The sequence below is a fragment of the Arthrobacter sp. Z1-9 genome (assembly GCF_054792695.1).
On record NZ_CP096456.1, the window covers coordinates 516,629 to 629,082 of the forward strand.

Consider the following 112,454-nt stretch of genomic DNA (forward strand, 5'->3'; position numbering starts at 1 on the left):
CCTCGAGGAACGGCACCGTGCCGCCAAGGCGCCGTCGAAAGTAACGAACGTCTGGCCCTCCCGGAAGGACCTCAAGCAGGCCTCCGGGGCAATCGGCCGGGGATCCGTTCTTGGCTTCTTCCTGGGAATCCTCCCCGGCGGCGGCGCCACCATTGCCTCCATGGCCTCCTACGCCATGGAGAAGAAACGGGCCAAGCAGCCCGAACGCTTCGGCAAGGGCGCGCCGGAAGGCGTGGCGGGACCGGAAACCGCCAACAACGCCGCCGCAACCTCCTCATTCATTCCGCTGCTGACCCTGGGCATCCCGGCCAACGCCACCATGGCGCTGATGTTCGGTGCCCTGCTGATCCAGGGTGTGACCCCCGGACCGCAATTGGTGGAACAGGACCCGGAGCTCTTCTGGGGCGTGGTGAACTCGATGTACATCGGCAACATCCTGTTGCTGATCATGAGCCTGCCGCTGGTGGGAATCTTCGTGAAGATCCTCCGCGTACGGGCTGCAATCCTGGCGCCCGTCACGGCCCTGATCACGCTGTTGGGCGCCTACACCATCAACAACAGCATGTTCGACGTGACTCTCGTGGTGGTCTTCGGCATCATCGGCTACCTGATGAAGAAGTTCGGCTTCGAACCGGGTCCCCTGGTGCTCGCCTTCGTGCTGGGCGAACTGCTGGAAAGCAGCATGCGCCGCTCGCTGCTGATGTTCGGCGGCGACTCCCTCGGCTTCTTCGGCCGTCCCATTTCGGCCACGCTGCTGGTCGTTTTTGTCCTGGTGGCAGTGCTGCCGGTTATCCGCACCTCCATCGCCAAGCGCAAGTCACCCGTTACTGCACCCGCCGCCAAACCGGACATCAAGGAGAAAGTATGAGCATCGTCGTCGGATTCGTTCCAACACCCGCGGGAGAAGCCGCCCTCAAGGCCGGCATCGCCGAAGCCCGCCTGCGGAATGAGGATCTCCTGATCGTCAACTCCGCCAGGGAAGGCGCACTGGTGGACAAGTCGGTGGCACCGGAGGATCTCCTGGAGCAGGCTGCCCGGCGGGCCACCGAGGCCGGTGTCCAGGCGAGTGTCATCCAGCCGCCCTACCAGCATGACCTCGCCGACGAATTCCTGGATGTGGCCCGGGACGCCAATGCATCCCTGATCGTCATAGGCCTCCGGCACCGCACCCAGGTGGGAAAGTTCATCCTGGGCAGCCACGCGCAGCGCATCCTGATGCAGGCGGACCGGCCGGTGCTCGCGGTCAAGGCCGACGGCGGAAACTTCTAGCAGCGAGCCCCTTGGGAAGGCACCATGTACATCCACAAACCGGCCCGCCGGGGAACGGTAAACGTCGCACCTGTCCCTGACTGGTCGAAGCTCTGCCGCAGGGACCACATCGAGGTCCACAGCAACGGCCGCGGCCCCATCTCCGGAATCATCGACATGATCGCGGCGGACCGCAGCGTCTTTTGGATGATCCGGGACGACGGAGCCGGCAGGACCATGCTGTGCTGCAACGATGACGTGACCGTGGTCAAGATTGCTTCGGCCAACGCCTTAGGGCAACGGGACGACGCCGCAGCCTGATTTCGGTCTTGGGTCATGGATCCGTAGACAAGGAAAGCCGGAGATCCCGCGGGGTCTCCGGCTTTCCTGCGTCGGAGATCGGGTCCAGGCTGTCACGGCGACTGCCGGACGCGTTCGGCAAGGGCATCAAGGACCGGCAGTTGGCCTTTCACCAACTTGAGCCTCGCCTCGGGCAGGGGAAACCAGCGGGCGTCGTCAATTTCCGGGTAGTGCTGGATCGTGCCGGACCCCTTGGGCCACTCCAGGGGGAAGGTATTGCTGACGATACGTTCGGGCAGGAAGTCCCGCTCCGCCGTGTAGACGGTGATGATCTTTCGGGACGGTTGGCGAAATTCCCCGAGGTGAAGGTAGTCGGCGGCCGGTGCGGGAGTTCCCATTTCCTCGGCGAATTCGCGAAGTGCGGCCGCCAGTGGATCCTCGTCCTCCGTGTACTCACCTTTCGGAATGGACCAGGCGTGCGCGTCCTTACGGGCCCAGAACGGTCCGCCCATGTGGGCGATCCACACCTCCAGTTCCGGGGGAACGCCGGGTGCGTCGTCTGGCTGTTGACCTGCGGCGGCCCCTGGTGTTGTGCCCCGCCTGTACAGAAGGATTCCTGCACTTCGAACCGGCATGTGTCCTCCCTTTTCAGCGGTATTTTGAAAGAAGCTAATTCGCCGTCAGGCGTTAACCCGCAGTTCACAGCACTGCTTTAGGTTATTCCTTCAGGCACTTTGCTCGAAGGGACCCGACATGGCCAATATTGCTGAGGTTTTGGGGCGGCTGACGCCGGAAGAACTTGATGAGCTTCGCAGCCTTGGCCCGCAGGGCCACCTGCCGAGGCACCTGCTGGATGCCCTGGACCGCGCGGCGGGCGGTCCGGGAAACGGGCGCGGGTACTACGTTCCCACCGGAAATGTGAGTGCCACCGGAGGCCCGCTGCTGGCGCTGCGCAGCGACGTTTCCGGGTGGCTCTTTTAATGCCCACCGGGACGATCCGGATTCCTTGCCGCAGCACGGCTAGAGGACCTGCCCAAGGCTGAGCCTCTCGGCCCACAGACGTGGCCAACCAGCTGCCTCATCCGATCAGCAGACTCAGGGCCTCCGTCAAGTGCTCCACTTCCCGGACCGAGAAGCCGGCCGGAACAGGGCCCGGGCCGGTATGGCTTGCCGGAACGACGGCGTGGGTGAATCCCAGCCGGTGGGCCTCCTGGATGCGCTGGTTGATGCCGGGGACAGGGCGGACCTCGCCGGCCAGACCCACCTCGCCGAAGGCAACCAGCCGGATCGGCAACGGCTTGCGGGCCTTGGCTGAAGCCACGGCAAGGGCAACAGCGAGGTCCGTGGCGGGTTCGCTCAGCTTTACTCCGCCTACCGTGGCCACGTAGGAATCATCCTTGTGCAGCAGGGTACCCGCGCGCTGCTGCAGCACGGCCAGCAGCATGGAGACCCGCGAACTGTCCAGGCCGCTGGTAGCCCGCCGCGGCTGGGAGTTGGCGCTCTCGGCGAGCAGCGACTGCACCTCGGCCAGCAGCGGGCGCCGTCCTTCCATGGTTACGGTGATGCATGTGCCCGACACGGGATCCTTGGTGCGGCTGACAAAGAGCCCGCTGGGATCGGCGAGGCCCTCAATCCCGTTCTCGTTCAGGTCGAAGCAGCCGACGTCGTCGGTGGGACCGTAGCGGTTCTTGACGGCCCGGAGCAGCCGGAGCCGGGAATGCCGCTCGCCCTCAAACTGGCACACCACGTCCACCAGGTGCTCCAGCAGCCGCGGACCGGCGATGGAGCCGTCCTTGGTCACGTGCCCCACCAGCAGGGTGGTCATGTTCCGCCGTTTGGCCGCGGCAATGATGGACGCTGCCACTTCCCGGACCTGCGAGACGCCGCCGGCGCTGCCGTCAACATCGGCGCTGCTGAGGGTTTGTACCGAGTCCACGATCAGCAGCCGCGGCTCAATCTTCTCCACCTGCCCGAGGGCCTGGCCTAAATCCGTTTCCGCGGAGAGGTACAGCGACTCAGCCACAGCGTCGATCCGCTCGGCACGCAACTTCACCTGCGCTGCAGATTCCTCGCCGGTCACGTACAGGACGTCCTGCGCCGTCCGGGCAAACTTCGCCGCTACGTCAAGCAGCAGCGTGGACTTGCCGACGCCGGGCTCGCCGGCGAGCAGGATGACGGCACCCGGGACCAGGCCACCGCCCAGCACCCGGTCCAGTTCGTCAACGCCCGTTGGCAGGTAGGCGGCAGTGGTGGCGTCCACCTCGGCGATCCGGCGCGCGGGCTCCAAGACTGTTGTGGCCGCCGTCGTACGTGCCACTGCGGTGCCGGTTTCCTCCACGGTGCCCCACGCCTGGCACTCGCCGCACCGGCCCACCCACTTGACGGCGGTCCAGCCGCATTCGGCGCACTTGTAGGCGGGCGCCTTGGATGCCCGGGAAGTCTTTGTAGCCATGGCTTCAACCCTAGCGGCGGGCCCTGACATTCCCCGCCCGGCAGTGATGCACGCAAACGTGGCGAGCGAGCACTTGCCTGTGACCCGCGCCGTTTCGCGCCCGAGAGAGCGCTCTCTTGACAGTGATACCCGTCACGCTTACAGTTGAGGGACTTGCCAGAGAGCGCTCTCTCAGCGCCGGTAGTTCCCCCACAAAGGAGTGACCTTGAAATTCGCACGTCGACATACCGCGGCCGCCATCGCGGGCGCAGCAGCCCTGGCCCTGATGGCCACCGGCTGCAGTGGCAGTTCAGAACAGGCAGCAAGCGCAGACAACCCCGTGGAACTCACGGTCACCACCTTCGGAACGTTCGGCTACGACGATCTCTACGGTGAATACGAGCAGGCCAACCCGGGAATCAAAATCAAAGCCACCAACATCGACCGCGGAGCCAACGCCCGCACCGACGCCTTCACCAAGCTCGCGGCCGGCTCCGGCCTCAGCGACGTAGTGGCCATCGAGGAAGGCTGGCTCGGATCCATCATGGAGGTCTCGGACCAGTTCGTGGACCTCAACGAGCACGGGGCAGCGGACATCAAGGACAACTGGGTGGACTGGAAGTTCAAGCAGGGCACGGACCCGGACGGCCGTGTCATCGGGTACGGAACGGACATCGGACCCCAGGGCCTCTGCTACAACGGCAAGCTCTTCGAGGCAGCCGGACTGCCGAAGGACCGCGAATCCGTAGCGAAGCTCTTCGGCGGCGAGGACGCCACCTGGGAAAACTACTTCAAGCTTGGCGAGCAGTACAAAGCGGCCACCGGAAAGGCCTGGTACGACCAGTCCGGTTTCGTCTGGAACTCCATGGTGAACCAGATGGAGGAGGGCTACTACATCAAGGACGGCGAGCTGAACATCGACGGCAACTCCGAGATGAAGGCCAAGTTCGAGATGCTGGCCGCCGGCACAGCCTCCGGACTGTCCGCCAACCAGACCCAATGGGACTGGGGCAACGGCAAAGCGTTCACTGACGGCTCCTTCGCCACCTTCGTCTGCCCGGGCTGGATGCTCGGCACCATCAAGGGCCAGCTGGAATCAGCCGGCGGCGGCGCTGACAGCGGCTGGGACTTCGCCGACGTCTTCCCGGGCGGGGCCTCGAACTGGGGCGGAGCTTTCCTCTCAGTGCCCAAGACCTCCGAGCACCCGGCCGAAGCCGCCAAGCTGGCCGCCTGGCTGACCGCACCGGAGCAGCAGGTCAAGCAGTCAGCTGCAGCGAACAATTTCCCCAGCACCCTCAAGGCGCAGGAAAAGCTCGTTGCGGACGCCACCCCCAACGTGCTCTTCAACAACGCCCCCACCGGCGTCATCCTTGCAAACCGCGCCAAGGGCGTAGTGGCCCAGTTCAAGGGGCCCGATGACTCCGTGATCCAGGAGAACGTCTTCGGCCCCGCGCTGAAAATGCTCGACGCCGGCACCGCCGACGCTGACAAGGCCTGGTCCGAAGCGCTGACCCTCCTCAACGACCTGGTCGTAAACAACTAGCACCACCCGCTGTGGGGCCTCCCCGACGGGAGGCCCCCCGATGGAGGGCAAGAGCCCAATGACAACCACCCTGAACCGCCCCGCGAAACCCCCGGCCATCAAACCAAAACCCACCTTCAGGCAGCGCCTCGCCGTCTTCGACGTCAAAGCATCGCCATACCTGTACATCGCCCCGTTCTTTATCCTCTTCGCCCTGGTGGGACTGTTCCCGCTGGTGTACACGTTCGTGGTCAGCCTCTTCGACTGGCACCTGCTCAAGGGCCAGGGCGACTTCGTGGGCCTGCAGAACTTCGTAGAGGTCCTGCAGGACCGCTTCTTCTGGAACTCCCTGTTCAACACGGTGAGCATCTTCCTGCTCTCCGCCATCCCGCAGCTTGCCGTTGCGCTTTTCCTGGCAGCCATGCTGGACCAGAACCTGCGGGCCAGGACTTTCTGGCGGATGAGCGTTCTCCTGCCCTACATCGTGACGCCCGTGGCGGTGGCCATGATCTTCACCAACATGTTCGGCGAGCAGTACGGCCTGATCAACAACGTGCTGGGCAACTTCGGCCTGGACCCCGTGATGTGGAAGAGCGAAACACTGCCCAGCCACATCGCCATCGCCACTATGGTGAACTGGCGCTGGACCGGCTACAACGCCCTGATCCTGCTGGCCGCAATGCAGGCCGTTCCCCGGGACCTCTACGAATCCGCAGCTTTGGACGGCGCCGGAGCGGTCCGCCGGTTCTTCAGCATCACCCTGCCCAGCATCCGGCCCACCATGGTGTTTGTGGTCATCACCTCCACCATCGGCGGCCTGCAAATCTTCACCGAACCGCGCCTCTTTGATCCCGCCACAGCAGGCGGCTCCCAGCGGCAGTTCCAGACCACAGTCCTGTACCTCTGGGAGATGGCCTTCCAGCGCCAGAACTTCGGCAAGGCATCCACCATCGCCTGGCTGCTCTTCCTCATCATCGTGCTGTTCGGCGTCATCAACTACCTGATCTCGCGGCGGATCGCCACGGCCGACGCCGCCAAGCCCTCACGGGCAGCCCGCAGAGCTGCGCGGAAACACGTTGAAAGGACCAAGCGATGAGCACCATCGAAGGCGTCTCCACTGCGCCTGCTGCAGCCCCGTCCCCAAACAACAGGCCCGCCCGCCCGGCAAGGTTGCGGAAACGCCTTTTCGGCTCCGGGGAAAAGCCGGGATTCCTGACCTACGGCCTGCTCCTCGCCTTCCTGCTGTCCTCGGCCTATCCGCTGTGGTGGTCCGCCGTTATCGGCAGCCGGTCCAATGAGGCACTCGGCGAGACCTGGCCGCCGCTGCTGCCGGGCGGAAACTTCTGGACCAACGTGGGCGAGGTCTTCGACACCATTCCCTTCTGGCTCGCCCTCGGCAACAGCGTCCTCATTTCCTGCATCATCACCGTCTCGGTTGTAGGCTTCTCAACCCTCGCCGGCTACGCCTTCGCCAAACTGCGCTTCAAGGGCCGGAACGGGTTGATGCTCATGGTCGTGGCCACCATGGCCATCCCCACCCAGCTGGGCATCATCCCGCTCTTTATGGTGATGCGCACACTGGGATGGACCGGGGAGATCGGTGCTGTGGTGGTGCCCACGCTGGTGACGGCGTTCGGCGTATTTTTCATGCGGCAGTACCTCGTGGACGTGATACCGGATGAACTCATCGAGTCCGCCAGGATGGACGGGGCCAACATGATCTCCACCTTCTGGCACGTGGCCATCCCCGCAGCCCGGCCCGCCATGGCCATCCTGGGTCTTTTTACGTTCATGACAGCCTGGACCGATTTCCTCTGGCCCCTGCTGGTGCTCGACGCCGGCAACCCCACTTTGCAGACGGCGCTCAGCCAACTGCAGTCCGCCCGCTACGTGGACTACTCCGTGGTCCTCGCCGGAGCGGTCCTGGCAACACTCCCGCTGCTGGTGCTCTTTGTGCTGGCCGGCAAACAACTCATCTCAGGAATCATGCAAGGAGCAGTGAAGGGCTAATGGAGCACCCGACGTATACGAGGCAATGGCCCGACGGCTTTATCTGGGGATCGGCGACGGCGGCCGCGCAAATAGAGGGCGCCGGCCATGAAGGCGGCAAGGAAGATTCCATCTGGGACCACTTCGCCCGGATCCCCGGCGCCGTTGCGCAGGGCGACAACCTTGAGCAGGCAGTGGACCACTACCACCGGATGCCCCAGGACGTCCGGCTGATGAAGGAGCTGGGACTGGACTCCTACCGGTTTTCCACCAGCTGGGCGCGGGTGCGTCCCGGGGACAGAGCCGTCAACCGCGAGGGACTGGACTTCTACTCCCGGCTGGTGGATGAACTTCTTGAAGCAGGGATCCTGCCATGGCTAACCCTCTATCACTGGGACCTGCCGCAGGCCCTCGAGGAAAAGGGCGGCTGGGCCAACCGGGACACCGCATACCGGTTTGTGGACTACGCAAACGATGTGTACTCGGCGCTGGGGGACAGGATCCGTCACTGGACCACCTTCAACGAGCCGTTTTGTTCTTCCCTCCTGGGCTACGGGTCCGGGGTCCATGCTCCCGGGCGGCAGGAGCCGGCCGCAACAATCGCTGCCGTGCACCACCAGCACCTGGCCCACGGGCTGGCGGTGAATGCGCTGCGCAGCCGCGGTGCCCAGCAGCTGGGCATCACCCTCAACCTGAGCAATTCCATTCCACGGGACAGCCAGGACCCGGTGGACCTGGACGCAGCCCGCCGGTTTGATTCACTGCAGAACCGGATCTTCCTCGACCCGATCCTGCGGGGAAACTACCCGGAAGACTCCCTGCGGGATTTTGCTTCGTTCGGCCTGCAGGACGTTATCGTGCCCGGGGACCTGGAGATCATCGGCACGACGCTGGACTTCCTTGGGGTGAACCACTACCACGACGACCTGATCAGCGGCCACGCGGACGACGCCGGAAGCGACGGCCACTCCGGCGGAGCGGACCGCACCTCCGCTTCGCCCTGGATCGGGTCGGAGGACATTGCGTTTCCCAGCCGCGGCCTGCCCCGGACTGCGATGGGCTGGGAAGTGAACCCGGACGGGCTGCGCAAACTCCTGGTCCGGCTGGGGGAGGAGTACCCAACACTGCCGCCGCTTTACATCACGGAGAACGGGGCCGCGTACGAGGACACCGTCAGCGCCGACGGTGCGGTCCACGACGAAGAGCGTACCGGGTTCATCCTGGAGCACGTGGCTGCCGTGGGTGAGGCCATCGACCAGGGCGCCGACGTCCGCGGCTACTTCGTCTGGTCACTGCTGGACAACTTTGAATGGTCCTGGGGCTACGGAAAACGCTTTGGAATTGTCCGCGTGGACTACGGCACGCTGGAAAGGACCGTCAAGGACAGCGGGAGGGCCTATGCGGAACTGATTGCCGCTGCAAAGCGCAACGCTTCCCGGCTCGCTGCATCCCTGCCCGCCTAAACTGAAATCCCCGGCCCAGTGCCGGCTAGATCACGGAGCGAAGATTGTGAAGCAAGACACCAGCGGAAGCCGGCCAACGCCCACCCTTGAAATGGTGGCAGCGCTGGCCGGCGTCTCCCGCGCCACCGTCTCGCGGGTGGTCAATGACGTTCCCAGCGTGGACGAGGACATTGCCGCCAAAGTGCGGCAGGCCATCCTCGCCGTAAACTACACGCCAAACCGCGCCGCCCGGTCCCTTGCCAGCAGGCGGCCCAACTCCGTGACGCTCATCGTGCCGGAATCCACCTCGAAGGTGTTCGCGGATCCCTTCTTCGCGTCAGTCGTCCAAGGGGTGGCACTGTATCTTGCGGAGACGGACTACACCCTGAACATGGTCATTGCCTCGGAGGCCAAGCCCGAGAAGACCAGGGCATTCCTGCTCGGCGGCAACGTGGCGGGTGCGCTGGTGGTGTCCCACCACGCGGGCGACAGGTCCTGGACCCACCTGAGTGATTACATTCCCATGGTGTTTGCCGGCAGGCCGCTGGGAGAAGGTGCCAGCTACTACGTGGACGTTGACAATGAAGCTGCAGCGGCAGGTGCAACACAGGTCCTGATCAAAGGCGGGCGGACGAATATCGCCACTATCGCCGGCCCCCAGGACATGCCCCCGGGCATAGACCGCCTCAACGGCTGGAGAACGGCCATGGCCGAGGCCGGGCTCGACGATTCCCTTGTGGAGTACGGGGACTTCACCCTTGCTTCGGGGGCGAAAGCGATGCGCCGGCTGCTGGGCAACGGGCGTCCGGTGGACGGCCTGTTCGTGGCCAACGACCAAATGGCCGCCGGTGCCTACACCGTGCTCCAGGAGCGCGGGCTCCGGATTCCCCAGGACGTGGCCGTGGTGGGCTTCGACGACGATTCGTTCGCTACGTCGGTGGACCCACAGCTCACTACCGTGCACCATCCGATTATCGAGATGGGAAAGAAGATGGCCGAAATCCTGGTGGACCTGATCGAGGGCAAGGACACCGAACGGGTCACGCAGATTCCCACGTCGCTCGTGATCCGTGAGTCAGCCTGATGGGCACGCCGGGGGAGAACACGACCGGCAACGGTCAGCGCGTCCTGCGCTGGGGTGTTGTGGCAACAGGACGCATCGCGCACCGGGTCACCCGTGACCTCGCCTGCCTTGAAGACGCCGAGCTATACGCGGTAAGTTCGCGCAGCAAGGGTGCGGCGGAGGCGTTCGCCACGGAGCACGGCTTTGCGGCCAGTTACCACGACGGTCCTTCCGGAACCGGATACCAGCAGTTGTTTGCCGACCCCCTGGTGGACGTCGTGTACATAGCCACGCCGCACGCCCAGCACTTCGAAGTCGCCCGTGCAGCCCTCGACGCCGGAAAGCATGTGCTGTGCGAAAAACCGCTCACCATCAACGCCCGGGAGGCCCGGGAGCTGGTCGGGTTGGCCGGCGAACGGGGGCTGTTCCTGATGGAGGCCGTTTGGACCCGGTTCCTGCCGGCAACCCGGCGCGTCCTGGAGCTGATTGACGGCGGGCAGATCGGAGTGGTCCGCTGGGTCCAGGCCGATCTGGGCTTTCCTGCTGCCTACGACCCTGCAGACAGGCTGTGGGATCCGGCCGCCGGCGGGGGAGCACTGCTGGACCTTGCCGTTTACCCGTTAACCTGGGCCATCGCCGCCCTCGGTTTCCCCACCGGGCTCGCGGCGAAAGGCCACCTGAACCAGGATGGCGTGGACGTCCAGAACACCATTGCCCTTGACTACCCGGAAGGGGCTGCAGCGCAGCTGACCTCCTCCCTCCAGGCAGCCGGACCAGGCACCGCCACCATCAGCGGAACCACCGGCTGGATCAGGACCGGCTCCCCGCTGTACAACCCGCGCATGCTGGAAATTTGTGGTTTGGACGGCAGCATCCGGGTGGAGGAGTTTGCCGAGGCCACAGAAGGGTTCATTCACGAACTGCGCGAAACGGCACGCTGCATCCGTGCCGGCCTCCAGGAGAGCCCACTGATGCCCTGGAGCGAAACCGTGCAGGTGATGGAGCTGCTGGACGAAGCACGGCAGCAGCTGGGGCTGCGCTACCGGAACGACGGGGTTTCGTCCCCAACCACCGGGAGTTAAAGCGCCGGCAGCACATCCCGGGCTTCGCGCGCGTCCATCCCGGTGGCCTCCAGCAGGTCCACCATCAGCGGGCGGTAGAGCATCACCACAGTCTCGCCTTCGAGCCTCTGCACCTCCAGCAGCTTGGGATGCAGGCGCAGGGCTATCTCGCTCAAGTCCCGCCGGGCGGTGCGCAGGTGGGCGCGGCGGACGCCGTCGTGCGTTTCCGCCAGGCCCAGCGAAAGCTCGTCGATGGCGGCAGCGGTCTCCTGCAGCACCTCCGCGATGTTCTCCGTCGCCTCGTCGGAAAGCGCCGCGTGGTTGATGGCGCTGGTAAGCCGGCGCGCGAAGACGCGGCTGTTCCTTAGCGCCAGGTCAATGAAGTCCAGCGACTGTTTGAGCTGGTCGAGCTCTTCCCGGTGCCGTCTGTAGGCCGGCGCAAGGGTGGCTACCTCCCCGGAAGCGCGGAGGGACTGGCGCATGCCGTCAACCAGCGGCTGGCAGTTCCGTCCCCGGATGAGGGCGTGCCAGGCCTGGGTGGAATCGCTGTTGACCAGGGCGTCGCCGCACTCGCGCAGCACCTCGGCCAGCTCGTGCAGGAGCTTCTGGACGTCCTTGCGGGGCTCCCGCCGGGGATCCTTGGGGATGAGGATGGTGACCAGCAGCGCGCAGAGGCCGCCCACCACTGCATCAATGCTCCGCGTAAACGGCCCGCCTGCCGGCGCGGGCAGCAACACAACCAGGAGCGACTGCAGCCCAAGTTGGGTGGTGAAGATGGTGCCGCTGTCGAGGAAGCGGGCCAGCAGGATGGAGAAAAGAAGGACGACGGCGGCCTGCCAGATTCCGCCGCCCAGCCAGTGCAGGAGCAGATCACCTACGGCAATGCCGATGGTGCAGCCGAGGCCCACCTCCACTACCCGCCGCAGACGCGGTTCCCGGGAAAAACCCAAGGCGATCAGCGATGAGGTGGCGGCGAACAACGGCCCGGAGTGCCCCAGCACATACTCCGCGAACGCGTACGCACCTACGGCGCAGACAGTCATCTGGATTGCCGGAACCAAGGAATTCCGGCTGCGGATGAGCCCAGTGCGGATACGGCCATGCAGGAACCGCCTGCCTGCTGAAAGTCCTGCTGCCGAAGCCATGCGTTCCAGTCTATTTGCTGGACGTGCCTTATTTTTGCTGCCGCGCACTACGGCCGGACATGTGATCTGCGCAATGGGAACCCGGCACTTGTAGGCCATTATCCCGCCGTCGTTAATGTTCCGTTCACTTTGGACAGCCCATCCTGTTACCTGCGGCCCATACCTTCGGTAAAGGTACAGAACGTACGCATCGCGCCGCAGGGTTCTCCGTCCCTGCCCGCACCTGAATAACCCTGGAAGGGGTACATCTAGTGAAGGCACTCCGCTTCGGCCGCCACGCGGCTATCGCTGTTCTCGCAGCCGGCGCACTCGCGCTTACCTCCTGCGGTTCAGACAACGCCACGGGCACCGCTCCCGCCGGCACCCAGACTTCTGGCACCAAGGTGACCGGCACACTCACCGGCATCGGCGCATCCTCCACCGGCGCAGCAATGGACGCCTGGAAGGCCGGTTTCGCTGCCGCCAACCAGGGCGCCACCGTGCAGTACTCCCCGGACGGCTCCGGCGCCGGCCGCAAGGCGATCGTTGACGGCTCGGCCCAGTTCGCCGGTTCCGACGCCTACCTGAAGGACGAAGAGCTCGAGAGCTCGAAGGCAGTCTGCGGTCCCGACGGCGCCATCAACATCCCCGTCTACATCTCACCGATCGCCGTGGCCTTCAACCTCCCCGGCATCACCGAGCTGAAGCTTGACGCCGCCACCGTGGCCAAGATCTTCCGCGGCCAAATCACCACTTGGAACGATCCCGCCATCGCTGCCCTGAACGACGGCGTCACCCTGCCGGACCTCAAGGTCACCCCGGTGAACCGTTCGGATGACTCCGGCACCACCACCAACTTCACGGACTACCTGGCCTCCGCAGCGCCTGAGGTCTGGACCGACCCGTCCTCCGGCGTCTGGCCTGCAACCCTGCAGGGCGAGAACGCCAAGGGCACCTCCGGTGTTGTCAAAACCGTCACCGACACCCCCGGCGCCGTGACTTACGCGGATGACTCCGCAGTGGGCGGCAAGCTCGGCACCGCGGCCATCAAGGTGGGCGGGGAATTCGTCAAGATCTCCGCCGAAGCAGCCGCGAAGGCCGTCGAAGCAGGCAACCCTGTTGAAGGCCGCGCCAGCACCGACGTCGCCATCAAGCTGGACCGGAAGACCACCGCTTCCGGCGCTTACCCGGTGGTCCTGGTTTCTTACCACGTGGTCTGCAGCGCCTACGACAAGCAGGAAACCGTTGACCTCGTCAAGGCTTTCGAAAACTATGTAGTTTCCGAGGAGGGCCAGCAGGCCGCCGCGGATTCCGCAAAGTCCGCCCCGCTTACCCCGGCCCTGGCAGAGAAGGCCACCGCGGCCATCGAGTCCATCAAGGTCAAGTCCTAATAACTGCTCCGAATCCGGGTTCCCCGCCTGCCGAGAGGCAGTGCGGGGAACTTGGCTTTGGAAGCCACCCTTTCCATTCCCAGTACCACCACGATCGAAGGGCCGTCGAATGACCGCCACCTCCCTGACCAGCACCCAGGGCCCCGGCCGCGCCGGGGACAAAATCTTTTCGGGTGCCGCGCTGGCCGCCGGATGCCTCATCCTCGCCGTCCTCTTCGGAGTCGCACTCTTCCTGGTGGTTCAGGCCATCCCTGCGCTGACCGCACCGGCTGCCGACATCCAGGGCGGCAAAGGCTTCTTCGCCTACATCTGGCCGATCGTCATCGGCACGCTCATCGCCGCGGTCATCGCCCTGGTCATCGCCACACCCATCGCCATCGGCGTCGCATTGTTTATCTCGCACTTCGCCCCGCGCGGCCTCGCATCAGGGCTGGGATACGTCGTAGACCTGCTCGCTGCCATCCCCTCGGTCATCTACGGCGCCTGGGGTGCAGCGTTCCTAGCCAAGGAAATCTCCCCGGCCTACAACTGGCTTGCGGAAAACATGGGCTGGTTGCCCATCTTCCAGGGCCCGGCTTCGGCCACCGGCAAGACCATCCTTACTGCCGGCATCGTCCTCTCCGTTATGGTGCTGCCCATCATCACGTCCCTGTCCCGCGAGATCTTCCTGCAGACCCCCAAACTGCACGAGGAAGCCGCACTCGCCCTGGGTGCCACCCGCTGGGAAATGATCAAGATGTCAGTCCTGCCCTTCGCGCGGCCGGGCATCATCAGCGCCATCATGCTGGGGCTGGGCCGCGCGCTGGGTGAAACCATGGCCGTAGCCCTGGTGCTGTCCTCCGGTGCCCTGACGGCGAGCCTGATCCAGTCCGGCAACCAGACCATCGCGGCCGAGATTGCCCTGAACTTCCCCGAGGCCAGCGGACTCAAGGTCAGCACGCTGATCGCCGCCGGCCTGGTCCTGTTCGTCATCACCCTCGCCGTGAACATGATCGCGCGCTGGATCATCACCCGGCACAAAGAATTTTCGGGAGCCAACTAAATGACCTCCACGCTTACTCCCGTCCGCAGCAAGCGCTCGGCGCTGACCAAGGGCCAGCTGCCAAAGTACGCCCCCTATGCCGTCCTCGCCGCCGCACTGATTGCCGGCGCCGCGATCCTGGCCCTGATCGGTTTCAATCCGTTCGGCTGGGGCATTGTCTCCGCGATCCTGTTCGCCATCGGCCTGGTGTCCTGGAGCGCCGCCGTCGAAGGTTCCCGCAAGGCGAAGGACAAGCTCGCCACCTGCCTGGTGGTGGGATCCTTCCTGGTGGCACTGCTCCCGCTTTTCTCGGTGATCTGGACCGTGCTGGTCAACGGCGTGCCCGGACTCCTGACCCCCGGGTTCCTCAGCACGTCCATGAACGGCGTAACCGGCGTTTACGACAACAGGGCGGTGGAAGACGGCGCACCCGTCCTGGGCGGCATCTACCACGCACTCCTGGGCACTGTGCAGATCACCCTGCTGGCAACAGTCATCTCGGTTCCGGTTGGCCTGCTGACCGCCATTTACCTGGTGGAGTATGGCAACGACGGCCGGGTGGCACGCGCCATCACGTTCTTCGTCGACGTGATGACAGGCATTCCGTCCATCGTGGCCGGCCTCTTCTCGGCAGCCTTCTTTTTTGCCGTAGTCGGCCCCGGCACCAAGACCGGCGCCGTTGCCGCCGTCGCCCTTTCAGTCCTGATGATCCCCGTGGTGGTGCGGTCCAGCGAGGAGATGCTGAAGATTGTGCCCAACGAACTGCGCGAAGCCGCGTACGCCCTGGGCGTTCGCAAGTGGCGGACCATCATCAAGGTGGTCATCCCGACGGCGATCTCCGGCATCGCGTCCGGCGTTACCCTCGCCATCGCCAGAGTCATCGGCGAGACCGCACCCATCCTGGTCACCGCGGGCTTTGCCACCAGCATCAACTCCAACGTGTTCAGCGGCTGGATGGCCTCGCTGCCCACATTCATCTACACCCAGATCCTGAACCCCACCTCGCCGGCCAACCCTGACCCGTCGTCACAGCGGGCGTGGGGAGCAGCCCTGGTGCTGATCATCCTGGTGATGATCCTCAACCTGGGCGCCCGGCTCATCGCCAGGATCTTCGCCCCCAAGACAGGCCGCTGAGGGCCTGCCTGCTCCTTCCGGTCCTTTGGGCCGGACCATACACTTCAATTCATACCCAGTTAGTGAAGGAACACCATGTCTAAGCGCATCGACGTCAAGGACCTGAACGTGTACTACGGCGATTTCCTTGCCGTGGAGGACGTCACCATCAACATTGAGGCCAAGTCCGTCACCGCGTTCATTGGTCCGTCCGGCTGCGGAAAGTCCACCTTCCTGCGGACCCTGAACCGGATGCACGAAGTACTTCCCGGCGCCCGTGTGGAGGGCGAGGTCCTGCTCGACGGCGACAACCTGTACGGTCCCGGTGTGGACCCTGTTACCGTCCGCTCCCAGATCGGCATGGTATTCCAGCGGCCCAACCCGTTCCCCACCATGTCCATCCGGGACAACGTGCTGGCCGGCGTGAAGCTGAACAACAAAAAGATCTCCAAGGGCGAGGCCGACGTCCTGGTGGAACGCTCGCTGAAGGGCGCAAACCTTTGGAACGAGGTCAAGGACAGGCTGGACAAGCCCGGTTCCGGTCTCTCCGGCGGCCAGCAGCAGCGCCTCTGCATTGCACGGGCCATCGCCGTGGAACCGCAGGTGATCCTGATGGACGAGCCCTGTTCCGCCCTTGACCCCATCTCCACCCTGGCCATTGAGGACCTCATCAACGAGCTCAAGGACCAGTACACCGTGGTGATCGTGACCCACAACATGCAGCAGGCGGCCCGCGTTTCGAACCGCACGGCCTTCTTCAACATCGCGGGCACCGGCAAGCCGGGCAAACTGATCGAGATCGGTGACACCCACACCATCTTCAGCAATCCCACGCAGAAGGCAACGGAGGACTACGTCTCCGGCCGCTTCGGATAAACACTGCAGTGAACGGCGCCCGTCGCGCGGATGCGGTTATTCCGGCACTTCCAGCTGGAAACCGCACCGGCAGCGCAGGACCCTGGTGGGGAGTGAGACTGCGCTGAGGCCGCCACTGCCGGTGCTGGTGCGGTAGCAAAGGCGCTCGATTTCGAACTCGGCTTCCTCCATGGGAAAGCCGCAGTGGATGTACTCATCACCGAACATGATGACTTTGGCCATCCAGCGCACCTGGTGCAGGGCAGCGGCCACATCCGACGCGTACGCCAGGTGTTCGTGGAACCGGCGGCAGTCATTGCAGGTGTAGGAAACGGTGACGAGGTCACCGTTGGCCGCACCCATCGCCATGATGGCGTGGATTGTCAGGTGAAGTTCCGTTCCACAGATTTCGCATTCCATATGCCGTGGCTGGGGCAGGGAGTGCCGGGGATTCGAGTTAGCCACGATGCCTGCTCTTTTCCACACAATGTGCATCCAGGCCGCCGATATGCTGCAGCGGCGTTTGTCCGCGGCCTGCACCCGGCGGCGGATGTCGGCCCCGGCAGCAGCGTGTCGGGGCGTACTTTCGAATCTACGTCACACAGGTCCGCCTGTATAGGGCAGCAGGAGTTGCCGGGCTCACGGGGACGCGTTCACCCGGATTCGCCTTCCCGGACGCTTATCCAGGCAGCGGTGAAAGAGCCAGCGCCAACACAAAAGCGAGGGCCGCCGTTGCGGCCGGCGTCAGGACCCAGAGCGCCACGATGCGGATCACCAGCTTCCGGTTGGTCACCGAAAAATGCTGGTTCTCACCGGCGCCGAGAACGGCTGAGGTAACGGTGTGGGTGGTGGAAAGCGGCCACTGCAGGCCAATGGCACCCACGAACAGCATGACCGCGCTGACGATCTGCGCCACCGAGCCCCGCAACGGATCAATCTTGGTGATCTTGTAGCCGATGGTGTGGGAGATCCGCCAACCGCCAAAAAGCGTACCGGCGGTGATCATCACCGCCGACAGCAGGGCCACCCACACCGGGATGCTGCCGCCGTCGGAAAATCCCGATGCCAGCAGGGCGAGGAGCAGAACTGCACTGATCCGTTGCCCGTCCTGGAGGCCATGTCCGAACGCCACCGCGCCGGCTGCTATGGACTGGCTGCGCCTGAATCGCTGGTTCACCACGTTGGGCTGTGTGTAGCGGGCAGCCCAGGTGGCCGGGTAAACCAGGAGGAAGGCGCCGCTGTAGGCCACCAGCGGCGACAGCACCAGTGGCAGGACAACCTGGAACAGCAGGGAGCGGTCCACCCCGCCCACGCCCATGCCGCCCACCGCGAGGCTGGCAAGTCCTGCCCCGGCAAGGCCTCCCACCAAAGCGTGCGTGGAAGAGGCCGGAATGCCCCGCCACCACAGCAGGATGCCCCAGGCGACCGCGCTGCCCAAGCCGGCGAGCAGTATGGTGAGGCCGTCGGTGCCGGCGGGAAGGCTGATCCAGGTCTGGCTGACGGCGACGGCGAGGAGCGCACTCAAGAGGGCGCCGAGGAAGTTGAAGAAGGCTGCCAGCAGCACGGCCACGCTGGGCGTCAGTGCCCGGGTGCGCACGGCAAGGGCAACCGAGGTGGAGACGTCACGGAAGCCGTTGACGAAGGCGAACACGGCCGCCAGGAGTACCACCGCACCGAAAATGACTGCTGTCACTTCAGGATTCCTTGACGATGATGCTGCCTACCTGCGTGGCGACGCGCCGCATGTCCTTGGTGACGTCCACCAGTTGGTCGGCAATGTCCCGGTTGCGTGAATACTGCGCCCACTTCATGTCGCTGATCATGTCAGCCACCCACACCCGGTGGGTCCGTTCTGCCCGTTTGGCCAGCCGGAGGATTTCGATCCAGTAATCCTCGAGGTCATCGAGGTTGTCGAGCCGGCGCATGGCATCCACCGTCAGCTCGGCCTGCCGGCTGATGATTTCCAGCTGGTCCGCAGCCCGCTTGGGCAGCCTTTCCAAGTGGTACAGCGCCACCAGTTCCGCGGCGGCATCCAGCTTTTCAATGGCCTCGTTGAGGTAGCGGGACAGGGCGTACATGTCTTCCCGGGGCAACGGGTTAACGAAGCTGGTGCGCATATGGGTCAGGAGGGCGAAATGCAGCTCGGCGGACTTGGCCTCGTGGTTGTGCATGTCCTCCACGAGCCTGCCGTGCTCGGCTGCGGGGACGCCGAGGATCTCGGCCAAGGTGGCGCTGGCCAGCACGATTTGCTGCGCCATCTGGGATAAGAGGTTCAGCCCGGCGGGCTCCTGGGGAAAAAGGCGCAGCTTCACGTAGTTACCGGTCTCCGGGATAAGTACAGGGCGGGAGTTGCCTGCCGTGTGACGTGACCCCGACGCGCAACTGACGCCAACTCTACCGGCCTGTGACTGCACCCCTGAAATGGGCAAACGGAAAATCAGGGACCAGTAACCGGGCAGAAAAATGGTGCCGAACCGGATACGCCTCTCGGCGGTAGGCCGCTCTAGGCGGCTAAATGTTGAAGCCCGGGGGTTTCGCGGCTCGGCACCAGTTTCAGTGTTCTACGTTGGTTGGCCCAAGTCAACATTGACAGAACCGGGGTCTCGGGTCAGTCGAGTTCGCCCAGGCGCCACGCGTTGGCGGCGTGCTCAAGGTCTTCGGCGGTTTTGACCAACTGGTGGGAATTGCGGGTGAGCTTGCTTGCATGCGCCTCATTGCCGTGCTCGGCACCGTCGGCGAGAGTTGCCTGCCCGAGCGCTACAACGCGGCAGAAAGCTGCGGAACGCTCCAACGCGACGTCGAACTCGCCGTCGAACGCGCCCGAAAGGATGGCATCCGCCATCACCTTCATCTCGTCCGCGCCGGGAGGCTCGGCGGCGCCGGCCACCACGTTGGAAACCTGTGCGGTGTCCTTGCCCGCGCGGAAGTACACCGAAATGCGCTCCGGGTCCTGGACTGTAGCCGCGCGCAGGGCATACAACCGCCACAGCGCGCCGGGAAGGGAACGGGCGGGGCTCTCAGCCCACATCTCCGCGATGGCCTCCAAGCCCTGCTCGTCCGCAAGCTTGACCAGCCGCTCGGTCACCACGGGGTCATCGCTGTCACGTCCGTGGCGGACCAGCGCCTGGGCAGCGAGGTGCGCCGCTTCGGACACGCGGGCGGGGTCCGCGCCGCCGGCGAAGGGTTCAAAGTCGATGGGCGCGAACGGTTTCGGCTTGTGGTGCCGGTTGGCGCCGCCGTAATGACTGGAACCTGTTTGCTCGCTCATGCCCCCCACGCTACTCCTGTGCCCCGCGGGAAATCGAGCATCCGAAGATTGCCGGCGTCCGCCGGGGCAGGGCCCGACGGCGGGACGGGCGTGCGTGCAAATGGTGCCGTGACCATGGGTTAGAGTATTAACGTCCAGAAATGGATGGGCCGGGCTGGCCGGGCACAGTGTGTCGAAGCAGCCCGGTTGGGGCCTTTAGCTCAGTTGGTAGAGCATCGGACTTTTAATCCGTGGGTCGTGGGTTCGAGCCCCACAGGGCCCACCGTTTACGCAGGTCAGAGGCAGTGAGCCTCTGGCCTGCTTGTGTTTTAAGGGCCCAAGCCGGCGGAAACCCACTAACCCGGAAACCCAGGGCTTTCACCGGGGACGCAGTTATAAGCGGTTTTTTGAGTCGCCCCGGGCTCTTCCGCTCAAGGCTGTGAGGACGTACTGTGTCCCAATGAACCGCCTTGAACAACCCGCCAGGCGCGTGTCCGACCGTTCGCCGGGATGTTCCTTGCCGTGGCTGCACCCCTAATTACTGAAGCATTGCCTGCCTTTACGGCACAACCGATGCCAGGCCATGCCGGACCGGGAACACGTTTTGTGGGCAGGGCGATTCATGTGCCCACGGGCTGGGGGCTAACCCGCCCCCCGGTCCTTCCCTGCCCTCCTGCGCGCCCGCCCATGCCCAGGGGTGCTGACAAGGCAGCGTCACCAGGCCGGATGCTACCCCATCCGATGTCTTCGCATCCCGGATCCCCATCGCACGAAAGGAACCGAAAAGGGGGAACCTGATCACCCACACTATGGGTGGAAATAGTCCCGATATCGAAGCAGTTGCGGAATCCTTCCAAACAGGTGCTGACAAGCCGGGCGGCCTAACCGGAGCCGTGCACTGTGTAGTCGAGGAGACATGGAGAACCAGTCCACGGACGTGTACTGGGTTCCCTGACAGTCCAAACGGTCTGCAACAGAAATACAGCATCACTGGGCCGTCTCTTCACCAACGGTTCAGCCCTCCGATGGCATCTCCAGTCGTTTGGGCGGATGCGCGGGCAGCAGCGGACGTGCAGGCGGATCGGTCACCACCCCGTGTTGGGTTCCACCCTTCAGGGAGGTGGAGGCTGGCCATCGCAGTCATAAGCCACGGGATGCCGAAAGCTTCAGCGTAACGAGCGGTCTGCCCGCGATGCGGATGGCATGCACTCAGGGCCCGCCGGGCAGCGACCGCCACAAGAAATTTCGAACGGAGCAGTTATGCATCAAACACCGACGAACATCACGCGCACCGTGGTGGCCCTAATTCTCATCGCCGGGACCGCACTGGGCGCCCCTCCGGCCTCGGCCGCAACGCCTAACCCCACCACCTGCGACGGTTATCCCGAAAAGCGGCACTTCGTTGATGCCCAGTCCTGGTGGTTGCCCACCGAGGGCGCGAGTCCGGCCGGCACGAACCACGGCCATATCCACGTGGGAGCTTGTATTCCCGAACGGGAAACCATGACCGGCCCATTTACGCTCGATGTCCGAATGGTGATTCATGATCCTGGTGCCCAGGAGGTCTATACCGGCAGTACCTCTGCGCCGTATGTGTCGGTGGTCATGAAAGACAAGTCGATCGAAAAGCCGCAGTCCAAGCTCTTCCAAACAGGCTGGACCTGTCCCACCCTGGGTACGTGCACCCGCTGGGGCCAGGTTACGGTCGACCCATCCATTTTCCCGACAGATGGCCTCAAAGAAACGCGCTTGCGCTTCTTCTCAGACGTCAAGGACCCTACTGCGGGCGGCAACACAACAACAGCCCGAATGACCGCCAACCTCAATTTCCAGTATTTTGTTGATCTTTCGCCTACCCGCACTGTTAGCGACGTCTCCCGCGATCCGTATTTGCGCGGTAAGGGCTGGTACTCAGCGCCCGGCGGCAATCTGGCCGTGGGCGGCTATTGTGAAGCCGACCTTCTGACCGTTCCACTTCCAAATACTCCCGTCAGCGGCACCTGGTCACCCGCTGTCAAGATGGTTTGGCACGGCCAAGCGCGCGACCCGCACGTCACTGCCCATGAAATCCGCGTCGACCCGGATTTCCATAACAACAATCCCGGTAGAGTCATCCGCCAGGCGCCCGGGGAGTACGATGCCCCGATCAGTATTGACACCACGCAGCTGGCCAATGGCAGGCACAACCTGTTCCTGCGCGCCGATTGCAATGACAAGTACGGCCGCAACTCCACCGCCTCGGGCGTTCTGGTCGTGCCTTTTGAAGTCGCCAACGGCGTCGGATAGGTCTTGCTACTAATCTGTCGGTCGTAGGTTTGGCCCCCACGGCACCCACCCTTCCAGCCAAAGAACGGACATCCCGGCAGCTGGCCTTCCCGAGGCTGCAGGGGGATTTCCTGCTTGCGGCAACCGGCACAATGGGGACATGACAAAAAGCAGCGCCGGGCGGCTGCCGCGCCTTGAGGACGTAGCCGAACTTGCTGGCGTCTCACATCAGACCGTATCCAGGGTGATCAACGGGCACCCCAACGTCAGCAAAACGACCCGCGAAAAGGTTGAGGCGGCCATCGCGGAGCTGGGCTATCGGCGCAACACCGCAGCGCGAAGCCTGGTGACGAGGCGCTCGCAGACCATCGGTGTGCTGGGAAGCGAACTCTCCCAGTACGGCCCGGCCAACACTATGCTGGGGGTGGAGCAGGCCGCCCGGGACGCCGGCTATTTCGTCAGCATCGCCGCATTGCGTTCAGTGGGCAGGGACGCGATCTTCGATGCGCTGCGGCACTTTCTGGACCAGGCGGTGGACGGGATCGCCGTCCTGGTGCCGCATACGGAAACCCTGCGGATCCTGGAGGAGTTTAACCCCGGCGTTCCAGTGGTGGCTGTTGGCTCCCCGGGCAACGAGGCCGTCACTGGTGTGATGGTGGACCAGAAACACGGCGCGGAGATTGCCGTCGGGCATCTCATCGAGCTCGGACACAGCCGGATCGGCCACGTTGCCGGACCGGCGCACTGGATCGACAGCGCAGCGCGAACTGAGGGCTGGCGCACAGCCCTCCAGCATGCGGGCCTTCCGGATGACCTGCTGTGGGAAGGCGACTGGAGCGCGGGGAGCGGCTACGCGATCGGGCGGCACCTGGCGGCCGAAGGAAGGGCAACGGCCGTGTTTGTGGGTAATGATCAGATGGCCCTGGGCGTACTGCGCGCCTTCAATGAGGCGGGCGTCCGGGTGCCCGACGACGTCTCCGTGGTGGGTTTCGACGATCAGCCGGAGTCCAGCTACTTCACCCCGCCGCTCACCACGGTGCGGCAGGACTTCGCCGAGCTCGGCAGGCGCTGCATGGAGGCCATGCTGAAGGAGATAGAGGCGGGCGCCGCGACCAGCTCCACGGTGGTAACTCCGGAGCTGGTACGCCGGGAAAGCGCCGCAGCGCCGAGGCGTTAGCTTTTGCTTCGCCGTGCCGAAAGCGGTGTCCCGGTCTGCATCACTGCCTGCGGGAGGGCCGAAGCCTGGCACGTACTGGGGGCACGGATGGCGGCGGCTACGGCCGGACCTCGCCGCAGCGCATTGCTGCTCGTGCCGGCGGTTGGGCCGGCTCCTAAGCTGCGCGGCTCCTAAGCTGCGCGGGAATTTTGGCGGCCCGTGGAGATGCGGCGGGCCCAGGCGGCAAGCCGGGGCAAGTAATTGATGGCCGCGTACGCTGCCAGCGCCGCGGCCATATGCAGATGGAGCATCAAGTGGAGTGAATGGCCGGCGGGGGCAGCCACTTCACCACCCGCCGGTGGCACGTCCTGGCTAATTCCGCCGTGGCCGTGCAAGGACAGCCCGGTTCCGGAGCCGCCGGAAAATACCGAGAACCCGAGATGAAGCAGTTGCTGTGCCACTGCGCAAAGGAGCAGCAGCGCCCAGCCCGGCAGCGGGAAACGCCCCAGGATCGCTGCCGCCATGCCCAGCAGCGCGGCGAGTGCCACAAGGATGAGAAGGCCCGGTGCGGGACCTCCGGCTGCCAGGTGGGCTGCGAGTCCGAAGCCGGTCGAGAGTGGGCCGGCCAGCCAGGCGCCGGAGGCGTAGGGGGCCTTTGGTCTCGCCTCGTCCACTGAGCTCCTTTCCGGTTGGATTGCCGTTGATTCTGTCCTTACCCCTTTGGGCAGCGTCCCACACTTCGCCGCTGCCGACGTCTGACGGTTCATGCACGGAGAAGGGCGTGGGCATTGACAGGGGCGTTTGTTAGCGCTCACAATTGAAGGGTCGCAAAGCTGCGGCAGCTATTGGAGGAAGTTTTTATGGACGTCAACGTTGACACGGACAGCTACGTCATCGGTGTGGACTACGGAACGCTTTCGGGCCGGGCCGTGGTGGTCCGCGTCCGGGACGGCAAGGAGCTTGGCAGCGGCGTGTTTGAGTACCCGCACGCAGTGGTCACGGACGCCCTTCCGGCGGACATAGCTGGCGGTTCAGGGGGACCGGGCGCAAGGCTTCCGGGGGATTGGGCTCTGCAGGTGCCGAACGACTACCGCGACGTCCTGCGCATTGCAGTACCGGCCGCGGTGGCCGAGGCAGGGATAGACCCCGCCGCCGTCGTCGGTATTGCCACGGACTTCACCGCCTGCACCATGGTGCCGGTCAAGGCGGACGGCACCCCGCTCAATGAGCTCCCGGGATTCGAAAACCGGCCCCATGCCTATGTGAAGCTTTGGCGCCACCACGCAGCGCAGGGCCAGGCCGACCGGATCAACCGGCTGGCAGCCGAACGGGGTGAGGAGTGGCTGCCACGCTACGGCGGGCTGATTTCCTCGGAATGGGAGTTCGCCAAAGGCCTGCAGCTCCTGGAGGAGGACCCCGAGGCCTACGCCGAGATGGACCACTGGGTTGAAGCTGCGGACTGGATCGTCTGGCAGCTGTGCGGCCAGTACGTCCGGAACGCCTGCACCGCCGGTTACAAGGGCATTTACCAGGACGGCAGGTACCCGTCCGAGGACTTCCTTGCGGCCCTGAACCCGCAGTTCAAAGACTTCGTCAGCAGCAAGCTCGAGCACACCATCGGCCGCCTGGGTGATGCCGCCGGTTACCTCACCGCCGAGGCTGCTGCCTGGACCGGCCTGCCCGAAGGCGTCGCCGTGGCGGTGGGCAACGTGGATGCCCACGTCACTGCTCCAGCTGCCAGGGCCGTGGACCCGGGGCAGCTGGTGGCCATCATGGGCACCTCCACCTGCCACGTCATGAGCGGCACGGAACTGCGCGAAGTGCCCGGCATGTGCGGGGTGGTGGACGGCGGCATCGTGGACGGACTCTGGGGCTACGAAGCCGGCCAGTCCGGCGTCGGTGACATCTTCGCCTGGTTCACCAAGTACGGCGTGCCGCCGGAGTACCACCAGGCAGCCGAAGCTGCCGGCCTGGGAATCCACGAATACCTCACCGAACTCGCATCCCGGCAGGGCATCGGCGAGCACGGACTCATCGCCCTGGACTGGCACTCGGGAAACCGCTCGGTCCTGGTGGACCATGAGTTGTCCGGCATCGTGGTGGGCCAAACCCTTGCCACCCGCCCGGAGGATACCTACCGGGCCCTGCTGGAAGCCACCGCCTTTGGCACCAGGACCATCGTGGACGCGTTCCGCGACTCCGGAGTTCCGGTGAAGGAATTCATCGTGGCCGGCGGCCTGCTCAAGAACCCGCTCCTCATGCAGATCTATGCGGACGCCACCAACCTGCGGCTCTCAACAATCGGTTCAGCCCAGGGCCCGGCCCTTGGCTCAGCCATCCATGCCGCCGTCGCTGCGGGGAAATACGCGAATATCCGCGAAGCGGCTGCTGCCATGGGCTCCGAACCCGGCGAGGTATACACGCCGATTCCCGGAAACGTGGCCGCCTACGAGGAACTCTTCCAGGAGTACAAAGCCCTGCACGATTACTTCGGCCGTGGCAGCAACGATGTGATGCACAGGCTCAAGGCCATCCAGAGGAGGGCCGCCGGTTCGCTTTTGGCTCCCGCCGCGGTCGCTTCCGAGGCCGTCGCGGAGGTGCCGGCATGAGCATTCTGGACACGATCTCCCGCGTCCGGGAGGAAGTCTGTGCCCTGCACGCCGAGCTGACGCGCTACGAACTGGTGGTCTGGACGGCGGGCAACGTCTCCGCCCGGGTCCCGGACCATGAGCTGATGGTTATCAAGCCCTCGGGCGTTTCCTACCAGGACCTGACGCCGGAGCAGATGGTGGTGACGGACCTCTACGGGGTGCCCGTGGATGGGGACGCAACAGGTGAGTGGGGCAACCCGGCGCTGTCGCCGTCGTCGGATACTGCAGCCCATGCTTACGTCTACCGGCACATGCCCGAGGTGGGCGGGGTGGTGCACACACACTCCACCTACGCCACGGCATGGGCGGCCCGCGGTGAGGCGATTCCGTGCGTCCTGACCATGATGAGCGACGAATTTGGCGGGTCCATCCCGGTGGGGCCATTCGCCCTGATTGGCGATGATTCGATCGGCCACGGGATCGTGGAGACGCTGAAGAACTCCAATTCCCCGGCGGTGCTGATGCAGAACCACGGTCCGTTCACCATCGGCAAGGACGCGAAATCTGCGGTGAAGGCCGCCGTGATGTGTGAGGAAGTGGCCCGCACCGTCCATATCGCGCGGCAACTGGGCGAGCCCCTCCCCATTGACCAAAGCCACATCGACTCCCTCTACGCCCGCTATCAGAACGTCTACGGCCAGTAACGGCCGGGCTTCACTGGACAACCGAAGACTTACTCCCGAAGGAGATCCCATGAGCACCGCAGCAAACACTTCCCTGGACGGTTACGAGGTCTGGTTCCTCACGGGCAGCCAGCACCTCTACGGCGAGGACGTCCTCAAACAGGTGGCAGCCCAGTCCCAGGAAATCGCCAATCAGTTAAACGCCTCCTCCTCAGTGCCGGTGCGCATCGTCTGGAAGCCGGTCCTGACCGACTCCGATGCCATCCGCCGCACCGCCCTGGAGGCCAACTCGGACGATTCCGTCATCGGCGTCACGGCATGGATGCATACGTTCTCACCGGCGAAGATGTGGATCCAGGGCCTGGACCTGCTGCGCAAGCCGCTGCTGCACCTGCACACCCAGGCCAACCGGGACCTGCCCTGGGCGGATATCGACTTCGACTTCATGAACCTGAACCAGGCTGCCCACGGCGACCGCGAGTTCGGATACATCCAGTCCCGCCTGGGCATCGCCCGCAAGACCGTCGTCGGACACGTTTCCAATCCCGAGGTCGCCCGCCAGGTGGGTTCCTGGCAGCGGGCCGCCGCCGGCTGGGCCGCCGTCCGGACCCTGAAGCTGACCCGCTTCGGCGACAACATGCGAAACGTTGCCGTCACCGAGGGCGACAAGACCGAAGCTGAGCTGCGCTTCGGCGTCGCCGTGAACACGTGGTCCGTCAACGAGCTCGCCGAAGCCGTGCACGGTGCCGCGGAGGCCGACGTCGACGCCTTGGTTGCCGAGTACGAGGAACTTTACGACGTGGTTCCGGAGCTCCGCGCCGGGGCCGCCCGCCACGATGCACTCCGCTACGGAGCGAGGATCGAACTGGGCCTGCGCAGCTTCCTGGAAGCCAACGGCTCGGCCGCGTTCACCACGTCCTTTGAGGACCTTGGAGCACTCCGCCAGCTCCCCGGCCTGGCCGTGCAGCGGCTGATGGCGGCCGGCTACGGCTTTGGCGCCGAGGGCGACTGGAAGACCGCCATCCTGGTCCGCGCAGCGAAGGTCATGGGTGCCGGCCTGCCCGGCGGCGCCTCCCTGATGGAGGATTACACCTACCACCTGGAACCCGGAGCCGAAAAGATCCTGGGCGCCCACATGCTGGAGGTCTGCCCCTCCCTGACGGCCGGCAAGCCGCGCCTGGAAATCCATCCGCTGGGCATCGGCGGCAAGGAAGACCCCGTGCGCCTGGTGTTCGACGCCGATCCCTCCCCGGGCGTCGTCGTCGCCTTGTCCGACATGCGGGACCGCTTCCGGCTGGTGGCCAACGCCGTCGACGTGGTTCCCCTGGACCAGCCCCTGCCCAACCTTCCCGTGGCCCGCGCCCTGTGGCAGCCCAAGCCGGATTTTGCCACCTCCGCGGCAGCGTGGCTCACGGCCGGCGCAGCGCACCACACCGTGCTGTCCACACAGGTGGGCATGGACGTGTTCGAGGACTTCGCGGAAATCGCCAAAACCGAACTGCTCACCATCGACGAGGACACCACCATCCGCCAGTTCAAGAAGGACCTGAACTGGAACGCCGCGTATTACAGGCTGGCCGGCGGAATCTAGCCAACCCCTCCTGAAAGCAGCCCCGGAAGCCCTGCTTCCGGGGCTGCTACGCCCGGGGCTTGTGCCCCTTGTGCAGGTCTTCCTAATGGCCGCAGTGCGCGCTAGTGGCCGAAGTGCGCGCGGGGAGGTCCTTCAGGCAGCCGGTCGAGGATGTCCTCTGCCACCCGGCGGACCTTGATGTTCCGGTGGCTTGACGCCTTGGCCAGGATTGAGAAGGCCTCATGGTAGGAACACCCGTTCTGGGCCATGATCACGCCGCACGCAACGTTAATGGACGTGCGGCTGTCCAATGCCAGACGCAGATCCGCCGCGGTGGACCTCGCGGTGTGCAGGTCAAGGGCCATGTGCAGGCTCTTGGCCGCAAGTCCTGCGAATGAGCGGGCCTCTGAAATCACCTGCAGGGGAAATGCCTTGGCATCCTGGGCGAAAAACGCCAGGACTGCGGTGGCCTCGGACGCCGGTGTGCCATCGTCCCGCACCTCCCCGGCGCCCTGGTCCAAGCGGAGCCTGATGCCAAGGACGCTGCCGAGATCTGCCGACTGCAACTGGCTGCAATACCGCGGCCAGCGGAAGTCTCCGCTTCTTTGCAGCACGGCCACGTGTTGCTCCCCTGACAGGACCTCGCTGACAGGCCCTTCGCCCGCTTTCTGTTCCCACTCGAGCAGGCGGATGACTTCCGGTGATGTGCCGGTGATGGCCGGAGTCCTCTTGGGCTGGTGCACCACCACGCCACATTCGATGACCAGGCCCGCGGTGCCGACAACGGCGCGGGCAGATGCAGCCGCCAGCAGTTCAAGGGAGTCGTGCAGTGTCTCCGCGCCTGTCATCAGGTCCAACAGGATCCCGTCCGGCTTCCCCGACCCGGAAGGCCCTGTCCATGGCTGCCCCTGCGGTGCGGGTGCGGTATGGCCCAGTGCATTTCCGTGTGAGCCATTTGCCGCAACGGCAGCCCGCTGGCGGCGGTGGCCTGTGCCCGGCGGGGAAATGAGAGGGCCGGCGACGGCTGGGGGAGAGGCCTTGGTCTCAAAGGCCTCCTCGTCGCCGGCCCCGCTTAGTGCCCGCGCCCTTCGGGCCGGGAAATCGGAGTTAGCGTATCTCGCATGCATGGTGTCTCACACCCCCATCGTGAGCCAGAACACGAATTGTCTCTGTGAAAAACCTAGTTCGTGGCCGTCCCGGGAGAACGCGTAGCCGGTACTTGTCTTTGAAATTAGGTACTACTTGGTTTCTAGTCTGCGGTTCCTGTCTCTGAGTGTCTTCGCGGATTCGTGACCCTTGCTGGCCGTGGGCAGCCGGGGCGCGTTCCGGCAGCAGGCCGCAGTACCGGGCTTGACTCCTGATGCAGGACCGCAAAGAATATTTCTATAACGTTGTAGATAAGAAGAGAACCAGGAACGAGGACGTTTTCGTGGCAGCAGCAGAACCCGTTGGCCCCACCGCGCCCAGCCAGGCAGGACCAGCCACAGCAAAAATCACCATGGACCCCGCCTTTGTCGTGGGACCAGTCCGCCGCCGCACTTTCGGTGCCTTTGTGGAGCACCTGGGACGCTGTGTTTACACCGGCATCTTCGAGCCGGAGCACCGCACTGCCGATGAAGACGGCTTCCGGGGGGACGTGCTGGAGCTGACACGGGAACTGGGCGTTTCTACTGTCCGCTATCCGGGCGGCAACTTTGTGTCCGGCTACCGCTGGGAGGACGGCGTTGGCCCCGCCGACAAGCGCCCGGTCCGCCTGGACCTCGCGTGGCACTCCACGGACCCCAACCTGGTGGGGGTGGACGAGTTCGCCAAATGGTCAGCCAAAGCCGGCGTCGAAACCATGATGGCAGTGAACCTGGGCACCCGCGGCACGCAGGAAGCGCTCGACCTGCTGGAGTACTGCAACATCGACGGCGGCACCGCCTTTTCGGACCAGCGCAGGGCAAACGGCGCGGAAAACAGCTATGGCATCAAGATGTGGTGCCTCGGTAACGAGATGGACGGACCCTGGCAGATCGGGCACAAAAGCGCCCAGGAGTACGGCCGGCTCGCTGCCGACACCGCCCGCGGCATGCGCATGATCGAACCCGACCTGGAACTCGTCGCCTGCGGCAGCTCCGGCCCCACCATGAGCACCTTCGGCGAATGGGAGCGCGTGGTCCTCTCCGAGACCTACGAACTGGTGGACCTGATCTCGGCGCACCAGTACTTCGAGGACTTCGGCGACCTGCAGGAATTCCTCTCCGCCGGCCATCGGATGCAGGCGTTCATCCATGACATCGTGAGCCACATCGACCATGTGAAGTCGGTGAAGAAGTCCGCCAGGCAGGTGAACATTTCCTTCGACGAATGGAACGTGTGGCACATGACCCGGGACGAATCGCGGCCTCCCACCGGCAAGGACTGGCCGGTGGCCCCCGTCCTGCTCGAGGACACCTACACAGTGGCGGACGCCGTCGTCGTCGGCGACCTCCTGGTCACGCTGCTCAAGAACACCGACCGCGTCCACTCCGCCAGTCTGGCGCAGCTGGTCAACGTGATCGCCCCGATCATGACCGAGCCCGGCGGCCGCGCGTGGAAGCAGACCACCTTCCACCCGTTCGCGCTGACGTCCCGCCACGCCTCCGGAACAGTGCTGCAGCTCGCCGTCGAGTCCCCGCTGGTCAGCGGCGGCAAGACGAAGGACTTCGCCGCGGTGTCCGCCGTCGCAACCTATGATGCGGAGAAGGGCGAAGCCGTGGTGTTCGCCGTCAACCGCTCGACTACGGACGCGCTGGGACTGGACGCCGTGGTGTCCGGCCTGGGCAACGTGCGTGTGGTTGAGGCAGTCACCTACGCCAACAAGGACCCTTACTGGCAGGCAACCGCTGATGATTCCACCTCCGTCCTGCCGTCGGAGAACGTCTCCGTCAAGGCCGACGGGGGCCGGCTCACCGGCGAGCTGCCGGCCGTGTCCTGGTCCATGATCCGGCTGGCTGTCGGCGCCTGAACTCCAGCGGGTTTCGGTCCAGTTACGCACGCATGAAGGCGGCGAAGCCTGCGTCACTGGGCAAAAACTTCAGCTCAGGGGGCCGGCATAACAACGGCGGCTGACGCACCTGCCCAGCTCTGGGAGGATGGACGGCATGGAACTGCACATCACGGGGGACCCCGCCGCGGATAAGTTGTTGAGTGAGGACGCCTTCGCACTGCTGACGGGCATGCTGCTGGACCAGCAGGTGACCATGGAATCGGCGTTCGCCGGGCCCGAGAAAATCAGGACCAGGATCGGGTCCATGAAGCCTGAGGCCATCGCCTCCCAGGACCCGCAGGCCTTCGTCGAGATGTTCAAGGAACGGCCCGCCGTCCACCGCTTTCCGGGTTCGATGGCCGCACGCGTGCAGGCGCTCGCCGAAACCGTGCAGAGCGAGTGGGACGGCGATGCCACCGCCATCTGGACCAAGGACAACCCGGACGGCCAGGAGGTGCTGCGCCGCCTGAAGGCCTTGCCCGGTTTCGGCGAGCAGAAAGCCAAAATCTTCCTGGCCCTCCTCGGCAAACAGTGCGGCCTCCAAGCGAGCGGCTGGCGCGAAGCCGCCGGGCACTATGGCGAGGAAGGGGCCTATCTTTCGGTCGCCGACATCGTGGATACGGAGTCCCTCTCCAAAGTGCGGGCCAGCAAGCAGGCTGCCAAGGCCGCGGCGAAGGCAGCCAAAGCGAAAGACTGAAGGGCTCGTCCTGCCCCTAGCGCAGCGGCCGGTTCCCGTTCGGAGGGCATCGTCTGCAACGATGTATGCCAGGGACAGGCGGAAGCACACGAAGGAGCCACGATGGCGGTCACCATGAACGATGTAGCGAGGGCGGCCGGTGTCTCGCTCAAGACGGTGTCCAACGTCCTGAACAACTACGAGTTCATCCGTCCCGCCACCAAGCAGCGGGTCCAGGACGCCATCGCCGAACTTGGGTATGAAGCCAACCTGACGGCCCGCAGCCTCCGCTCCGGCAAGACACGCATGCTGGGCCTGGTCCTGTCCGACCTCTCCGCGCCCTACTACGCGGAACTCGCCTCCCGACTGATGAAGGCCGCCTCACAGCGGGGCTACCGGGTGCTGGTGGAGCAGTCGGACGCTGTTTCGGAGGTGGAACTGAACGCCCTGCAGGGGCCGTTCCGGCAGTTGACGGACGGCCTGCTGTTTACGCCGCTGATCATTGACGCCGATGCCGTCGCAGCCCGCGTGGGCCAGAAACCCCTGGTCATGCTGGGTGAACACATCCTGGATCCCCGGTTCGACCTCGTCACCATGAAGAATGAGGAAGCCGCCGCTGCCCTGACCGCCCACCTCCTGGCCGCCGGCCGTCGTCGGATCGCCGTGATCGGCGCCCGCCCGGAGGAGTCCACCGGGAGTCCCGGCCTGCGCCTCAACGGCTACCGCAAAGCGCTGGAGCAGGCGGGGGTCCCGTTTGATCCGGCACTGATCGCACCGTGCGAGTGGCGCCGGGACAATGGCGCGGCCGCCGTGGCCGGACTCCTGGAAAAGGGCGTGGAGTTTGACGCCGTGTTCGGCCTGAATGACGTTCTCGCGCTCGGAGCCATGCACGAACTGCTGATCCGCGGCATCCAGGTGCCCGAAGAGGTGGCCGTGGCAGGCTTCGACGACATTGACGAGGCCCGGTTCGCCTCGCCCTCCCTCACCACCGTCTCCCCGGGTATGGATGAGATCGCCCACCGTTCCATTGCCCTGCTGCTCGACCGCATTGAGGGGCAGGAGAAGGCCGGCCAGGGCGTGCATGTGGAGGCTGCGTTCCAGCTGAAGGTCCGTGAATCCGCACCCTAGGGTTTCGCTCCGCAGGCCACAGGGTACCTTTCCGGCAGAGCTCAACGAGGGAAAGGTGCCCACATGATTGCACTACTTGTCATCGACATGCAGAACGCCTACTTCGAGGCGCCGGAACTGGCAGTGCAGCAGGAGCGGCTGGTCGCATCCTGCAACAGGTTGCTCGAGGCCTTCAAAGCCAGCGGGCACAAGGCGTTGATGGTGGGTACCGAGCATGAGCGGGACAAATCCACCTGGACGCTGAACATGCTTGACGATGACCAGGGCTTCATTTTCCGCGGCAGCGAGCAGACCCAGGCGGTGCCGGGGCTGGCCATCGACGGCCTGCCACAGCTGAACAAAACGCGTGACAGCGCCTTCATTGGTACCAATCTGTTGTCCCGGCTGCGGAACTGGGGCGCCGACGAGGTGGTGCTGGCAGGAGTGTCAACGCACAACTGCATCGCCCAGACCGGCGCAGATGCGTTCGCCCACAACATCCGGGTCACTTATGCGAAGGATGCCATGGCTTCGGAGGACAACCAGGACGCCAAGGACATGCTGCGCATTCTCTCCACCAGTTACCGCCAGCCCGTCCAGTCCAGCGACGAGATCCTGGCCAGGCTCAGTGAGGCAAAGTAGGCCGCTAAGCCGCCCCCCCTTCCCGCTGAGTCTCCCCACGTTTGGGGACGGACGACGGCGTGTCCCGGCGAAACGCCGTCGTCATCGCCTTTCCGGCGCTGAAACCTGGGGAGATTCAGCGCGTTGGCGGAGGCGGACGCGCGATAGAGCGGGTGAGAGCCGGGCATAACAAACCTGAAACGTGGCGGAAACGTCTGCCACCTACTGTGGGTCCCACGCCGTCCGCCGCCCGTTGAAGGGACCCTAATGCATCTGATGCCACGTGAGCAGGAAAAGCTTCTGATCGTGGTGGCCGCCGACCTCGCCCGGCGGCGCCAGGCCCGCGGACTCAAGCTCAACTACCCCGAGGCCGTGGCCATCATCAGCTACGAACTGGTGGAGGGCGCCCGCGACGGCCGCACCGTCGCGGACCTCATGAGCTACGGCACCACACTTCTGCGCCGCGAGGACGTGATGGAGAGCGTGCCCGAGATGATCCACGACGTCCAGATCGAGGCAACCTTTCCGGACGGCACCAAACTCGTCACCGTCCACGATCCCATCCGCTGAAGGGCAGGCCATGATTCCAGGAGAGTACGTCCTTCGGCCCGAGCCTGTGAGGGCGAACGCCGGGCGGGAGGCAAGAGACGTCGTCGTGGTTAACACCGGTGACCGCCCCGTCCAGGTGGGTTCGCACTTCCACTTCGCCGAAGCCAACGCGGCCCTGACCTTCGACCGCGAAGCCGCCTATGGCCGGCGGCTGGACATTCCGGCCGGCACAGCGGCCCGGTTTGAGCCGGGGGACTCACGGAACGTGCGGCTGATCGAACTGGCCGGCAGCCGGGAAGTATACGGGCTGGGCAACGCTGTCAATGGGCCACTGGCAGACGGCGTGGGGATCCCAGACGGGCAGTCCGAAAAGAAGGAGGACGCCAAGTGAGTTTCGAGATTTCCCGCCGGCAGTACGCCGACTTGTACGGCCCAACGACGGGTGACGCCATCCGGCTGGCGGATACCGACCTGTTCCTTGAGATCGAGAAGGACCTCACCGTTTACGGCGAGGAAGTGGTGTTCGGAGGCGGCAAGGTGATCCGCGACGGCATGGGCCAGAACGGCCAGGTGACACGGGACGGTGTTGATTCCGGCGGTGTTGGTTCCGACGGTCTTGACGACGGCGGTGTTGGTTCCGGCGGCGGTGTGCCGGACACCGTCATCACCAACGCCGTGATTTTGGACTACACCGGCATCTACAAGGCCGATGTGGCGATCAGGGACGGCCATATCTTCAAAATCGGCAAGGCCGGCAACCCGCAGATCACCGACGGCGTGGACATCGTCATCGGTGCCAGCACCGAAATCATCGCCGGCGAGCGCAAGATCCTCACCGCCGGGGGAGTGGACACCCACATCCACTTCATCTCCCCGGACCAGATCCCCGCGGCACTGACCAGCGGCATCACCACCATGATCGGCGGCGGCACCGGCCCGGCCGAAGGCACCAAAGCCACCACGGTGACGCCCGGAAAGTGGCACATCCAGCGGATGCTCCAGGCGGCCGAGGGCTTCCCCATGAACATCGGACTCTTCGGCAAGGGCCATGCGTCCGCCGTCGAACCCTTGGCGGAGCAGATCCGCGCCGGAGCCATCGGGCTGAAGGTCCACGAGGACTGGGGATCCACCACCTCGTCGATCGACACAGCCCTGACCGTCGCCGACGAATACGACGTGCAGGTTGCCATCCACACCGACACCCTGAACGAGTGCGGCTTTGTGGAGGACACCATCCGGGCCATCAACGGCCGCGTCATCCACACCTTCCACACCGAAGGTGCCGGCGGCGGGCACGCCCCGGATATCATCAAGATCGCCGGGATGCCCAACGTCCTGCCGGCGTCCACCAACCCCACGCTGCCGTACACGCGCAACACCATCGAAGAGCACCTCGACATGCTGATGGTCTGCCACCACCTCAACCCCGACATTCCCGAGGATGTAGCCTTCGCCGATTCCCGCATCCGGGCCGAGACCATCGCGGCCGAGGACGTCCTGCAGGACCTCGGCATTTTCTCCATCACCTCCTCCGACTCGCAGGCAATGGGCCGGGTGGGCGAGGTGATCACCCGCACCTGGCAGGTGGCGGACAAGATGAAGAAGCAGCGCGGCGTGCTGGAGGACCCCCGTGGGGACAGCGCTGTCGGTATCCACGGCTCAGCGTCGGGTTTGGGTTCGGGCAGCGACAACTTCCGCCTCAAGCGCTACGTGGCCAAATACACGATCAACCCCGCGATCGCGCAGGGGATTGCGGACTCGGTGGGCTCGGTGGAAGTGGGCAAATTCGCGGACCTGGTGCTGTGGGACCCGGCCTTCTTCGGCGTCAAGCCGGAACTCGTACTCAAGGGCGGCCAGATCGCCTACGCGCTGATGGGCGACGCGAACGCCTCCATTCCCACGCCGCAGCCGCGGACCATGCGGCCAATGTTCGCAGCGTTCGGCAAAGCCCTGCAGCAGTCCTCCATCACGTTCCTGTCCCAGGCAGCGATCAACGCCGGCGTCCCCCACGAACTGGGCCTGGAAAAGGTCATCCGGCCCGTCTCGGGAATCCGGACGCTGACCAAGGCCGACCTGAAATACAACGACGCCACCCCGGACATCCAGGTGGACCCGGAAACGTACCAGGTAACGGTCGACGGCGAGGACGTCACCTGCGAGCCGTCCGACGTGCTGCCCATGACCCAGCGCTACTTCCTCTTCTAACTTCAACCCCCGGAGCCCGACGTGATCATCGAAAAAGTCCTCGGCAACCTGCACGAACTGCCGGACCCGCACGCCTACGCCGACCTGCACCGGGAGAAAGTGGTGCTCCCCAGCGCCCAGCTCGTCAAACGAATCCAGCGCGCCACCACCGACCATGGCAAGGAGATCGGCATCCGGCTGCCGTCCGGCTCCGGTGACTTGCGCGACGGCGACATCCTGCACGTGGCCGGCTCCAACATGATCGTTGTATCCGTGCTCCCCACCGACGTCCTGGTGATCGCGCCCAGGACCATACACGAAATGGGCGTCGTGGCCCACTCCCTCGGCAACCGGCACCTTCAGGCACAGTTCTTCGACTCTGCTTCCGAATATGGGGCTGACGTCATGGTGTGCGCCTACGACCACACCGTCGAGGACTACCTTCGCCACACAGCCGTGCCCTACTCCCGCCAGGAACGCGTCATGCCTGTGCCCTTCCGCCATGCTGAACACTCGCACTAGTTCCTCGCCTTCGGCCGCCGGGTGCGCCTTGGGGGCTTCGGCGGGAGATAGGGGCCGTGCCCGCTTCGCGGTGCCCACCACGCCGCGGCCCCTATCTCCCGCCTCCGCCGATCCAAAAGGTCACCACTCGTCGAGGTTCTCGTCATGAGCTACCAACTGGCGCTTCAGCAACTCGTTGACTCGGCTCTTCCTACTGGTGCCTTTGCGCACTCTCTTGGTTTCGAGACGTATGTCGATGCTGGTGTGATCGCTGATGAGGCTTCTTTTGGGGCTTGGTTGTCCGCGTTTATCTCGCAGTCGCTTTCTTACTCTGATGGGTTGGCCATCCGGTTTCTTTATGAGGGGGTTGATGTCGGGGAGTTGGATGAACTCTTGTCGGCTTCGCTGCTTCCTCGGCAGGTTCGGGAGGCTTCCGTCAAAATGGGGCTCCGGTTGCTGGAGATTGGGGGCGAGGTCTTTCCCTCGGCGGTGCTGGGGCTGTACCGGGACCTGGTGAGCGGAGGCCTTGCCGCCGGGCATCAGCCACTGGCGTTCGCCGTCGTCGCCCGCTCCCTCGGCGTGCCGCTGCAGGAGGCGCTCGCCGCCTATCTTTTCGCCGCCGTCACGTCACTGACGCAGAACGCCGTCCGCGCCATCCCGCTGGGCCAGAACGCCGGCCAGCGGCTGCTGCGGCAAGCGGCCGACGACGTCGCTGCCGCCGTCCAACGGGTCCCTCACCTGGCGTGGGACGACTTTGGTGCCGTCACCCCGGGACTGGAAATTTCACAAATGCGGCACGAGCACCAACGTGCCCGGATGTTCATGAGCTAACTGCGCTTTTTACTCAGGAGGACAGAATGACGGAACCTATCAAGATCGGCATCGGCGGACCCGTGGGTGCCGGCAAAACCCAGCTCGTGGAGCGGCTCACCCGGCACATGAGCGGTGACATCTCCATGGCCGCCATCACCAACGACATCTACACCATCGAGGATGCCAAAATCCTGGCCGCCAACGGCATCCTCCCCGTGGACCGGATCATCGGCGTCGAAACCGGCGGCTGCCCACACACCGCCATCCGCGAAGACACCTCCATGAATACCGCCGCCATCGAAGAACTCAAAGCCCGGCACCCGGACCTGCAGGTGATCTTCGTCGAATCCGGCGGCGACAACCTCTCCGCCACCTTCAGCCCCGAACTCGTGGACTTCTCCATCTACATCATCGACGTAGCCCAGGGCGAAAAGATCCCCCGCAAAGCCGGCCAAGGCATGATCAAGTCCGACCTCTTCATCATCAACAAAACCGACCTCGCCCCCCACGTCGGAGCGGACCTCGCCGTCATGGAACGGGATTCCAAGGAGTTCCGCGGAAACAAACCGTTCTGCTTCACGAACCTCAAGACCGACGAAGGGCTCGAAGCCGTAATCGAATGGGTGAGGCGCGACGTCCTGATGCTTGACCTCGCGTCATGACCACGACGGCGGACGCGTTGCCCAAGGCGGGCATCTCACCTGGGCCTGCGACCGCGGGTGATAGGGGCCGTGCCCGCTTCGCGGTGCCCGCCACGCCGCGGCCCCTATCACCCGCGTCCGCTGATCGGCCCGAGATAGGCCGGCTGGAGCTTCGGGTCGCCTTGCGCGGTCAGCGGTCCGTGGCCGCACATCAGTACCATCAGGGCGCCCTCAGAGTGTTGCGGCCGCACTACCTTGATGACTCCGGGCAGGTTTGCTATGTCGTTGTTAATCCTGGCGGCGCTTATCTTGGGGCGGATCTCTTTGTTTTGGATGTTGAAGTTGAAGCGGGCGCTGATCTGTTGTTGACCACGCAGTCGGCTACGAAGGTCTATCGGACTCCTGGGTCTTTTGCTGAGCAGCGGATGGTTGTTCGGCTGGGGGAGGGGGCGCGGTTTGAGTTGATGCCCGACCAACTCATTGCCTACCGGGAGGCCAGCTACCGGCAACGGACGCACGTAACTCTCCAGCCGTCGTCCTCGCTGGTCATGGCTGAAGTGGTGACTCCTGGCTGGTCGCCGGACGGGGCCTCCTTCCGGTACGAGGAAATCCGGCTGCGCAACGAGATCCGGGTGGAGACGCCAGGGGGCACCCAACTCCTGGCGCTGGACAACCTGCTCATCCGGCCGCCGTCGGCTGATGTCACCGGGGTGGGGTTTATGGAGGGCTTCAGCCACCTTGGTTCACTGATCGTTGTGGACCCGCGGGTGGACCAGGCGCTCGCCGATGAGCTGAACGACATAGCAACTGCCCGCGACGCGCTGACTGGCATCTCGTTGACGCGCAGCATCGCAGGGACCACGGGGCTGGTCCTGCGCTCGCTGTCCAACAGCACCGGGGAACTGAACCTACTTCTGGGCGCCTGCACCTCCCTCCTTCGGGAGCGGTGGCACGGGCAGGAACCGCTGAACCTGAGGAAGCACTGATGACAGCCATCGCGAACATCACCACCCTCTACCGGAGACGGGACGCCTTGCCGCTGCGGACCCGGCTGCTGTGGATGTTCGGTGCGGTGACCGCGCTGCACGCCGCCGCCGTCGTACTCCTGCTCACAGGCCATGCAGGGGGAATGGGCGCCCAGGTCCTCACCGGGGGACTGGTCCTGACGGCCTACCTCGCGGGCGTGAAGCACAGCTACGACTGGGACCACCTTGCGGCCATTGACAATTCCACCCGCAAATTCGTGGCGAACCGCCAGGACCCGGTGAGCGTTGGCTTCGCCTTCAGCCTTGGGCACAGCTCGGTGGTGACGCTGGCCGGCGTGCTGGTTATCGCCGGCGCCACCGCCGTGGGGGAGTTTATGCAGGAAGGATCAACCGGCAACCTGGTGCTCGGGCTGATCGGCAGCGGCGTTTCCGGGTTCTTCTTGCTGGCTCTGGGCCTTTTCAACGGCTCGGCGTTCGCCCGCTCCGCGCAGGCCTACCGACGGGCGCGGACAGGAGCGGTGCTTGATCCCGAAGACCTTGAACCGACGGGAGTGGTGGCCAGGCTGCTTGCCCGGCCGCTGGCCCGTGTGCGGCGGCCACGCAACATCTACGTGATCGGCTTCCTGTTTGGGCTGGGCTTTGACACAGCCACCACCATCGGGCTGCTGATGATGACGACGGCGGCATCCCTGGCCGGGGTGCCGCCCATCGCCCTGCTGGCACTGCCGCTGGCGTTCACCGCTGCCATGACCCTGTGCGACTCCCTGAACGGGATGGCCATGATGCGGCTGTACAGGTCGGCGCTTGATGACCCGCAGCGGAAGCTCGGTTTCAACGCCCTCGTGACCGGTATCTCGGCGGTGTCAGCGCTGTTCATCGCAGTGATCACGCTGGGCGGCTTCGTCAACGCCGCCTTCGCGCTGGAGGACCCCCTGACCGCGTGGCTAGGATCCGTCGACATGGGCCATGCCGGCCTGCTGCTGGTGGCACTACTGCTGGCCGTCTGGGCTGCGGCTGCTCTCAAGGGGCGGGTGCAGCAGTTCCCGGCACTAAGAAGGTGCGAAGCAGGGGCCGACGGGCAGCACTAAGGAGGCAGGCGTCAAACCGGCAGGCGCTCGTGGACACCAAACAGCCCGGCCAGGCGGTCAGGCGACGCTCGTGGACAGGCAACAACCCGGCCAGCCGGTCAGGCCGCCATCCGGCCCCTGCCCTTCCTATGCGCTCGACTCTTGGCACGCTCCGGCACACCTGCTTTCGAAGCCAGCGGCACCTGCCCGCCGTCGGGAACCCTGCTGTCCGCGTGCAGGTGCACTCCGTGTTCGATGAGGACGCTGGAGCCAATGCGTGAGTGGCTGCCGATGTGCACGCGGTTTCCGATCACCGTGCCCCGGCCTATTCGCACACCGTCACCGATGACTGCCCGGTCGCCGATGGTGGCATCGCGGTCGATCCAGCTGCCGTGGCCAATCCGGCAACCCGAGCCGATCCGGGCGCCGTACTCCACATAGGTCATCGGGCCGATGTGTGAACTTTCAGCCGCTGTGGCACCGGGAGCGATGAGGCCGCCGCCATTGGCATGACGGGCGTAGCGGGTGACCTTCCCGGCGTCGTCTTCAACTGATACAAACTTCGCGTTCATTCAATCCCTCGTTAACGGTTGCGGCCTTTTCAGCCGCACATTCAGTTAACGGTTCACAACTCAAAGGGATTCCCGGGACCGGGATGACAATGACGGCGCGGCTTCTGAAGCCTGTGCCTCAGGCCACGAGGTTGGCTGCGGCGGTGTCCATGTGCGCGCGGATGGTCTTCCGGGCGAGTGATGCGTCGCCTGTTTCAATGGCCGCCACAATGTCGTTATGCCGATCCACACTCATGTTCTTGACGCCTTTTTCCAGCCCGGCAAACATGATGGACATCCGGATGGATCCTTCCAGCGACTCCCAAGTGTGCAGGAGGGTTTCGTTGCCAGTGAGCCGGCAGAGCGTACGGTGGAACTCCAGGTCCGATTCGACCCGTCGCTGCAGGCCTTCCTTTTCTGCGGCTTTCATGGCGTCGGTGGCTGACCGCAGGGAGGTGATAACGTGCTGCCGGTCCGGCAGTTCACAGAGTGTCCGGGCAGCGAGGGACTCCAGGGCGGCGCGCACGGCGTAGATATCCCGGATCTCCTTCTCATCCAGGTGCCGTACTGAGAGCCTGCCGCGGGGACCTGCGGACAGCAGGCCTTCCTGCTCAAGCTGGCGGAGCGCTTCACGGAGTGTTCCCCGGCTGATCTGCAGCATCTCCGACAGCTCGGTTTCCACGAGATGCCGCCCGGGCTCCAGCTCGCCGCTGGTGATGGCGGTCCGCAGCGCCGCGAGCGCCTGCTCACGCAGGCTTTTCTTTTCCAGTCCCAGCAGAGGGGCGGTCAGTCCAGCCAAGGTCTTAGTCCTCAATGTTGTAAGTCGACTGTTTACAGTCGTAGTTTCGATGGTACGGCAGAAAGCACGGCTCCGGCCGGGACCGATGCCGTGCTTTCTGTATTTCCGAAGTGCCCGTTATCCGAGCTCAGCGAGCACCTTTGCCACGATGCGGTCCACGGCAAGGCCGTAGCGGTCGTGGAGGGTGGGCAGCGCCCCGGCGTCGAGGAACTGATCCGGCAGTGCCACCGGGACCACGCGCTTGCCAACGCCCGCGGTGACGACGGCGGACGCCACTGTTTCGAACAGACCGCCCACCACAGAGTGGTTCTCCAGCGTCACGGCCAGGCGGTCGGTGTTGATCTCGGCCAGCACGGTGGCGGCGTCGAACGGTTTGATGGTGGGGGTGTGCACGACGGCGACGTCCACGTTATGTGCGGCCAGGGCCTTGGCTGCCTGCAGGGCGCGCATGGTCATCAGGCCGGAGGAGATAAACACCACGTCGTTGCCCCCGCGCAGCACCTTGGCCTTGCCGAGTTCGAACGTGTAGTCGTACTCGTCCAGGACGGTGGGGACGTTGCCGCGCAGAAGGCGCAGGTAGGTGGGTCCATCGCTGGCGGCCAGCTGTGGGACTGCCTGCTCGATGTCGATCGAGTCGCAGGGGTCAACGATGGTCAGGTTGGGCATGCCGCGGAAAATTGCCATGTCCTCGGTGGCCTGGTGGCTGGGGCCGTATCCGGTGGTCAGGCCGGGCAGGCCGCCGACGATGTTGACGTTCAGGTTCGGTTCTGCAGCATCCAGGCACAGGAAGTCGTAGGCACGGCGTGCCGCGAACACCGAGTAGGTGGACGCGAACGGCACCAGCCCCGTTTCCGCCAGCCCGGCGGCCGCTCCGAAGAGCAGCTGCTCCGCCATGCCCATTTGGAAGAAGCGCTCCGGGAAGGCCTTGGCGAAGATGTGCATGTCTGTGTACTTGCCCAGGTCAGCGGTGAGGCCCACGATCTTGTCGTTCTCCTGTGCGGCCTTCACCAGCGCGTGCCCGAACGGTGCCGAGGAAGTCTTCTGACCAGGGTCGGCGAAAGACGCGATCATGGCCGAGGTCTTCAGCTTGGGCTTTGAGGCTGTTGTTGTGGCTGCAGGTGCCGACGCGGCCGTGGTGGTGGTGCTCATGCTGAAGCCTTTCCTTCGTAACCGGCGGTGAGCTGCTCGCGGCAGGTCTGCCATTCGTGTTCTTCGATGCGCATGAAGTGCGCCTTTTCACGGTTCTCCAGCAGGGGAACGCCCCGGCCTACCTTCGTGTCGCAGAGGATGACGGAAGGACGCCCGACGGCGGCGGCTTGGGCGGCTGCGTTGTCGAACGCTTCCAGCAGCGCGGCGACGTCGTTCCCGTCGACGCGCTGGGTGTACCAGCCGAACGATTCCCACTTCTCCGTGACCGGTTCGGTGCGCAGCACGGTGTCCGTCTTACCGTCGGCCTGCAGGGCGTTGATGTCCACCATGGCGGTCAGATTGCCCAGCTGGTGATGGTGGGCGCCCATGGCAGCTTCCCAGGTGGACCCCTCATCCAGTTCGCCGTCCGAAAGGAAGTTGAAAACCCGGGCGCCGGAGCCCTGGTAGCGCAGGCCCAGGGCCATGCCGACGGCGATGGTCAGGCCGTGGCCCAGGGAACCGCCGGAGATTTCCATGCCGGGGGTGTAGGTGGACATCCCGGACATCGGCAGCCGGGAATCGTCCGAGCCATAGGTTTCCAGTTCCTCCACCGGGACAATCCCGGCTTCGGCGAGGGCCGCGTAGTGGCCGATGGCGTAATGGCCGGTGGAGAGCAGGAACCTGTCCCGTGCCTCCCAGTGCGGATCCTCGGCCTTGAAGCGGAGCTGGTCGCCGTACACCGTGGCCAGCATGTCCGCAGCGCCCAGGGCCTGGCCTACATAGCCCTGCCCCTGGACCTCGCCCATGTTCAGGGCGTGGTGCCGGATCCGGTAGGCGGCGGCGGAAACATTGGCAACGCGTGAGGTGGTGGGGGCGGCGGGGGTTTCCATAGTGGCAGTCAATTGGGCTTCTTCTGTGGTGGTCATTAGGCGTTTACGATCTGCGGGGTGCTTTTGGTGGCTTCGTCAGCCAGCTGGCGTTCGCGCTTGCCCCAGGTTTCCCGGGTGACGACTGCGGCCCAGAGGCCGATGGCGGCGTAGAAGCTGAAGAGCAGCGCCGGGCCCATCCAGCCCAGGGCCACGAACAGCAGCGTGGTGACGAAGGGCGTGAATCCGGAGACCATGGCCGAAATCTGGTAGGCCAATGAGGCGCCGGAGGAGCGGGTCTTGGCTTGGAACAGTTCCGGGAACCACGGGCCCTGTGCACCGGCCAGGGAGTTCTGGCAGACAGCGTAGGAGATGACGATGGTGGCGATGACGAAGATGAACATACCAGTGTTCACCAGCAGGAACATGGGAATGCCGAACAGGGCGGCGAAAGCGGTAGACCAGATGTAGAGCGGCCGGCGGCCGATCCTGTCCGTAAGCCGTGCCCACGCCATGGTGGCGAAAATCCCAATGAACGAGGCGATGCAGAGGGCAACGAGGGTTTCGGTCTTGTCTGCCAGCTGCTGGGTGTGGAGGTAGGAAATCATGTAGGTGACGGAGACAGCGTAGCCGGCAGTCTCGGCGATGCGGAGGCCGATGCCGCGGACAATGCTGCGCCAGTCGGTCTTGATGACCTCGATGATCGGGTTCTTGACGATGGAGCCGCTGTCCTTGACCTCGTCGAAGACGGGGGACTCGGGCACCTTGGAGCGGATGATCAGGCCGACAACAACGAGCACGATGCTGGCGAGGAAGGGAACGCGCCACGCGAGCTCACCACCCAGGTTCACGCTGACCAGGAAAACCAAGTTGGCCAGGAGAAGACCGACAGGGAAGCCGGCCTGCACGATGCCGGTGTATTTGCCCTTGGACTTCCACGGCGCGTGCTCGTAGCTCATCAGGATGGCGCCGCCCCATTCGGCGCCGAAGGCCAGGCCTTGAACCACCCGGACGAAGACCAGCAGTGCGGGTGCAAGGAGGCCGACCTGCTCGTACGTGGGCAGGAGGCCGATCAGGAACGTGGCCACGCCCATGAGGATCAGGGAGGCGACCAGGACGGGCTTCCGTCCCACCTTGTCTCCGAGGTGCCCGCCGATGATGCCGCCGAGGGGGCGGGCGGCGAAGCCGACGCCGAGGGTGGCGAACGCGGCCAGCGTGCCGGTGACGGGATCGCCTGTGGGGAAGAAAGCGGTCCCGAAGTAGAGTGCGGCGGCGGTGCCAAAACCGATGAAGTCATACGTCTCGATGACTGCGCCCACACCGGAGCCAATGGCGACGCGCTTGGCGTCCTTGGTGCCGTGCACGTGGCCGCGCATTTTCAGAGCTTCATTGCTCATGGTTGGTTCCCTTTCGGAGAGCGGCTAGGGGGCGAGCCGCTGTCGACGGTTAACAAATGATAGACCCAGTGTGATGCTGGTCATGCCCAATGTCAACAGTCAATGTTGGAGGTTGACTGTTAACAGTAAGACCGTTAGTGTGGTGTCCATCACCACCGCTGGTGCGAGCCGGGCCAGCCAAAAGCAAGGGATCAATGATGTTCCATTCCAGACTCGGGTGCTCATCCATCAGCTTCCGCCACCAGGAGCTCGGCACCGCACTGCGGACGATGGGCGGACTGGGTTTCGAGGAAATCGATCTGGGCGCCCTGCCGGGCGTCTGCGACCATGTCCCGTACTACCTGGACCAGCCCGCCGTCGCTGCTGTTTCCGCTGAAGTAAATGCTTCCGGCCTCCGCGTGCGCTCCGTGAACGGCGATATAGGGGACCTTAATGCGGTGCTCGACGGCGACGGGCGCGCAGCGCGGCAGCGGCACCTTGACGCCCTCCTCACCCTGGCGGCGAATACCGGCGCGAAGGCGCTGGTCCTGCCGTGTGGCGCGCTGGACCACAATCCGGTCCGCAGCGTGGAGGAGGACCTAAACGCCATCGCCGGCCAGCTGATCAGGGCAAGCGAGCGCGCGGCTGAATTCGGCGTCGAACTCTGGACCGAATCACTGCACTTCCTGAGGTTCTGCTGGAACTTGGAACGCGCGGGACTGCTGGCTGACCGGCTGGCAGGATCGAGCGTTGGAATCGTCATGGATTTCAGCCACATCGTGGCCGCCGGGGAGGACCTCCAGGCCTACCTCGACCGGCACGCCGGCCGGATCACCCACGTCCACCTGCGTGACGCCGTGCCGGGAAACATCAACCTGGGCATCGGCAACGGCATCGCGGACTTCGCCGGAGGGCTGAAGCGGTTGGCCGCGGACGGTTACGCCGGGCACTTCTCACTCGAGCTGGAAACCCGGGACGTCACGCACGACGAACGCCCGGCGGCCACCGCCAAGGCAGCCAGCTTTATCACCGACCTCATCTGAACGAATTCTTCACCACCACCTGATCGATCACCAAGGAGCATCATGAGCACCATCCAGCGCACCGCAGTCCTCACCGGAGCAACCTCGGACCGGGGCATCGGTATCACCACCGCCCGCCGCTACGCCAATGAAGGCTGGGCTGTGGTGATCCTCGACCTGGACGGCGAGAAGTCCGCCAAAGTCGCCGCCGACATCGGCAATGAATTCAACGTCCCCGCCTTCGGCCACGAGATCGACGTCGCCAACGAAGCCTCCGTCACGGCCGCACAAGCCGCCGTCGCCGCCGAGGTCGCCGCCGGCAACCTGCCGCCGGTCGGTGCCCTGGCCAACATCGCCGGCATCACCTCGCCGGTACCATTCCTGGAGACCACCCTTGAGCTGTGGCACAAGGTGATGGACGTCAACGCCACCGGTACCTACCTGGTGACCAAGGCGTTCCTGCCGGACATGATCAGCAACGGCTGGGGCCGGATCGTCAACATGTCCTCCGTGTCCGCTCAGCGCGGCGGCGGCGTCTTCGGCAAGGTTCCGTACTCGGCAGCCAAAGCGGCAATCCTCGGCCTCACCAAAGCCCTCGCCCGTGAACTCGGCACCACCGGCGTGACCGTCAACGCCATCACACCTGGTGCCGTGGACACCAACATCCGCGTGGGCAGCACAGAGGAACAGGAAGCCGCCATCAACGCCGGCATCCCCTTGGGCCGCAACGCCACCACCGAGGAAGTCGCCGCCGTGATCACCTTCCTGTCCTCCGAGGACTCCGCCTACCTGACCGGCACCACCATCGACATCAACGGCGGAAGCCACCTCCACTAACGTCAGCCGCCAGCGGCCCACCGCCACCAAGACTTCGGCAGAGAGACCATCATGACCAAAATATTCAATGACCCCTCAGATTTCGCCGAGGAGGCCCTGGCGGGCTTCTGCGACATCCACTCCGACCTCGTCCGCCAGGTCCCCGGCGGGGCCGTCCGTCGATACCGCCCTGCACACCCCAAAGTTGCGGTGCTGGCCGGCGGCGGGTCCGGCCACTACCCCGCGTTCGCCGGACTAATCGGATCCGGATTTGCAGACGGGGCTGTGGTGGGCAATATCTTCACCTCGCCCTCCGCCCAGCAGGCATATTCCGTGGCAAAAGCGGCGGAGTCCGGCGCCGGCGTTGTCTTCACCTACGGCAACTACGCCGGCGACGTGATGAACTTCGGCATGGCCAGTGAACGGCTGGCTGCCGAAGGCATCGCCGTGGAGAACGTGCTGGTCACTGACGACATCGCCAGCGCCCCGCCGTCGGAGGCAAGCAAACGCCGGGGGATCGCTGGGGACTTCACAGTCTTTAAGATCATGGGCGCCGCGGCTGAAAGCGGTGCAAGCCTGGCCGAGGTGGTCCGCTTGGGCCGCAAGGCCAACGCCCTGACCCGCACGATCGGCAGTGCCTTCGCCGGCTGCACCTTCCCGGGCGCCGAGGCGCCGCTGTTCACCCTGCCGGACGGGCAAATGGGCCTGGGCCTGGGCATTCATGGCGAGCCCGGCCTGCATGACACGGACCTGCCGTCTGCGAAGGAACTGGGCCAGGAACTGGTGTCCCGGCTCCTCGCCGAGGCCCCGCAGGATACCGGCCAGCGGATAGCGGTCATCCTGAACGGCCTGGGATCCACCAAGCATGAAGAGCTCTTCGTCCTGTGGGGCACGGTGGCGCCTTTGCTGCGCGCCGCCGGCTACGCCCTGGTGATGCCTGAAGTTGGAGAACTGGTCACCAGTTTGGACATGGCGGGCGCTTCGCTCACTATCACCTGGCTCGATGACGAACTGGAACAGTTGTGGGTTGCTCCGGCCGAGACCCCCGCATACCGCCGCGGGAACACATTCCGGGATGCCGGGACACTGCTGGTGGAGGGAACGTCCGGCGCCGATGCGGCCGCTGCCGCGTTCGTCGCCACGGAGGGGTCCCGGCAGTACGCGACTGCCTGCGTTGCTGCCTTGAACGCTGCCAAGTCCTTGCTGCACGACGCCGAGGAGCGGCTGGGCAAGATGGACGCTATAGCCGGCGACGGCGACCACGGGCGCGGGATGGTGCGCGGGATTGACGCCGCCGTGGCTGCCGGTTACACAGCTCTGGGGCAAGGATCCGGAGCTGGAGACGTGCTGGCAGCCGCCGGTGATGCCTGGGCCGACAAGGCAGGGGGAACGTCCGGTGTCCTGTGGGGAACCGGACTGCGTGCCTTCGCGGAAACGGTAGGCAACGGTTCTGTTCCCGATGCCCAGGAGCTGGGCGCTGCTGTTAATGCATTCGCGGACCGGATTGTGCAGCTGGGCAAGGCCGAAAGCGGTGACAAGACCATGGTGGACGCGCTGCTGCCGTTCGCCTCAACCTTCGACCGCCTGGTGGCAGAAGGGGAGAAGCCTGACCGGGCATGGCAAGAGGCCGCCGGCGAAGCGACAGCCGCCGCCGAAGCCACGGCGCAGCTTCTTCCACTGAAAGGCCGGGCCAGGCCGCTTGCTGCAAAGAGTTTGGGTACCGCCGACCCGGGGGCGACGTCCCTAGCCATGATCTTCACTGTCATGGGTCCCCATCTGACGGCAGTTCCCGCAATATCGGCACGTGAAACGGTTGGAGTACAGGCATGAACGCTGGAAGGCAAACTGCTGGACTGCGGCTCATCGTGGGCGCGGACGAGGCAGGTGTTGACTACAAGGACAGGGTGCTGGAAGACCTCCGCCAGGATCCCCGGGTCAGTGAGGTCATCGACATCGGAGTTAATCGCACCGATTCGCCGGACGACTTTACTAAGCCCTACCCCTATGTAGGGATCGCGGCCGGCGAGATGATCCGGGATGGTGCCGCTGACCGTGCCATCCTTTTCTGCGGCACGGGAATTGGTGTTGCCATCGCCGCTAACAAGGTGGAGGGCATCCGCGCCACGGCCGCCCATGACTCGTTTTCCGTGGAGCGTTCGGTCCTGTCCAACGACTGCCAGGTCCTTACCATGGGCCAGCGCGTGGTGGGCGTGGAACTTGCGCGCAGGCTGGCAAGGGAATGGATCGGCTACACGTTTGACCCGGATTCGGCTTCAGCGGGCAAGGTCAAGGTCCTCACGGATTTCGAAGCCTGCTGACCGGCAAGGTTTAAGGCAACGCGATGAAGCCGTATCGCTACCATGACTGGAGCCGGCTGATCGGAACACCGGTGGAGGTCCGCAAGGATTTCGAAATTGTGCGCACCGGCGTTGTGGATGATGCCATGGCGGATTCGTCTGCCTTGTGGCTGGCTGCCGATGCAGGAGGAGGCAGGGCCCTTTATGCTGCCGCAGAGGGTTACGAGGTGTGGATCCGGCCCATGGAGCTTGGCGGGAAGCTCTGTTTCAAGATGGCGGCGGCGCAACTCTCAGGGCCGCGGCAAGGAAGCAGGTCCTGGTAGGCAGGCATGTGAAGGGGTGGGCTTCCCGCCACACGGTTCCTACACTGGGGTGATGATTACAGTCACCGGAAGTGTGGAAACCGCGTTGCCCGCCGAGTTGGCCTTTGCCTACATGCGGGACTTCGAAAACACGAGCGAGTGGGATCCCAGCACCCCGGTGATGGACAAGCTGACCCCGGGTCCTGTGGCTGTGGGGCACCGGTACCACGCCGAGTCGGAGTTCCGGGGCAAACGCCAGACCCTCGAGTACGAGGTCATCGAGTTAACGGAAAACCACATCAAACTCCGCGGCGAGAACAAGACGGTCACGGCTTTTGACTCGATCGATGTGAGCTCCAACGGTGCGGGTTCCGTGGTCAAGTACACGGCGGAGTTCAGCATCAAAGGACCGGCGAAGATCATCCAGCCACTGCTGAAGCCGGCCTTCATGTCGCTGCGCGACCCGGCGCTGAACGGGATCAGGGACACCCTCAACTCCCGCGCGGGAGCATGACGAAAGGGCGCCCCTTGATAACCGCCCGGAGCGTCAGTTCCTGGAGGGCAATACTAGAGTCCGGTGAGACGGGAGCACGCCTCCCATAGGCGCCGGCGGGCTTCGGGATCCGAGCCCATGCCCGGCGTCGGGAGCTCCTTCCGCTTTGCCCAAAGCTTTCCCGAAACTTCCGCTGTATCAGGTGAGGTGGCAAGCCAGACGGCGGTGTCTGCCGCCTTCTCGGCCGGGGCGCCGAAGGTGTTGGTGACCCAGCGGAATGGGCCTCCAACGTCCTGCAGCAGCGCAGTGTTCTTGACGAGGCCGGGATGGACGGCGTTCGCCACCACGCCCGTGCCGCGCAGGCGCTCGGCGAACTCCTGCGTCAAGAGGACGCGGGCAAGCATTGTGGGCGGCGTGGACCGAAGGTAGCTGTACTTGCCCTTCGCCGTCTGGAGGTCGTCGAAGTCGAGTGTGGTGTTGCCGTACCGTGAAGCCACATTCACAATTCTTGCCGGAGACCCAGCCGCAGACGGAGACCCAGCCGGGCCGGACCTGCCTGCGGTTCCGGTATTTGCCTTCTCCTGAGTGCCCGCGCGCTTGAGGGCGTCCAGCAGCAGATCGGTCAGCAGGAAGTAGGCCACCACATTCGTGGCGAAGGTCAGTTCCAGCCCGTCCGGTGTGACATGGCGTTCCTTGCGGAAGACCCCTGCGGCGTTGACAAGCACATCCAGCCTGTCGTGGCGGGACAGGAAATCGGACGCCGCCCGCCGGATCGAGGACTGGGCAGACAGGTCACAGGCCAGGGGTTCAAGCCTGGCATCCGGAACCAGCGCTCCTATGCCAGCCATCGCTGCCTCCGCCCGGGCCAGGGAGCGTCCGACGACGACGACGGCGGCTCCCTCGCGGGCCAGGCCGGAGGCGACGGCTTTGCCCAACCCGCCCGTCGCGCCAGTCACCAGCGCCAGGCGCCCGTCCATTGGTCCCATCGTCACCCCTCAGCACCTCGCCCTCTCGGCCTCGGTTGTGCCATTCCCCAGGAAGCCAGGCGCCTTCAGGGTACGCCCTTTGCCGAACCCTTCCTGCGGGGCGGGAGGTTTGGAAGAAAGGCGGGCAAGGCAGTAGGTAGACTGGTGTACCTACTGCCTGCCTAGCCAAAAGGAATGCCAGTGCCGCCGTCTGCTGCCTCTGTGTCACCAAAGAAGTCTGCCCGCGAGCTGTTGCTTTCGGCAGCGGCCCGGCTCTTCTACGCGCAAGGGGTCGGAGCCACGGGCATCGATGCCATCACAGCCGAGGCAGGGGTGGCAAAAAAGAGCCTGTACAACAACTTCGCGTCCAAGTCGGACCTGGTGGGCGCCTACCTGGAGGCCCGGCACGAGGAATGGCTTGGCCTCTACCGGACGCGCGTTGACCGCGCGGACGCACCGAGGGAGCGCGTGCTGGCCGTCTTTGACGCCTACCTGGATCATGCCCACTTCGCGTACGAACATGGATTCCGGGGGTGCGGGCTGCTGAACGCAGCGGCCGAACTGCCGGCAGGCAGCCCGGGCCAGATGGCGGTCCGGCGGCACAAGGAAGAAGTTGAGGCCCTCCTCGCCGCGCATCTGGCGGAGCTCCTCCCGGACCAGGAGGAACGGCGTATGAGGCTGGCCGGCCATCTGGCCTTCCTCCTGGAAGGCGCCATGGTCCGTGCAGGGCTCGAAGGCGGGGACGCCCGGCTGCTTGAAGGCCGAACCATCGCCGCGCAGATGCTGGACGGGCTGTGACGGCTCCGGCCGGCTTCGCGTCCGGTCCGTTGTGGGGTGCAGTTTTTGTGCTCGCCGCATCGGTGCTGTGGGGCACCACGGGAACCGCTGCCACCTTTGCGCCGACGGTCAGCCCGCTGGCCATCGGTGCGGTGGCGATGGGAGTTGGCGGGTTGCTGCAGGCTCTTTACGCGGCGCATCCGATCAGGACACAGTGGCGGCGCCTGGTGGAGCGATGGCCCCTGGTGTGCCTTGGGGCTTTGGCGGTGGCGGTGTATCCCCTGGCCTTCTACACCTCTATGCATCTTGCCGGCGTGGCAGTGGGAACTGTGGTGTCCATCGGCTCCGCCCCAATCGCAGCGGCGGTCATCGAACGCGTTGTCGACCACAAGCCGCTTACCCGGCGTTGGATGATCGGGGCGCTGATTGCCGTCGGCGGCGCCGTGTTGTTGTCGTTTGCGGGGCACCGGCCTGACGACGGCGGCGGAGGTCCCGCAGCGGAGTCCTGGGTGAGCACGTCCTGGGCGAGCCCGGCGGGAATAGCCCTGGGCCTGGTCGCAGGGACCACTTACGCCCTGTACTCGTGGGCTGCCCATCGCCTCATCGGCGCTGGCGTGTCTTCGCGGGCCACCATGGGAACAGTGTTTGGGGTGGGCGGTGTGCTGCTGATGCCCGTCCTCGTTTTCACCGGCCGCCCGCTCGTGGAGTCCTGGACGAACTTCGCCGTCGGGGCGTACATGGCGCTCGTGCCGATGTTTGCCGGGTACGTACTGTTCGGGTGGGGCCTGGCACGGGTGCGCGCCAGCACCGCCACCGGCATTTCCCTGGTGGAGACTGTGGTGGCAGCGGCATTGGCCGTCCTGGTGGTGGGAGAACGTCTGCCGGCGGCGGGCTGGATCGGAGCCGCCGCCGTCCTTGCGGGCGTGTTCTTCCTGGTCCCACGTGCTTCACCGCAGGGGCACCAACAGCGAAACAAAGCAGGGCTACGTAGGCTGCCCACGGCGACGGCGGCGCCCGAGGGGATGCTTGTTCAGCGCGAGGCAGCACCCCAAGGCCATCAGCAGCAACCCGGAGACAGCTGTACCAATGACCTGGCCGCTGACACCGGCGATGAAGAGCACAAGGCCGAGCACGCCCGCAGCTGAACCGTAGTAGAAGCCTGTGCTGAACCGGCGTGAGGGGTAGCCGGACAGCAGTTCCATGGCCAGGTGGGGATCGTCGGCTATCAGCCCGAGCTCCAGCTCCTTGAGGAGCCTCCGCTCCTCTTCGGACATTGGCATTGGACGCCTTTGAAATCTAAGTCGGGAGTATCGATATCGACCGTAGGATTCTTGTCCTGTTGAGTCAAGGGTTCGCCCCGCCCGGTTGCGGAGCCTCATCGCTTCACGCCGTACCGCAAGGTGTAGGAGCCCCTGCAGCAGCGGCCCCGGCAGCAGGAGGCAGGACGACTGCAGGAGGCAGGACGACGGCGGGAGGGGCCTAACGCCGTCGGAGTTCTGCGAACTCAAGCGAGGGAACGATGGCTCCGGCGTCCCGCTCCACGAAGTTGGTGCCCGGCGGCACAACGTCATCGATCGCGTCCAGGACCGTCTCACCCAGCCTGACCTCAGCCGCCCGCAGATATGCCGCAAGATGTTCTTCGCTGCGGGGCCCGATAATCACGCTGCTGACGGCCGGATGTGCCAGGGCGAAACCGACGGCCAGGTCCACCAGGGAGAGCTCCAGCTTGTCCGCCAGCCGTGCCAGGGCATCCGCCGCGTGCAGTTTGCGCTCGCTGGACGGGCCGGAGATGTCGTAGCGGCCGGGAAGGGAGTGCACGCGGGTGGGTGCCTTTCCGGACTCCAGCACAAAGCTGCCAGACAGCCAGCCGCCCGCCAGCGGGCCGTACGCCAATACGCCGAGGCCATACTGCTGGGCTATGGGGAAGACGTCCCGCTCGTTGGCGCGCACCAGCATGGAGTACGGCACCTGGTTTCCCAGCGGCGGGATCAGGTGGTTGGTGGTGGCGAGCCACTGTGCCTCCACCAACTGCGCCGGCGTGAACACGGAGGTGCCGTAGTAGAGGATCTTTCCTTGCCGGATCAGGTCATTGAGGGTGGTGATGGTTTCCAGGACATCGGTGTTGTAGTCCGGCCGGTGCGCCTGGTACAGGTCAATCCGGTCAGTCTGCAGGCGGCGCAGGCTGCCCTCCACTGCCTGGGTGATCCAGCGCCGGGAGTTGCCGGCGTGGGCCGGATTGGGGCTCATCTGGCCGTGGAACTTGGTGGCGAGGAAGACATCGTCACGGCGGCCCCGCAGGGCGCGCCCCACCACCTGCTCCGATTCCCCCTGCGAGTAGACATCCGCGGTGTCTATGGCGGTGATGCCGGCGTCCAGCGCGGAAAGAATGATCCGGATGCTTTCCTCCGCTCCGGTCGGCGCGCCGGGAGCTCCACCGGGTCCTTCGCCGAAGTTCATGGTGCCCAAAGTCAGCGGGCTGATAGGGGTGCCCGATCGCCCGAACACCCGCAGTTCGCTGAGGCTCATCTCCGGTCTCCTCCGATTTTTTCCGGCACGTTGCTTCCAATGCGCGCCCTCGATCGTCACGAGGCTACACAGATCAGCCGCGCCCCGGCGGGTTTGCGCCTCAGTGCTTCTCTTTTCGACTTGGGAAGTAACGGAGGGAGCCGGGTATGACGTTTTATGGAGCGTTTCGGGCGGTACGGGAGTGTGAAGATGCCTTGACCATCCCGCGGCGGACATCCTGACCCGGGTGGGCTCGGCGCGGTCAGCACCCACTTCGAGCCCTGAGCCACTCTCTCGGGGCGTTCCGGGTTTCGCCTCTGCGCCGCCCTGCAATAATCTGAACCAACGGTTGTGCGCGGGGGTGCAGGCGCCCGGTACAACAAGCAGCACTGTAAGTTCGGGCCACATCACACCAGACGAGGCGGACACGCATGACGGCTTCAGACCAGCAGCACCCACAGCAATCGCGGATGCCCGCGGACCCGCCAGGCCGTCCAACCGCTGCCCGCGAAGCTGCCGCCGGGGCTGTGGACCCGCACCTCCTCCAGCGGTTGGCGGACGCCCATGGCGTGGGAACCTCCTTCCAGGGCTGGGACGGGCTGCCCCACAGTGTTGCCGAAGAAACGCTGATCAAAGTCCTGGCGTCCCTGGGGGTGCAGGCCCACACCAACCAGCTCATCGAGGCGGCACTCGTGGAAGCGGAACTGGCGCCGTGGCGGCGGATGCTGCCCCCCGCCGTCGTTATCCAGCAGGGCGAGCCGGCGCAGGTTCCGGTCCATCTGAGGGACGGGGCTACAGCCCAGGTAAGCATCACGCTCGAAGGCGGTGCCGGGTCACGGGATGCCGTCCAGCAGGACCTTTGGGTGCAGCCGCGTGATGTGGACGGCGTGTCCACCGGACGTGCCACCTTCGCCCTTCCCCAGGACCTGCCGCTGGGCTGGCATACCCTGCACGCCGAATCCGAAGGCGCCACCGCGTCCACAACCCTGGTGGTGGTGCCCGCCAGGCTGACCACAGCCGCACCACTGGAAGAGCGCCGCGGCTGGGGACTGGCTACCCAGCTGTACTCCGTTCGCTCCAAGCGGTCCTGGGGCATCGGCGACTTCTCCGACCTGGCCGACCTTGGCGCGCTGAGTGCGGCCCATGGCGCAGACTACATTTTGGTCAATCCGTTGCACGCTGCCGAGCCGGTTCCGCCCGTGCAGCCATCGCCGTATTCGCCGTCCACCCGGCGGTTCTTCAACCCGCTGTACATCCGTATCGAGGCAATTCCCGAACTGGCCTACCTCAAACCGCGCAAACGCGCAGCGGTGGAGAAGCTCCACGAGGAAGTGGCTGCCCTGAACAAGGAGGGCGCCCGGCTGGATCGCGATTCCGTCTACGCCGCAAAGCTCCAGGCCTTGGAAATGCTCTACCACGCCCGCCGGTCCCCGGCCCGGCAGGCTGCTTTCGACGATTTTTGCCGCATCTCCGGCAGCGGGCTGGACGATTTTGCCCTCTGGTCCGCCATCCGCGAGGATCTTCCGGCCGGCGACCCCTTCTGGTCGGACCCCGCCAGCGCTCTTGGTACGCCGCAGACCGAGGCGCTTCGGGAAAGGCTTGCGGACAGGATCGGTTTCTACCGCTGGCTGCAGTGGATCTGCGACGAACAGCTTGAAAACGCACAGCGGGCAGCGCTTCGGTCGGGGATGCGGCTCGGCGTCGTCCACGACCTGGCGGTGGGAGTGGACCACAGCAGCGCCGACGCGTGGACGCTCCGCGACGTCCTGGCTCCCAACACCAGCGTGGGCGCGCCGCCGGACATGTACAACCAGCAGGGCCAGGACTGGGGCCAGCCGCCGTGGCACCCTGCCTGGCTCGCCGAGGCCGGCTACATCCCGTTCCGCAACATGCTGGCCACCGTGCTGCGCCACGCCGGCGGAGTCCGAGTGGACCACATCCTGGGCCTTTTCCGGCTCTGGTGGATTCCCTCCGGAAATGCCCCGGGCGACGGCGCCTATGTGCGCTACGACCATGAAGCGCTGATCGGTATCCTCGCCCTCGAGGCGCAGCGTGCCGGGGCGGTGGTGATCGGCGAGGACCTGGGAACTTTCGAGCCTTGGGTCCGCGACTACCTTGCCGCCCGCGGCATCCTGGGGACGTCCATCCTTTGGTTCGAGTACGACGGCGATTCGCCCCTCGCGCCCGAAAAGTACCGCACGCAGGCCCTCGCCAGCGTGAACACCCACGACCTCCCGCCCACCGCCGGATACCTCGCCGGCGACCATGTGGCGCTGCGCAGCGGCCTGGGCCTCCTTGAACGCTCCGAGGCGGAGGAACGGGCGGAGCACAATGCCTCCCTGGAGAAGATGCTTGCCCTGGTGCGGGAGCGAGGCTATCTTCCTGATGATGCTTCCGGCGCTTCGGGGGCCAGCGAAGAGCGGACCATTGAGGCGCTGCACCTGCTGCTGGCGCAGGCGCCGTCGGTACTGCTCGGTGTTGCCCTGGTGGATGCCGTGGGGGAGCGGCGGGTCCAGAACCAGCCCGGCACCACGGAAGCACTGTATCCAAACTGGCAGGTACCGCTCGGCGGGCCCGACGGCAAGCCGGTGTTCCTCGATGATCTTCCCGCCAATGCACGGTTCAATTCCCTGCTGGCGGCGGTGGAGGAGGCCCTGCGCGGCTAAGTCAACAGTCAGGAGAGCACGATGGGTGAGGGACCAGTACTGGTAGTAGGCGGCACCGGCATGCTCGGCGGCCAGGTGGTGACGGAACTGTTGAACCGGGGCAAGCAGGTGCGTGCCTTGGTGCGCCCCGGCTCGGATGCCTCCCGGCTGGAATCGGCAGGTGTTGAGATTGCCCGTGGGGACATGATGGATCAGGAATCGTTGGTGCGCGCCATGGCCAGCGCGGACGCGGTTGTCACGACGGCCGCCGGTTACACCAGGCACCGAAAAGGGGACACCCCGGCAACCGACACTGTGGGCAATTCGAACCTCGCTGAGGCGGCGAAACGTACCGGCATCCGCAGGTTTGTGCTCACCAGTATCCTGACCTGCGACCAGACACCCCGTGTCCCGCATTTCTGGCACAAAAGGCTCATGGAGGACCGCCTCCAGGCTTTGGGCGTCCCCTTTGTGGCGCTGCGGCCCGGAGCTTTCCTGGACCAGGTGACGCGCTTTGGCGGTGACCCGGTCAGCAAACACAAGGTGATGTGGTTCGGCTCGGCAGGAATCCCGCTGACGTTTGTGCTCACACCGGACGTGGCCGGGTACCTGGCCGCCGCAGTCGATGCTCCTGGCGTGGAGGGCCAACACATTGATATCGGTTGGGACAGGCCCATCTCCATGCAGGAGTTCGCTGACATCGCCGAGCGGCTGACGGGCGGAGAGATCCGGGTCCGGTCGGTTCCGGTTGGACTCCTGCGGGCCGCAGGGCGGGTGATGGGGCCGGTCAACCCCATGGCCAAGGACCTGGCAGCAATGATCTCGTGGTTCCAGACTGGCCGGTACGTGGCTGACACCACCCGCCAGAGTGAGGTCTTCGGGCCTCCGCCCACTGCGGAGGACGCCGTCCGTAGGCTCATCACCAGCCTCGGCCACGCGGTACGAAGCTAGGCATTCGTCCCGGCCGAAGCTTATCCTGCAGGCACCAAGGCTGTGGGGGAGGGCGTCTCCAGGTTGTGGAGCAAAGGCCCGGGCAAGCCCGTCGCGGGGTCCAGTTCAAAAGTGGCTACATTGTCCGACCGTTCGTGGGCCACGTGGAGCCAGCGGCCTCTGACCAGGTGATGCCGTGGCCAGTTTCCTCCGCTCGGAAAGTCCTGGACCGGCACGAGTTCCGTCCCGCCGGAGCCGACCTCCAGCACGCTTACCAGGTTTGAGCCGCGCACTCCCACATAGACGTGCCTGCCCTCCTGGCCAAGGGTAATTTCTGCGGCGGAATCGTCAGGCAGACTACCGCCGGAAGTGGCCGGGCCCCGGAAGACGAGTTCGAATGTCCCGGCTTCCGGCCTGACAACGAAGACTTCAACCGAGTATTCAGAAACCACAAAAACGTTGCCGCTGGAATGCTGCACCAGGTGGCGCGGGCCGCACCCGAAGGGGAGGGCCACCTCGTGATCGGCCACTAATCCGGATCCGGGCACATAATTCCAGATCCGGAGGGTGTCGTGGCCCAGATCCGTCGTCATAATCCGCCCGTCCTGCAGCATCAGGCTTGCGTGGGCGCGGCTCTGCCGGGGCTCGCCCGGAGTCTGGCTGGCGTGCGGATCCACCGAAGGCAGTGCCGGGAAACGCGCCGTGATGCCGCCGTCGGAGTCCAGTTCGTAGAGCAGGACCTGGCCATCGCCCCAACAAGTGGCGGTGAGGAAGCGCCCCTGCGGGTCAACCGCAACATGGCAGGTCGCTTCTCCAGAGCGCTGCGGGTCACCAAGCGGCTCCAGCCCGAAATCTCCTATGTGGCGGAAAGCCCTGACTATCTTGCGCTGCTCCGCCACTCCGTACACCACGGGCAATGTCGGGTGAACAGCAACGAACGACGGCGAGTCAGTCCTGACGGCCGTCCCCAGCCATTCGAGCGAGCCGTCAGGGCGGGCGGACAACGCTCCGATCCCCTCCGCGCGTCCGCCGCCGTCGGGGGTGTAGGTGCCGGTCCAAATGAGGGAGTGCGGGGCAGGGGAAGTCATAACTCCATCCTGCCAAGAAAAGCCCTCCAATCCCTGGAATTGCGGATTAGCATTGGACTCGAGCGGTCTCCAAGGAGGTAAATCCGATCCTGCGCCGCCAGTTTCGGGTGACTCTTCACTGTGCCGTTCGGGCCTTTGGGCCGGTAAAGAGCGGGGTGTCCACCTGATTACCGAAAGGCGTTTATGCCGGCTGCTGAATCACCTGCTGCTGCGCTCACCTTTGACCACCTTGTACCCGTGCTGCGCGGAGCTGGCTGTGTCTTCGCCGAAGACGAGGCCCAGCTGCTTTTGGCTGAAGCTTCCTCCTCCGCTGAGCTTTTCGAGTGGGTGAAGCGCCGCGTATTGGGGGAACCACTCGAATGCATTGTTGGCTGGGCGGAATTCTGCGGACTCCGGATCGCCATTGACCCAGGTGTTTTTGTGCCGCGACGACGCACCGAACTGCTCGTCTCGGAAGCTGCATCGCTCCTGCAGGACAGCTGCACACAACTCGCGTCCCAGGCATCTGCCGTCGTTGTTGATCTCTGCTGCGGATCGGGGGCAGTGGGGGTAGGAGTCGCTTCCCAGGTGTCTCAAACGGAGCTGCACTCGGCCGATATCGATCCAGCTGCCGTGGAGTGTGCCCGACTTAACGTGTCAAAGGTGGGCGGGCACGTCCATCAAGGTGACTTGTATGCTGCACTTCCTTTCGGGCTCAAGCGACGGGTTCAGCTCATTGTGGTGAACGCTCCCTACGTGCCCACAAGCGTTCTGCCCACCATGCCGCCCGAAGCGAGGATCTACGAGAAGCAGATCTCGCTCGACGGTGGTCCCGATGGGCTGGACCTGCACCGGCGGGTGATCCGGGAAGCAACAGAATGGCTGCATCCGACTGGCCATCTCGTCATCGAAACCAGCGAGCACCAAGCGGCTGGAACTGCCTCAATCATGGCTGCTGCGGGGTTTGCGGCACGGACTGTCCACTCTGACGAGCTCGACGGCACGGTTGTGGTTGGCGTTCCACGGCCATAGTTCCGGGTTCCTGCGTCTTCGTCGGCAATCCTCGTAGGCGAACTTTTCTTGCATTTGCGGCCGACACTCGTGCAGCCAATCCTGCAGTGTCTACGGCCTCAGCGTCAGAGGGGAAGTGGCATAGACGGGTTGATTGTCGGCTTGGCTGACTTCGCACGCCCAGGAGCCACACTCAGTCCCGGGGTGTTGGTGGGGGTGGTGGTTTGAAGTAGGTGTTTTGTTGGGGTTTTTGGTGTGGGTCGAGGTGTTTTGGGGGTGTGAACCAGGGGGTGCCGTTGATGAAGGTGATGGTCCATTGTTCTTTGTGGATCAGGTGGTGGTGGCCTGAGCACAGGAGTGCGCCGTTGTCGACGTTGGTGGGGCCGCCTTTGGACCAGTAGGTGATGTGGTGGGCTTCGCACCAGGGGGCGGGGATGGTGCAGTTGGGGAAGGTGCAGCCTTGGTCGCGAGCGGTGAGGGCTTGGCGTTGGGCTGGGCTGAAGAGCCGGGTTTTGCGGCCGAGGTCCAGGATTTCGCTGTGGGTGCCGAGGAGGACGGGGATGATGTCGGCGTCGCAGGCGATTTTGCGGATTGTGGCGGCGGCGACGGGGCCGGTGAAGGCGAAGTTCCCGGTCCCGGTGCCGGTTTTTGAGGGATTGCCTTCGGGGTGGGGGAGGAGGTCCTGGTAGTTGATGGTGGCGATGATCTGGGGGCGGTTGCCGCCGGTGGCGGGCAGGGTGTTGGTGGCCAGGGCGGTTTTGACGGCGCCGATGAGTCCCTCGAGTTGTTTCTGGGGTCTGGTGCGCCGGTCCAGGTCCACGTCGCCGTCCCGCCAGGGCTCCGGGCCGGTGACAGCACCAGCGCCAATGCCTGTGCCGGTGTCGATACCAGCGTCAGCGCCTGTGCCGGTCCCAGCATCAGCACTTGTGCCTGTGCCGGTGCCTGTGTCTGTTCCTGTTGCTGTGGTGGTGCGGGGGTTGGTGGCGGTGTTCATGACGGTGAGGAGGTGTTCGTACTGGTCGGTGGTGGCGAAGATTTCGATGTGGTGCAGGCCGTGGCGGGGTTTGCGGATGAAGGCGCCTTGGCTGTGGCGGAGGGCTTCTTCGCTGGGTTCGGTGCCGTCGGCGTCGATGGTGTCGGCCCAGCGGCGGGCGACGCGGGCAAGGAAGTCCGGGTCGGCGGTGGCGGCTGTGCTGGTGAGGTTTTCCTCGATCAGGACCAGCCGTTCGGGTGTGACGAGGTGGCGGAGCCGGTTCAGGGTCAGACTGATGATGGTCCCGGCCCGGGAAGAGACCACAGGACTGGCAGCAGCCCAGGCTGCTGGCGTTTCGTCGCCGGTGTCAGCGGTGTCCTCGCCCCCATCCTCGCTGTCCCCGACGGTGCCGGCAGGTGCAGGTGTGGGTGAGAGGGCTGCGGCGAGGTGTTCGCGGGTGGCTGGGATGATGTCGCCGGTGAGGGTGGTGGTGGGGAGGATGTCCGCTGCGAGGGCAAGCCGGCGGTGGGCTTCGCTCTTGCCGATCCGCAACCGCAGCCGCAGGAACTCTGCAGTGTTCGCGCACCCGTCATCGGCCGGTGAGGTAACGACCCGGCCGGGACGGTCTGACTCGATCGGGCTCCGGACGCCGTCGGCCTCAGAACAACTGGCCGCCGTATCGCTAGCCACTGCGTAGCTGGTTATTGAACCGGTGGCCACCGAACTACTGGCCACTGTATAGCTGGTCGTTGAACCGCTGGCTTCTGAGCCAACGGCAGTTAAATCACTTGGCGCCGGTTCTTCGGGCCAGGCGGCGTCTGTTTCGTTCGGGGTTTCGGCGCCGTTGTCCCAGCCGGTGACCCAGCTCTTGCCGGCACGGGAGCGGCCGGCTCGGGCGGCGTTAGCGGCGGCAATGGCGTGTGTGCGGGTGCGGTCCACTGTCCCGGCGGAGAGGATCTGCAGGTACTCCACGGACCGGGAGAGGTCCTCCACGTGCCCGGCATAATCGGCGGCCTCAACGTAGTCGGCGGCCGCAAGAATCGTGGGGGCAGCAGCAGCGGCAGCAGCCAGGAACCCGCCGATCGCGCTTAGGCTAAGCAGCCCATGAGCACCGGACGGGTTGTCAACCGGGAGCGGCTCCGCGGTAAGGAATTCACCTGAACCGGATGGGCTGTCAGCCGGAGGCAATCCCGCGACAACGGATTCACCTGCACCGGGCGGGTTGTCAGCCGGAGGCAATCCTGCAGCAAGGGATTCACCTGCACCGGGCGGGTTGTCAGCCGGAGGCAATCCTGCAGCAAGGGGGTCACCTGCACCGGGCGGGTTGTCAGCCGGAGGCAATCCTGCAGCAGGGGATTCACCCTCGCCGTGCGCGGCCTGGCTGGGAACGGCACGTAGCTGGCCCGCGAAACTTGGGCGCGAGTCGCCGTCGGACGCCACTGAGCCACGCGAGGAAGTGCCACCAGCCCGAGTGAGCACAGCAGTAGAACCGCCGAACTCCTCAAGCTGATCCCCAATGGCTTCCATAGGACAACTCTGCCAAAGACCACCGACAAAACTGCCCGCAAAAGACGCTATGTGGAAAACCCGGGGCGTCCGGATAGCTGAGATCCGTCGGCCGGGGAGACGCCGCTGGCCGCCGCGTCCCCCAAGGATCGCGACGGCCAGCAAAACCATTCAGTTGTAGCACATCAACGCTGCGGCCTCATGTCACAGGGAGGACAAAGGCAGTGCACGTGATGCGCGAGGGCGTGACTACGCCTTGGAGTCCGGTTCGTCGCCGGTTGTTCCCAGGTTGTGCGTCTCGGGGTGCGTGCTGTGCGCGGGGATGTGGTCCTCACCGAGCTCCGAGTCACTGAGTGTGCCGGACGTCCCGGCGGCACCGGATGTCCCGGCGGCACTGGTTGTCCCGGTTACGCCAGTTGTCCCCAGAGTGGCCGAAGTGCCGAGCGTATCCGTAGTTGCAGCGGTGCCGGTAGCACCAAAACCACCCGAGGTTCCAGTAGTCCCAGCCGCGCCGGCGGAAGTACCTGCCGTAGTGGCGTCGTCGGACGTTGAGGACTTACTGTCCCCGGACGAGCCGTTGCGGTGCATCGCGGAGCCGATGACGGTGCCTGCGCGGCGGGCCGCCTCAGTCAGCTGATCCGCAACCTCCGGGGCTTTTTCCTTAAGGACCTCCGTTGCCACGGAGACCTTGTCCTGCACAGGCTTGCTGTCCCAGACGCCGGCTGCCCTGGCCTTGAGCTTGTCGTACGCAGCCCGGCCGGACCGCGATCCGAGCACGTATCCGGCGGCAATTCCAACACCTAAAAGAAGTTTGTTCTTCACTGTGAACTCCTGCTTCATGAGAAGTTTTCCATTCCGGCCAGTAGGCCGGGGAAAGTGAAAACCGGCCTGGGGATGTTGTCCCCAGGCCGGTTTCCTGGCTTGCCCGCTAGTTAGCGGCGCGCACCACGCTTGGTGATCATGCCGTACACCAGCAGCACGATGAGCGCACCGCCGATGGCCAGCAGCCACGTCTGCAGGGAGAAGAACTCCTGCAGACCGGTGCCGAAGAGCATTCCGCCAATCCAGCCGCCGAGGAGTGCTCCAACGACGCCCAGGACGAGGGTGATGATCCAGCCGCCACCCTGGTGGCCCGGGAGGATCGCCTTAGCGATCGCACCAGCAATAAGTCCGAGAATTAGAAATGCAATAAATCCCATTTTTTGTTCCTCTTCCTAAGTAAAGGAGGCCTCCGGATCCCGGAGGCACTTCATCCTTCTGCCTCAATAGTAATCATGCTTACTATCTATTTGCCAACCCCGATTTCAAGAAAAGCCGCATTTCAGGGCTGATTAGTGGCCCGTGACGTCCGAATCGTTGCCCGCGTTGGGCCCCTCGTCGAGGATGGCCAATTCCGCTAGATCCTGCGCATCCAGGGTGAAATCAAAGATGTCCAGGTTCTCCCGCATACGCTCCGGATTCGCCGTTTTAGGAACTGTGACAATTCCGTTCTGGACATGCCACCGAAGGACCAGTTGGCCGGGCGTTTTGCCATGCTTTTCGGCCAGTTGCGACAGGATGGGCGCGCCCAACAGGCCGGCGCCATCCCCTCCCAGCGGGCTGTAGGACTGGGTCACAATCCCATGCTTGTCATGGAACTCACGTTCCGCCGTGCGGGTGATGGCGGGATTCAACTGGATCTGGTTCACCGCGGGCACTACCTCTGTCTCCGCCATCAGCCGCTCCAAGTGGGCCGGCTTGAAGTTGGACACCCCGATGGAGCGGACCTTGCCCTCAGCCTGCAGCCGCTCGAAGGTCTTCCAGGTGGAAACGTACTCATTCCGCTGAGGGAGCGGCCAATGGATCAGGAACAGGTCCACATAATCAAGTCCCAGCCGCTTCAGCGCACCCTCCAGCCCCTCCACTGCGCGGTCGTTGCCCTGGAACTGGCCATCAACCTTGGTGGTGATGTACAACTCCTCCCGGTCCACGCCGCTGGCCCGGATACCGTTGCCCACACCCCGTTCGTTGCCGTACTTCACGGCAGTATCGATGTGCCTGTACCCGGCTCCCAAGGACTGCACGACGGCGGTGGCCGCCTGATCGTCGTCCAGCGGCCAGGTGCCAAGACCCACCTGCGGAATTGAGTAGCCGTCGTTGAGCTTGATCAGCGGTGCACGTGTCATTGCAACAGTCTCTCCCTTATGTGCTGCCCGTCCTAGCCCTCGAAGGCCCGCAGGATGTTTTCGGTGTTGTAGGTCAGGGCCACGCGGGCGGTGTCGGATACCTTGTCCGGGCCCTTGTGCTGGCCCAGGAAGTCCACGAAGCGCTGCAGTGCCTGAGCGGCCTTGGCGGCGTTGCCGTCCGCAACCGCCTTCGCCGCCTGCTGGATGCTCGCCGTCAGCTGGCTGCCTACCGGCCCTGCCACGTCCCCTGACTCCACCAGGTCTTCCAGTACGTGCTGCAGCGCCTTCACGCTGCCGGGCAGCCATGCCGCCCGCAGGGGCACGTCAGCGAAGTCCATGTCGGAGGCGAGGTAGAAGTCCGTGTAGGAGGGCTGGTTGTAGGAGGTGTTCTGCCGGGCAACTTCTGCGCGGTACTGGGGATCGTGCATCAGCGTGTAGAGCTTGTGGTTGGTTACTTCGGTGCTGAGGTACATCCGCAGGGCCGAGCTGTCCGCGGTCCTTACCAGCAGTTCTTCCCGCCAGTCACCCACTACGTCCGCCACCAAGCTCGGGTTGCCCTTGGTGCCGTTGTTCGTGCGGGTGCCTGTCGCGGTCAGGAGCCGGCCGTGCTTCCAGTCATCAATGCTCGGCGTCTGCTCGGCGGTGCCGTTGACGAGCTGTGTGGTCATGTCCGCGGCCCATTTGATACTCATGTTGGTGCCGGGTCCCGTGGAAGAGAGCTTGCGGCCGTCGGCCGACTGCATGCCGATGGCCCAGTTCTCGATGCCCGGGACGGTCTTGTCCACGTCGCCGATCATGCCGCGGCCGGTGTCCTTGCCGGAGTAGGCGCCGAACAGGACCTCCCCGGTGGCGGCGTCGCGCATTGCATAGCCGTAGGGGGCAAAGGTGCCGCCCTCGTGCACGCTGAAGATCTCCTTGCCCGGACGGGCGGGGTCAATGTCGGTGACGTGCATGGCGTCGCCGTGGCCCAGGCGGGCTTCCTCGCCTGGCGTTGCGCTGCCGGTCGGCATGGTGTCGAAGGAGCTGTAGAGAAGCGACCCGTCGTCGTCGATCGTGGCGGAGCCGTAGACGATCTCCTGCTTGCCGTCGCCGTCCACGTCCGAGGCACTCAGGGAGTGGAAGCCCTGCGTGGTGAGCGTCCCAAACTCGGGGTCCGTGCCGTTACGTCCGTGCAGGCCGTCGTTGAACGGGTTGGTCATGGGGGTCCAGCCGGAGTCCACGTTCCATACGGGGGAGAGGTTGGAGCCGTCCCAGGTGTAGGCAGCCAGCGTGCTGCGCGTGTAGTAGCCACGGGCGAACACGGCTGCCGGCTTCTTGCCGTCCAGGTAAGCGACGCCGGCGAGGAACCGGTCCACGCGGTTGCCAGGTTCGATGCGGGCCATGGCGTAATCGCCCCACATCAGGCCGTCGTCGTGCCTGCCGGGCTCGTAGGCGACCGTCTTCAACTCCTTGCCGGTGGCGCCCTCAAAGACGGTGAGGTACTCCGGGCCGGAGACGATGAAGCCCTCGAAGCCGCGCAGGTTGTTCCGGGCGCTCCGGGAGGGCGCGTAAACGTCCATGAAGTAGTCGGCCAGGGCCTCGGCGTCCGCCTGGGACAGGGGGTACTGGTACTTCGGGGCGATCCCAAACGCTTCCTCCAGGGTGGCTGGCCAGTTGCCGGCCTTCACTTCCGGATGTTCGGTCCAGCCCTGGAACGTCTTCACCATGTGCTGGTAGTAGTCCGCGGCGCTCATCCGGTAGTCGTCAGTATTGGCGTAGCCGGCGTTGATGTCGGACTGCAGCAGCGTGATGAAGGCTGAAGAGGCAACGCTTCCGTCGGCGTTGAAGTTGGTGCTCTTGGCTCCCGGGGCGGTCTTCATCATCATCTCCGCGCGGCCGTCGCCGTCGAAATCGTTGACCAGGAGCTGGGTGTAGTGGGCGCCCGAGCGGATGTTCACGCCGAGGTCGATCCGGTGGAGGAGGGTGCCGTCAGCCTTGTACGTGTCCACGTAGGTGTTCCCGGTGTAGCCCACCTGGGAGACGTCCTTGGAGTTGTTGGGATCCCACTTGACGATGAACTCGTACTGGCCGTCGCCGTCCACATCGCCGATCGACGCGTCGTTCGCGGCGTATGTGTACGCCTGGCCCGTGGGGGTGACGCCGTCGGCGGGCTTCTTGAGCGGGATGTCCTTGAAGTTGCCGCCCCAGGAGGTGGCGGTGGCGCTGCGGTCGAGTTCAACGCCGCCGACGACGGCCCGCACCTGGTATCCCGACGCGGTTGTCCCAGCGGGGTCGAGGAAGTTGGTGCTGTCCGTGACCGTGGCCAGCTTCTGGCCGTCACGGTAAACGTTGAAGTCCGTGCCGGTAAGGCCCGTAGCCGAGGATCCGGTAGCTTCGTGCCCCAGGAGGCGCCAGCTCAGGAAGACACCCTCGGAAGTTTTGGCGGCCACCAGGCCGCGGTCAAGGTGGTCAAGCTGGACGCCGGGGGTGCCGGGCTTGGGGGAACGTTCGACGGCGGATGCCGGGGCGGAGAGGCAGCCGAAGGTGAGGGCAAGGCCCAAAGCACCTGCTGAAAGGAGGCGGGCAGAGTTCCTGCTCGGATTCATCGGTGAATCCTTTCAATTTGAGATTGGGAAAACGCTTCCCCAGTAACCTAGTGGTGCGTGATAGGTTAAACAAGCCCTTGCGGCGCGCTCGGAAAGCGGCTATTTAGAACGTTGTAGAAGCCCCGCCCCGGAAAAGCCGGGCGAGGCCTCATGGAGGGTCAGGCGCCGCGGCGGGCCCAGTCGGTCAACCGGTCACTGAGGTCCATAAACTGCTGGTTAACAACCTGTAGTCCGGGGTTGGCGTCGTACCAGTCCACAATTTCCCGGGCTCCGTCAGCAAACGGGATGGTGGCGCAGTAGTCCGGCACCAGGGACTTGATCTTGGTGTTGTCGAAAATTACAGAGTGGGAGCGGTCGCCCAGCAGGTTGGGTCCAAGTTCGTCACTGTGCGCAGCAATGGTTTCAGAAGCCACGTGCACCAGCTCCGGCTCCGGCACGCCTGCCGCCCGGGCAAACAGCTGGTAGATCTGGTTCCAGGGCAGGTATTCATTAGAGGTGATGGTGTAGCTTTCGCCAATCGCCTGGGGCCGGCCCAGCAGTCCCACGAAGGCCTTGGCGAAGTCCCTGCTGTGGGTGAGGGTCCAGAGCGAGGTGCCGTCACCATGCACCATGACCGGCAGCCCGGCACGCATCCGGTGGATGTCGGTCCAGCCACCCACCATGGCGATCTTGGTGCGGTCGTAGGTATGCGAGGGTCGCACCACGGTCAGCGGGAAGTCCTGTTCCCGGTACGCCTCGTAGAACAGCTCCTCGCAGGCAATCTTGTCCCGCGAGTACTGCCAAAACGGATTTTTCAGCGGCGTGGACTCGCGGATGGGCAGGCGCGTTGGCGGCTTTTGGTACGCGGACGCGGAGCTGATGAACACATACTGGCCAGTGCGGCCGGCGAACAGGTCGAGACTGGCCTTGGCCTGGTCCGGCTTGTAGGTGATGAAGTCTGCGACAGCATCGAACTCGCGTCCCGCCAGCGCTTCCCGGACTGCGGAGACGTCCCGAACGTCCGCGCGCAACGTCTCCACCCCTTCCGGGACCGGCCTCGTGGACCGGCCCCGGTTGAGGATTGTCAGCCGGTGCCCCAGCGCGACGGCGCGTTCGGCCGCCGTCGCGCTGATGACCCCGGTGCCGCCGATAAAGAGAATGCTCCTTGGCGCCACCGTATCGGCTTCGCGAACGAGTGGGTTCACCACGCGTAGTCTTCCGGCGCGGTCCGGTGGCCGGGGAAGATGTCGTCGAGCCGCTTGAGCGCATCGGCGTCGAGGGTGACGTTTGAAGCGCGGATGGCGGCGTCGAGCTGTTCCTGGGTCCTGGGCCCGATGATGGGCGCCGTAACGGCGGGCTGGTGCAGCAGCCAGGCGAGGGCGACGTCGCCGGGCTCCTGGCCCAGTTCCTCCGCGAAGTCCTCGTACTGCTGGATCTGGTCCTGGTGCTTCTTCAAAGTCTCGGCTGCCCGGCCCTCGGTCCGGCGGACGCCCTGCCGTTCCTTCTTCAGCACCCCGCCCAGCAGTCCGCCCTGCAGCGGGGACCAAGGGATGAGCCCCAGCCCGTATTGCTGGGCTGCCGGGATAACTTCCAGCTCCACCTGGCGCATAAAGAGGTTGTAGATGGACTGCTCGCTGACCAGGCCCGTGTAGTTGCGCCGCCGCGCGGCCTCCTGCGCCTGGGCGATGTGCCAGCCGGCGAAGTTGCTGCTGCCCGAATACAGGATTTTGCCCTGCTGGACCGCAACTTCGATGGCCTGCCAGATCTCGTCCCACGGGGTGTCCCGGTCGATGTGGTGGAACTGGTAGATGTCGATGTAGTCCGTCTGCAGGCGCTTCAGGCTCGCGTCCAGTGCGCGGCGGATGTTCAGCGCAGACAGCTTTGACTCATTGGGCCGGTCCGTCATGGTTCCGTAAAGCTTTGTGGCCAGCACCGTGTGCTCGCGGCGCTCGCCGCCCTTGGCAAACCAGCGGCCGATGATCTCTTCGGTCCAGCCGCGGTGCCCGGCTCCGCCATACACGTTGGCAGTGTCAAAAAAGTTAATGCCGTGGTCCAGTGCGGAGTCCATAATGCTGTGGGCATCCGCCTCCTCTGTCTGCGGGCCAAAGTTCATGGTGCCCAGGCAAAGACGGGAAACCTTCAGGCCGGAACGGCCAAGATGGGTGTACTGCATGGGTGAATCCTTTCGTGGCAGAGCCTGTCGGGCCCTTGCTGCAGCTGGGTGGGGTGCAGCTGGGTGGGCTGCAGCCGGCTGGGCTACATCTGGGTGAAGGAGGCGACAGCGGGGTCTGACCCGAGGCGCGCTCCTGACTCGAGGGCGGTGATCGCGGCCAGCTCCTCGTCGGAAAGGGTGAGGGCTGAGGCGGCGAAATTTTCCCGGATCCGGGCCGCCTTGCTGGACTTGGGGATCACGATGTTTCCGGCCGCCAACTGCCAGGCGAGCACCACCTGGGCGGTGGTGGCGTTGTGGGCGTTGGCGATGGCTGTGACGGCATTACCGTTCAGGTCGGCGCCCCGTCCCAGCGGGCTGTAGGCTTCCACGGCGATTCCCAGGCGCCGGCACTTGTCCGCCAGTTCCGCCTGCTGGTAGCTGGGGTGGAGCTCAATCTGGTTCACGGCCGGGACAATTTCCGCGGACTCCAGCAGGTCGTCCAAGTGGTCGGCAAGGAAGTTCGACACTCCGATGGCGCGGATCTGGTTGTTTTCGTACAGCCGCTCCATCTCCTTCCAGGCCTGGACATACAGCCCCTGCGAGGGCACCGGCCAGTGGATGAGGTACAGGTCGACGTAGTCCAGGCCCAGCGCTAAACGGCTGTTCTGGAACGCTTCCTGTGCCCGGTCCTGCTCGCCGTTCCGGAGCTTGGTGGTCACAAAGATGTCCTCGCGGGGGATGCCGGTGGCCGCGATGGCAGCTCCGACGCCGGCCTCGTTGCGGTAGGCGGCAGCGGTGTCAATGTGGCGATATCCGGCCTCGAGCGCGTCCTCCACAGTCCGCTGGGTGTCTTCCGGCGGTACCTGGAAAACACCGAAACCAAGCTGTGGGATGGTGACGCCGTTGTTCAGTGTCAGCTCTGACATAGTGGGGCTCCTTGGAAGGTGCGGGTGTGGGTGCCGGTGGCTCGATGCCGAGAAAGCGGTTTCCGCTGGCTCGTTACTGAGCCTATGCACTTTTGGCTCCGATGTCAGTAAGCAAGGCTGATCTTATTTTTCCTAGGACTGCCAGTCCTACCTTCGTTGTAGAAGATGCCGGACAGCGCGGGTCACAATGGTTTGCATGGGTCAAAGTGCCGAGTTCGGAAAATTCCTCAAAGCCATGCGGTCCCGGCTGAGCCCCGAGGATGCAGGGGCAGGGCCCACCTCCGGGGCCCGGAGGGTGCCCGGACTTCGGCGCGAGGAAGTGGCAAGGCTGGCGGGAGTCAGTACCGATTACTACGTCCGCCTGGAACAGGGCCGGAACATCCACCCCTCGCGCACAGTGCTGGACGCCGTGTCCCGGGCGCTCCGCCTCAGCAGCAGCGAGCATGAGCACATGATGGATCTCCTGGAGAACTGCGCTGCGAACCCGCGGCCAGCCGGGCAAGCGGCGCAGGCGGTCCGGCCGACACTTCGCCACCTCATGGAAGCGGTGGGCGACGTTCCGGCGATGGTGCTGGGGCGCCGGAACGACGTGCTGGCCGGAAATCGTCTGGCTTTCCAGCTCTTCACCGATTTTCCGGCGCTCCCGGTGGCGGAAAGGAACCTGACCCGCTGGCTCATCCTCGAGCCCACAGCCCGGGAGCTGTTCCGCGACTGGAAGACAGTGGCTGCCGAAGCCGCCGGGGCCCTTCGCCTCGACGTGGGCCGGCATCCAAACGACGCCCAGGCCAACCAGCTCGTGGGGGAACTGGCCGTCAACAGCGAGCATTTCCGGCAATGGTGGGCGGGACACCGGGTGGCCACCAGGTCGGCAGGGACCGTCCGCCTGCGCCATCCCGCCGTGGGGGACCTGGAACTGAACTTCGAGAACCTTGTCCTCCCGGAGGACCCCGACCAGACGCTCAGGGTCTATTCCGCCCGGCCGGGGTCGCCGTCGGCCGATGCCCTTGCCTTGCTGGGCAGCCTTGGCGCGGTGGCGAATGCGGAGCAGCCGCGTAACTCCGTGGCAGGTGCCCCGGCAGCCGTTGCGGAAGGCGGCAACTAGCGGCTGCCTGTGCCGCCGCCGCTGTACATTTGGCCAGCCGGACGGGCGGATTCTGGCCACGAGCCCATTGGGCCGGAGACGAAGCCTTCCTAGGCTGGAGGAACAAGTTCTTACTCCAAGGATGGTCTCAAAGATGAAACGCATCGCCCTGCTTAAGGAACGCCAGGCTGCTGCCGCCGTCGGTGCTCCCTCTACCGCAACGGGTTCGCATTGCCCGGTGTCCGGCCTCTGGAGCCCGGACCAGGACCCGCACACGGTCCTGTCCTTCTTCGAAGGTCACGTGTTCCCGGCGTTCGACGGCGTCCCCACCGTGTGGCGACGGCGCTCGGCAGGTGCAGTTTCGGCTAATTAGCCTGTAGTTAAAACCCAAACTGGCCCGCAGGCGGCGTCGCGAAAAAGGTTCTTCGCGACGCTGGCTGCGGGCCAGTTGGCTTGATTACTGTTCTTCCAGCCGGAAACCGAGCTTCATGGTGACCTGCCAGTCAGCGATTTTGCCCTCTTCCAGGTGGCCCCGGATTTCCTTGACCTCGAACCAGTCAAGGTTGCGGAGGGTCTGCGATGCCTTGGCGATTCCGTTCCGGACGGCGTCGTCCACTCCCTGATCCGACGTGCCGACAATTTCAGAAATGCTGTACGTGTGGTTGGACAACTTCGCTCCTCGTGATCAACGGTGCTCCCGGTTGCGGGCGGTCCTTGAAGACTAGTGGCACTTCCGGAGCCTTGACCAGCCTTTATTCACCCGGCCTTCCGGACGTGCCGTTGGGCCGTTCCCGGATAAGGAACGGCCCAGCGCCTGACGAATCAGCGGAGGAGGCCGCGTCCCTGGCTCCGGAGGTATCGGGCCTGCCCGGACCTCATCTGCCCATTGAACCTGCGCCGGCCGCAAAAAACCGGGTTGAGCGCGGATGTTCAGTGACGATGCGTACGGAGAAGGTGGTTGCTGTTGCTTGCAGCCCTGGGCTACTTCAGCCCGGTGGTGGCGATTCCGTTGATGAGGTATTTCTGGCCGGCGATGAAGAAACCGATGATGGGTGCGATGGATACGACGGACATGGCGAACATTGGCCCCCACATGCTTTGGCCTTCGGAATCCATAAAGGCCCGTAGCGCCAGCGGTACTGTGTACAGGTCCTGGTTCTGGATGTAGAGCAGGGGGCCAAAGAACTCGTTCCAGGTGGAGATGAACGTAAAGATGGCCGTGGTGGCCATCGCCGGAACACACAGCGGCAGGATGACGCGCAGGAACGTCCGGAAGGGGCCGCACCCGTCGATCTGGGCGGCGTCGTCCAGCTCCTTGGGGAGGGCCTTCATGAACTGAACCATAAGGAAGATGAAGAATGCGTTCGTTGCCATGAAGTTCGGCACGATCAGGGGCAGGTAGGTATCCAGCCATCCCAGTTGCGAGAAGATGATGTACTGCGGCACCAGGAGCACGTGGCCCGGCAGCATCAGGGTTCCCAGCATCAGGGCGAAAAAGAGCTTCCGGCCGGTGAACTCCATCCGGGCGAAGGCGTAGGCAGCCAGGGCGCAGGAGAAGATGTTGCCCACGATGGAGAAGACCACCACGATCAGGGAGTTGATCAAGTAGACGTGGAAGGGCTGGTTCAGCGCCGTCCAGCCCTGCTCGTAGTTGCTGAAGTCCCAGTTTTCCGGCCATAGTCCGAGCTGCCGGAAGATGTCGTTGCTGGGCTTGAACGAGCTGGAGACGAGCCACAACAGCGGGTACAGCATCACCAGGCCAACCAGGCACAGGATCAGGTGCCGTGAGAAGCGTGTACCGGTGGTCCCGGTGAGCGCGTCCTCTGCGGGAACGTCCTTCTTTTGCTTGTTCTTGAGGGGTAGTTCGAGGAGAGCCATAGCGGTGCCTTAATTGTCGTAGAAGACCCAGAACTTGGATGCAATGAAGTTGATGGCCGTGAAAATCGCAATGATCATCAACAGCAGCCATGCCATGGCCGAGGCATACCCCATCTCGAACTCCGTGAAGCCCTTCTGGTACAGGTACAGGTTGTAGAACAGCGTGGAATCCGCCGGTCCGCCGGTGCCGCCGCTCATCACGTAGCCCTGGGTAAAGGTCTGGAAGGATCCGATCAGCTGCATGATGAGGTTGAAGAAGATGATGGGGCTGATCAACGGCAGGGTGATGCTCCGGAACTGCCGCCACCGGGACGCTCCGTCGATGGAGGCGGCCTCGTAGTACATGGCCGGCACCTGGCGCAGGCCGGCGAGGAAAATTACCATCGGCGAACCAAATGTCCACACGTTCAAAACGATCAGGGTGCTCAACGCGAACTCAGGGTCCGTGACCCATGCCGGGCCCTGGATCCCGAGGAGACCCAGGAAGCCGTTGACGATTCCATCATTGCCGAAGATGTAGCGCCAGAGCATCACAATCGCGACGCTTCCACCGAGCAGGGACGGCAAATAGTAAACGGACCGGTAAATTGCCAGGCCTTGCAGGCCGCGATTCAGTACCAGGGCTATCAGGAGGGCCACGGCCAGGGAGATGGGCACGGAAACGAAGGTGTAGATGAATGTGACCTTCAGCGACTGCAGGAGCCTCGGGTCCTCGAACATTGCCTGGAAGTTTGCCAGTCCCACGAAGTTCGGCTCTGTGAACAGGTTGTAGTCCGTAAACGCGAGGTAAAGGGAGGCGAAGAACGGGATGATCGTAAACAGCATGCCGATGAACCACGGCAGCAGGAAGAGGTAACCGGAACGCTGATTGGTGCGCTTGCCGCGTGCACGGCTGGGTTTCCCGCCCGGCGCGGCCAGGGTGGCGGCCGCGCCGGAGGTTTGCTTGGTCAGCACTGACATGCGTCAGGCTCCTATCTGCGTAACGAAAAATCTGGACGTGGGCCGGCTACTTGTTGATGGCTGCATTGCTCTTCTCGAGGAAGGTTTTTGCTGCATCGGCAGGGGTGACGCGGCCAAACTCGACTTCTGTTGCCAGCTGCTTGAGAGTGTCCGCGACGACACTTGCGCCCTTGGGATAGACGTAGGCCGGGGCGAGGTCGTCCTTCTGGATGTCGGCGACCATTTGCACAAACTTTGTGTCGTCTTCGCCGAGCTTGGGCATTATGGCCTTTGTCACTTCGGGGTTGATGGGAACGCCGCGCTGGGTCAGCGTCTCCGCGGCGCCGTCGACGTCGTTAATCAGGAAGTTCAGCAGCTTCGCCGCTTCCTTCGGGTGCTTGGACTTCGCGGCAATGGACCACAGCATGCTGGGATCGGCCGAGTATCCGCGGCGCTTTTCGGTGGTTTCGCCCGGCATGCGCAGCAGGACCACGTTTCCGCCGGCGGCCTCGTTGTATCCCTTGTAGTTGTTGATCGGGATGATCTGGGAGGCGACGGTGCCCTTGGCCAGGTACGACTGGGCGGGGGAGCCGCCGATCTGCTCGAAGAACCCTGCTGGCGGGTAGCCTCCTGCGGCCCGGAGGTCAACGCTGTACTGGAACCAGTCGCGTATGGTCTCTTCGCTGACACCGAGCTTGTTGTCTTTGGTGTAGAAGTCCTCACCACGCTGCCTTGCGAGGAGGATGGGACCCGTCTCGGTGGCTACGTCATAGCCGGCACCGTAGATTTTGCCGCCGGTTTTCTGCGTGATCTCGGTGGCGAACTTTGCATAGTCTTCCCAGCTCCAGGTCTTGTCATCCGGAATGGTGACTCCGGCCTGGTCGGTAATGGTTTTGTTCACCACCATGCCGATGAGGTTGACTCCGGTGGCCAGGCCGTACAGTTTTCCGTCAACCTCGCCGCGGCTTTGGATTGTGGCGGGGATGTCCTTCAGGTCGATCTCCGGGAAGGATTTCAGGTCGGCGAGGGTGCCCCGCTGTGCGTACTCAAGGAGAGTGCGGTTGGCCATGTTCAGGACGTCAGGCGGGTTTCCGCCGGCGAAGCGGGTAGCCAGTTTGTCGGCGTAGGGGCCGCTGTCCTGGTATTCGCTCTTGACAGTGATGCCGGGGTTCTTCTCCTCGAAGATCTTGATTGCCGCGTCCGTCATCTTGGCCCGGTTGGAGTCACCCCAATAGACGAAGTTCAACTCCACGTTGCCGCCGCCACCGGCAGCAGGTGCCGAACCTCCACCACAGCCGCTCAGCGCCAGGCCGGCGGCCGTAACGGCTGCGCCCAGGACCAACCTGCGGGAGATAGGGGTGCTGACAGTCTTCATCATTGAATGACGCCTCTCTAGGGTTGCCCACTGCTAGCGGGCCTCTAATCGTGAAATAGCTCAGAAAGTTTCTGTGTTGTGCAGCAGCGGAATCTCCGAAAAGATCCAGCCTCAGACGGCCAAAGTGACCAAAACCAAAACTCGGTAAACGATTTCTAGCAAATACCAACTGTGACTGTCAACACAATTTTGAAACCGCAACGCAATAGAAAGCGGAAAGTTTCCATACTTCTTGCCGACTCTTTCTGATCTGGTTATGCTGAACCCCACATCCCTTGAACTGCCCCTACTGGAGGTCGGCGTGGCCCACTACACCCAACCCGCTGAAGCGCCGGGTCCAACCCGGCGGGAACACCCTTCCGCCGTCCACAACACTGCTCTTCGACAGCCGGCCAACCTTGCGCCCCGGCCCTACCTGCACCCGGTACGTTCAGCGGCCGGCGCGGTTGTCACCGATGCTGAACCGGCTGACCACCGGCACCACCTTGGCCTTTCCATCGCCTTCTCCGACGTCAACGGAACCAATTTCTGGGGCGGGTCAACCTATACGGCCGGCAATGGACCCATGCTCCTGGCCAACTACGGAAGGCAGCTTCCGCGAGCCTGGCAGTCAACGCCGGAGGAAGCATCCGGCAACGTCTCCTGGTTGTCCAAGGACGGTGGGGAACTCGCCGTCGAGCAGCGTCGCATCCGGTACTTTCCCCACACGGCACCCGGGACGTGGGGCCTTTCGCTGTCCTCGGTGATTGTCCCCGCGGCAGGCGTGCAGCGGCTGGAGGTATCGTCGTCGGCCGTGAAAGGACGGAAGGGTGCCGGATACGGCGGCATCTTTTGGCGCTTTCCCCACGGCAGCAGCGCGCCGCTTGTCATGTCCAACGCCGGCAGCGGTGCCGATGCTGCCCACGGTTCACTCTCGCCCTGGCTTTCGATCGGCATGGTGATCGATGGCGGACCAGTCAGTGTTGTGCTCGCACAAGAGCCCGGCCAACTGCTTCCGTGGTTCATTCGGGCCGAAGGCTACCTTGGCGCCGGACCGGCCGTGGCATGGGCGGAACCCGCCATCGTGGACCACAGCAACCCGCTCAAACTTGCACTGCACGCCGTTATCCACGACGGCCAGGTGTCCACCGCCGCCCAAGCCTTGGACCTCCTAAGCCAGCACCCCCTCGTAAGCCCCAGCTCTCCCGACAGGACATCATGACTACCCGGATCCCCGCTCCCGCCTACCGCAACCCGATCCTTAACGCCGACTGGCCGGACCCGGATGCGGTGCAGGTGGACGGCGTCTACTACCTCATCGCCTCCAGCTTCAACCGCGTCCCCGGCCTGCCGGTCCTGCGCTCGCGGAACCTCGTGGATTGGGAGCATGCCGGTCACGCCCTCACCGAGCTCCCCCAGACCAGCCACTACTCGCTGGTGCGCCACGGCAGCGGTGTTTGGGCTCCCTCACTCCGGCACCACAACGGGCGCTTCTGGATCTTCTACCCGGATCCGGATCATGGCATCTTCGTCTTGAGCGCCGAAAAGGCTGAGGGCCCATGGACCACTCCGCACCTCCTGTATCCCGGCCGCGGGCTCATCGATCCCTGCCCCTTGTGGGACGACGACGGCCAGGCCTACCTGGTGCACGGCTGGGCCCAAAGCCGGGTGGGCGTGAAGAACCGGCTCACCGTCCACCGCATGAGCCCGGACGCCAGCAGGTTGCTGGACCACGGCACGCATGTGATCAACGGGGCCGACCTCCCGGGCTACAGCACCCTGGAAGGTCCCAAGTTCTACAAGAGGGACGGCTGGTACTGGATCTTCGCCCCGGCGGGCGGGGTGGCCACCGGCTGGCAGTCGGTATTCCGGTCCAGGTCCCCGTTCGGGCCCTACGAGGAGCGGCGCGTCCTTGAGCAGGGACATACCGAGGTCAACGGACCCCACCAGGGCGCCTGGGTCACCAGTCCCCGGGGCGAGGACTGGTTCCTGCACTTCCAGGACCGCGGACCCTACGGCCGGGTGGTGCACCTGCAGCCCATGGGGTGGGGCGAGGATGGCTGGCCCTGGATGGGAGTCCGGAATCCCGACGGCGGACCGGGAACCCCTGTGATGACCCATCCCTACCCCGCGGGTACTGCCGCGGAAAACATTGCACCGCCGGCCAGCGACGACTTCTCGTCACCGCGGTTGGGGCCGCAGTGGCACTGGCAGGCGAATTCGCAGGATGACTGGGCGCACCAGTGCGGGGTTGGGCACCTCGTCCTCAAGCCCAAGGCCAACGATCCGGTAAACCTGCGCGAGCTTCCGAACCTGCTCGGGCAAATCCTGCCCGGAACGCCATCCACGTTCACCACCTCGCTCGAGCTGCAGGACGTCCCGGTGGGAACCCGCGCAGGCGTGGTGGTGCTGGGGCTGAAATACGCCTGGCTGGGCATCGTCAGGACAGCTGAAGGCTATGTCCTTGGTGATGGCACCGGGGGAGAGGGGCCCCACGAGCAGCGGCTGGGCAGGCAACGTGTCCTGCCGGGTTCCCGGATAGAACTGCAGATCCGAACTGACGGCACGCCCCGGTCAACCTTTGCCTGGCGCTCCGGACCCGGGGAACCGTGGGAAGTGCAGGGCTGGAACTTCGACGTAGCGAAAGGCCAGTGGATCGGCGCGGAGCTGGGCCTCTTCGCGGCTTCACCACTGGGTTCGGAAGAGGGCGGCAATGTTATCGTGGGACCCGTGCGTGTGGACGTTGCGCCAGCCCGGCGTCCCACCGCCCCGCAATTCGCCGCCGTAACTAGATGACTCCGAGGACCGCCCCTGTGACCGCCACTCCGCGTCCCAAAATTGCTGACGTCGCGGCCGCAGCAGGCGTCTCCGTGCCTACGGTGTCCAAGGTGCTCAACGGCCGGACCCACGTCTCCGAGGCCACCCGCGCCAGGGTTCAGCAGGCACTCGAGGAGCTTGACTACTCGAAGCGCGCCGCGTCGGTCACCCAGCCGGGAGTCCTGCAGCTGGTGGTTAACAACTTCGACTCTCCCTGGGTCCTGGAGACCATGGCGGGAGTGGAGGCGGCCGCGGACCGGCTGGGGTATGCCGTTGCCTATGCACGCGCTGAGCACGCGACGGCGGAGCGCTGGCGGAAGCTGCGCGAGCCGTCCGTCAACCGGCTCGATGGAGTGCTGCTGCTGGCGCCGCGGAAGGATTCGCGCCTCGTTACTACACTTCGGACGCTGAAGATTCCTGCCGTCGCCATCGACCCCGAAGGAACCGAAGGGCTGGCGATACCCAGCGTCAGCCCGGCGTCGTTCTCCGGTGCCCTGGCCGCAGTGAGCCACCTGCTGGGCCAGGGCCATCGCAGGATTGGCATCATCACCGGCCGCAAGCACAGTCCCGGGCACGGCCGTGCCCGCTACGCAGCCTACGCAGCTGCGCTTCACGAGGCCGGGCTGCCCGTCCTGCCGGAGCTCGTGCAGGACGGCGACTTCAGTATCGAGTCGGGAATGCGGCTGGGCGGGGAGCTGCTGGATCTGTCCCAGCCGCCCACCGCCATCTTTACGGGCAGCGACCTGCAGGCCCTGGGCGTGATGAACGCGGCCGGCCAGCGCTCGCTCCACGTTCCCGAAGACCTGAGCATTGTGGGCTTTGACGATATCGCGCAGGCCGCGTTGACGTCGCCGCCGCTCACCACGGTCCGGCAGCCGCTGGCACAGCTTGCTTCCATGGCAGTGGGGATGTTGACGGAGCAGCAGGACCAGTCCGGCGCCGCCGTTCCCACGGCCCTCGAGGTAGCGACCGAACTCGTGGTCCGGGGAACAACGGCCCCGCCGGCGCGCTAAGCCAGCAATTACTTTGCCTCGAGCACCAGGTTCTTGAGGTCGTCCAGGGTCTGCTGCATGTGGGCGTCCATTGCCTCCCGGGAGCGTGCAGCATCGCGGGATTCCAGCGCTTCGGCAATGTTTTGGTGGTGGCCGATAGCGTGCACCTGGATCTCGGGCACGGCTGACGTTTCGGTCCGCCTCTTTTCCAGGACCCGGTGGAGCGGCTCGAAGAGAACGGCCACAAAGACGTTCTCGGAGGAATGCAGGATCAGGTCGTGGAACGCCAGGTCCGCTTCTACGAAAGCGGCGACGTCGTTCACCTCGTGGGCGGCGCGCATGGCGGCCACGTAGCCGTAGAGGGACTGGATATCGGCGTCGCTGATGCGCCCAGCCGCGAGTTCGCACGCACCGGTCTCCAGCATGCGGCGGAGTTCGATCAGCTGGACTGAAGCCTCCTCTTCATTCTTGCCCTCGGACGCTGCACGCAGCACCGCCTCGAGGGAGGCCCACCGGTTGAGCGGGTTCACAAAAGTGCCGCGGCCGCGCTCGACGCTGAGGATCCGCTGCGCCTCAAGGGTTTTCATTGCCTCGCGGACGGTCATCCGGCTCACTTCGTGCGCGGCGCTGAGTTCGTGCTCGCCCGGAACAGTGGCGCCCGGTGGAAATTCGCCTGCGATGATGCGGTCCAGGAGTTCATCCGCCACCTGGCCTACCAGCGACTTCCTTGCCATGCTGCCCCCGTCGATACCGTTCGTGGATTTGTCAGACAAGTCTACTTGCGCGTCTTTATGTCCTATGCCACACTGGTGTGCAAATGCAAGATGTCAGACATCTTACAGATACCTTTACATCGGATCCGCCCGGATTCATACACAACGGAGTGCACTGTGACGCTTGAAGCAGACGTTCTGGCCGCTTACCCGGCCGAGGTCCGGATTCCCGCCGAACTGGTGGCCAGCACGCTGGCTGCCTCCAACGCGGAAACCCCGCGTGTCCTGGTAGTGCTCGACGACGACCCCACCGGAACGCAGTCCGTGGCAGATCTGCCCGTACTCACCCAGTGGGAGGTGGAGGACTTCATCTGGGCCTTTGGCCAGGCCAAGCCCGCCGTCTACGTCCTCACCAACACCCGCAGCCTGGACCCGGCCGAGGCAGCCGCCCGCAACGAGGAAGTGGTCCGCAACGCCCTCGCCGCTGCCGGGTCACCGGATACCCTGCGGCTCGGGTTTGTCAGCCGCAGTGACTCCACCCTCCGGGGCCACTACCCGCTGGAGCCGGACGTCATTGCCGCCACGGTTGCGGAGGTCAGCGGGGAAAAGACCGACGGCATAGTGCTGGTCCCGGCCTTCCCCGACGCCGGGCGCGTCACCATCGGCGGCGTCCACTACATGCGCGGCACGGGCGACGCGGCCGGAACGCTCACCCCGGTCTCCGACACTGAGTTCGCCAAGGACGCCACCTTCGGCTTCACCACCTCCGTGATGGCCGACTACGTCCAGGAAAAATCCCAGGGCCGCTTCAGCGCGGACTCGGTGATCGTCCTGGACTTGAACATCATCCGCGCCGGCGCCTCGGCCGTAGATGCGGCAGAAGGTGCGAAGATCAGCGCCACAGCGATCGCCGATGCCATCGAAGCAGCCACCGACTCCACCCCGATCGTGGCTGACATCGTCACCGAAAATGACCTTCGGGCGCTGTCCCTCGGGCTGGAAGAAACCGAGCGGCGCGGCAAGAAGCTGCTCTACCGCGTTGGCCCCCCGTTCGGCCGTGCACGGATCGGCCAGGAAATCCGCACCGAACTGAGCGGCGCCGAAGCCTACGCCGGCAACACCCCGTCCGAGGCCGGCGGGCTCATCGTCGTCGGTTCCCATGTAGGCGTCACCACCCGGCAGCTCAAGGCCCTGACCGAACAGCACAGTGCCGCCCGGATCGTCGAGATCGACGTCGAAAAGCTCCTCGGTGCGGAAGCTGATGCCCACCTGGACCAGACCGTGGACACCGTCGTCGACGCCCTCCGCGGCGGCGACGTCATCGTCCACACCAGCCGGCTGCTCATCAAGACCGACGACCCCGCCGAAAGCCTGCGGATCGCACGCACGGTCTCGGCCGCCGTCGTCGCCGTGGTGAACCGGACCCTCAAGACCTTCCCGCCGCGGTTCGTCATCGCCAAGGGCGGCATTACGTCCTCCGATGTTGCCGCGCACGGCCTCGAAATCCGCCACGCGATCGTCCGCGGCCCCATGCTGCCGGGCATCGTCTCGCTCTGGGAGCCGGTGGACGGCCCAGCCAAGGGCATCCCGTACATCGTCTTCGCCGGCAACGTGGGCGACGACCAGTCCCTCGCCGACGTCACCCGCAAGCTCAGCAACACCTTCTAGTCCCCACCGGCTCCCAACCCTCGCAAGTCCGCACCGGCTCCCAACCCTCGCAAGCTCGGGTCGGGGCCCTCGCCGGAGCGGCTCCACGGCCCCTTGCCCTCGCCGGCGTGGGCCCAGCAAATTTCAAGGAGAACACCATGACCAGCAACTACACCGTCACCGTCCTGGGCCTTGGCGCCATGGGCCTGCCCATGGCAACCCGCCTGGCCTCGCAGCTGACTGTCCACGGCTTCGATATCGCAGAACCCCGCCTCAAGCTCGCCAAAGAAGCAGGCATTGCCACCTTCGCCACAGCCCGCGAAGCCGCGAAGGGTGCCGACGCAGTGCTCCTGGCCGTCCGCAACGGCGAGCAGCTCAACGATGTCCTCTTCGGGGAGAACGGCGTGGCCTCTGTGCTCGAGCCGGGCGCCGTCGTCATCCTCGGCAGCACGGTAGGCACCGAGGCCATCCCGGCGACCGTCGCCAAGCTGGCGGAATACGGCGTTGAGCTCGTTGACGCGCCGCTGTCCGGCGGGCCCAAACGTGCCGGCGAAGGCGACCTGCTGATCGTCGTCGGCGCTTCCCCCGAAGCCCGCGAAAAGGCGAACCCCGCCCTTGAACTGCTCGCTTCCACCCTGACCGTTGTGGGCGACAAGCCCGGTGACGGCCAGGCCCTCAAAACCGTCAACCAGCTCCTGTGCGGCGTCCACATTGCCGCCGCCGCTGAGGCCATGGCCCTCGCCGACGCCTTGGGACTGGACCAGGCCAAGACCCTTGCCGCCCTCGAAGCCGGTGCCGCCGGCTCGTTCATGCTGTCCAACCGCGGCCCCCGCATCCTGGAGGCCTACAACGAGGAAGGCGCCGAGGTGCTGAGCCGCCTGGACATCTTCGTCAAGGACATGGGCATCGTGGGCAAAGCCACCCGCGCCGCCGGCCTGGCAGCCCCCGTTGCTGCAGCCGCGGAGCAGCTCTACCTCCTGGGCCAGGCCCAGGGCCTGGCCGCGGCGGATGATTCCGCCGTCATCAAGGTTGTTGCCCCCGCTAAGCGGACCAAGTAGCAAGCCGCCTTCCCGAAAACGTACGACGACGGCGGTCCCCCCTCCGCCGTCGCCGTACCCCAGCTTTGCCCTTAGTGAAAAAACCGGCGCCTGATTGCCCGTCTTCTGGAAGACTGGCTCGTCAAAGGAGACACCCAAAGTGAACCATCTGATGAACCCGCTGATTGTGCGGGCGGCTGACGCTCCAGCCATCAAACCCGCAGTGGACCTCGGCACTCCGCTGCTGCTGACCATCGCCGCGCTCGGCATCGCCGTGCTGCTGGTAATGATCATCCGCTTCAAGATCCAGGCCTTCGTTGCCCTGCTCACCGTCAGCATCATGGTGGCTGTCACCGCGCAGATCCCGCTCAAGGACGTCTTCACCGTTGTTGCCAACGGCGTGGGCAGCACCATGGGCAAAGTGGCACTGCTGATCGCTCTCGGCGCCGTCCTGGGCCGCATGATCGAGGTGTCCGGCGGCGTGCAGTCGCTGGCCGCCCACTTCACCGACAAGCTCGGCGCCAAGCGGGTGGCCGTGGCGCTGACCGCCGTCGGCTTCCTGGTGGCCATCCCCGTGTTCTTCGAAGTCGGCATCATCGTGCTGGTGCCCATCGTCTACGCCTTCGCGAAGATTGCCAACGTGCATCCGGTCAAGTTCGGCCTGCCCATGGCCGGGATCATGCTCGCCATCCACGTGGCCGTCCCGCCGCACCCCGGCATCGTGGCAGGCGCCGGTGTCTTCGGCGCCGACATCGGACTCATCACCCTGATCTCCCTGGCCATCTGTGTTCCCCTGGGCTTCCTCTCCTACTGGGTGGCCAGCATCATGAACCGCAAGGAGTATGAACTCCTCCCGTCGGTCAAGGCGCAGGTCGACGAATTCGGCTCTGACTCCCTGGTCAAGGTAGGCCACGACGGCCCCGGCGCCGCCGCCATCGCACCGCCGCGCCCGGGCCTGATCATCTTCCTCATCGCCGCACCCATCGTGCAGATCCTGCTCGGCACACTGGGCACCCTCACCATCCCCAAGGACAACTCGTGGTACGGCCTGGCCGCGTTCATCGGCAACCCGTTCTTCGCGCTCCTGGTCGCCGTCGCCCTGTCGTTCTTCCTGCTTGCGGTACGCCGCAACTGGTCGCTGAAGGAAACCGGCGAAATCTTCGAAGGCGCCCTGCCTCCCATCGCCTCCATCCTGATGGTGGTCGCCGCCGGCGGTGTGTTCGGTGAAGTCCTTCGCACGTCCGGCATCGGCGCCGCCCTGTCCCAGACCCTGGACCACCTGGGCCTGCCCGTCATCGCCCTGGCCTTCGTGATCTCCCTGGCCCTTCGAGCCGCACAGGGCTCGGCAACCGTTGCCATCGTCACCACCACCGGCCTCCTGACCTCCGCCGTGATGGAAGGCGGCTACACTCCGGCCCAGATCGCGGTGATCGTCATCGCCATCGGCTTCGGTTCGCTGGGCCTGTCCCACGTCACCGACGCCGGGTTCTGGACCGTGGTGCGCTACTACGGCCTCACCGTCTCCGACGGCCTGAAGACCTGGACCGTCCTCACCACCATCCTGGGCCTGGCCGGCTTCGCGCTGACCTTCGTGGCCTGGATCCTGGTAGGAGGCCTGGGCGTCTGATGCGCACCCGACTCGACCACCTGGTCACCTCCGCCCTTCAACAGGGTTCCGCCGTCCCAGCCTTCACCTGCTACGACTTCACCACTGCACTGGCCGTGGTGGCCGCGGCGGAGGAGTCCGGCCGGGGCGTCATCCTCCTCGTGGCACCCAAGACGGCCGCCACCTCCAACGGCCTGCGCCTCATCGGGGCCCTCCGGGGCCTGGCGGACGCAGCGTCGGTGCCCGTAGCAGTGCAGCTTGACCACGCAACGGACCTTCAGGTGATGGCCGACGCCGTCTCGGCAGGGGCGGATTCCGTCCTCGCCGACGGTTCGTCCCTTCCCTACGAGGACAACATCGCACTGGTTGTTGCGGCCCGGGCGCTGCTTGGCCCCGATGTACCGCTGGAAGCCGAACTGGGGGGGCTCGCCGGAGACGAGGACCGGGCCTTTGGTGCGGACCAGTCCGGCGTGGCCGTGGCCGGGCTGACGGATTCGGCCCAGGTGGAGGACTTCGTGTCCCGGACCGGCGCGGAACTGCTGGCGGTCGCCGTCGGGAACGTCCACGGCAAGTACAAGGGCGAGCCGCAGCTGCGCTGGGACGTCCTGCAGGACATCGCGGTGCGGACGCACATTCCGCTGGTCCTGCACGGGGCCTCCGGAATCCCTGCCGACGAGCTGGTGAAGGCGGCGTCCATGAACGTCGGCAAGGTCAATTTCAACACCGAGCTCCGCGCCGGCGTGCTCGCCACCCTGCAGGAGCAGCTGCCGGGCCACCGGTCCGACGGCGAGAACCTGCAGGGGCTCTTGGGCCACTGGAACACCTCCGCGGGCAGCTTCGCCACAACGGCCCTGGGGATGCTCACGCGCTGACGTTCCCAGGAGTTCTTGTCCCGCCATGCAAGGTTGAATTGGCCCTGCAGGGGCCAAAGACTCCGGGAGGGGGAGGCCAGGATCAAGCTATGATCCTGGCCTCCCTTGGTTTAACTCCCGTGGATTCTCCTGAACCCCAAGATATTGAAGGGTACGCCGGGGCATTGCCAGCGGGCTGAAGTAGTGCCAGTGTCGAATCATGACCGAGAATACGATGTCAACCGAGGATAAGTTCGCCCCCGATGTCTCACTGAGGCGCAATGACGCGCATCACCGCTATGAGCTGCACGTGGGCGGCAAGCTCGCCGTCCAGTCCTTCTACCAGGACCTGCCCGGCCATATCGACTTCAGCCATACTGAAACGTCACCGGACTTCGAAGGCCAGGGGTTGGGCAAGGTCCTGGCCCATTTTGCACTCGATGACGTCGTGGCAGCAGGAAAGCGGATCATCCCGCACTGCCCGTTCATTGCTGCCTACCTTCGCAAGCACGAGGGCTACGAGCAGTGCGTCGACTGGCCGGAAGTCCCGGCAAGGAACGGTTCGGGAGCTTAGCGAACCGGCCACTCCAAACGCTATAAATATCCTTCTTCGCGGGAATCCGGCCTGCGCGTTATTGTGCCGCAGCCCCGGGTACCTTTTCTGTGCGCGGTCTTGCAGAGGGGCGCACGCAGTCATATGCGCGCCCCTCCAAGGGAGCATCGCAACCGGGGAAGGAATCCTGGATGAATCACCAAGAACAACCATTCGACGTTGCCGTCATCGGCGGGGGACCGGCGGGGCTGAGTGCAGGTGTTGCCCTGGCCAGGGCGCTGCGCTCCGTAGTGGTAATCGATGCCGGCGGGCAGCGGAACCTGCGGGCAGAAGGAGTACATGGCTTCCTGACCAGGGAGGGAATGAGCCCCAAGGCGCTGCTTGCCGCGGGCGGCGAAGAACTCAAGCACTACGGCGGGGAAAGCCGCCCCGGTTACGTGAAGTCCGCCAGGCGGGACGGGGACAACTTCGTGCTCTCGCTCGACAACGGCACAACCTGCACAGCCCGCCGGCTGTTGATCACCTCAGGAATCGAGGATGAGCTTCCCGACCTGCCGGGATTAACGGAGCGCTGGGGCAGGGACGTGCTCTACTGCCCTTACTGCCACGGCTGGGAGATCAGGAACCAGCCGGTGGGGGTGCTTGCTTCTGATGCCCACGCCGTCCTGCAGGCTCTGACGTTCCGGCAATGGACCCCGGACGTGACCCTCCTGCTCAATGGCGAACTGGCCCTCAGCCCGGGCCAGGCGGAACAGCTGCAAGCGCGGTCCGTCAACGTGGTGGACGGCCGGGTCCGCGGCCTGGTGGTCCAGGACGACAAACTCACGGGGGTCACACTCGACGACGGATCAGCGGTACCGCTGGAGGTGCTGGTGGTCAGCCCGGCCACCATCAGCAAGGCCAACATGCTCCAGGCCCTCGGCCTGGAACCGGATGGCCTGGAAGAAGGGCCGGGGACGCGGCTGGCTACCGATGAGTCGGGGCTGACATCCTGCCCCGGGGTCTGGGCCGCCGGCAACGCCACGGACGTATCGGCCCAGGTGATGACGGCGGCTGCCGCCGGACTGAAAGCGGCGGCGGCCATCAACGCGGACCTGGTGCTGGAAGATACCCGGCGTGCGGTGGAGGCCGCGAGGACCGCCGCAGTCCATTAGCCTTCCGGGTTTGCTGGCTTGGCGGGCGCCCGTACCTCAACGGGCGCCCGGCTGCCCAGCTCGTTGTGCATCAGCTGGAGATTCCCGTCCGCTGACTTCTTCTGGTCAGCTGGCCAGCGCGTGCATGCTGGCAGCCGGGACATCAATGGTGAAACCGCAGGCACAGCGGTACGTCTCCACGGTGGCTGGTGAGGTGCCGGCGCCGACGGGAATGACGTTTGCCCCGTCAACGTGAACGGGCTGGTACAGGGGCAGCGCAGCCGGATCCACCAGCTGCATCGGGGCGCGGCAGTGCATTCTTGAGTTCAGGGTGACCAGCAGCCCCACGTCTACGGGGAGGGTGGAGCTCCATAACGCTTCTGCTCCTGCTTCGGGCTCCGCAGGAGCCACTGGCTGATCTTTCGTAACGCTGGTCATGATGTTCGTCCTTGGGCTTCTTCACGGTACTGCCGGCGTTGGCAGCCCCGCCGCGACTGCTTGCGGAGGTTCACTTACCCCATAACCTAAGCATGCTTACTAATAGTTGGGCAAATCAGCTTGTGATCCAGCGCACGGGCCGCGCCCGTCCGCCGTCGCCTTCGCTAGCCGACGCCGGTTTCCAGGGCGCGGGAAGCGGGGCGTCCTAGCCGCGCCGGCGCTGCCACTGCCACGCGTGCCAAAACAGCAGGCAGATGGCAGCGGCCAGGCCCGTGATGATCGCGTAAGGGGCGAAGGTGAACATCAGGAAAGACGCCGGCATCCCTGAGCTGGTGGGGCCCATCATGGAGTTCGCGCTGAGGAAGAGCAGGGCTCCGCCCCCCATCAGGACGATGGCGAGCAGCCACAGAATCACAATGAACGGGTTCATGGCGGCGGCGGAGCGGTCGCCGGGATAATCCCCCGCTCCGAACCGGGCCGCCTCCGATACCGGGTTTCCGTCCCGGTCCACTTCCCGGAACTCGATCGCATTTCCTGGCTGTTCCATGTTTCCCCCTATGGATTTCTGCACTGCCCGTTTGCCGGTACGCCGACCCTGGCCCGGGAGTCGACGCCCGTCTTGTCATGCGCAGCCCTCCCAAGGGGGCCATTTTGCAGGACGCATAGCTCGCGCCGCCAGTCAATGACGGCCTCGTCGGCAAAAAATACGGGCGAACCGGAACCCGCGGGACAAATACATCACAAAAGTTTGCTTAAAAGGCTGTCCTAAGTAAGTCTTACCTTTGCAACTAGCCGGAAACGCCGACCGAAGGAAGACCAGTGCCGCTGATGCCCCGCCTTGACGAGTTACACGTGGATGACCCCCGTAATCAACAGCAGGCCCCCGGCCAGGACTTCGGGTCCCGCGTAGAGCTCGCCCTGGGCGCCACAAACCATCTCTTCAACGCCCGCAACTCGCCCCGCTATGTGGCGCAGGTGCTGCAGGGCGTCACGGCCGTGGCCACCAAACTGGAACGCACCACCCGGCCGTTCACCGGCGTCGGGCCTTCCCAGATGAAAGCCCGGGTTGACGCGGTGGACCTCGCAACGCCCCTGCAGGACACAGCGGCGGCACTGCAGGAACTCGAAGACGTGTACCTGCGCGACGCCATCTACTTCCACGACGCGAAGTACGCAGCGCACCTCAACTGCCCCGTGGTCATTCCGGCGCTGGTGGGAGAAGCCATCCTGTCTGCCGTGAACTCATCGCTGGACACCTGGGACCAGAGCGCCGGTGCCACCATGATCGAACGCCGCCTCATCGACTGGGCAGCAGAGCGGCTGCACCTCGGGGATAACGCGGACGGCATCTTCACCTCCGGCGGCAGCCAGTCCAACCTCCAGGCCCTGCTGATCGCCCGCAACCACGCCGTGGCTGGCCTCCGCCAGGACCCGTCGAGAAGCAACCTCCGCCTTCCGGCGCTTCTGGACACGCTGCGGATCTTCACGTCCGAGGACAGCCATTTCAGTATCCAGAAGTCAGCCTCCATGCTGGGCCTGGGCTTCGACGCCGTCATCACCGTTCCCTGCACCCCCGACCACCGCATGGATCCTGCTGCCCTTGCCGAGGCCATGGCGGAAGCGCGCGACGCCGGCCTCTCACCCATGGCAGTTGTCGCCACCGCGGGAACCACCGACTTCGGCGCGGTTGACCCGCTCGCAGACCTCGCCGCCCTGGCCCGGGCCTACGGCGCCTGGTTCCACATCGATGCAGCATACGGCGGCGGCTTGATGGTGTCCGGCCGCTACCGCCACCTGCTGGACGGAACGCGCCTCGCGGACTCCGTCACCGTCGACTTCCACAAGACCTTCTTCCAGCCGGTCAGCTCGAGCGCCCTCCTGGTCCGCGAGTCGGCAATGCTGCGCCACATCACCTACTACGCCGACTACCTGAACCCGGAAAGTGCTGCGCTCGCCGAGATCCCCAACCAGGTGGACAAGAGCATCCAGACCACCCGCCGGTTCGACGCACTGAAGCTGTGGCTCACCCTGCGGATCATGGGTGCGGACGCGATCGGCGCCCTGTTCGACGAAGCCATCGACCTTGCCGCCCGCGTGGGCTCCCGCCTCGCCACCGAGGACGACTTCGAACTCGCCGCACGGCCGCAGCTCAGCACCCTGGTCTTCCGGTACCGGCCAAGGCTGGAAGGCGGCGGACGGCTCTCCGAAGACGCGGCTGACGCCCTCAACCCCGCCATCCGTGCCGCCGCCTTCGCCTCAGGCGAAGCAGTGGTTGCCGGGACCAAAGTGGGCGGCCGGCACTACCTGAAGTTCACGCTCCTCAACGCCGAGGCCACGCTGGAGGACATCGCCGGCATCATCGACCTCCTCCGCCGTACCGGCGCTGGGCTGCTGCAGAACGAGGTATCCGCATGAGCACCCCGGACAACCGCAGGATTTACGACTTTGCTGCCATCGGCGTCGGGCCTTTCAACCTGGGACTGGCCGCACTGAGCGAGCCGGTGGAGGGCGTGGACGGGATCTTCCTGGAACAGCGGGCGTCCTTTGACTGGCACCCCGGAATGATGCTGGAACCCGCCCACCTCCAGGTTCCCTTTATGGCCGACCTCGTCACCCTGGCAGACCCCACCTCGCCCTACTCGTTTTTGAACTTCCTCAAGCAGACGGGCAGGTTGTACCGCTTCTACATCCGGGAGAACTTCTACCCCCTGCGCGCGGAGTACAACCAGTATTGCCAGTGGGTGGCAGGGCAGCTGCCCTCCGTGCGTTTTGGCACAGCTGTGCTGGATGTCGTGCACGACGACGGCCTGTACCGGCTTTCCGTGTCCGGTCCCGAAGGGCCTGAGGTGCTGCTGGCGCGGCGGCTGGTGCTGGGCACCGGCACCTCCCCGTACGTGCCGGAGGCCGCGGCGGACATCGTTGCCGCTGCCGCAGCAGGACGCGGTGGCGTGGCCTTCCACAACGCGGACTACCTGGCGCGGAAGGCGGAACTGCAGCAGCACCGCAGCATCACCATCCTGGGCAGCGGCCAAAGCGCAGCCGAGATCTACTATGAACTGCTCCAGGAATCGGAGACGCACGGCTACCAGCTGAACTGGGTCACCCGCTCCGGCCGGTTCTTCCCGCTGGAATACACCAAACTGACCCTGGAGATGACCTCTCCCGAGTACGTTGACTACTTCCACAGCCTCCCTCCGCACCAGCGCGACCACCTCAACAAGACCCAGAAGAACCTCTACAAAGGCATTAACTCCGATCTCATCGACGCCATCTACGACTTGCTCTACACCAGGAGCATCTCCGGGATGGTGGACACGCAGCTGCTGACCCACTCGTCACTGACCGCTGCCCAGTGGGATCCGGAAACCGGTACCCACATCCTGCACCTCCAGCACGGCGAGCAAGGGACGTCCTACACGCTGGACAGCGAAGCCGTGGTGCTCGCCACCGGCTACGGTTACCAGGAACCTGGCTTCCTGGCCGGTATCCAGGACCGCATAGCCCGGGACAGCGCAGGAAGGTTCGCCGTGGACCGCAACTACAGCACCGGCGTCGAAGCGGGGGAGATTTTCGTCCAGAACGCCGAACTGCACACGCACGGATTCGTCACCCCGGACCTGGGAATGGGCGCGTACCGCAACTCCTGCATCCTCCGGGAAATCACCGGCCGCGAGGTCTACCCGGTGGAGCGCAGTATCGCCTTCCAGCAATTCGGGTCACCCGCCGGCATGGGCGCGCGCTCTGACGTTGAAACCAGGACAGGGGTGCCGGCATGAGGTTCACATTCCGCTGCCTCGACGCGAAGGCCGACGCGCCGCTCCTGCACAGCTGGGTGACCCAGCCGTACGCCTCGTTCTGGGGCATGCTGTCCGCCGGGGTTGACGACGTAGTGGCGGAATACGCCAAGATCCAGGCCAGCGGACACCACCACGCGCTGCTGGGGCTCGACGGCGGCGTCCCCGCCTTCCTGATGGAGGAGTACCTTCCCGCGTCATCGCCGCTGGCGGCGGTCTACCCCGTCCTGCCCGGCGACCTGGGGATGCATCTGCTGGTGGCGCCGCCGTCGGAAGGACCCCGGCCTGGTTACACCGCCGCCGTGATGGACGCCGTCCTTGACCGGCTCTTTGCCAAGCCCGGGGTGGACCGCATCGTGGTGGAACCTGATGCGCGGAACACGAAGATCCACGCCCTGAACGAACGGCTGGGCTTCCAGCCCGCCGGCGTCGTGACCCTTCCCGACAAGGACGCGCTGCTGAGCTTCTGCAGCCGCGACGACTACCTGGCCGCCCGCACCGCACTCGACACTCTTTCCAAACCCGTCCCACAGGGAGCCTCACTGTGACCATCCATCTCGACCCCGCCGCCCCCGCTGTCAGCGCCGGCCCACCCTCGTCGGCGAACGCTGCCGGCACCAACACTGCCGTACCGCACCTCACCGGCGACCGGTGGGACAACGCCAACCGGCACCTGCTCCGCAAGGCGCTCGCCGAGTTTTCGCACGAACGGATTATTGCCCCGGAGCGGTGTCCCGACGCCGGCGCCAACGGGGTTGCCGGCGCTGTTGCCGGGACCGGCAGCTACCGGGTGTGCAGCGACGACGGCACGCAGGAGTACCGGTTCACGGCCAGGGTCCTCGAACTCGACCACTGGTCCATCGACGCCGCTTCCATCCGCTGCTTCCAGGACGGCGCCGAAATGCCGCTGGACGTGCTGGACTTCATCACGGCTTTCCACCGCACCTTGGGCATCAACCTCCAGATGCTCCCGGTGTATCTCGAGGAGGTCAGCAGCACCCTGGCAAGCCATGCCTACAAGCAGTGGGCCGGCCAGCCGTCGGCCGCCGAACTCGCGGCCGGAGTTACCGGCGGCGTGGACCGGGCCGCCGACTTCCAGGCCATTGAGCGGAGCATGACAGAGGGGCATCCGTGCTTTGTTGCCAACAATGGACGCCTGGGCTTCGGGATCGGTGACTACCGGGCGTTCGCTCCCGAGACCGGCGCCCCGGTCCAGCTGGAGTGGATCGCCGTCCACCGCAGCCACGCCGTTTTCACATTCTCTGCCGGGCTGGACTACCGGGCCCACCTGGACGCCGAGCTCGGGCCCTTGTTGGGCAGTTTCGACGCCGAACTGCAGGTCCAGGGGCTGGACCCGGACCAGTACTTCCTGATGCCCGTGCATCCGTGGCAGTGGGAGAACAAGCTCACTGTCACGTTCGCGGCGGAAATCGCCCGGCAGCGCATCGTCCAGCTGGGCACCGGCACGGACATCTACCAGGCGCAGCAATCGATCCGGACGTTCTTCAACGCCAGCGCGCCGGCGCGCCACTACGTCAAGACCGCCATGTCCGTACTGAATATGGGGTTCATGCGCGGCCTGTCGCCGCAGTACATGAAGGCCACGCCGGCCATCAACGACTGGCTGCGGAACCTGATCGAGTCGGACGGTGCACTCCAGGCACGCGGTTTCACCATGATCGGTGAAACCGCCGCCATCGGTTACCACAACAGGAACTACGAGGCCGGGTCCGCGAACGGTTCGCCCTACCGGAAGATGCTCTCGGCGCTGTGGCGCGAGAGCCCGCTGCCGCTCTTGAAGGACGGGCAGCAGCTGGCCACCATGGCGTACCTCCTGCACGTGGATGCCGAGGGCAGGCCGATGGCCTCAGCCCTTATCGAGCGTTCCGGACTGGCCGCGCAGGACTGGTTGCGGCACTACTTCGAGGCCTACCTGGTTCCACTGGTGCACTGCCTGTACCAGTACGAACTGGCGTTTATGCCGCACGGCGAGAACGTGATCCTTGTCCTCGAGGACGGGGTGCCGGTCCGCGCCATCATGAAGGACATCGCCGAGGAAATTGTGGTGATGGGCGACAGGCTGGACCTGCCCGAAGAGGTGTCGCGGATCAAGGCAGCCATCCCGGACGGCGAGAAGGTGCTGGCCATCTTCACGGACATCTTCGACTGCATCTTCCGCTTCCTGGCTGCGCTCCTGGCAGAGGACGGCAAGCTCAGCCAGGAGGAGTTCTGGCGGACGGCCGCCGCCGCCATCCAGGACTACCAGGCCCAGCACCCCGAACTCGCAGACCAGTTCGCCCGGCATGACCTCTTCGCGCCGGACTTTGAACTGTCCTGCCTCAACAGGCTCCAGTTGCGCAACAACCAGCACATGCTGGATCTGGCAGACCCATCCGGTGGCCTGCAGATGGCCGGGCGCCTGGTGAACCCGCTGGCGAGGTTCGCCGGAAAATAGCACCGGGAACGGCAAGGCCGGAGAATGCAGCCGGGACACTGCAGCCACAAGCCATCAGGTGATCGTTAGGCTTGCAGCATGACTGCAGACTCCTCCGGAACAACAGCCCTGATCACCGGTGCCAGTGCAGGACTGGGCTCCGAATTCGCGCGCCAGCTTGCCGCCCAGGGCTGCAACCTGGTGCTGGTGGCGCGGAACCGGGCCCGCCTCGAGGAAACCGCGGCGGGCCTGGAACGGCGTTACGGGATCACGGCTGAGGTGCTGCCCGCCGACCTGACCGACGACGCCGGCGTGGCAGCCGTCGTCGGACGCCTATCCGATCCGCAGCGGCCGGTGGGCATCCTGGTCAACAACGCCGGGATCGGGTTGCTGCACAACTTCGAGGACAACCCCATCTCGGAGGAGAAAAAGCACCTGAAGCTGCACGGCGAGACGGCCATGGAGCTCACCCATGCTGCGCTGAAAGGCATGCTGGAACGCGGCGGTGGCCGGATCATCAATGTGGCCAGCATCGCCGCTTTCCTCCCGCGCGGAACCTACTCCGCGGCCAAGGCGTGGCTGGTCAGCTTCAGCCGGTGGGCGAACCTTGCCTACCGCCAGCGGGGCATTAAGGTCACCGCCGTATGCCCTGGCTTTACGCATACGGAGTTCCACGACCGGATGGGCATGGACAAGTCCGTAGCGCCGTCGTGGGCCTGGCTGCACGCGGACCGGGTGGTGCGGGACGGCCTGGCGGACAACGAGCGGGGCAAGGCGGTTTCCATCCCGTCCAAGCGGTACAAGACAGTGGCGGCGGTAGCCAGGCTGGCGCCGGCAAAGCTAGTGGCGGGCCCGCCGCGTAAGCCGAAATAGGGGCCCGAGCCCAAGCAATGCCCGCGGGCTGCGGGTCCCGGACCGACGGACAGCCACCACCACCGCGATGCCCACCAGTGCTCCTGCCAGCGTCTCGACGCCGTGCTCCAGGATCAGCACGGCGGGGTCGATGGGCGCGGCGAGCTGGGTAATCAGCAGGATGACCGGCGTAAAGGAAACCATGGCCAGGCCGTAGTGGCGGGCCATAAACAGCTCGGTAGTGAACTGGAAGAGAATCACCAGGAGGGCAAGCATCACGGCCTGCCGGCCCGGGAACAGCCCGGCCAGGGACCAGGGGCCGGGGAGGATAACGACGGCGGTGACCGCCAGACCGAGGAATGTCCCCACGATGCGGTGGATTCCGCGCCGGACGCTGCTGGGGAGGTCGGCCCCGGCGAGGGGTACCGCCGCGGCGGCCATGGCCCAGTGCGGGTGGTCGCTGCCGGACAGGACGCCGACGGTGCCGGCAGCGCCTACCGCCAAAACGTACCGGGCAGCGTGTACCAACAACTCACCCCGGCCGGCGGGGTGCACCCCGGGAACGTTCCGGACGGCGCCCCGCTGCCAGGACCTGCTTCGGATCCAGCCCCCGAAACCTACCAGTGTGGAGAAGGCGGCGGACCCTGCGGCGATGAGGAAGGCCACCTGCCAGGGAACCGCCGGAGGTACCGAGGCGCAGGCCCCCAGTGCGAGGATGCCAAAGAAGGGCCCGTTGGGCTTGAGCCGCACCCGGTCGGCAAAGACTGACCCCACGCCGGCCAGCACCGCTTCGACGGCGACGAGCCACCAGGAGTGAAGGTGGTTGACGGACAGGAACAAGCCTGCCGCAACGCCCCCGAGCAGTACTACAGCCGCCTGGCACTGGTGCCGGAACCGGAGCTGGTGGGGCTCGGAGCGCCCGTACATGCCCGTCAGCGCACCGAAGACGGCGTACATGATGAGATCTGTGCGGCCGGCGGCCAGGAGCAGCAGCGAGGGAACTGCAACGCTGATGGCTACCCGCAGGGCTGCCAAGTGGTCGCGGTTGGCGGGTTCCAGCCGGTGAAGGGCGCGCACCTGCTCCATCAGAAGCTTCATGCGGCACCTTCCCTGCTTGTTTCCAAATCCCTTCCGGGCCTCTCGGAACGTATCATCGGCTGCGGGGCCCAGGCCATTTCCCACGGCGCCACGGGACACAAATGGACATCGTCGCGGAAGTGTTGGCGCCGACGGCGAAGGCCCGCCCTGCGCAGCTTCCGCGGAAGCTGCGCAGGGCGGGCCCTGGAGCGTTGCTACAAGCTCTGCCGGGTGGGGGAGTGCCCGGGGTGGCATCCCCGGCCGGGTGCTGCCTGGCTAAACCCGGGCGGGAGCCTTGTCGGCTGCACTCGAATCCGCGATGTCCTGGGTTTCGAACGGGAGCTCGTCCAGGTCGATCAGCGGGTTCTCGTCCTGGGTGGCTACCAGTTCGCGGGCCTCTGCCTGGGTGTCCACGCTTGGCATGGAACCCGGCAGCGGGCGCTGGGCGGATTCCTTCAGGAAGTAGATCGCCACGGCGCCAATCAAGGAGGTGCCCATCAGGTAGTAGGCGGGCATCATGTCGTCGCCGGTCGCGGTGATGAGGGCCGCAACGATGAACGGGGTGGTGCCCCCGAAGATGGCCACGGCGAAGTTGTAGGCAATGCCCATGGCGCCGTACCTGTTGGCTGTCGGGAACTGCGCCGGCAGCGCCGAGGCGAGGTTCGCAACATAGAACGTCACCGGGAAGGCGATCAGCGAAAGGCCGGCCAGCGTGGACCAGACCTCGCCGATGCCGATCAGCAGGAACGCCGGGGTCGCCAGCACCACGGTGCTGATGGCACCGATCCAAAGCACAGGGCGGCGGCCGATCCGGTCAGACAGCTTTCCGGTCAGGGGAATGCAGAGGCTCATGATGACCAGCACGGGGATGGTCAACAGCGTTCCGTGCACGGGGTCGTAGCCCTTGGACTCAGTGAGGTATGTCGGCATGTAGGACGTCAGTGCGTAGCCGGCGGTGTTGGCGGCGGCAACAAGGATCATGGCCACGATAAGCGAGCGCCAGTAGGCCTTCACGATTCCCACAGGACCCTTGGCGGCGTCGGTGTCAGCTGCGGCCGCGTGCTGGCCGAGGGACTCCTGGGCGTCCAGGGTTGCCTGGAACTGGGGGGATTCCTCGATCTTGTTCCGGAAGTAGATGGCGATCAGGCCCAGCGGACCAGCGATCAGGAACGGAATGCGCCAGCCCCATTCCTCCATGGCGGCCTGGCCCAGGGTCAGCTGCAGGACAGAAACCAGAGCGGCACCCAGGGCGAAGCCCAGGTAGCTGCCCATGTCCAGGAAGCTTGCAAAGAACCCGCGGCGCTTATCGGGAGCGTACTCGCTCACGAATGTCGTGGCGCCGGCGTATTCGCCGCCGGTGGAGAAGCCCTGCACGAGCTTGAGGATCACCAGCAGCGCAGCGGCCCAGATCCCGATCTGCGCGTAGCCGGGCAGCAGTCCGACGGCGAACGTGCTTGCCGCCATGAGCATCAGTGTTGCGGCGAGTACTTTTTGCCGCCCCACCTTGTCGCCGAGCCAGCCGAACACAACGCCGCCGAGGGGGCGGGCAATGAAGGTGGCAGCGAACGTTCCCAGCAGGAACAGCGTCTGGACGGACTTGTCGGCCTCGGGGAGGAAAACTGGCCCCATGGTGGTGATCAGGTAACCGAATACGCCGACGTCGAACCATTCCATGGTGTTACCCACGATGGTCCCGCCGAGTGCTTTCTTCAGCATGGGCTGGTCGACAACATTCACGTCCGACTCCTTGAGTCGGCGGCGCTTCATTATTTTTGGCTTGCGTGGTCCCCTGGCAGCCGCGGGTGCGGCGCCGGGGGGTGTAGCTTGGTTGGTTCCGGAGGCGTTGTATACGCCTGCGGAAGAGTCGGTGATGCTTCGGTCTGTGGGCATTTGGGCAACTCCCGTGGAGGTCATTTGCTTGCGACTTGTAGCTGCCCCGCTCCGGGCAGGCCTTCAATTTTACGCGAATGCCATGGCGCCTGCTCCCTTTATGCCGTAGGATCACCCCTTTTCGGGGGTTTTCGTGCCGGTTCCTTACGGTTTCTTTCCCGGCTTTTCCCGCGCCGTTATAGGAATCTGCGGGGTCGTGCACCCTCCTCACCGAATTTTTTTCGCTGTCGGCTCCCATTGCCGTCATTTTGCACGCTTCATACGCGAAAAAGTGACGCCGCCCACTGCTTCCGCAGCCCTCCTCCAAGATCCGGCAGTGCCGCCGTCGTCCTTTTCCTTCCACCCCTCCTGAGGGGGTTCACAGGTGCCCGGCGCTTCCCTAAGGTTGTGCCATGGGAACACTTTCTTTTAGGTAGCGGACGCCTGCGGCCAGGTATGGCCGGCCGCTCCGACAGTCACAAAAGGCCCTGGCTGGCCTCGATTGGTTGCACTTCATTTCATTGCGTTGCTCATTTCATTGCGTTGCGGGAAAGGAAGAACACATGGCTGACGAAAACAACAAGCACATCGCGCCGGAGCTGGCGAGCCACCTGGCGGAGGCAATGGATGCCTCCGCCATGCCTGGCGCCCCGGCCCCACTGTCTCCCCTGGGAGCAAGCGGGCAGCAAAGGTGGCCCGATGGCAACGGGAAACGGCGGCATCCCAAGGAACGCGGTTCCGGCCACGGACGGATGGGGCAGGGGGCTGCCGTCACGGCGGTCCACCGCACCAGCCGGCCACAGATGCCGCACTCGTCCTGAGGACACTGAGAAAATTAACGCCGTAAGACCGTAAAGGAATGGGGACACCGGAAATCCGGTGTCCCCATTCGTTTGCCGGCCGTGGGGCCCTTAGTCCGGCATTCGCCCTCGATTTAGGTTCACTCCATTCCTGCCACAGGGCCCCACCCGCCATGGATCAGAGGTTGGCCGCCTTGGCGAGCAGAACGGCCTTTTGTTGTTCGTTGGCGGTGAGTGCGGCCGCCTGCAGCAGTTCGGCTTTGGCCTCGCCGGTTCTCCCAAGTTTGGTGAGCAACTCTCCCCGGATGCTGGGGAGCAGGTGGGAGCGGCGGAGGGCGCCCTCAGCAACAAGGCGGTCCACGATCTTCAGGGCGGCGGCAGGTCCGGTGGCCATGGAAACCGCAACGGCGTGGTTGAGTTCGACGACGGGGCTTGGTGCCAGGCGGCCCAGGGCTTCATAGAGCAGCACGATCTTGTTCCAGTCGGTTTCTTCGACACTGCCGGCGGTTGCATGGCATTGAGCGATGGCAGCCTGCAGGCAGTAGTTTCCCCTTCCGCGGCCGAGCGCGTCGGCACGGGCCAGGGATGCAACGCCACGGCCGATCTGTGTCCTGTCCCAGCGTGACCTGTCCTGGTCAGCAAGCAGAATTGGGCTGCCGTCGCGGTTGACGCGCGCGGCGAACCGGGACGCCTGGAACTCCATCAGCGCAACGAGTCCGTGGACTTCGGGCTCCCGCGGCAGCAGGCCGGCGAGCACGCGGCCAAGGCGCAGTGCTTCGTTGGCCACTTCGGTCCGGATCCACCGGTCGCCGGTTGTGGCGGCATAGCCTTCGGTGAAGATGAGGTACAGCACGGCCAGTACCGCGCCCAGGCGGGCGTTCCACTCGTTGGGGTCGGGGGTGTCAAAGGGCACCTGCGCGGCGGACAGGGTTTTCTTTGCCCGTACGATGCGTTGCTGGACGGTGGCGACGGGAACGAGCAGCATTCGTGCGATCTCCTCGGTGGTCAGGCCACCAACGGTTCGCAGCGTCAAGGCGACCTGCCCCTCGCGGGAGAGCACGGGGTGGCAGGCGATGAAGACGAGCCGGAGCACGTCATCGGGGATCGGCTGCCATTGGTCCTCGGTCATCTCCCTGAGGTCGTGGGCAATGGTCCGGTAGCGCTCGTCTAGCCGCTCCCGGCGGCGCCAGGCGTCTACGGCCTTGCGTTTGGCCACGGCCGTGAGCCAGGCGCCCGGGTTATCCGGGACGCCCGACCCGGGCCATTGCGTCAGGGCGTCGAGCAGGGCTTCTTGAGCAAGGTCTTCCGCCAGGCCGACGTCGCCAGTCACCTTGGCTAGCGTGGCGACGATCCGCGCGCTTTCGATCCGCCACACGGCGTCCAGCGTGCGCTGGATCGCCGGCGTGGGCAGGTCCTTGTCTGCCATGCGGCTAGGGCTGGTTGAGTTCCTCGCGCCAGCCGGCTTCCTTTTGCAGGAACTCGTTGTCCGAGAAGTCCTCGAAGTCGCTCATATCGGTCACGCGGCGGACTTCAAGCTTGTTGCCCGGGCCCAGGGGGCAGCGGCTGGCCCACTGGACCGCCTCTTCCTTGCTGGCGGTCTGGATGATCCAGAATCCGTTGAACAGTTCGTGGGTTTCCCCGTACGGGCCGTCGGTAACAATGGGGTTCTCGCCCGAAAAGTCGACAACGAAAGCTTCGCTCATATCGTCGGCGAGCCCTTCACCGGCGAGTAGCACCCCGGCCTTCATGAGGGATTCGTTGTAGGCGCCCATCGCGTTGATAATCTGTTCGATGTCCGCCGTTTCGTAGGCCTTCTTGGCCTCGTCCGTAGCGCGCATAATCAGCATGAACTTCATGGTTCTTCTCCTTCGTATTGAGGACGCCTCGTTCGTCCTTCTACTATCGCGTCGAACGGGCAGGGAGCGGATCGACATGACGAGAAGAATTTTTATTCAAAGTTGCTTAATGGCCAAAGTATTTCTGACCAGGAGCCCTTAGCGTGCCTGCGGTGCTGAGTATCGGGGTGAACCGCTGGACTGGCGGGGTATCAGGGTGGGCAGGGATTTCCGGATCCTGGGTTCCTTGCCCGGGTTCACGATGAGGTCAATCGCATTGCCCGCAATCTGGTCCAGGGGCACCCGCACGGACGAGAGTGGGGTTGAAAGGCGGGAGGCGAGGGGTATGTCGTTGTAGCCGACCAGGGCAAGGTCTTCTCCCACGGTGATACCGAGGCGGTGGGCGGCGGCGATAACCCCCATGGCCAGGTTGTCGTTGGCGGCAAACACCGCGCTGGGTCGTTTTCCGGAGTCGTCGGCCAGCAAAGCTTCCGCGGCGGAGAACCCGCTTTCCATGCCATAGCCGGCGGCAATCAGCCAGTCTTCCCTGGCATGGATGCCTGCACCCTCGAGGGCTTTGCGGGCACCGGCGAGGCGGGCCATCCCGGTAGAGGTAAAGACCGGCCCGGTCACCACCCCGATGTCACGGTGCCCGAGATCGATCAGATGCCGGACGGCCAGGTATCCGCCCACCTCATCGTCACCAAGAGCCGAGGGGCTGACCCCGTCGGTGCGAAGGACGAGCGCGTGCGCCACACCCCGTTCACGCAGGTGTTTGGGTAAATCGTCGTCGATTCGGGCAGTGGCCAGGATCAGCCCGTCGACATTGCGGTCCAGGAGTGTCTCCGCTGCCCGGCGTTCGTCGTCGGGGTCATCGCCGCTGGTGGCCACCATGGCAAAGTACCCGCGGTCGGCCGCCGCCCGCTCGAGTTCCTCAAACATCAGGGCCATTACCGTGTCGCTGAGCCGCGGCACGAGCACGCCGAGGGTTCGGGTCTCACCTCGGCGCAGGTTGGAGGCGAAGGAGTTCCGGCGATAGCCCAGCTCCTCGGCTATTTTCCGGACATGGGCGGCCGCCGCTGAACGGGAAGTGGTGCGTTCGTCGAGGGCGCGGCTAGCCGTTGAGATGCTCACGCCGCTGGCCGCGGCGACGTCTTTGAGGGTGACGATCGTACCGGGGACGGCCGGTTCCATGCTGGTTCTCCTCTTCAACAGGGGCGTACCAGACACTCTATTCCTCCTTTTTGCAAACGTTCCCTTGACAGTGAGGTGGGACACGTTGCAATATTGAAAACGTTCCCGCAAACGTTTTCATCTGAAGAGAAAGCACCGGCGGGACTACCGACCATCAATGAAGACAAGAAGGTAGCTGCAATGACACTCGATCTCCGCGGACTCAGCCCCGCACCTGTCACCCCGTTCACCGAAGATGGCGCTGTCGACTTCGCTGCGATCCAGCGTCTGGGTTCGTGGCTCGGATCGATCGAGGGCGTGAAGAGCCTCGTCGTCCTGGGGCACGCCGGCGAAGGCACGTTCCTTACCGAAGAGGAGCAGCTGGATGTTATCCGCGCGTTCGTGGCGTCGACCGACGGCCGTGTGCCGGTCGTGGCGGGCATCACGAAGGAGGGCAACAAGACCGCGGCCCTCGAGGCCAAGAAGGCTGTCGAGGCCGGCGCGTCAGCTGGTCTCGTCTACCCCTCGCACGGGTGGCTGCGCTTCGGATACCAGAATGGCGCGCCGCAGTCGCGCTACCAGGAGATCTATGAAGAGTCCGGCCTGCCGCTGATCCTGTTTCAGTACCCCGACAACACCAAGGCGACCTACGACCTCGACACTCAGCTGGAGATCGCCGGCCAGGAGGGCGTCTTTGCCACGAAGAACGGGGTCCGGAACATGCGCCGGTGGTACACCGAGATCCCCGCACTGCGCGCCGCGTACCCCGAGCTGCAGGTGCTGTCCTGCCATGACGAGTACCTGCTGCCGACAATGTTCGATGTCGACGGTCTGCTCGTCGGCTACGGCAACATCGCCCCCGAACTGCTCGTCGAACTCATCGAGGCCGGCAAGGCGCAGGACTACCCGCGTGCCCACGCCATTCATGAGCGGCTGCTCCCGGTGACCAAGAACGTATACCACCGCGGGTCCCACATGGAGGGCACCGTCGCCTTGAAGTGGGGCCTCGTGAACCGCGGCATTCTGGACCACGCCACAGTGCGCACCCCGCTCCTGCCCCTGCCGGAAGGCGCCGATACCGAAATTGCGGAAGCCTTCGCCGCCGCAAACATCGGCAAGGTCACCACCACCGCTGCCGTCTGACCCCACCCATCACGGGTCCTCACGGGTGGCGGGCCCTTGGCCCGCCACCCGTGCCCCAGCTTTTACTCTCCGTCCCAGGGCCAATGACGCCCCCAGCAGTGTCGCTGTATAAGGAGGACTCGCCGATGCGCGAGCAGAATAAGACCATCACCCACCCCGGAACCACGGAAGACCAGATGGCAACCCAGCAAGGAAACCCGACCCAAGGCACCACAAAGAAGCACCGGACTTTCCTGGGCTACCTTGCCCTCATGGGGCCGGCCTTCGTCGTCGGAGCCTGGCAGTTTGGCCCCGGCAACCTCACCACCGCCGTGCAGGCCGGCAGCCGGTTCGACTACAGCCTCGTGTGGGTCATCGCCATCTCCACCATCCTGATGATCTTCTTCACCGACATGAGCGTCAGGCTCGGCATTGCAACGCCAACCTCCCTGATCACGTCCATCAAGGACCACCTCGGCAAATGGGTGGGCGTCCTGGCAGGCTTCGGCGTCTTCGGCATCACACTGATGTTCTCCGTCGGCAACGCCGTCGGATCCGGACTGGGACTTTCCCTTATTTTCGGCGGCTCCCCAGTCCTCTGGACCGTCGTCTGCACCATCGCCGTCGGCATCGTCCTGGCCTTCAAAAACGTCTACGGCATCGTCGAAAAAGCCCTCCTGGTCATCGTTGTCCTGATGGGCATCGCCTTCATCGCCAGCACCGTCGTCGCCCAGCCCGACTGGTACCGGTCCCTCGAGGGCATGGTCCCGCAGCTGCCAGCCGGGAGCGAGATCCTCATCATTGCCCTCGTGGGCACCAACTTCTCCATCAACGCCGCCTTCTACACCTCCTACGGCATCAAAGAACACCGCCGCACCCGCGCCGACTACCGCGACATCACCCTCGTCGACACCATCCCCGGCATCGTCGCCCCCGGCATCATGACGGCCCTGGTCATCATGGTCGCCGCAGCCGTACTCGGTAAAACCGGAGCCGAGGCCGGGACCATCAACGCCCTGGCCTCCATTTTCACCCCGCTGGCAGGCCCCGTCGGCGCGATGCTCTTTGCACTCGGCCTTTCCGGAGCCGCGTTCTCCTCCATGATCGCCAACGCCACCGCCGGCGGCACCATGCTCTCCGACGCCGTCGGACGCGGCGCCAAGGCAGGGTCCCCTGCAGCACGCATCTTCACCGCAATGATCCTGGCCTTCGGCCTGATCATTACCCTCTCATTCCAGTCTTCCCCCGTCGGCCTGATCGTCATCGCCCAGTCCCTGACTGTCCTCATCGCACCCCTGCTCGGAGTCTTGATCGTCACCATGGCCAACAAAACCGCCGTCATGGGAGACCTTCGCAACAAATGGTGGCAGAACCTCTTCGGAGCCATCGGCCTCATCGCCATCTTCGCCCTGTCCTTCCGGCTCATCACCACCCTGATCGGCTAACAACCCCCACCAAGCCGCAACCATAAGGAGAGCCCCCTGCGCAAGCAGGGGGCTCTCCTGCGGCTGTCAGGCTTCGTCCACAACGTCCGCCGGCTCCTTGTCCAGCCGCCAACCGCGCCACACCGGATGCCGAAGCCGTCCCGTCCCGGTCCATTCGCTGTACGTCACTTCACCCACCAGCTGAGGGGCTACCCAGTGCGCGTCCGCCGCATCCTCGCGGGGGACCTCCTGGAACGGGGAGGTTTTCCTGGCGAGGCGGTCCACGGTCTGACGGAGTTCCGTCAGCTCGCGGAAACTGAAACCGCTGCCCACCCGGCCCACGTAGCGCAGGTTGCGTCCCTCCGGGATGCCCACCAGCAGCGAGCCCACCGAGTCCTGGCGGGCGCCCTTGCCCGGCCGCCAGCCGCCCACCACCACCTCCTGGGTCTGGTCGAGCTTGAGCTTGATCCAGGTCCGCGTCCGTTGCCCGCTGACGTAGCGGCTGTCCGTGCGCTTCGCCATCACGCCCTCGAGGCCCAGTTCCTGCGCGCTTTCCAGGATGTGCTCCACCCGGTCTTCGAGCACAGTGGAAATATCCACCGGGCAGTCCGACGGGCTGAAGAACTCTTCCAGCCGGTGGCGCCGCTTGGCGAGGGGCAGCCTGCGAAGGTCCGTGCCGGCGTCGTACAAAAGGTCAAAAAGCATCAGCCGGACGGGGATGGCCTTGCGCGCTTTGGCGACGTCGCCGGGCCGGGTGAGCTTCATGCGCCCCTGAAGCAGCCCGAAGTCCGGCCTGCCTGAGGGCCCGACGGCGATGATCTCACCGTCCGCGACAAACGGCCGGGGCGGCCAGCAGCTCCGGTCCGTGAATTCGGGGTAGGTCTTGCTGACGTCGTTCCCGTTGCGGCTGAAGATCCGCACTGCATCCTCGTCCGCAACGAGGATGGCACGGACCCCGTCCCACTTGAGCTCGAACTGCCAGTTGCTGCCCTGCAGATCGGCTGTTGTCCCCGAGGTGGCCATCATGGGGCTGTAATCCTCGGGTGATGCCGAAGCGGCGGCTGAAGGCGATGCCGGAGGGGCTTCTTCAGCTTCGTCGTCCGGCCCTTGGGCATCCTCCCGCTCCTCTTCCTGCTCCGGCTTCACGCCGTCCGCCGCCTTCTCACCGACGGCCGCAGCCTCAACAGCTTCGTCCTCCGCTTCTTCCGGCCCTAGATCCCGCGCCGGCGCATGACGCTGCCGGCTGCTGGGATGGTCCTTGTCCATCAGGTGGATCAGCCACTGCCCTTCTGAGTCCTTGCCCTGCCCCCGGCCCGTATGGATCAGCGCGAACTTCCGGGTGCCGCCCAGGCCGCCACCCTCCGAACCGGTGAGCGTCACGATGACTTCCCTGCCATTGATCCACTTATGCAGTTCATAGGTGCCGGTGTCCCAGATGGTCATCTCACCGGCGCCATACTCCCCTTTGGGAATGGTGCCTTGGAAAGTGAGGTAGTCCAGCGGGTGGTCCTCCGTCTGGACGGCCAGGTGGTTTTTGCCGCCGGATTCCGGCACCCCCTTGGGCAGGGCCCAGGACACCAGGACGCCGTCATGCTCGAGGCGGAGGTCGAAGTGGAGCCGGCTGGCGTGGTGTTCCTGGATGACGAAGGCATCGCCGCTGCCGGCGGCGCCGGAGAAGGGCTCCGGTGTTTTCTGCGGGTCCCGCATGGAGCGGTACTTGCCCAGGCGGGGGTCGCCGTCGTGATGGTCGTTGCGTGCCTCGGAGTCCTGTCCGGCGGCGCTCACGACGGCGGCAAAGGGCTCCCTGCCTTCCTGCACCCTCCGCAGCACCTCCTGATAGTCCAGGTGGCGAAGGCCCGGAGCGCCGATTTCCTGCCAGGTCCGGGGCGCGGCAACCATCGGGGTGGGACGGCCACGCAGCGAGTAGGGCACGATGGTGGTTTTGGCCGCGTTGTTCTGGCTCCAGTCCACCAGCACCTTGCCCTTGCGCAGGGTCTTTTTCATGTCGCTGACGGCGAGGTCTGGGTGGTCGGCTTCCAAGGCGCGTGCCAGTTCGCGGGCAAAGGCCGAGATCTGATCGGAGGTCTGGCTCCGGTCCAGGGGTGCGTAGAGATGGATGCCTTTGCTGCCGCTGGTCACGGGGACGGGATCCAGGCCCACGTCCTCGAGGATTGAGCGGGCCAAGAGGGCCACTTCCACGCACTCTTCCAGGCCGGCGCCTTCGCCGGGATCCAGGTCCAGGACGAGCCGGTCCGGATTGAGCTGGTTGCCGTGGGAGTCCACCTGCCACTGGGGAACGTGGATTTCCAGCGAGTTGATCTGGCCGAACCAGGTGAGCGTAGCGGCGTCGTTGACCATCGGATAGTGGATGGTCCGGTCTTTGTGGGTAATGGCGGCGCGCGGCAGCCAGCCGGGAGCGGAGTCCTCCAGGTTCTTCTGGAAGAACACCTCGCCGGGGTTCCCTTCAGTACCGACGCCGCTAACCCACCGCTTCCTGGTGGCCGGCCTGTTGGCGGCAGCCGGGATCAGGACGTGTGCCACTGCCGCGTAGTAGGCGAGCACGTCTGCCTTGGTGGTGCCGGTCTCCGGGTAGATGACTTTGCCCAGGTTGGTGAGGGTCAATTCCCTGCCGGCAACCCGGACACGCTCCTTAGCCGCGGCCATGGGGCTTCACCTCCGGCGCTGCGTGATGTTGACTTAGGGAATGAGAGCCATCTGGAAAGGTGCCATCGCGTTCGGCCTGGTCAACGTGCCCGTGAAGGTCTACAGCGCAACCGAAGATCATGACATCAGTCTGCACCAGGTCCACAATGCCGACGGCGGGCGGATCCGCTACCAGCGCAGGTGCGAAGTGTGCAGCCAGGTCATCGATTATTCGGACATCGAGAAGGCCTACGAGGAGGACGGCCGGACGGTGATCCTGTCCAAGGACGAGCTCAAGGCCATTCCCGCCGAGAACAGCCACGAGATCGAAGTGGTGCAGTTCGTCCCGTCCGAGCAGCTTGAACCCATGATGTTCGAGAAGAGCTATTACCTGGAGCCGGACTCCAAGTCGCCCAAGGCCTATGTGCTGCTGCGCCGTGCGCTGGAGGACACGGACCGGGTGGCCATCGTCCAGTTCGCGCTGCGGGAGAAGACCCGGCTGGGCGCCCTGCGCATCAAGGACGACGTCCTGGTGCTCCAGTCCCTGCTCTGGCCTGATGAGGTGCGCGAAGCCAACTTTCCTTCCCTGGACGCCTCCATCAAGATCTCGCCGCAGGAACGGGACATGTCCGCGGCGCTGGTGGAGTCGATGGCGGCCGACTTTGATCCCGCGCACTTCACCGATGACTACCAGGTGCAGCTGCGCCAGCTCATTGAGGCCAAACTGGAGCAGGGCGACTCCCTGGATACCGAGGAAACCTTCGGCGTGGAAGCCGGTGAAGGCGGCAAGGGCGAAGTCATCGACCTGATGGAAGCGCTGAAACGCAGCCTGGACCGGAAACGCGGGGGTGGGGCTGATGCCGCTGCGGATGCGGGTGGCGGGGACTCGACTGACGAAGCCTCCGGTGACGACAAAGAGGCCGCCACGCCGGCGCGCAAGAGGGCCACTGCCGGCAAGTCCGCTGATTCCTCGTCGGGTGAGAGCAAGTCCGGCGCTGCGAAACCGGCGGCCGCGAAGACCGGTACAACGAAGACCAGTACAGCCAAGACGGGTACGGCAAAATCCACTGCAGCCAAGGCCGGCACAGCAAAGTCCACGGCGGATAAATCCACTGCGGCGAAGTCCACCCCGGCCAAGTCCACTGCCAAACCGGCCGCTAAAACCACCACGAGCAAGGCAACGGGCACCAGGGCGCGCAAGCCGGCGTGAGGGTCCGTGGCCGGCGGCGTCTGTTCCCGGGGTTAATGCCATGAATACGAAACTACTAAGCTTGCTTGCTTTTCGGTAGCCGGCGCTTCTGTACCACCTGCCTGCCTCTGTCGGTCTTGTGCAGCTGGCTCCCTTACAGCTGCTCTCTTTACAGCGGAGTTTGTCGAGTTCACAATGAGTCGCATCGCAGCCTCCGCTGTGGCCGCAGCGCGCTGTTCACTCACTGACGAACCATCACAGTAGAGAGGCACAGTCATGGATGACCAAACAGATGTCCTCGAGGCGGACCGGGCGCTCAAGCAGAAGCACCGTGCCATGTGGGCGTCAGGGGACTATCCTGCGCTCGCAAGCGAATTGCTTCCGGAGCTGGGGGCCGTCCTGGTGGAAGCCTGCGGCATCAACTCCCGGCAGAGGGTCCTCGACGTGGCCGCGGGGGCGGGCAATGCAGCAATTCCCGCCGCCATGATGGGTGCGAAGGTTGTGGCGAGCGACCTCACCCCGGAACTGTTCGACGCCGGCCGCCACCAGGCAGCGGACCGTGGCGTGGAGCTGGAATGGCAGGAAGGGGACGCGGAGGCGCTGCCTTTCGGCGACGACGAGTTCGATACCGTGATGTCCTGCCTCGGCGTGATGTTCGCGCCCCATCACCAGCCGGCAGCCGACGAGCTCCTGCGGGTGTGTAAGCCCGGAGGCACCATCGGACTTCTGAGCTGGACTCCTGAGGGGTTCATTGGCAGGATGTTCGCCACCCTCAAGCCGTTTGCCCCGCCGCCGCCACCGGGTGCCCAGCCGCCACCGCTGTGGGGGAGCGAGGACCACCTCCGCGAACTCTTCGGTGACAGGATCACCGAAACCAACGCCCGGAAAAAGACCTTGGGGGTCAACAGCTTCCACCAGCCGGAGGACTTTGTCCGTTACTTCAAGTCCCACTACGGACCCACCATCTCCGTCTACAAGTTCATCGCCGAGGACGGGGACAAGGTCAAGGAGTTGGATAAGGCGCTGACGGACCTGGCCGAGTCGTTTGGTGACGCCCATGGGGATACTCCGTTCCGTATGGAGTGGGAGTACCTGCTGTTTACCGCCAAAAAGGCCAAGGGTAATGCCGGGTGATTTCGTCGTCACGTCCTCGGTCACTGTAGAAGCACCGCCCGCCAGGGTGTGGGACGTCATCACGGACCCGGCCGCCGCCAGGGATTTTATGTTCGGCACCGAGCTCAGCACGGACTGGACTGTGGGCGGACCCATCACCTGGAGTGGCAGCTGGGAGGGCAAGGACTACCAGGACAAAGGGGTGGTCGTTGAGGTGGAGCCCGGCCGCAGGCTGGTCTACACGCACTTCAGCCCGCTGGGCGGCCAGGAAGACAAGCCGGAAAACTATCACACGCTGACCTGGACGCTTCAGGACCAGGGCGGCCGCACGCTGCTGGTGTTGTCGCAGGACAACAACGCCAGCGCGGAGGCTGCCGAGCACTCAAAGGGCATGTGGGACAAGCTGGTGGCTGACGTCAAGAGGCTCTCCGAGCGCGGCTGACCCGCCCCACGCAACTGGGTAGCGCTAAGTGTCGTTATGGGAGCCCATAACGACACTTAGGGCTACTTACTTGGGTAGGGGAGGGGCGTGATTAAACGCAACAGCCGCCGTCGGACTTCCCCCAGGGAGGGAAAGTCCGACGACGGCCGCGCTGCGTAACTACCTAAGCAGCTGTGCTGCTACTCGGCGTCGTGATCCGTTTCGAGGATCTGCACCAGGTGGTCAAGGGCGGTGTCAGCGCCGTCGCCTTCGGCCCGGAGGACTACAACGTCCCCGTGTGAGGCGCCCAGGCTCATGAGGGAGAGGATGCTGGCCGCATCCATGGCCTCATCGGCCGGTTCGCCTTCGCGGGCGATGGTGATGTCCAGGTCGTATTCTCCTGCTGCCTCGGCAAAGATGGCGGCGGGGCGGGCGTGCAGGCCCACGCGGCTGGCGACGGTTGCTGTGCGTTCTGGCATTTTTGCTCCTTTGTCTTCCGGGTGGCTGGCGTTCAGCGCCGGACAGGTAGTGGGTGAGGCAGGTTAGACCGTTGCTGGAACGGTCTCCACCGTAGCAGCGCTCTTGGGGGCTGCCCAACGCTTCAGTGCCACCACTGCCAGCGCGCTGACAATGGTTCCGGCGATGATCGAGATCACGAACATCAGCAGGTTGCCGATGGCAAAGAACACGAAGAGGCCGCCGTGGGGTGCCTGCGAGGTGACGTTGAAAGCCATGCAGAGTGCGCCGGTGAGCGCACCGCCCACCATGCTGGCGGGGATGACCCGCAGCGGGTCGGCTGCGGCGAACGGGATGGCACCTTCGGAGATGAAGGACGCACCCAGCAGCCAGGCGGCCTTGCCGTTTTCGCGCTCGGCCAGGCTGAAGAGCTTCTTGTCCAGAACCGTGGCCAGGGCCATCGCCAGCGGCGGGACCATTCCGGCGGCCATCACGGTTGCCATGATCTGCCACGGCGCCTGGTTGTCGGCGCTGCCGGCGCTCAGGCCGGCGACGGCAAAGGCGTAAGCCACCTTGTTGACCGGACCGCCCAGGTCGAAGCACATCATCAGGCCGAGGATGATTCCCAGGACGACGGCGGACGCGCCGGTCATGCCCGAGAGCCACCCGTTGAGGGCCAGCGTGAGGCCTGCGATGGGGCCGCCGAGGACCAGGAACATCAGGCCGGAGGCAAAGATGGAAGCGAGCAGCGGGATGATCACCACGGGCATCAGGCCGCGGAGCCACCGCGGAACCTGCCAGGTCCCGATCAGGTGGGCCATGTAGCCGGCGAGCAGGCCGCCGACGATGCCGCCGAGGAAGCCGGCGCCCATGAACCCGGAGACTGCACCGGCAACGAAACCGGGTGCAATGCCTGGCCGGTCGGCAATTGCGTAGGCGATGTAGCCGGCGAGTGCAGGGACCAGGAATCCCATGGACAGCGCGCCGATCTTGAACAGCACTGCGCCGAGGTAAGTGGTCAGGCCGCCCTCAGGCAGGTTGCCGAAGTTGTTCTCTACAACCACCTTGTCCGCAACCGTGGTGATGTCGTAGCCACCCAGCAGGAAGCCGAGGGCGATCAGCAGGCCGCCGCCGGCGACGAACGGAATCATGTAGCTCACGCCGGTCAGCAGGGCACGCTTCAGCTTCTGGCCGATGTGCTCGCCCTTTTCCTCGGCGTCGTGCTCGGCCTGTTCCTCGGCACCGAAGTGCGGGACACGGCGGGCGTTGGGGTTGTCCGCAGCGGCCAGGGCTTCCTGGACCATTTTGGCGGGCTCATCAATGCCGCGCTTGACCGGAGCGTTGATGACGGGCTTGCCGGCGAAGCGCTCCTTGCCGCGCACGTCCACGTCCACCGCGAAGATGACGGCATCGGCCGCGGCGATGACGGCGGGATCCAGCGGCTTGGCGCCGGAGGAACCCTGGGTTTCCACCTGCAGGTCCACGCCGGCTTCCTGGGCCGCGGCCACGAGGGAATCCGCAGCCATGTAGGTGTGGGCGATGCCGGTGGGGCACGCCGTCACGGCCACAAGGCGCCTGGGTCCCGAGGCGGCGCGGCCGTCTGAAGCGGCGCCTGCCACTGCGGAGGCTCCGGACTGCCCGGAAGCGTTCAGGGTACCGCCCGCAGCAGCAGCGGCACCTGCCGGGGCTGCAGCCGCATGGGCCGCGGGCTTGTCTGCCAGCGCGCCGTCCACCAGGTCCACGATCTCCTCGCGGGAGGAGGCGTTCCGCAGGGCTGCGGTGAAGTCCTTTTTGATCAGGGACCGGGCGAGCTTGGACAGCAGCTTAAGGTGCGCCTGGTCCGCGCCGTCCGGGGCTGCGATGAAGAAGATCAGGTCCGCCGGGCCGTCCTTGGCGCCGAAGTCCACCTTGGGGTTGAGGCGGGCCATGGCCAGGGTTGGTTCCGTTACTGCGGCGGAGCGGCAGTGGGGAATGGCGATGCCGCCCGGGATGCCCGTGGCGGTCTTCTGCTCGCGGGCATAGGCGTCGGCGAAGAGGCCTTCAACTTCTGTTGCGCGTCCGGCGGCAGCTACCTTGCTTGCCAGGTGCCGGATCACCGCCTCGGGCGCGTTGCCCAGGTTCTGGTCGAGCTCGACCAGTTCCGTGGTGATGAGCTGAGTCACTGTCAATCCTTTCGAAGGGCCGTGATGGTTACGGCATCCGGGGTGGTTTGGTGAACTGCCGGAACTGTGGAACCGGGCAGGGAGGCGGCTGCGGCACCGTGGGCCACAGCCTGACGAAGGCAATCGGCCGGGGCGGCGCCCTGGCCGTGGGCGAGCAGGTAGCCGGCCAGGGCGGAATCGCCCGCACCGACTGTACTGACCGCGGTGACCGGCGGATGCGTGGCCAGCCACGCGCCGCCGGCCGTTACCAGGACAGCTCCCTTTGATCCGAGAGTTGCCAGCACAGCACCCACACCGGAACGTACGACGGCGGTGGCTGCTGCTGCGGCAGCAGCCGGGTCCGCTTCCAGTTCGTCAGCGGTGGCCGGGGAAGCGAAGCCGGCTGCAGCAGCCAGTTCCGCCAGTTCTTCGGCGTTGGGTTTAAGGAGGTCCGGTTTTCCCGAGCCATTGCCGGCCCCGTCGCTGGAGACGGCGGCGGCCAGCGGGGCCCCGGAGGAGTCGACGGCGATCTGTGGAGCATTTCCGTTCCCCGCAGAGCGGATCCGGCGGGCCACAGTGGCGTAAAAGTCGGCCGGGAATCCCGGGGGAAGCGAACCGGCCAGGACCACCCAGCTGGCACCGCGGGAACTCTCGAGCAGCAGCTTCATCAGGGCTTCCTGCTGGTCAGCGTCAAGCAGCGGTCCGGGCTCGTTGATCTTGGTGGTGACTCCGCCGGGCTCGGTGAGCGCAACATTGGTGCGGAGCGGCTCATTGATAGGGAGGGAAACGAAGGGGACGCCGCTTTCGCGCAGGCCGGCCAGGACGGGATCGCTGTCCGCGCCGGGCAGGACGGCCACGGACTCCAGGCCGGAGGCCACCAGGGCGCGGGAGACATTAACGCCCTTGCCGCCCGATTCCTGGCTGACGGAGACAGCGCGCTGCACTTCGCCGCGTTGCAGGGGCCCGGGCAGGGCTACCGTGCGGTCCAGGCTGGGGTTGGCTGTGAAGG

Annotated in this window: 105 protein-coding genes, 1 tRNA gene and 1 pseudogene (2 of these 107 running past the window's edge); 65 read left to right on the top strand and 42 right to left on the bottom strand. The window is 65.0% G+C overall.

The features are described 5' to 3' along the window. The 3 genes in view from M1D93_RS02385 to M1D93_RS02395 are tightly spaced (at most 24 nt apart) and all read left to right on the top strand, a layout consistent with a single transcriptional unit that may run on beyond the window. On the top strand, positions 1 to 868 hold the 3' portion of the coding sequence (locus M1D93_RS02385; protein WP_461173608.1) for a tripartite tricarboxylate transporter permease. The gene continues 665 nt to the left of window position 1, outside the view; only the last 868 of its 1,533 coding nucleotides appear in the window; its start codon lies off the left edge, out of view; its stop codon occupies positions 866 to 868. Continuing rightward, positions 865 to 1,269, top strand: coding sequence for a universal stress protein (locus M1D93_RS02390; protein WP_461173609.1), 405 nt, complete (start codon positions 865 to 867; stop codon positions 1,267 to 1,269). Before M1D93_RS02385 ends, M1D93_RS02390 begins: the two co-directional genes overlap by 4 nt. A gap of 24 nt (positions 1,270 to 1,293) precedes the next feature. Continuing rightward, on the top strand, positions 1,294 to 1,569 hold the full coding sequence (locus M1D93_RS02395; protein ID WP_461173610.1) for a hypothetical protein: 276 nt from the start codon (positions 1,294 to 1,296) through the stop codon (positions 1,567 to 1,569). Between the two features lie 92 nt (positions 1,570 to 1,661). On the opposite strand, the gene M1D93_RS02400 is transcribed toward M1D93_RS02395, so the two are convergent. Next, entirely contained in the window at positions 1,662 to 2,183 is a 522-nt protein-coding gene (locus M1D93_RS02400) for an NUDIX domain-containing protein (RefSeq protein ID WP_461173611.1), read from the bottom strand. Positions 2,184 to 2,301: 118 nt separating this feature from the next. Here M1D93_RS02400 and M1D93_RS02405 point away from each other — a divergent pair, with 118 nt between their 5' ends. Continuing rightward, complete coding sequence (locus M1D93_RS02405) at positions 2,302 to 2,529, top strand: hypothetical protein (RefSeq protein WP_461173612.1); 228 nt, start codon at positions 2,302 to 2,304, stop codon at positions 2,527 to 2,529. A 97-nt stretch (positions 2,530 to 2,626) separates the two neighbouring features. Here the strand turns inward: M1D93_RS02405 and radA are convergent, their stop codons facing one another. Beyond that, positions 2,627 to 4,000, bottom strand: coding sequence for a DNA repair protein RadA (gene radA / locus M1D93_RS02410; protein ID WP_461173613.1), 1,374 nt, complete (start codon positions 3,998 to 4,000; stop codon positions 2,627 to 2,629). A gap of 265 nt (positions 4,001 to 4,265) precedes the next feature. On the opposite strand from radA, the gene M1D93_RS02415 reads away from it, so the two are divergent. From M1D93_RS02415 to M1D93_RS02440, 6 genes are read left to right on the top strand one after another with little or no spacing between them, the layout of a single operon-like run. Further along, positions 4,266 to 5,522 carry an ABC transporter substrate-binding protein gene (locus M1D93_RS02415; RefSeq protein ID WP_461175093.1) on the top strand — a complete coding sequence of 419 codons (1,257 nt, stop codon included), beginning with the start codon at positions 4,266 to 4,268 and terminating at the stop codon, positions 5,520 to 5,522. A 58-nt stretch (positions 5,523 to 5,580) separates the two neighbouring features. Then, the gene (locus tag M1D93_RS02420) at positions 5,581 to 6,597 is read left to right on the top strand and encodes a carbohydrate ABC transporter permease (protein ID WP_461173614.1); all 1,017 of its coding nucleotides are present in this window, start codon (positions 5,581 to 5,583) and stop codon (positions 6,595 to 6,597) included. Continuing rightward, positions 6,594 to 7,511, top strand: a complete 918-nt coding sequence (locus tag M1D93_RS02425; RefSeq protein ID WP_461173615.1) for a carbohydrate ABC transporter permease — start codon at positions 6,594 to 6,596, stop codon at positions 7,509 to 7,511. Before M1D93_RS02420 ends, M1D93_RS02425 begins: the two co-directional genes overlap by 4 nt. Further along, positions 7,511 to 8,953 carry a GH1 family beta-glucosidase gene (locus M1D93_RS02430; RefSeq protein ID WP_461173616.1) on the top strand — a complete coding sequence of 481 codons (1,443 nt, stop codon included), beginning with the start codon at positions 7,511 to 7,513 and terminating at the stop codon, positions 8,951 to 8,953. The genes M1D93_RS02425 and M1D93_RS02430 overlap by 1 nt, the downstream gene beginning before the upstream one ends. Before the next feature lie 46 nt (positions 8,954 to 8,999). Beyond that, the gene (locus M1D93_RS02435) at positions 9,000 to 10,016 is read left to right on the top strand and encodes a LacI family DNA-binding transcriptional regulator (RefSeq protein WP_461173617.1); all 1,017 of its coding nucleotides are present in this window, start codon (positions 9,000 to 9,002) and stop codon (positions 10,014 to 10,016) included. Further along, positions 10,016 to 11,077 (top strand): Gfo/Idh/MocA family protein, encoded by a 1,062-nt coding sequence (locus M1D93_RS02440; protein WP_461173618.1) that lies wholly within the window; start codon positions 10,016 to 10,018, stop codon positions 11,075 to 11,077. The genes M1D93_RS02435 and M1D93_RS02440 overlap by 1 nt, the downstream gene beginning before the upstream one ends. Here M1D93_RS02440 and M1D93_RS02445 read toward each other — a convergent pair. After that, positions 11,074 to 12,201: an FUSC family protein gene (locus M1D93_RS02445; RefSeq protein ID WP_461173619.1), complete on the bottom strand. Its 1,128-nt coding sequence runs from the start codon at positions 12,199 to 12,201 to the stop codon at positions 11,074 to 11,076. The genes M1D93_RS02440 and M1D93_RS02445 overlap by 4 nt on opposite strands. Positions 12,202 to 12,452: 251 nt before the next feature. Between M1D93_RS02445 and pstS the strand changes: the two genes are divergently transcribed. From pstS to pstB, 4 genes are all read left to right on the top strand, one after another. Continuing rightward, a complete protein-coding gene (gene pstS, locus M1D93_RS02450) occupies positions 12,453 to 13,571 on the top strand; it encodes a phosphate ABC transporter substrate-binding protein PstS (protein ID WP_461173620.1) in 1,119 nt (372 codons plus the stop codon). Between the two features lie 109 nt (positions 13,572 to 13,680). Further along, positions 13,681 to 14,613, top strand: a complete 933-nt coding sequence (pstC, locus tag M1D93_RS02455) for a phosphate ABC transporter permease subunit PstC (RefSeq protein ID WP_461173621.1) — start codon at positions 13,681 to 13,683, stop codon at positions 14,611 to 14,613. Beyond that, positions 14,614 to 15,726: a phosphate ABC transporter permease PstA gene (pstA, locus tag M1D93_RS02460; protein ID WP_461173622.1), complete on the top strand. Its 1,113-nt coding sequence runs from the start codon at positions 14,614 to 14,616 to the stop codon at positions 15,724 to 15,726. A gap of 75 nt (positions 15,727 to 15,801) precedes the next feature. Next, positions 15,802 to 16,581 carry a phosphate ABC transporter ATP-binding protein PstB gene (gene pstB / locus M1D93_RS02465; protein ID WP_163161406.1) on the top strand — a complete coding sequence of 260 codons (780 nt, stop codon included), beginning with the start codon at positions 15,802 to 15,804 and terminating at the stop codon, positions 16,579 to 16,581. A 36-nt stretch (positions 16,582 to 16,617) separates the two neighbouring features. Here the strand turns inward: pstB and M1D93_RS02470 are convergent, their stop codons facing one another. The 4 genes from M1D93_RS02470 to M1D93_RS02485 all read right to left on the bottom strand — a co-directional run bounded on the left by M1D93_RS02470 (position 16,618) and on the right by M1D93_RS02485 (position 19,828). Next, entirely contained in the window at positions 16,618 to 17,025 is a 408-nt protein-coding gene (locus M1D93_RS02470) for a hypothetical protein (protein ID WP_461173623.1), read from the bottom strand. Positions 17,026 to 17,239: 214 nt separating this feature from the next. Next, positions 17,240 to 18,253 (bottom strand): inorganic phosphate transporter, encoded by a 1,014-nt coding sequence (locus M1D93_RS02475; RefSeq protein ID WP_461173624.1) that lies wholly within the window; start codon positions 18,251 to 18,253, stop codon positions 17,240 to 17,242. 1 nt (position 18,254) lies between these two features. Continuing rightward, positions 18,255 to 18,872, bottom strand: a complete 618-nt coding sequence (locus M1D93_RS02480; RefSeq protein ID WP_461173625.1) for a DUF47 domain-containing protein — start codon at positions 18,870 to 18,872, stop codon at positions 18,255 to 18,257. A gap of 296 nt (positions 18,873 to 19,168) precedes the next feature. Further along, on the bottom strand, positions 19,169 to 19,828 hold the full coding sequence (locus tag M1D93_RS02485; RefSeq protein WP_461173626.1) for a hypothetical protein: 660 nt from the start codon (positions 19,826 to 19,828) through the stop codon (positions 19,169 to 19,171). Positions 19,829 to 20,017: 189 nt separating this feature from the next. Between M1D93_RS02485 and M1D93_RS02490 the strand changes: the two genes are divergently transcribed. From M1D93_RS02490 to M1D93_RS02500, 3 genes are all read left to right on the top strand, one after another. Beyond that, positions 20,018 to 20,090, top strand: a tRNA-Lys gene (locus M1D93_RS02490). Positions 20,091 to 21,067: 977 nt separating this feature from the next. Continuing rightward, positions 21,068 to 22,093, top strand: a complete 1,026-nt coding sequence (locus M1D93_RS02495) for a hypothetical protein (RefSeq protein WP_461173627.1) — start codon at positions 21,068 to 21,070, stop codon at positions 22,091 to 22,093. A gap of 139 nt (positions 22,094 to 22,232) precedes the next feature. Continuing rightward, positions 22,233 to 23,249, top strand: coding sequence for a LacI family DNA-binding transcriptional regulator (locus M1D93_RS02500; RefSeq protein WP_461173628.1), 1,017 nt, complete (start codon positions 22,233 to 22,235; stop codon positions 23,247 to 23,249). Between the two features lie 170 nt (positions 23,250 to 23,419). Here M1D93_RS02500 and M1D93_RS02505 read toward each other — a convergent pair whose 3' ends face one another. After that, positions 23,420 to 23,902 (bottom strand): hypothetical protein, encoded by a 483-nt coding sequence (locus M1D93_RS02505; protein WP_461173629.1) that lies wholly within the window; start codon positions 23,900 to 23,902, stop codon positions 23,420 to 23,422. Positions 23,903 to 24,088: 186 nt separating this feature from the next. On the opposite strand from M1D93_RS02505, the gene araB reads away from it, so the two are divergent. From araB to araA, 3 genes are read left to right on the top strand one after another with little or no spacing between them, the layout of a single operon-like run. Then, positions 24,089 to 25,837, top strand: coding sequence for a ribulokinase (araB, locus tag M1D93_RS02510; RefSeq protein WP_461173630.1), 1,749 nt, complete (start codon positions 24,089 to 24,091; stop codon positions 25,835 to 25,837). Further along, the gene (locus tag M1D93_RS02515; protein ID WP_461173631.1) at positions 25,834 to 26,523 is read left to right on the top strand and encodes an L-ribulose-5-phosphate 4-epimerase; all 690 of its coding nucleotides are present in this window, start codon (positions 25,834 to 25,836) and stop codon (positions 26,521 to 26,523) included. Before araB ends, M1D93_RS02515 begins: the two co-directional genes overlap by 4 nt. 49 nt (positions 26,524 to 26,572) lie before the next feature. After that, on the top strand, positions 26,573 to 28,093 hold the full coding sequence (gene araA, locus M1D93_RS02520) for an L-arabinose isomerase (RefSeq protein ID WP_461173632.1): 1,521 nt from the start codon (positions 26,573 to 26,575) through the stop codon (positions 28,091 to 28,093). A 101-nt stretch (positions 28,094 to 28,194) separates the two neighbouring features. Here the strand turns inward: araA and M1D93_RS02525 are convergent, their stop codons facing one another. Continuing rightward, positions 28,195 to 28,920 (bottom strand): ANTAR domain-containing protein, encoded by a 726-nt coding sequence (locus tag M1D93_RS02525; protein ID WP_461175094.1) that lies wholly within the window; start codon positions 28,918 to 28,920, stop codon positions 28,195 to 28,197. A gap of 650 nt (positions 28,921 to 29,570) precedes the next feature. Here M1D93_RS02525 and arfA point away from each other — a divergent pair. From arfA to M1D93_RS02585, 12 genes are all read left to right on the top strand, one after another. After that, the gene (arfA, locus tag M1D93_RS02530) at positions 29,571 to 31,061 is read left to right on the top strand and encodes an arabinosylfuranosidase ArfA (RefSeq protein WP_461175095.1); all 1,491 of its coding nucleotides are present in this window, start codon (positions 29,571 to 29,573) and stop codon (positions 31,059 to 31,061) included. A 127-nt stretch (positions 31,062 to 31,188) separates the two neighbouring features. Then, complete coding sequence (locus M1D93_RS02535) at positions 31,189 to 31,779, top strand: HhH-GPD-type base excision DNA repair protein (protein ID WP_461173633.1); 591 nt, start codon at positions 31,189 to 31,191, stop codon at positions 31,777 to 31,779. Between the two features lie 102 nt (positions 31,780 to 31,881). Continuing rightward, entirely contained in the window at positions 31,882 to 32,886 is a 1,005-nt protein-coding gene (locus M1D93_RS02540; RefSeq protein ID WP_461173634.1) for a LacI family DNA-binding transcriptional regulator, read from the top strand. Between the two features lie 63 nt (positions 32,887 to 32,949). Continuing rightward, positions 32,950 to 33,507, top strand: a complete 558-nt coding sequence (locus tag M1D93_RS02545; RefSeq protein WP_461173635.1) for a cysteine hydrolase family protein — start codon at positions 32,950 to 32,952, stop codon at positions 33,505 to 33,507. 246 nt (positions 33,508 to 33,753) lie between these two features. After that, a complete protein-coding gene (locus tag M1D93_RS02550; RefSeq protein WP_461173636.1) occupies positions 33,754 to 34,056 on the top strand; it encodes an urease subunit gamma in 303 nt (100 codons plus the stop codon). Between the two features lie 10 nt (positions 34,057 to 34,066). Continuing rightward, positions 34,067 to 34,426, top strand: a complete 360-nt coding sequence (locus M1D93_RS02555) for an urease subunit beta (protein ID WP_461173637.1) — start codon at positions 34,067 to 34,069, stop codon at positions 34,424 to 34,426. Continuing rightward, positions 34,423 to 36,240, top strand: a complete 1,818-nt coding sequence (gene ureC, locus M1D93_RS02560; RefSeq protein WP_461173638.1) for an urease subunit alpha — start codon at positions 34,423 to 34,425, stop codon at positions 36,238 to 36,240. Before M1D93_RS02555 ends, ureC begins: the two co-directional genes overlap by 4 nt. Before the next feature lie 21 nt (positions 36,241 to 36,261). Further along, complete coding sequence (ureE, locus tag M1D93_RS02565) at positions 36,262 to 36,741, top strand: urease accessory protein UreE (RefSeq protein WP_461173639.1); 480 nt, start codon at positions 36,262 to 36,264, stop codon at positions 36,739 to 36,741. A gap of 144 nt (positions 36,742 to 36,885) precedes the next feature. Beyond that, positions 36,886 to 37,551, top strand: coding sequence for an urease accessory protein UreF (locus M1D93_RS02570; protein WP_461173640.1), 666 nt, complete (start codon positions 36,886 to 36,888; stop codon positions 37,549 to 37,551). A 26-nt stretch (positions 37,552 to 37,577) separates the two neighbouring features. Beyond that, a complete protein-coding gene (gene ureG, locus M1D93_RS02575) occupies positions 37,578 to 38,195 on the top strand; it encodes an urease accessory protein UreG (RefSeq protein WP_461173641.1) in 618 nt (205 codons plus the stop codon). Beyond that, positions 38,192 to 39,160, top strand: coding sequence for an urease accessory protein UreD (locus M1D93_RS02580; protein ID WP_461173642.1), 969 nt, complete (start codon positions 38,192 to 38,194; stop codon positions 39,158 to 39,160). Before ureG ends, M1D93_RS02580 begins: the two co-directional genes overlap by 4 nt. Next, a complete protein-coding gene (locus tag M1D93_RS02585; protein WP_461173643.1) occupies positions 39,160 to 40,248 on the top strand; it encodes a HoxN/HupN/NixA family nickel/cobalt transporter in 1,089 nt (362 codons plus the stop codon). Before M1D93_RS02580 ends, M1D93_RS02585 begins: the two co-directional genes overlap by 1 nt. Positions 40,249 to 40,346: 98 nt before the next feature. Here the strand turns inward: M1D93_RS02585 and M1D93_RS02590 are convergent, their stop codons facing one another. The 5 genes from M1D93_RS02590 to M1D93_RS02610 all read right to left on the bottom strand — a co-directional run bounded on the left by M1D93_RS02590 (position 40,347) and on the right by M1D93_RS02610 (position 44,968). Further along, complete coding sequence (locus M1D93_RS02590; RefSeq protein ID WP_461173644.1) at positions 40,347 to 40,799, bottom strand: LbetaH domain-containing protein; 453 nt, start codon at positions 40,797 to 40,799, stop codon at positions 40,347 to 40,349. 118 nt (positions 40,800 to 40,917) lie between these two features. Continuing rightward, on the bottom strand, positions 40,918 to 41,577 hold the full coding sequence (locus tag M1D93_RS02595) for a GntR family transcriptional regulator (protein WP_461173645.1): 660 nt from the start codon (positions 41,575 to 41,577) through the stop codon (positions 40,918 to 40,920). A gap of 117 nt (positions 41,578 to 41,694) precedes the next feature. Continuing rightward, entirely contained in the window at positions 41,695 to 42,726 is a 1,032-nt protein-coding gene (locus M1D93_RS02600; protein ID WP_461173646.1) for a transketolase family protein, read from the bottom strand. Beyond that, positions 42,723 to 43,631, bottom strand: coding sequence for a transketolase (locus tag M1D93_RS02605; protein WP_461173647.1), 909 nt, complete (start codon positions 43,629 to 43,631; stop codon positions 42,723 to 42,725). The genes M1D93_RS02600 and M1D93_RS02605 overlap by 4 nt, the downstream gene beginning before the upstream one ends. Further along, positions 43,631 to 44,968 carry an MFS transporter gene (locus M1D93_RS02610; protein ID WP_461173648.1) on the bottom strand — a complete coding sequence of 446 codons (1,338 nt, stop codon included), beginning with the start codon at positions 44,966 to 44,968 and terminating at the stop codon, positions 43,631 to 43,633. The genes M1D93_RS02605 and M1D93_RS02610 overlap by 1 nt, the downstream gene beginning before the upstream one ends. Before the next feature lie 197 nt (positions 44,969 to 45,165). On the opposite strand from M1D93_RS02610, the gene M1D93_RS02615 reads away from it, so the two are divergent. The 6 genes from M1D93_RS02615 to M1D93_RS02640 are packed head-to-tail and all read left to right on the top strand — an operon-like array spanning position 45,166 to position 49,898. Beyond that, the gene (locus M1D93_RS02615; RefSeq protein ID WP_461175096.1) at positions 45,166 to 45,990 is read left to right on the top strand and encodes a sugar phosphate isomerase/epimerase family protein; all 825 of its coding nucleotides are present in this window, start codon (positions 45,166 to 45,168) and stop codon (positions 45,988 to 45,990) included. Positions 45,991 to 46,032: 42 nt separating this feature from the next. Continuing rightward, on the top strand, positions 46,033 to 46,806 hold the full coding sequence (locus M1D93_RS02620) for an SDR family NAD(P)-dependent oxidoreductase (protein ID WP_461173649.1): 774 nt from the start codon (positions 46,033 to 46,035) through the stop codon (positions 46,804 to 46,806). A gap of 51 nt (positions 46,807 to 46,857) precedes the next feature. Continuing rightward, entirely contained in the window at positions 46,858 to 48,615 is a 1,758-nt protein-coding gene (locus M1D93_RS02625) for a dihydroxyacetone kinase family protein (protein ID WP_461173650.1), read from the top strand. Next, positions 48,612 to 49,103 carry an RpiB/LacA/LacB family sugar-phosphate isomerase gene (locus tag M1D93_RS02630; protein ID WP_461173651.1) on the top strand — a complete coding sequence of 164 codons (492 nt, stop codon included), beginning with the start codon at positions 48,612 to 48,614 and terminating at the stop codon, positions 49,101 to 49,103. Before M1D93_RS02625 ends, M1D93_RS02630 begins: the two co-directional genes overlap by 4 nt. A gap of 23 nt (positions 49,104 to 49,126) precedes the next feature. Next, positions 49,127 to 49,405 (top strand): hypothetical protein, encoded by a 279-nt coding sequence (locus M1D93_RS02635; protein WP_461173652.1) that lies wholly within the window; start codon positions 49,127 to 49,129, stop codon positions 49,403 to 49,405. A 52-nt stretch (positions 49,406 to 49,457) separates the two neighbouring features. After that, positions 49,458 to 49,898, top strand: coding sequence for an SRPBCC family protein (locus M1D93_RS02640; RefSeq protein WP_461173653.1), 441 nt, complete (start codon positions 49,458 to 49,460; stop codon positions 49,896 to 49,898). A gap of 53 nt (positions 49,899 to 49,951) precedes the next feature. Here the strand turns inward: M1D93_RS02640 and M1D93_RS02645 are convergent, their stop codons facing one another. Continuing rightward, the gene (locus M1D93_RS02645; RefSeq protein ID WP_461175097.1) at positions 49,952 to 50,863 is read right to left on the bottom strand and encodes an SDR family NAD(P)-dependent oxidoreductase; all 912 of its coding nucleotides are present in this window, start codon (positions 50,861 to 50,863) and stop codon (positions 49,952 to 49,954) included. A 174-nt stretch (positions 50,864 to 51,037) separates the two neighbouring features. Here M1D93_RS02645 and M1D93_RS02650 point away from each other — a divergent pair, with 174 nt between their 5' ends. Together M1D93_RS02650 and M1D93_RS02655 are read left to right on the top strand one after the other, a co-directional pair. Then, positions 51,038 to 51,640, top strand: a complete 603-nt coding sequence (locus M1D93_RS02650; RefSeq protein WP_461173654.1) for a TetR/AcrR family transcriptional regulator — start codon at positions 51,038 to 51,040, stop codon at positions 51,638 to 51,640. Continuing rightward, a complete protein-coding gene (locus M1D93_RS02655) occupies positions 51,637 to 52,764 on the top strand; it encodes a DMT family transporter (protein WP_461173655.1) in 1,128 nt (375 codons plus the stop codon). Before M1D93_RS02650 ends, M1D93_RS02655 begins: the two co-directional genes overlap by 4 nt. On the opposite strand, the pseudogene M1D93_RS02660 reads toward M1D93_RS02655, so the two are convergent. Both M1D93_RS02660 and M1D93_RS02665 read right to left on the bottom strand, forming a co-directional pair. Beyond that, positions 52,720 to 53,190, bottom strand: a pseudogene (locus M1D93_RS02660) (DUF3040 domain-containing protein); the annotation flags it as partial. The gene M1D93_RS02655 and the pseudogene M1D93_RS02660 overlap by 45 nt on opposite strands. Next, positions 53,099 to 54,145, bottom strand: coding sequence for an aldo/keto reductase (locus M1D93_RS02665; RefSeq protein WP_461173656.1), 1,047 nt, complete (start codon positions 54,143 to 54,145; stop codon positions 53,099 to 53,101). The gene M1D93_RS02665 and the pseudogene M1D93_RS02660, both read right to left, overlap by 92 nt. Before the next feature lie 410 nt (positions 54,146 to 54,555). On the opposite strand from M1D93_RS02665, the gene malQ reads away from it, so the two are divergent. Together malQ and M1D93_RS02675 are read left to right on the top strand one after the other, a co-directional pair. Further along, positions 54,556 to 56,790: a 4-alpha-glucanotransferase gene (gene malQ, locus M1D93_RS02670; protein WP_461173657.1), complete on the top strand. Its 2,235-nt coding sequence runs from the start codon at positions 54,556 to 54,558 to the stop codon at positions 56,788 to 56,790. A 21-nt stretch (positions 56,791 to 56,811) separates the two neighbouring features. Then, complete coding sequence (locus M1D93_RS02675) at positions 56,812 to 57,720, top strand: SDR family oxidoreductase (RefSeq protein WP_461173658.1); 909 nt, start codon at positions 56,812 to 56,814, stop codon at positions 57,718 to 57,720. 20 nt (positions 57,721 to 57,740) lie between these two features. Here the strand turns inward: M1D93_RS02675 and M1D93_RS02680 are convergent, their stop codons facing one another. After that, positions 57,741 to 58,787, bottom strand: coding sequence for a lactonase family protein (locus M1D93_RS02680; RefSeq protein WP_461173659.1), 1,047 nt, complete (start codon positions 58,785 to 58,787; stop codon positions 57,741 to 57,743). Between the two features lie 183 nt (positions 58,788 to 58,970). On the opposite strand from M1D93_RS02680, the gene M1D93_RS02685 reads away from it, so the two are divergent. Beyond that, on the top strand, positions 58,971 to 59,798 hold the full coding sequence (locus tag M1D93_RS02685) for a putative protein N(5)-glutamine methyltransferase (protein WP_461173660.1): 828 nt from the start codon (positions 58,971 to 58,973) through the stop codon (positions 59,796 to 59,798). Positions 59,799 to 59,970: 172 nt separating this feature from the next. Here M1D93_RS02685 and M1D93_RS02690 read toward each other — a convergent pair whose 3' ends face one another. The 8 genes from M1D93_RS02690 to M1D93_RS02725 form a co-directional block, all read right to left on the bottom strand. Continuing rightward, a complete protein-coding gene (locus tag M1D93_RS02690; protein WP_461173661.1) occupies positions 59,971 to 62,277 on the bottom strand; it encodes a DUF222 domain-containing protein in 2,307 nt (768 codons plus the stop codon). A 228-nt stretch (positions 62,278 to 62,505) separates the two neighbouring features. Next, positions 62,506 to 63,078 (bottom strand): hypothetical protein, encoded by a 573-nt coding sequence (locus M1D93_RS02695; protein ID WP_461173662.1) that lies wholly within the window; start codon positions 63,076 to 63,078, stop codon positions 62,506 to 62,508. Between the two features lie 110 nt (positions 63,079 to 63,188). Further along, positions 63,189 to 63,455, bottom strand: coding sequence for a GlsB/YeaQ/YmgE family stress response membrane protein (locus M1D93_RS02700; RefSeq protein WP_102977113.1), 267 nt, complete (start codon positions 63,453 to 63,455; stop codon positions 63,189 to 63,191). A gap of 132 nt (positions 63,456 to 63,587) precedes the next feature. Beyond that, complete coding sequence (locus M1D93_RS02705; protein ID WP_461173663.1) at positions 63,588 to 64,421, bottom strand: aldo/keto reductase; 834 nt, start codon at positions 64,419 to 64,421, stop codon at positions 63,588 to 63,590. Positions 64,422 to 64,453: 32 nt separating this feature from the next. Then, positions 64,454 to 67,006 carry a rhamnogalacturonan lyase gene (locus M1D93_RS02710; protein ID WP_461173664.1) on the bottom strand — a complete coding sequence of 851 codons (2,553 nt, stop codon included), beginning with the start codon at positions 67,004 to 67,006 and terminating at the stop codon, positions 64,454 to 64,456. A 158-nt stretch (positions 67,007 to 67,164) separates the two neighbouring features. Then, positions 67,165 to 68,193, bottom strand: a complete 1,029-nt coding sequence (locus M1D93_RS02715) for an SDR family oxidoreductase (protein ID WP_461173665.1) — start codon at positions 68,191 to 68,193, stop codon at positions 67,165 to 67,167. Next, positions 68,187 to 69,158, bottom strand: coding sequence for an aldo/keto reductase (locus tag M1D93_RS02720; RefSeq protein WP_461173666.1), 972 nt, complete (start codon positions 69,156 to 69,158; stop codon positions 68,187 to 68,189). Before M1D93_RS02720 ends, M1D93_RS02715 begins: the two co-directional genes overlap by 7 nt. An 83-nt stretch (positions 69,159 to 69,241) precedes the next feature. Further along, positions 69,242 to 70,063, bottom strand: a complete 822-nt coding sequence (locus tag M1D93_RS02725; protein WP_461173667.1) for an aldo/keto reductase — start codon at positions 70,061 to 70,063, stop codon at positions 69,242 to 69,244. A 196-nt stretch (positions 70,064 to 70,259) separates the two neighbouring features. Here M1D93_RS02725 and M1D93_RS02730 point away from each other — a divergent pair, with 196 nt between their 5' ends. Beyond that, positions 70,260 to 71,165 (top strand): helix-turn-helix domain-containing protein, encoded by a 906-nt coding sequence (locus M1D93_RS02730; protein ID WP_461173668.1) that lies wholly within the window; start codon positions 70,260 to 70,262, stop codon positions 71,163 to 71,165. 133 nt (positions 71,166 to 71,298) lie between these two features. Further along, positions 71,299 to 71,517, top strand: coding sequence for a hypothetical protein (locus M1D93_RS02735; RefSeq protein ID WP_163161497.1), 219 nt, complete (start codon positions 71,299 to 71,301; stop codon positions 71,515 to 71,517). An 84-nt stretch (positions 71,518 to 71,601) separates the two neighbouring features. Here the strand turns inward: M1D93_RS02735 and M1D93_RS02740 are convergent, their stop codons facing one another. The 4 genes from M1D93_RS02740 to M1D93_RS02755 all read right to left on the bottom strand — a co-directional run bounded on the left by M1D93_RS02740 (position 71,602) and on the right by M1D93_RS02755 (position 75,339). After that, the gene (locus M1D93_RS02740; RefSeq protein ID WP_461173669.1) at positions 71,602 to 71,814 is read right to left on the bottom strand and encodes a dodecin; all 213 of its coding nucleotides are present in this window, start codon (positions 71,812 to 71,814) and stop codon (positions 71,602 to 71,604) included. A 311-nt stretch (positions 71,815 to 72,125) separates the two neighbouring features. Next, on the bottom strand, positions 72,126 to 73,022 hold the full coding sequence (locus M1D93_RS02745; RefSeq protein WP_163161505.1) for a carbohydrate ABC transporter permease: 897 nt from the start codon (positions 73,020 to 73,022) through the stop codon (positions 72,126 to 72,128). Between the two features lie 9 nt (positions 73,023 to 73,031). Then, on the bottom strand, positions 73,032 to 73,982 hold the full coding sequence (locus M1D93_RS02750) for a carbohydrate ABC transporter permease (RefSeq protein ID WP_461173670.1): 951 nt from the start codon (positions 73,980 to 73,982) through the stop codon (positions 73,032 to 73,034). Between the two features lie 46 nt (positions 73,983 to 74,028). Continuing rightward, positions 74,029 to 75,339 (bottom strand): ABC transporter substrate-binding protein, encoded by a 1,311-nt coding sequence (locus M1D93_RS02755; protein WP_461173671.1) that lies wholly within the window; start codon positions 75,337 to 75,339, stop codon positions 74,029 to 74,031. Positions 75,340 to 75,592: 253 nt separating this feature from the next. Here M1D93_RS02755 and M1D93_RS02760 point away from each other — a divergent pair, with 253 nt between their 5' ends. The 3 genes from M1D93_RS02760 to M1D93_RS02770 are packed head-to-tail and all read left to right on the top strand — an operon-like array spanning position 75,593 to position 79,145. Continuing rightward, positions 75,593 to 76,537: a DUF6807 family protein gene (locus M1D93_RS02760; protein WP_461173672.1), complete on the top strand. Its 945-nt coding sequence runs from the start codon at positions 75,593 to 75,595 to the stop codon at positions 76,535 to 76,537. After that, complete coding sequence (locus M1D93_RS02765) at positions 76,534 to 78,111, top strand: glycoside hydrolase family 43 protein (protein WP_461173673.1); 1,578 nt, start codon at positions 76,534 to 76,536, stop codon at positions 78,109 to 78,111. The genes M1D93_RS02760 and M1D93_RS02765 overlap by 4 nt, the downstream gene beginning before the upstream one ends. 17 nt (positions 78,112 to 78,128) lie before the next feature. Beyond that, positions 78,129 to 79,145, top strand: a complete 1,017-nt coding sequence (locus M1D93_RS02770) for a LacI family DNA-binding transcriptional regulator (RefSeq protein WP_461173674.1) — start codon at positions 78,129 to 78,131, stop codon at positions 79,143 to 79,145. An 8-nt stretch (positions 79,146 to 79,153) separates the two neighbouring features. On the opposite strand, the gene M1D93_RS02775 is transcribed toward M1D93_RS02770, so the two are convergent. After that, complete coding sequence (locus M1D93_RS02775; protein ID WP_461175098.1) at positions 79,154 to 79,858, bottom strand: FadR/GntR family transcriptional regulator; 705 nt, start codon at positions 79,856 to 79,858, stop codon at positions 79,154 to 79,156. Positions 79,859 to 80,014: 156 nt separating this feature from the next. On the opposite strand from M1D93_RS02775, the gene M1D93_RS02780 reads away from it, so the two are divergent. The 6 genes from M1D93_RS02780 (at position 80,015) to M1D93_RS02805 (ending at position 86,685) form a co-directional block, all read left to right on the top strand. Continuing rightward, complete coding sequence (locus tag M1D93_RS02780) at positions 80,015 to 81,505, top strand: four-carbon acid sugar kinase family protein (protein WP_461173675.1); 1,491 nt, start codon at positions 80,015 to 80,017, stop codon at positions 81,503 to 81,505. Positions 81,506 to 81,642: 137 nt separating this feature from the next. Then, positions 81,643 to 82,542: an NAD(P)-dependent oxidoreductase gene (locus M1D93_RS02785; protein ID WP_461173676.1), complete on the top strand. Its 900-nt coding sequence runs from the start codon at positions 81,643 to 81,645 to the stop codon at positions 82,540 to 82,542. Positions 82,543 to 82,681: 139 nt separating this feature from the next. Further along, positions 82,682 to 84,148, top strand: coding sequence for a GntP family transporter (locus M1D93_RS02790; RefSeq protein WP_461173677.1), 1,467 nt, complete (start codon positions 82,682 to 82,684; stop codon positions 84,146 to 84,148). Next, positions 84,148 to 84,999, top strand: a complete 852-nt coding sequence (locus tag M1D93_RS02795) for a class II fructose-bisphosphate aldolase (protein ID WP_461173678.1) — start codon at positions 84,148 to 84,150, stop codon at positions 84,997 to 84,999. The genes M1D93_RS02790 and M1D93_RS02795 overlap by 1 nt, the downstream gene beginning before the upstream one ends. Positions 85,000 to 85,198: 199 nt before the next feature. Next, positions 85,199 to 85,552 carry a GNAT family N-acetyltransferase gene (locus tag M1D93_RS02800; RefSeq protein ID WP_461173679.1) on the top strand — a complete coding sequence of 118 codons (354 nt, stop codon included), beginning with the start codon at positions 85,199 to 85,201 and terminating at the stop codon, positions 85,550 to 85,552. A 170-nt stretch (positions 85,553 to 85,722) separates the two neighbouring features. Then, the gene (locus M1D93_RS02805) at positions 85,723 to 86,685 is read left to right on the top strand and encodes an NAD(P)/FAD-dependent oxidoreductase (protein ID WP_461173680.1); all 963 of its coding nucleotides are present in this window, start codon (positions 85,723 to 85,725) and stop codon (positions 86,683 to 86,685) included. A gap of 105 nt (positions 86,686 to 86,790) precedes the next feature. Here M1D93_RS02805 and M1D93_RS02810 read toward each other — a convergent pair whose 3' ends face one another. Both M1D93_RS02810 and M1D93_RS02815 read right to left on the bottom strand, forming a co-directional pair. Beyond that, positions 86,791 to 87,102 (bottom strand): hypothetical protein, encoded by a 312-nt coding sequence (locus M1D93_RS02810; protein WP_461173681.1) that lies wholly within the window; start codon positions 87,100 to 87,102, stop codon positions 86,791 to 86,793. 205 nt (positions 87,103 to 87,307) lie between these two features. After that, positions 87,308 to 87,649 carry a hypothetical protein gene (locus M1D93_RS02815; RefSeq protein ID WP_461173682.1) on the bottom strand — a complete coding sequence of 114 codons (342 nt, stop codon included), beginning with the start codon at positions 87,647 to 87,649 and terminating at the stop codon, positions 87,308 to 87,310. Between the two features lie 281 nt (positions 87,650 to 87,930). On the opposite strand from M1D93_RS02815, the gene M1D93_RS02820 reads away from it, so the two are divergent. The 5 genes from M1D93_RS02820 to M1D93_RS02840 all read left to right on the top strand — a co-directional run bounded on the left by M1D93_RS02820 (position 87,931) and on the right by M1D93_RS02840 (position 94,203). Then, complete coding sequence (locus tag M1D93_RS02820) at positions 87,931 to 89,517, top strand: pyridoxal phosphate-dependent decarboxylase family protein (RefSeq protein WP_461175099.1); 1,587 nt, start codon at positions 87,931 to 87,933, stop codon at positions 89,515 to 89,517. Next, positions 89,514 to 90,878: a lysine N(6)-hydroxylase/L-ornithine N(5)-oxygenase family protein gene (locus M1D93_RS02825; RefSeq protein WP_461173683.1), complete on the top strand. Its 1,365-nt coding sequence runs from the start codon at positions 89,514 to 89,516 to the stop codon at positions 90,876 to 90,878. Before M1D93_RS02820 ends, M1D93_RS02825 begins: the two co-directional genes overlap by 4 nt. Further along, positions 90,875 to 91,444 (top strand): GNAT family N-acetyltransferase, encoded by a 570-nt coding sequence (locus M1D93_RS02830; RefSeq protein WP_461173684.1) that lies wholly within the window; start codon positions 90,875 to 90,877, stop codon positions 91,442 to 91,444. Before M1D93_RS02825 ends, M1D93_RS02830 begins: the two co-directional genes overlap by 4 nt. After that, complete coding sequence (locus M1D93_RS02835; protein WP_461173685.1) at positions 91,441 to 93,351, top strand: IucA/IucC family protein; 1,911 nt, start codon at positions 91,441 to 91,443, stop codon at positions 93,349 to 93,351. Before M1D93_RS02830 ends, M1D93_RS02835 begins: the two co-directional genes overlap by 4 nt. 78 nt (positions 93,352 to 93,429) lie before the next feature. After that, positions 93,430 to 94,203: an SDR family NAD(P)-dependent oxidoreductase gene (locus M1D93_RS02840; RefSeq protein WP_461173686.1), complete on the top strand. Its 774-nt coding sequence runs from the start codon at positions 93,430 to 93,432 to the stop codon at positions 94,201 to 94,203. Here M1D93_RS02840 and M1D93_RS02845 read toward each other — a convergent pair. Beyond that, positions 94,171 to 95,280, bottom strand: a complete 1,110-nt coding sequence (locus M1D93_RS02845) for an FUSC family protein (RefSeq protein ID WP_461173687.1) — start codon at positions 95,278 to 95,280, stop codon at positions 94,171 to 94,173. The two genes, M1D93_RS02840 and M1D93_RS02845, sit on opposite strands and share 33 nt — an antisense overlap. Before the next feature lie 255 nt (positions 95,281 to 95,535). Continuing rightward, entirely contained in the window at positions 95,536 to 97,149 is a 1,614-nt protein-coding gene (locus M1D93_RS02850; RefSeq protein ID WP_461173688.1) for an MFS transporter, read from the bottom strand. A 542-nt stretch (positions 97,150 to 97,691) separates the two neighbouring features. Here M1D93_RS02850 and M1D93_RS02855 point away from each other — a divergent pair. Further along, positions 97,692 to 97,949: a hypothetical protein gene (locus M1D93_RS02855; protein ID WP_461173689.1), complete on the top strand. Its 258-nt coding sequence runs from the start codon at positions 97,692 to 97,694 to the stop codon at positions 97,947 to 97,949. Between the two features lie 157 nt (positions 97,950 to 98,106). Here M1D93_RS02855 and M1D93_RS02860 read toward each other — a convergent pair whose 3' ends face one another. From M1D93_RS02860 to M1D93_RS02870, 3 genes are all read right to left on the bottom strand, one after another. Further along, complete coding sequence (locus tag M1D93_RS02860; RefSeq protein ID WP_461173690.1) at positions 98,107 to 99,354, bottom strand: RNA polymerase sigma factor; 1,248 nt, start codon at positions 99,352 to 99,354, stop codon at positions 98,107 to 98,109. Between the two features lie 4 nt (positions 99,355 to 99,358). Then, on the bottom strand, positions 99,359 to 99,784 hold the full coding sequence (locus M1D93_RS02865; protein ID WP_461173691.1) for a YciI family protein: 426 nt from the start codon (positions 99,782 to 99,784) through the stop codon (positions 99,359 to 99,361). 138 nt (positions 99,785 to 99,922) lie between these two features. After that, on the bottom strand, positions 99,923 to 100,957 hold the full coding sequence (locus M1D93_RS02870) for a LacI family DNA-binding transcriptional regulator (protein ID WP_461173692.1): 1,035 nt from the start codon (positions 100,955 to 100,957) through the stop codon (positions 99,923 to 99,925). A 180-nt stretch (positions 100,958 to 101,137) separates the two neighbouring features. Between M1D93_RS02870 and M1D93_RS02875 the strand changes: the two genes are divergently transcribed. Beyond that, complete coding sequence (locus tag M1D93_RS02875; RefSeq protein ID WP_461173693.1) at positions 101,138 to 102,079, top strand: dihydrodipicolinate synthase family protein; 942 nt, start codon at positions 101,138 to 101,140, stop codon at positions 102,077 to 102,079. A gap of 125 nt (positions 102,080 to 102,204) precedes the next feature. Next, on the top strand, positions 102,205 to 103,503 hold the full coding sequence (locus M1D93_RS02880) for an Nramp family divalent metal transporter (RefSeq protein WP_461173694.1): 1,299 nt from the start codon (positions 102,205 to 102,207) through the stop codon (positions 103,501 to 103,503). Between the two features lie 66 nt (positions 103,504 to 103,569). On the opposite strand, the gene M1D93_RS02885 is transcribed toward M1D93_RS02880, so the two are convergent. Beyond that, positions 103,570 to 106,146, bottom strand: a complete 2,577-nt coding sequence (locus M1D93_RS02885) for an ATP-dependent DNA ligase (protein WP_461173695.1) — start codon at positions 106,144 to 106,146, stop codon at positions 103,570 to 103,572. 40 nt (positions 106,147 to 106,186) lie between these two features. Between M1D93_RS02885 and ku the strand changes: the two genes are divergently transcribed. The 3 genes from ku (at position 106,187) to M1D93_RS02900 (ending at position 108,869) form a co-directional block, all read left to right on the top strand. Then, on the top strand, positions 106,187 to 107,335 hold the full coding sequence (gene ku, locus M1D93_RS02890; RefSeq protein WP_461173696.1) for a non-homologous end joining protein Ku: 1,149 nt from the start codon (positions 106,187 to 106,189) through the stop codon (positions 107,333 to 107,335). A 255-nt stretch (positions 107,336 to 107,590) separates the two neighbouring features. After that, positions 107,591 to 108,448: a class I SAM-dependent methyltransferase gene (locus tag M1D93_RS02895; RefSeq protein ID WP_461173697.1), complete on the top strand. Its 858-nt coding sequence runs from the start codon at positions 107,591 to 107,593 to the stop codon at positions 108,446 to 108,448. After that, on the top strand, positions 108,438 to 108,869 hold the full coding sequence (locus M1D93_RS02900) for an SRPBCC family protein (RefSeq protein ID WP_461173698.1): 432 nt from the start codon (positions 108,438 to 108,440) through the stop codon (positions 108,867 to 108,869). The genes M1D93_RS02895 and M1D93_RS02900 overlap by 11 nt, the downstream gene beginning before the upstream one ends. A gap of 179 nt (positions 108,870 to 109,048) precedes the next feature. Here M1D93_RS02900 and M1D93_RS02905 read toward each other — a convergent pair whose 3' ends face one another. The 3 genes from M1D93_RS02905 to M1D93_RS02915 all read right to left on the bottom strand — a co-directional run. Next, complete coding sequence (locus tag M1D93_RS02905) at positions 109,049 to 109,327, bottom strand: HPr family phosphocarrier protein (protein ID WP_013599585.1); 279 nt, start codon at positions 109,325 to 109,327, stop codon at positions 109,049 to 109,051. Between the two features lie 63 nt (positions 109,328 to 109,390). Next, a complete protein-coding gene (locus tag M1D93_RS02910) occupies positions 109,391 to 111,466 on the bottom strand; it encodes a PTS fructose transporter subunit IIABC (RefSeq protein ID WP_461173699.1) in 2,076 nt (691 codons plus the stop codon). A gap of 2 nt (positions 111,467 to 111,468) precedes the next feature. After that, positions 111,469 to 112,454: the 3' portion of a 1-phosphofructokinase family hexose kinase gene (locus tag M1D93_RS02915; RefSeq protein WP_461173700.1), read on the bottom strand. The gene runs 10 nt beyond the window's last position; the window shows 986 of its 996 coding nt (coding positions 11-996); its start codon lies off the right edge, out of view; it ends in the stop codon at positions 111,469 to 111,471.

Excerpts from the sequence above, each read along its gene's own strand:
- araA (WP_461173632.1), top strand. The coding sequence starts at position 26,573 with ATGAGCACCGCAGCAAACACTTCCCTGGACGGTTACGAGGTCTGGTTC.
- M1D93_RS02905 (WP_013599585.1), bottom strand. The coding sequence starts at position 109,327 with ATGCCAGAACGCACAGCAACCGTCGCCAGCCGCGTGGGCCTGCACGCC.
- M1D93_RS02900 (WP_461173698.1), top strand. The coding sequence starts at position 108,438 with ATGCCGGGTGATTTCGTCGTCACGTCCTCGGTCACTGTAGAAGCACCG.
- M1D93_RS02800 (WP_461173679.1), top strand. The coding sequence starts at position 85,199 with ATGACCGAGAATACGATGTCAACCGAGGATAAGTTCGCCCCCGATGTC.
- M1D93_RS02550 (WP_461173636.1), top strand. The coding sequence starts at position 33,754 with ATGCATCTGATGCCACGTGAGCAGGAAAAGCTTCTGATCGTGGTGGCC.
- M1D93_RS02665 (WP_461173656.1), bottom strand. The coding sequence starts at position 54,145 with ATGAGCCTCAGCGAACTGCGGGTGTTCGGGCGATCGGGCACCCCTATC.
- M1D93_RS02685 (WP_461173660.1), top strand. The coding sequence starts at position 58,971 with ATGCCGGCTGCTGAATCACCTGCTGCTGCGCTCACCTTTGACCACCTT.
- M1D93_RS02420 (WP_461173614.1), top strand. The coding sequence starts at position 5,581 with ATGACAACCACCCTGAACCGCCCCGCGAAACCCCCGGCCATCAAACCA.
- M1D93_RS02590 (WP_461173644.1), bottom strand. The coding sequence starts at position 40,799 with ATGAACGCGAAGTTTGTATCAGTTGAAGACGACGCCGGGAAGGTCACC.
- radA (WP_461173613.1), bottom strand. The coding sequence starts at position 4,000 with ATGGCTACAAAGACTTCCCGGGCATCCAAGGCGCCCGCCTACAAGTGC.
- M1D93_RS02885 (WP_461173695.1), bottom strand. The coding sequence starts at position 106,146 with ATGGCCGCGGCTAAGGAGCGTGTCCGGGTTGCCGGCAGGGAATTGACC.
- M1D93_RS02485 (WP_461173626.1), bottom strand. The coding sequence starts at position 19,828 with ATGAGCGAGCAAACAGGTTCCAGTCATTACGGCGGCGCCAACCGGCAC.
- M1D93_RS02615 (WP_461175096.1), top strand. The coding sequence starts at position 45,166 with ATGTTCCATTCCAGACTCGGGTGCTCATCCATCAGCTTCCGCCACCAG.
- M1D93_RS02875 (WP_461173693.1), top strand. The coding sequence starts at position 101,138 with ATGACACTCGATCTCCGCGGACTCAGCCCCGCACCTGTCACCCCGTTC.
- M1D93_RS02815 (WP_461173682.1), bottom strand. The coding sequence starts at position 87,649 with ATGGAACAGCCAGGAAATGCGATCGAGTTCCGGGAAGTGGACCGGGAC.
- M1D93_RS02445 (WP_461173619.1), bottom strand. The coding sequence starts at position 12,201 with ATGGCTTCGGCAGCAGGACTTTCAGCAGGCAGGCGGTTCCTGCATGGC.
- M1D93_RS02540 (WP_461173634.1), top strand. The coding sequence starts at position 31,882 with ATGGCGGTCACCATGAACGATGTAGCGAGGGCGGCCGGTGTCTCGCTC.
- M1D93_RS02600 (WP_461173646.1), bottom strand. The coding sequence starts at position 42,726 with ATGAGCACCACCACCACGGCCGCGTCGGCACCTGCAGCCACAACAACA.
- M1D93_RS02515 (WP_461173631.1), top strand. The coding sequence starts at position 25,834 with ATGAGCATTCTGGACACGATCTCCCGCGTCCGGGAGGAAGTCTGTGCC.
- M1D93_RS02640 (WP_461173653.1), top strand. The coding sequence starts at position 49,458 with ATGATTACAGTCACCGGAAGTGTGGAAACCGCGTTGCCCGCCGAGTTG.
- M1D93_RS02645 (WP_461175097.1), bottom strand. The coding sequence starts at position 50,863 with ATGGGACCAATGGACGGGCGCCTGGCGCTGGTGACTGGCGCGACGGGC.
- M1D93_RS02850 (WP_461173688.1), bottom strand. The coding sequence starts at position 97,149 with ATGCCCACAGACCGAAGCATCACCGACTCTTCCGCAGGCGTATACAAC.
- M1D93_RS02705 (WP_461173663.1), bottom strand. The coding sequence starts at position 64,421 with ATGACACGTGCACCGCTGATCAAGCTCAACGACGGCTACTCAATTCCG.
- M1D93_RS02730 (WP_461173668.1), top strand. The coding sequence starts at position 70,260 with ATGGGTCAAAGTGCCGAGTTCGGAAAATTCCTCAAAGCCATGCGGTCC.
- M1D93_RS02760 (WP_461173672.1), top strand. The coding sequence starts at position 75,593 with ATGCTGAACCCCACATCCCTTGAACTGCCCCTACTGGAGGTCGGCGTG.
- M1D93_RS02605 (WP_461173647.1), bottom strand. The coding sequence starts at position 43,631 with ATGACCACCACAGAAGAAGCCCAATTGACTGCCACTATGGAAACCCCC.
- M1D93_RS02555 (WP_461173637.1), top strand. The coding sequence starts at position 34,067 with ATGATTCCAGGAGAGTACGTCCTTCGGCCCGAGCCTGTGAGGGCGAAC.
- malQ (WP_461173657.1), top strand. The coding sequence starts at position 54,556 with ATGACGGCTTCAGACCAGCAGCACCCACAGCAATCGCGGATGCCCGCG.
- arfA (WP_461175095.1), top strand. The coding sequence starts at position 29,571 with ATGGACCCCGCCTTTGTCGTGGGACCAGTCCGCCGCCGCACTTTCGGT.
- M1D93_RS02580 (WP_461173642.1), top strand. The coding sequence starts at position 38,192 with ATGACCACGACGGCGGACGCGTTGCCCAAGGCGGGCATCTCACCTGGG.
- araB (WP_461173630.1), top strand. The coding sequence starts at position 24,089 with ATGGACGTCAACGTTGACACGGACAGCTACGTCATCGGTGTGGACTAC.
- M1D93_RS02810 (WP_461173681.1), bottom strand. The coding sequence starts at position 87,102 with ATGACCAGCGTTACGAAAGATCAGCCAGTGGCTCCTGCGGAGCCCGAA.
- M1D93_RS02390 (WP_461173609.1), top strand. The coding sequence starts at position 865 with ATGAGCATCGTCGTCGGATTCGTTCCAACACCCGCGGGAGAAGCCGCC.
- M1D93_RS02750 (WP_461173670.1), bottom strand. The coding sequence starts at position 73,982 with ATGTCAGTGCTGACCAAGCAAACCTCCGGCGCGGCCGCCACCCTGGCC.
- pstC (WP_461173621.1), top strand. The coding sequence starts at position 13,681 with ATGACCGCCACCTCCCTGACCAGCACCCAGGGCCCCGGCCGCGCCGGG.
- M1D93_RS02795 (WP_461173678.1), top strand. The coding sequence starts at position 84,148 with ATGCGCACCCGACTCGACCACCTGGTCACCTCCGCCCTTCAACAGGGT.
- M1D93_RS02570 (WP_461173640.1), top strand. The coding sequence starts at position 36,886 with ATGAGCTACCAACTGGCGCTTCAGCAACTCGTTGACTCGGCTCTTCCT.
- pstB (WP_163161406.1), top strand. The coding sequence starts at position 15,802 with ATGTCTAAGCGCATCGACGTCAAGGACCTGAACGTGTACTACGGCGAT.
- M1D93_RS02535 (WP_461173633.1), top strand. The coding sequence starts at position 31,189 with ATGGACGGCATGGAACTGCACATCACGGGGGACCCCGCCGCGGATAAG.
- M1D93_RS02635 (WP_461173652.1), top strand. The coding sequence starts at position 49,127 with ATGAAGCCGTATCGCTACCATGACTGGAGCCGGCTGATCGGAACACCG.
- M1D93_RS02860 (WP_461173690.1), bottom strand. The coding sequence starts at position 99,354 with ATGGCAGACAAGGACCTGCCCACGCCGGCGATCCAGCGCACGCTGGAC.
- M1D93_RS02700 (WP_102977113.1), bottom strand. The coding sequence starts at position 63,455 with ATGGGATTTATTGCATTTCTAATTCTCGGACTTATTGCTGGTGCGATC.
- M1D93_RS02845 (WP_461173687.1), bottom strand. The coding sequence starts at position 95,280 with ATGAAGCTTCTGATGGAGCAGGTGCGCGCCCTTCACCGGCTGGAACCC.
- M1D93_RS02585 (WP_461173643.1), top strand. The coding sequence starts at position 39,160 with ATGACAGCCATCGCGAACATCACCACCCTCTACCGGAGACGGGACGCC.
- M1D93_RS02405 (WP_461173612.1), top strand. The coding sequence starts at position 2,302 with ATGGCCAATATTGCTGAGGTTTTGGGGCGGCTGACGCCGGAAGAACTT.
- M1D93_RS02745 (WP_163161505.1), bottom strand. The coding sequence starts at position 73,022 with ATGGCTCTCCTCGAACTACCCCTCAAGAACAAGCAAAAGAAGGACGTT.
- M1D93_RS02690 (WP_461173661.1), bottom strand. The coding sequence starts at position 62,277 with ATGGAAGCCATTGGGGATCAGCTTGAGGAGTTCGGCGGTTCTACTGCT.
- pstA (WP_461173622.1), top strand. The coding sequence starts at position 14,614 with ATGACCTCCACGCTTACTCCCGTCCGCAGCAAGCGCTCGGCGCTGACC.
- M1D93_RS02675 (WP_461173658.1), top strand. The coding sequence starts at position 56,812 with ATGGGTGAGGGACCAGTACTGGTAGTAGGCGGCACCGGCATGCTCGGC.
- M1D93_RS02840 (WP_461173686.1), top strand. The coding sequence starts at position 93,430 with ATGACTGCAGACTCCTCCGGAACAACAGCCCTGATCACCGGTGCCAGT.
- ku (WP_461173696.1), top strand. The coding sequence starts at position 106,187 with ATGAGAGCCATCTGGAAAGGTGCCATCGCGTTCGGCCTGGTCAACGTG.
- M1D93_RS02425 (WP_461173615.1), top strand. The coding sequence starts at position 6,594 with ATGAGCACCATCGAAGGCGTCTCCACTGCGCCTGCTGCAGCCCCGTCC.
- M1D93_RS02805 (WP_461173680.1), top strand. The coding sequence starts at position 85,723 with ATGAATCACCAAGAACAACCATTCGACGTTGCCGTCATCGGCGGGGGA.
- M1D93_RS02870 (WP_461173692.1), bottom strand. The coding sequence starts at position 100,957 with ATGGAACCGGCCGTCCCCGGTACGATCGTCACCCTCAAAGACGTCGCC.
- M1D93_RS02440 (WP_461173618.1), top strand. The coding sequence starts at position 10,016 with ATGGGCACGCCGGGGGAGAACACGACCGGCAACGGTCAGCGCGTCCTG.
- M1D93_RS02895 (WP_461173697.1), top strand. The coding sequence starts at position 107,591 with ATGGATGACCAAACAGATGTCCTCGAGGCGGACCGGGCGCTCAAGCAG.
- M1D93_RS02720 (WP_461173666.1), bottom strand. The coding sequence starts at position 69,158 with ATGCAGTACACCCATCTTGGCCGTTCCGGCCTGAAGGTTTCCCGTCTT.
- M1D93_RS02500 (WP_461173628.1), top strand. The coding sequence starts at position 22,233 with ATGACAAAAAGCAGCGCCGGGCGGCTGCCGCGCCTTGAGGACGTAGCC.
- M1D93_RS02630 (WP_461173651.1), top strand. The coding sequence starts at position 48,612 with ATGAACGCTGGAAGGCAAACTGCTGGACTGCGGCTCATCGTGGGCGCG.
- M1D93_RS02525 (WP_461175094.1), bottom strand. The coding sequence starts at position 28,920 with ATGACAGGCGCGGAGACACTGCACGACTCCCTTGAACTGCTGGCGGCT.
- M1D93_RS02785 (WP_461173676.1), top strand. The coding sequence starts at position 81,643 with ATGACCAGCAACTACACCGTCACCGTCCTGGGCCTTGGCGCCATGGGC.
- M1D93_RS02880 (WP_461173694.1), top strand. The coding sequence starts at position 102,205 with ATGCGCGAGCAGAATAAGACCATCACCCACCCCGGAACCACGGAAGAC.
- M1D93_RS02545 (WP_461173635.1), top strand. The coding sequence starts at position 32,950 with ATGATTGCACTACTTGTCATCGACATGCAGAACGCCTACTTCGAGGCG.
- M1D93_RS02865 (WP_461173691.1), bottom strand. The coding sequence starts at position 99,784 with ATGAAGTTCATGCTGATTATGCGCGCTACGGACGAGGCCAAGAAGGCC.
- M1D93_RS02610 (WP_461173648.1), bottom strand. The coding sequence starts at position 44,968 with ATGAGCAATGAAGCTCTGAAAATGCGCGGCCACGTGCACGGCACCAAG.
- M1D93_RS02830 (WP_461173684.1), top strand. The coding sequence starts at position 90,875 with ATGAGGTTCACATTCCGCTGCCTCGACGCGAAGGCCGACGCGCCGCTC.
- ureG (WP_461173641.1), top strand. The coding sequence starts at position 37,578 with ATGACGGAACCTATCAAGATCGGCATCGGCGGACCCGTGGGTGCCGGC.
- M1D93_RS02765 (WP_461173673.1), top strand. The coding sequence starts at position 76,534 with ATGACTACCCGGATCCCCGCTCCCGCCTACCGCAACCCGATCCTTAAC.
- M1D93_RS02680 (WP_461173659.1), bottom strand. The coding sequence starts at position 58,787 with ATGACTTCCCCTGCCCCGCACTCCCTCATTTGGACCGGCACCTACACC.
- M1D93_RS02755 (WP_461173671.1), bottom strand. The coding sequence starts at position 75,339 with ATGATGAAGACTGTCAGCACCCCTATCTCCCGCAGGTTGGTCCTGGGC.
- M1D93_RS02735 (WP_163161497.1), top strand. The coding sequence starts at position 71,299 with ATGAAACGCATCGCCCTGCTTAAGGAACGCCAGGCTGCTGCCGCCGTC.
- M1D93_RS02650 (WP_461173654.1), top strand. The coding sequence starts at position 51,038 with ATGCCAGTGCCGCCGTCTGCTGCCTCTGTGTCACCAAAGAAGTCTGCC.
- M1D93_RS02430 (WP_461173616.1), top strand. The coding sequence starts at position 7,511 with ATGGAGCACCCGACGTATACGAGGCAATGGCCCGACGGCTTTATCTGG.
- M1D93_RS02825 (WP_461173683.1), top strand. The coding sequence starts at position 89,514 with ATGAGCACCCCGGACAACCGCAGGATTTACGACTTTGCTGCCATCGGC.
- M1D93_RS02400 (WP_461173611.1), bottom strand. The coding sequence starts at position 2,183 with ATGCCGGTTCGAAGTGCAGGAATCCTTCTGTACAGGCGGGGCACAACA.
- M1D93_RS02620 (WP_461173649.1), top strand. The coding sequence starts at position 46,033 with ATGAGCACCATCCAGCGCACCGCAGTCCTCACCGGAGCAACCTCGGAC.
- M1D93_RS02855 (WP_461173689.1), top strand. The coding sequence starts at position 97,692 with ATGGCTGACGAAAACAACAAGCACATCGCGCCGGAGCTGGCGAGCCAC.
- M1D93_RS02495 (WP_461173627.1), top strand. The coding sequence starts at position 21,068 with ATGCATCAAACACCGACGAACATCACGCGCACCGTGGTGGCCCTAATT.
- M1D93_RS02395 (WP_461173610.1), top strand. The coding sequence starts at position 1,294 with ATGTACATCCACAAACCGGCCCGCCGGGGAACGGTAAACGTCGCACCT.
- M1D93_RS02725 (WP_461173667.1), bottom strand. The coding sequence starts at position 70,063 with ATGTCAGAGCTGACACTGAACAACGGCGTCACCATCCCACAGCTTGGT.
- M1D93_RS02820 (WP_461175099.1), top strand. The coding sequence starts at position 87,931 with ATGCCCCGCCTTGACGAGTTACACGTGGATGACCCCCGTAATCAACAG.
- M1D93_RS02710 (WP_461173664.1), bottom strand. The coding sequence starts at position 67,006 with ATGAATCCGAGCAGGAACTCTGCCCGCCTCCTTTCAGCAGGTGCTTTG.
- M1D93_RS02775 (WP_461175098.1), bottom strand. The coding sequence starts at position 79,858 with ATGGCAAGGAAGTCGCTGGTAGGCCAGGTGGCGGATGAACTCCTGGAC.
- M1D93_RS02625 (WP_461173650.1), top strand. The coding sequence starts at position 46,858 with ATGACCAAAATATTCAATGACCCCTCAGATTTCGCCGAGGAGGCCCTG.
- M1D93_RS02415 (WP_461175093.1), top strand. The coding sequence starts at position 4,266 with ATGGCCACCGGCTGCAGTGGCAGTTCAGAACAGGCAGCAAGCGCAGAC.